Genomic DNA, 109,621 nt, shown 5'->3' on the forward strand with positions numbered 1-109,621 from the left:
AACAACCCGCTCAGTCTGTGCAAGAGACGTTTCAGCGCCCGGGCCACTTCCGCGGCCGGCGCCGATGAGCAGCGGTATACGGACACCCACCCCACCCGTCAACACCCAAAGTGACGATCCCGCAAAAACCGCGTGACGCACCCGTGACGGACGCGGGCCACGATCCCACCGGGCATGCGTTGGACCACGGGTGCGCAGAATTGCCAGATGGATATCGAGCAGGAGTTGTAATCTCAAGTAAAATATCGACTCTTGGATGGATCATTCAATCTTAAGGGCGATAGTTTAGGTTTGTTCTGCTTGATGATCTCCGCGTCACGAAAGAGTCCGCCTCATGCCCGAGAGCGCCCACGCGCCACGCCGGCCCTGCGCGAGAAGGCATCGCCTTGCCGCCACCATGCTCGGTTGCGGCCTCGCTCTCCCGCCCTTCGCGTCGGCCACGGCACAGTACGCCGCGGGTTCCGGCGCGGCGGCGACCGGTGCGCGCGCGACCGCCGTCGGGGACAGCGCCTCGGCCGCGGGCGATAACGCCACGGCCCTCGGTGGCGGCGCGACGGCGCGGACGAACGGGATCGCGATCGGGCCGGGCGCGACCGCGAACGAGGCGATCTACGGGACGAACATCGCGATCGGATCGGGCGCCACCGCGACGAGCCCGCGGCCGAACGGCCCCCTGGGGTCCGGCGACAACCTCGCCATCGGCACCGCCTCGCGGGCGACCGGCCTCGACACGATGGCGATCGGCGCCCAGACGACCGCGAGCGGCGACCGCGGCATCGCGATCGGCAACAACTTCACGATGAGCTCGACCGCCGACTCGGTCGTTCTCGGCCTCGGCTCCACGGCGACCGGTGCCTCGGCGGGCTCGACCGTCCTGGGTAACAGCGCCGGCTCTGCGGCGGCCGGCGGCGTCGCCCTCGGCTTCCAGTCGATGGCCCTGCGCGGCGGCCTCAACGGTGCCGAGGCGTTCTCGGGCACCACCGTCCGGAGCACCCTCGGGGCCGTCGCGGTCGGCAATGCCGGCGCGCCCGACAACCTGCGCCAGATCACCAACCTCGCGGGCGGCACGCAGGCGACCGACGCCGTCAACCTCCGCCAGCTCTCCGGGGCCGCCAACACCCTGGCGGGCGCCGTCGGCGGCGGCGCGGCCTTCGATGCGGCCGGGACCTTCACGGGGCCGCGCTTCGTCCTGCGGGGCGGCACCTACACGGATGTCGGCGGCGCGCTCGGCGGCCTCGACGCCGCTCTCGGGGACACCACCGCCTCGCTCACCGCGCTCGGCAACACCATCAACACCATCAACACGAACGGCACGCGCTACCTCGCGGTGCGGGCGACCGGCCCGGCCGCGCAGGCGGCCGGCACGGACAGCGTGGCGCTCGGTGGGGGCGCCGCGGCGAGCACGGCCGGCGGCGTCGCCCTCGGCTCGGGCTCGCGCGCCGACCGGGCCGGCCTGAGCGGCGGCGCGGAGGCGTTCTCCGGCACCGCGGTCGGATCGGACGCCGGCGCCGTCTCGGTCGGTGCCGCGGGCGCCGAGCGGCAGATCACCAACCTCGCGGGCGGCACCGCCGACACCGACGCCGTCAATCTCCGCCAGCTCCGCGCCGCGGGGAGCGCCCTTGCGGGCGCCCTCGGGGGCGGCGCGGCCTTCGATGCGGCCGGCCGCTTCACCGGGCCGAGCTACACGGTGCAGGGCAGCCGCTACGACAGCGCCGGCGCGGCCATCTCGGCGCTCGACCGGGCCGGCGTCCAGTACGACGTCGATCCGGCGACGGGCCTGCGCGGCAACCGGGTGACCCTCACGGGCGGCGACCCGAACCAGCCCGTCCTCCTGCGCAACGTCGCCGCCGGCACCGCGGACACGGACGCGGCCAATGTCGGACAGGTGGCGGCCGCCCGCGGCGAGAGCTTCGCCTACACCGACCGCCGGGTCGCGGCGGCCTACACCCAATCCACCCGCTACACCGACCAGCGCTTCGCCGCCCTCGACCAGCGGATCGGCGCCCTCGGCAGCGACCTCGCCCAGGTGCGGGGCGAGGCGCGCCGCGCGGCGGCGATCGGGCTCGCGGCCGCCTCGCTGCGGTTCGACGACCGGCCCGGCAAGCTCAGCGTCGCGGCCGGCGGCGGCGCCTGGCGCGGCGAGAGCGCGGGCGCCTTCGGCATCGGCTACACCCTGCCCGACGGAAGCGGCCGGCTGAACGCCACCGGCGCCACCACGGGGCGCGACTTCGGATTCGGCGCCGGTGCGAGCTTCACCTTCAATTGAGGCGCCGAGCCGCCGGGCCGCACCCGGAGCGCGCCGCGCGGCGGTGATCGGGCTCGCGGCCGCCCTCACCCTGTTGCGGCTGGCCGCCGGGCAGGCCTGGGCGCAGCCGCTCCTGCTGCGGGGCATCTCCGAGGAGGCCGCGCCCGTATCCGAACCGTTGCCCGAACCCTTGCCGGCCTACCGCGTGACGGCGCCGGAGACCGCCCCGACGGAGGCGGACGGGCGTGGCAGCGTGCGCCGGCTGATCCAGCCCTTCGGCCCCTGGACCCTGATCTGCGACGAGAACCTGCGGCGGCGGCGCAGGGTCTGCAACGTCTCGCAGACCATCGCCGACCGGGCGGGGGCGACGGTGTTCAGCTGGTCGCTCGCGGCGACCCGGGCGGGCGCCGCGGCCTTCATCCTGCGGGCGCCCGTGGTCGGGGCCGGCCGGCACTTCGTCACCCTGACTCCCGAGGGCGGGGCCGCCTCGGAGCTGACGGTGGAGCTGACGCGCTGCGATGCGCGGCAATGCCTCGGCTTCCTCGACGTGACGCCTGCCCTGCGCGGCGCCATCGCGGCCGGGCGCCCGGTGGCGATCGCCTACCGCCCGCACGAGGGCGCACCGTCCCGCCGCCTGCCCGGCACCCTCGACGGGCTGGCCGCCGCCCTCGCGGCGATCCGCTGAGGGGCCTCGCGAGCGACGGAGGGCCGAGCGGCCCGCCGGGCCCGCTCAGGGGCGCAGCACCTTTCCGGGATTCATGATGCCGAGGGGGTCGAGCGCGTCCTTGAGGCTGCGCATCACCGCGAGGGCCGCCGGGCCGCGCTCGGCTTCGAGGTAGCCGATCTTTTTCTGGCCGATGCCGTGCTCCCCCGTGCAGGTACCCTCGAGCGCCAGGGCCCGGGCGACGAGGCGGTCGATGAAGGCCGCCACCCGGGCGACCTCGCCCGGGTCGCCTGGGTCGACGACGACCTGGGCGTGGAAGTTGCCGTCGCCCACGTGGCCGACGATCGGCGCGACGATGCCGCTCTCCGCGATGTCCCGGGCCGTCTCGTCGACGCAGGCGGCGAGCCGCGAGATCGGCACGCAGACGTCGGTGGGCACGACCCGGCAGCCCGGGCGCAGGCCGAGCGCGGCCCAGTAGGCGTCGTGCCGGGCCTGCCAGAGGCGCGTGCGGGCCTCCGCCTCCGTCGCCCAGGCGAAGGTTCCTCCGCCGAAGCCCGCCGCGATCTCGCCGAAGCGCTCCGCCTGCTCGCGCACGCCCGCATCCGTCCCGTGGAACTCCACGAGGAGCAGCGGCGCTTCCGGCAGCGCGAGGCGCGAATGGGCGTTGGAGGCCCGCACCTGCACCGCGTCGAGGAGCTCGATGCGCGCCACCGGGATGCCGGACTGGATCGTCAGGATGGTGGCGTCGCAGGCCGCCTTGATGTCCGGGAAGGAGCAGTGGCCGGCCGCCACCGCCTCCGGGATGCCGGAGAGCCGAAGGGTCAGCTCCGTGATGACCCCGAGGGTCCCCTCCGACCCGACGAGGAGCCGGGTCAGGTCGTAGCCCGCCGCGGACTTGCGGGCGCGGCCGGCGGTGCGCACCACCTCCCCGCTCGGCAGCACCGCCGTGAGCGCCAGCACGGCCTCCCGCATGGTGCCGTAGCGGACCGCGTTGGTGCCCGAGGCACGGGTCGCCGCCATGCCGCCGAGGGAGGCGTCGGCGCCGGGATCGACCGGGAAGAACAGCCCCGTGTCCCGCAAGGCGGCGTTGAGGGCCTTGCGGGTGACGCCCGCCTCCACGGTGGCGTCGAGGTCCTCCGGGTTGACGGAGAGCACCCGGTCCATCCCCGACAGGTCGAGGCTGACGCCGCCCAGCGGTGCGTTGACGTGGCCTTCGAGGGAGGAGCCTGTTCCGAACGGGATCACGGGCACCCGTGCCGCCGCGCAGGCCCGCACCACCGCCTGCACCTCCGCGGTGGAGCGCGGGAAGGCCACCGCGTCCGGCGGCTCGTTGGGGGCCCAGGTGATCGTGCTGGCATGCTGCTCGCGGATCGCCAGCCCCGTGGCGAGGCGGGGCCCGAGGACCTCGCGCAGGCGCCCGGTCACGGCCTCGACGGCCTCGGGGGCGGCCCGCTTCGGATCGGGAGCTGCTGCGGTCATGGCATGGTCCTCGGGGCGCCGCCCCGGCACGGGTCCCGCTCGGGGAACGGCGCGCGGCGCGCGTGGGTCCCTACCGGAGGCGAGATCGTCATTCCAGGGGTCTGTCCGAGCCTGCCGGGGGGCTGCCCGATCCCGCCGGGGGGCTGCCCGATCCCGCCGGGGGGCTGCCCGCCTCCGCCAGGAAGCGGTCGAGGGCCGCGGATGACGGGAAGGCCTCGAAGGCGCCGAACCGGCCGACCGTCAGGGCCGCGCAGGCGGCGGCCCGGCGCAGGGCCTGATCGAGGGGGCGCCCCTCGATCAGGGCGACGGCGAGGCCGGCCCCGAAGGCGTCGCCCGCCCCGATCGTGTCGACGGCCGCGACCCGGAAGGCCGCCTGCCGCAGGGGCGGGCTCCCGCGCCGGAAAGCGACCGCCCCGGCCGCGCCGAGGGTGACCACCACCGTGCCGGGCCCTCCCTCCATCAGGTCCGCGAGGCGGCGCGGGGCGAAGCCGTCGCCGTCCGTCAGGCCGAGATCGCCCGCCTCGACCCGGTTGAGGAGCAGGATCGCCGTGTCGGCGAGGAGGCCCGGCGGGATCGGGCGCGTGGGCGAGGGGTTGAGGAGGGTCGGGATGCCGAGGGCGCGCGCCCGCGCGAAGGCCGCCGCGATGGGGGCGTCCGGCGACTCGAAGGTCGCCAGAACGAGGTGCGCGCGGGCGACCGCGTCGTCGTCGATGTCCTCCGCCCCCAGCCGGCGGTTCGCCCCGAGGCTGACGGCGAGGCAGTTCTCGCCCGCCGGATCGACGAAGCCGACCCCGGCGCCCGTCGAGCCGGGCTTCTCGTGCAGCATGGCCTCGGCGAGGCCCTCCTGCCGGAAGGCCGACCGCGCCACCGCCGCGAAGGCGTCGGACCCGATCGCGAAGGCGCCGTCCACCCCGGCGCCGAGGCGCGCCGCCGCCAGCGCGAGGTTGAAGCCCTTGCCGCCCGGCTCGGAGACGAAGTCCGTCGCGTCGAGCGATTCACCGGTTCGCGGCAGCCGTGCTACCTTGACCGAGCAGGCAACCACGAAGCTGCCGACGACGAAGACCTGCATGGCACCGATCCGGATCCGCGACGTGGCAGAGAGAGCCGCATCCCGCAGGCTTGTCGAGGGCCCGCGCGGCCCGGGCGGATCCGCGGCGCCCGAGCACGAGCCGTCCCGGCCCCTGCCCTTCCACCCCGCCGAGCGCCCGTCGCTGCTGTCGCTCCTGCACCTGCGCGACGACACCGCGATGCCCCTCTACCAGCAGCTCGAGGAGCAGATCCACGATCTGATCGGCTCGGGTGCCCTGCCGGCCGGCACGGTGCTGCCGGCGGAGCGGCAGCTCGCAGAGAACCTCGGCGTCAGCCGCGTCACCATCCAGCGCGCCTACGCGGCGCTGCGCCAGCGCAACCTCCTGACCTCGCAGGGGCGGCGGGGCTTCCTGGTGCGCCCGCGGCCCGACCCCGTGCGCCCGGGCATGGACCGCCTGAAAGGCTTCACGGAGGAGATGCGGGAGCTCGGCCGCATCCCCTCCTCGCGGATCACGGAGCGGGCCGTGGTGTGCGACCGCTCGATCTCGTCGATCTTCGGCCTGCCCTCGACCGCCCCGTTCCTCAAGCTCGTGCGCGTGCGCTTCGGCGACGAGATCGCGATGTCGCGGGAGATCGCCTGGTACAATCTCAAGGCGGTGCCGGCCCTCGAGACGGGCGACCTGTCGGGCTCCGTCTACGCCTTCCTGGCCGAGGAGGCCGGCGCGCGGCTCGTGCGCTGCGAGCAGGCCATCGAGGCGACGCTGCCCACCGCCGAGGAGCGCCGCATCTTCGGGTTCGAGGAGCCCCTGCCCTGCCTGCTAATCAAGCGGCACAGCTTCACCCAGGACGGCACCATGGTGGAGTACGTCGAGGGCCTGTTCCGCGGCGACATGTACAGCTACCGCCTGAAGCTCCAGGCCTGAGGCGGCCCGGATCCTAGACGTCGCGGCGCAGCGCCACGATGGTCTCGCGGAGCCAGCGCTGACCGGGCACGGCGTCGTTCGACGCATGCCAGAGCATCGAGATGGACACGTCCGGCAGGTCGATGGGTGCGGGGCTCACGGCGAGGCCCATGGACTCGCCGAAGAAGCGCGCCAGGCGGGAATGCATCGTGGCGATCACCGGGGCCTGCCGGACCACGAAGGGCATGACGGTGAAGCGCGGCGAGGTCAGCGCGATGACGCGGCTTCGCCCGATCCTGGCGAGCGCGTCGTCCACCACGCCGTGGGCGCTCTCGACGAGGCTCGTCAGGACGTGGGGCAGCCGCACGTAATCCTCGAGGGAGATCGGCGGCGTCACGCCGACGAGCTCGGCGTTGAAGACGCACAGGTAGGTCTCCTTGTTGAGGATGCGCCGCTTATGGTGCGTCTGCCCGTGCTCGAAGATGCCGATGCCGAGATCGATCCGGCCGCTGTCGAGATCCTCGAGGATCCGGTTCCGGTCGGTGGTGTGCAGCAGGAGCTTCACCCCCGGAGCGACGGCCCGCAGGCGCGCGACGAGGTGGGGCATCAGCAGGACCTCGGTCGAGTCCGGGATGCCGAGCGTGAAGGTCACGTCGGCGGTCGCCGGATCGAAGGCGGCCGGCGGCCGGGTGATTTCCTGGATCTGCGACAGGGCGGCCTGGACCGGCTCGACGAGCGCCCGCGCCCGGGGCGTCGGGCGCATGCCGTCCGGGGCGCGGGTCAGCAGCTCGTCCGAGAAGGTCGCGCGCAGGCGCCCCAGGGCATGGCTCATGGCCGACTGGCTGATGCCGATCCGGGCCGCGGCGCGCGTCACGCTGCCCTCCGCCAGCAGGGCGTCGAGGGCGACGAGCAGGTTGAGATCCAGCTTCGCGAGATGCACGTGATCGATACGCATTATGAAACGCATCCATTTGATTCATGGGGCGCCACTAAGCACATTCAGCCTCACGAAGCGACGGGCATTCCGCCGCTCAAGCCTGAGGATGAAGTCATGTCGAACCGTATCAGCGTGCGATCCGTCGCCGTCCTGCTCGCGCTCGCGGCGGCCGCGCCGGCCCTCGCCGCCGAGCCCGCCGCCGTCTACGGCGCCAAGACCGTCGGCGCGATGGCGCTGGAGAGCGCCGGGCGCCCGACCAACGGCACGATGGTCCGCCGGCAGGGCGGCTTCGCGACCGCCGGCGCCGTCCGTTGGATCAAGACGCCTGCCGCGACGATGGAGGCCAGCGCCTCCGCCTTCTAAGGGGTCGACGACCGTGATCCGCTCGTCCGATCCACCCCTCGTCCTGGGATGCGCCCCTGCGGCGGCAAGGTGCCCCGCAAGGCGCCCCAGGACGAAACCCGGATGCCCGGCGCACGGCTCCCCGCTCAGGCGAGGTAGCCGGCGCCGGTGCCGAAGCTCGTCCGGCTGACGCCCGAGAGCTCCACCGTGCCGCCGCCGGACAGCGTCAGCAGGGTGTTGCCGCTCGCCGTGGCCCCGACCTGGAAGGCCTGGCCGCCGAGCGCCAGCCGGTCGCCCTGCGCTTGGCTGAAGCCGAGCACCAGGTCGCGGCCCGAGTTCTGGCCGAACACGTACCGGTCCGCGCCGAGGTCCCCCGAGAGGACGTCGTTGCCGCCGCCGCCCGTGAGGACGTCGTTGCCCTGCGCGCCGTAGAGGGTGTCGTTGCCGAGGCCCCCGTTCAGCGCGTCGTTGCCGCCGCGCCCGCTGATGAGGTCGTCCCCGCTCCCGCCGCTGAGGGTGTTGGCGCGCGAGGTCCCGTTGAGCGTCTGACCCGCGACGGGCGTCGGAGTCGTAGGGACGGTGGTGCCGGTATCGTTCGGCTCGGCCCGCTCCGCGGCATTCGGCGTGCCGAAATCCTCCGTCACGAAGACGACGTTCCGCCCGTTGATCGTGCCCGCCCTGAGCCCGATGCCGACCTCCTCGAACGACCCCTTGACGATGTTCGCGTAGTGGCCAGGCGAGTTCATCAGGTTGCTGTGGAGCTGGCGAACGGAAGCCTCGTTCAGCTCCCCGCTGACGTAGGCGATGTTCTCCCCGTAGCCCTGCCAGCCGTAGCCCGCCGACGTGAGGCGCGTGCCGGGGCTCGAGCCGTTCACGCCGGTGTGCGAGAACGTGTCGGTCTGATCCATCCAGGCGCTGTGCGCATCGGAGGCGTCAAGTAGTTCGCCGTCGAAGGTCAGCGCCTTGGCGCCGACGCCGGCACGAGCCTCATTGATCAGTTGCAGGAACAGTTTTTCCAGGCTGGTTGGCGCTGTCATTCTCTCAAGACCCTCCACGATAATCTTCTTAGGATTGCATTCCAGTTCGGTTGTTCAATTTTTATTCTTCGGAATGCGGTTTCGGGTCTCGCGTGGCAATGTGGTCAGAGTGTGATTGTTGCCGGACCGTGTCCGAAGCCCGCAAGCCCGGAGATGCAGCTTCGACGAGCATCTCGTCGGGCAACGGCCCGAAGCGTCCGGCGCTGTCCGACCGGGCGCTGCCGACTCCGTGACGGACATCACGGTCGGACGGAGCGCGGCGTCCTAACCAGCGGGCCTCCCTCATCCGAGGGACAGGCCGCGACCGAGCAGGCTCGTCCGACGGCCTCTGAAGCCTGAGGAGCGACCCCCATGTCCGGTACCCGTCTCGGCACCCTCTCCGTCCTGGCCGGAGGCCTCGCCGCCGCGTTCGCGCTGGCGGGCGTCATCTTCTGGGCCACGATGCTCGCCAGCCCGCCGAAATCCGAAGCGCGCATCGCCCCGATCGACATCCTCGGCCTGACGCTCACGGCGCACCCCGAAGCGGGAGAACGGCCCGACGCGTTCTGACCTGCATCGGCCCACGCGGAGGGCCCGTGACGCTCGGGCCGTGCCCGCGGCGTCCCGCGAATCCTAGAGGTGCTTCAGGCCGAAGCTTTCCAGGAGCGGCAGGAGTTCGTCGCGGGCGCGCAGGCGATGGTCGTGGACGCGATCCTGGGCCGTCGCCGGCTCGCCCTGGCAGATCGCATCGATGATCGCCCGGTGCTCGGCCACGGACGCGCCCAGCTCGCGCCGGAGCTTCAGCGTCAGCATGCGGGCGCGATGCGACTGGTCGTTGATGGTCTGGATGATCCGGATCATCCGCCCGTTGCCCGCGTGCTCGACGAGCGCCCGGTGGAAGCGCGCGTCCGCCCGCCCCCAGGCCGGAAGGTCCCCCGCCGCCCAGGCCTCGGCCATGGCCTGCGTGCAGCCGGCCAGCTCGGCCGCCGCGGCGTCGCGCGCCGCGCCCGGCAGCGCCGCGAGCAGCTCGGCGGCGCGCCCCTCGATCGCGATAATGACGTCGTAGATCTCGCGCACATCCTCGGGCGCCAGGGCGCAGATGAGGACGCCGCGCCGGGACAGCACGCGCACGAGCCCGTCCTCCTGCAGGCGGATCACCGCCTCGTGGACGGGCGTGCGGCTCATGCCGAGCCGGAGCGCGATCTCCTGCTCCGAGGCTTGGTAGCCCGGCGCGAAGCTCGAATCCTGAATGGCCTGCTTCAGCGCCGCATAGGCGTCGTCGACCAGGGAGGGACGCCGCTCGACGTCCTGATCCTGCCCCGCTTTCGCGGCCGTGCGCACCGCCATCGCGACCTCCGTCTAAGGCTCCGTCGTACCAACTTCCATGCAAGTTACAATGCCAGATTGACAGAGCGCGCATCCGAGCCTAATGAACGCCAACTTGCATGCAAGCTGGCGCACCAAGACCGGCGCATGCTGGGACCACCCAGGAGGAAACGATGGATGGCTCGCTCGAGCGGGCGACCATGCGCAGGGTCGCGTGGCGCCTGATCCCCTTTATCTGCCTGCTCTACTTCATCGCGTTCATCGACCGCGTGAACATCGGCTTCGCCGCGCTGACGATGAACAAGGACCTCGGCTTCTCGTCGGCCGTGTTCGGCTTCGGGGCCGGGGTGTTCTTCTTCGGCTACTTCCTGTTCGAGGTGCCCTCGAACATCATCCTCGACAAGGTCGGCGCCCGCCTGTGGATCGCCCGGGTGATGATCACCTGGGGCATGCTCTCGGGGGCCTTCGCCTTCATCAAGGGCGAGACGAGCTTCTACCTGCTGCGCTTCCTGCTCGGCGCAGCCGAGGCCGGCTTCTTCCCCGGCATCATTCTCTACCTGAGCTACTGGTTCCCGGCCCGCTACCGTGCGGGGGTGGTCTCGCTGTTCATGGCGGCGGCCCCGGTCTCCGTGCTGCTGGGCTCGCCGCTCTCAAGCGCGCTCCTCGAGATGGAGGGGATCCTCGGCCTCCATGGCTGGCAATGGATGTTCATCATCGAGGCCGTCCCGGCCGTGCTGCTCGGCATCATGGTGCTGTTCTACATGACCGACCGGCCCGAGAAGGCGAAGTGGCTCTCCGACGACCAGCGCGCCTGGCTCGTCGCGGAGATGAACGAGGAGCGCGCCCGCAAGCAGACGACCGCCAGGCACAGCCTCCTGGGCGGGATGGCGGACCTGCGCGTGCTGGCGCTGGCGCTCATCTACTTCGGCACCTCGGCCGGCCTCTATACGCTCGGCATCTGGGCGCCGCAGATCATCAAGAGCTTCGGCCTGTCCACCGTTGCGGTCGGCTTCCTGAACGCCGTTCCGCCGACCGTCGCGGTGGTCGGCATGATCCTGTGGGCGCGCCATTCCGACCGGACGGGCGAGCGCACCTGGCACGTGGTCGTCGCCTGCCTCGTGGCGGCCGCAGGCCTGCTGCTCGCCGGCGGGGCCGCCTCGGTCGCCGCGGTCATCGCCGCGCTCAGCCTCGTCAATGTCGGGATCAGCGCGGCGAAGCCGCCGCTCTGGGCCATGCCGACGATGTTCCTGTCGGGGCCCGCCGCGGCGGTCGGCATCGCGACCATCAACTCGATCGGCAACCTCGGCGGCTTCGTCGGCCCCTGGGCGATCGGGTGGATCAAGGACCAAACCGGCAGCTTCACCGGGGGCCTCGTCTTCGTGGCCGCCCTGCTCCTCCTCTCCGCGACCCTCACCCTCGTCGTTGCCCGGTCCGGGCGGCGCGCCGAGCCCGCCGGCGCCGCCGCGCGCTGAAACCCGTCCGCATCCTCAAAGGAGACCTGTCATGAAGACCTACCGCATCGCCGCCATTCCCGCCGACGGCATCGGCATCGAGGTCATCGCCGCCGGCATCGAGGTGCTGGACGCGCTGGCCGAGAAGACCGGCGACTTCACCTTCGCGTTCGATCACTTCGACTGGGGCTCGGACTACTACAAGAAGCACGGCGTGATGATGCCGGCCGACGGGCGCGAGCAGATCAAGGACCACGACGCGATCTTCTTCGGCGCCGTCGGCGCGCCGGACGTGCCGGACCACATCACCCTCTGGGGCCTGCGGCTCGCCATCTGCCAGCCCTTCGACCAGTACGCCAACGTCCGCCCGACCCGGATCCTGCCGGGCATCACGAGCCCGCTGCGCCACGTCACCGGACCGGAGCTGGACTGGGTGATCGTGCGCGAGAACTCGGAGGGCGAGTACGCGGGCGTCGGCGGCCGGGTGCACCAGGGCCATCCCAACGAGGTCGCCACCGACGTCTCGATGATGACCCGCTCGGGCGTCGACCGCATCATCCGCTACGCCTTCGGGCTGGCGCGGTCGCGCCCCCGCAAGCTCCTGACCGTGGTGACGAAGTCGAACGCGCAGCGCCACGCGATGGTGATGTGGGACGAGATCGCGGCCGAGGTGGCGCGGGACTTCCCCGACGTGACCTGGGACAAGATGCTCGTCGACGCGATGACCATGCGCATGACCATGAAGCCCGAGACCCTCGACACGATCGTGGCCACGAACCTGCACGCCGACATCCTCTCGGACCTCGCCGCGGCGCTCGCCGGCTCCCTCGGCATCGCGCCGACCGCGAACATCAACCCGGAGCGCACCTTCCCGTCGATGTTCGAGCCGATCCACGGCTCGGCCTTCGACATCACCGGCAAGGGCATCGCCAATCCGATCGCCACCTTCTGGACCGCCTGCCAGATGCTGGAGCATCTGGGCGAGCAGTCGGCTGCCGACCGGCTGATGCGGGCGGTCGAGCGCGTCACCGCCGATCCGAACCTGCACACGCCGGACCTCGGGGGCCGGGCGACGACCCGGCAGGTCACGGACGCGGTGATCGCGGCCGTGCGGGGCGACAACGCCTAAGGCTCGCGGCGGCGCCCTCCGGACCCCGGGGCCGGCCGGAGCGATTGCCCGGCGGCCCCGATCGTGGGATCGATAGCAGCAGAAGGCGGCCCGATGCGGCCGAGCGAATCATGCGCCGTCACCGCTACGCCAAGATCGTCGCCACCGTCGGGCCCGCGACCAACACGCCCGAGATGCTGCGGGCCCTGTTCCTCGCCGGCGTCGACACATTCCGGCTCAACTTCAGCCACGGCGTGCAGGCCGACCACGCCCGGGTCCACGCCGCCATCCGCGCCCTCGAACGGGAGGTCGGCCGGCCGATCGGCATCCTGCAGGACCTGCAGGGGCCGAAGATCCGCGTCGGGACCGTGCAGGGCGGGCGGCTCGACCTCGCGGCCGGCGAGCGCGTGCGCTTCGTGCTGGACGGCTCGGAGGGCGGGAAGGATGCGATCCCCCTGCACCACCCCGAGATCTTCGCGGCCGTGGTGCCCGGCCAGGACCTGCTGATCGACGACGGCCGCGTGCGGGTTCGGGTCGTCGGCCTCGAGGCCGCGGCGATCGAGGCCGAGGTGATCACCGCAGGCGTGATCTCGAACCGCAAGGGCGTGAACCTGCCGGGCACGCTCCTCGACCTGTCGCCGCTCACCGAGAAGGACCGCGCCGACCTCGCCTTCGGCCTCGAACTCGGCGTCGACTGGGTGGCGCTCTCCTTCGTGCAGAAGCCCTCCGACGTAATCGAGGCCCGCGGCTTGATCGGCGACCGGGCCGGCATCATGACCAAGGTCGAGAAGCCGCAGGCGCTGGAGCGGATCGCGGACATCATCCAGCTCTCGGACGCCGTGATGGTGGCCCGCGGCGACCTCGGCGTCGAGATCCCGCACGAGGACGTGCCCGGCCGTCAGAAGGAGCTGATCCGCGCCTGCCGCCTCGCCGTGAAGCCGGTGGTGGTGGCGACCCAGATGCTCGACTCGATGGTCTCGGCCCCGGCTCCCACGCGGGCGGAGGCCTCGGACGTCGCGACCGCGATCTACGACGGGGCGGACGCCGTGATGCTCTCGGCCGAGTCGGCCACGGGCCGCTACCCGGTCGAGGCGGTGGCGATGATGGATCGCATCATCCGGAGCGTCGAGGGGCACAAGCTCTACCACTCGATCATCGCGGCCCTGGAGCCCGGCGAGGAGGAGACCCCGCCCCACGCCGTCGCCACCGCGACCGCGACGCTGGCCGAGGCCGTCCGTGCGACGGCGATCGTCACCTACACGGCGAGCGGCACCACCGCGGCCCGCGTCGCCCGCAAGCGCCCGGCGGTGCCGATCCTGGCGCTGACGCCCGACCTCGGCACCTCGCGCCGGCTCAGCCTGCTCTGGGGCGCCCACAGCGTCCGGACGGACGACGTCGATTCCTACGAGGAGATGACGGCCAAGGCCTGCCGGCACGCGCAGGAGGAGGGCTTCGCCAAGCCGAACGACCTCATCGTGACGGCCGCCGGCATCCCGTTCCACACCACCGGCAACACCAACAACATCCGCCTCATCCAGATCTGACCCCGGGGGCCTAGCGCGCCGCGCCTACGGCGCGCGGCTCGGCGGCAGGATCATCGCCGTGTCCGGGTCGGAGACATCGCCCTCCTGCTGCTGGTCGAGGGTCAGCTTGGCGGCCAGATCCGGCGTCCGCCCCTCTCGCAGGGCCTTCGCGGCCGCGACCGCCTGCTCGCGCGCCTGCTCCGGGCTCATCTCGCCCCGCACCACCGCGCGGGCGAGATTCAGGCTCAGGACGTTCTCGGCCTCGCTGGCGCCGTAGGCGGTAAGCGTGCCCCGCGTCCGGTCCGGGATCACGCTGCCGTTGAAGGTCGCGACGGCGCTGTAGAAGTTGAGGGGCACCTTGTAGGGCAGGCTCTGCTCCAGCACGTCGCTGTGCTTGGCCGGGAAATCGTGCTCGGCGCCGACCTTGTGCACCACGGTCCGGATCCACGGCCCGTTGCGGTGCCAGATCAGCAGGGTCGCCGTCCGCTCCTGCGGCGGTCCATAGGTCCCGGTGATCGCCGTCGCGGCCTTGCGGGCCGCCTCGGGCCAGTCCTCGATGCCGGGTTCGGCGGCGGCGGCCTGGGCGGCGACCAGCACGAACGCGAGGGCGAGGACGGTGCGGCTTGGCGCAGGACTTGGCGCGAGACTTGGCGCAGGACTTGGCGCAGGGCTTGGCGCGGGCATGTGGCCTCCCAGTCGGTGGCGGGCGCGGAACGCGGTCGGGGGCGACGAACGGGGAGCCGCCGTCACGCCGTCGCGTTGCCCCGACGCTGCGCCGGGTATAGGCCGGGTACACAAGAATGGTTCCAGGGAGATGCCCGATGGCGCAGCACGTGTCGCTGAACGTGAACGGTCGCGCGGAACGCGTCGCCGTCGAGGATCCCGAGACCCCTCTCCTCTACGTGCTGCGCGACGACCTCGGCCTGCACGGCCCGCGCTTCGGCTGCGGCCTCGGCCAGTGCGGCTCCTGCACGGTGCACGTCGACGGGCAGGCGGTGCGCTCCTGCATCACGCCGGTCTCTGGCCTGAAGGCGGGAGCCCGGATCGTCACCCTCGAGGGTCTCGGCAGCCCGGACGCGCCGCACCCGGTGCAGGCGGCCTTCATCGCGGAGCAGGCCGCGCAGTGCGGCTACTGCATCAACGGCATGATCATGCAGTCCGCCGCCCTCCTGAACGAGACCCCAAAGCCCGACGAGGCCGCGATCCGGCAGGCGCTGGCGCAGAACCTCTGCCGCTGCGGCACCCACCTGCGGATCGTGCGCGCCGTCCAGCGCGCCGCCGGCACGCTCTGAGGGAGATCACCCATGAACGCGCTCCATCCCTCGCGCCGCAGCCTGCTCCTGCAGGGGGGTGCCCTCGTCGTCGGCTTCTCCCTCGCCGGCCGCGGCGCCCGCGCGCAGACCCTCGCGCCGGTTCCCACCAACGGCTTCGCGAAGCCCGTCGCGCCCGATCAGGTCGACAGCTTCCTGGCGCTCGGCGCGGACGGTCGCGCCACGATCTTCTCGGGCAAGGTCGATCTCGGCACCGGCATCGAGACCGCGATGGCGCAGATCGCCGCCGAGGAGCTCGACCTGCCCCTCGACCGCGTCACGGTCGTGCAGGGCGACACCGCGCTGACCCCCGATCAGGGCCCGACCTACGGCAGCCTCTCGATCCAGAAGGGCGGCGTCGAGATCCGGCAGGCGGCAGCGACCGCCCGCGCCCGCCTCGTGGCGCTCGCCAGCGAGCGGCTCGGCGTGCCGGCCGACGGGCTGGTGAGCCGGGACGGCACCGTGCAGCCGAAGGGCGGCGGTCGCGGCATCACCTACGCCGAGCTCGTGAAGGACGGCCGCCTCGACCTGAAGGTCGATCCGGCCGCCACGACCAAGGACCCGGCGACCTTCGCCCTCGTCGGCAGGTCGGTGGCCCGGATCGACATCCCCGACAAGATGACCGGCCGCTTCACCTACATGCAGGATTACCGCGTGCCGGGCATGGTGCACGCCCGCGTCGTCCGGCCGCCGGCCATCGGCGCGAACCTGGAGAGCGTGGACGAGGCCTCGGTCGCGGACGTTCCGGGGCTGATCCGGGTCGTGCGCCAGGGCAACTTCCTGGCCGTCGTCGCCGAGAAGGAGTGGGCGGCCGTGAAGGCCGCGGCGCGCATCAGGGCGACGTGGTCGACCTGGGAGGGCCTGCCGGAGCAGGACAAGCTCTGGCAGCACGTGCGGTCCACGAAGGTCACGAAGGACGACGTCACGAGCAGCACGGGCGATGCCGAGGCGGCGCTCGGCCAGGCCGCGCGGACGCTCGCGGCGAGCTACGACTTCGCCATTCACACCCACGGCTCGATCGGGCCCTCCTGCGCGATCGCGGAGCTCAAGGACGGCCTGCTCACCTGCTGGACGGCCTCGCAGATGACGCACGCCCTGCGCAAGCAGCTCGCGGCGATGACCGGCCTCTCGCCGGAGGCGGTGCGCTGCATCTACGTCGAAGGGTCCGGCTGCTACGGCCGCAACGGCCACGAGGACGCGGCGGGGGACGCGGCGCTCCTCGCCCGCGCGGTCGGCCGCCCCGTGCGGGTGCAATGGTCCCGCGCGGACGAGCACGGCTGGGATCCGAAGGGGCCGCCGACGCTGATCGACCTGCGGGCCGGCCTGGATCCGGACGGCAACGTCACCGCCTGGTCCTCGCAGTTCCACGTGCCGGAGGGGGCGGCCGGCAACGTGCCGCTGGTGGCCGCCGACCTCGCCGGGCTGCCCCACGAGACCGTGATGGCGCCCGGCAACGTCATCCAGAACTCCGCCCTGCCCTACGCCGTCCCGAACGTGCGCACGGTCTGCCACCGCCTGGCCTCGACGCCGTTCCGGCCCTCCTGGATCCGCACGCCCGGGCGGATGCAGAACACCTACGCGAACGAGGCCTTCCTCGACGAATGCGCGGCGGCGGCAGGGGCCGACCCGCTCGCGTACCGCCTGCGGATGCTGAAGGACCCGCGGGGCATCGAGGTGCTGCGGCGGGTCGCCGAGATCGCCAAGTGGCAGGCCCGCGCCTCGCCGGTGAAGGCGGAGGCGGGCGACGTGCTGCGCGGGCGGGGCCTCTCCTACGTGAAGTACGAGCTGAACCGCACCTACGTGGCGGGCGTGGCGGAGGTCGAGGTCGACCGCAGCACGGGGCAGGTCCGGGTGCCGCGCTTCTTCGTGGTCCAGGATTGCGGGCAGATCATCAACCCGGACGGCGTCCGCAACCAGCTCGACGGCAACGTCATCCAGACCGTGAGCCGGGTGCTGATGGAGGAGGTCACGTTCGACCGGGGCGCCGTGACGAGCCTCGACTGGGCGAGCTACCCGATCCTCACCTTCCCGGACGTGCCCGAGGTGATCACGGACCTGATCGACCGGCCGACCGAGAAGCCGTGGGGCGCCGGCGAGCCGTCCGCGGCCATCGTGCCGGCGGCGATCTCGAACGCCATCTTCGACGCGACGGGCGCCCGTCTCAGGTCGGTGCCGTTCACGCCCGCCAAGGTGAAGGCAGCGCTCCAGGCAACCTGAGGCCGCCCCCGTAGCCTCGGAAATCGAAACGATGTGTTTCGATCGTTTCGATTTCCAGCCGGACGCGCCTGCCGCAGGATGCCTCTCGCCGGCGCAGCGGTCCCGGAAACGCCTCGAACCCACGACCCGAGGGCGTTCCCACGATCGCGCGGCGGCGCCCGCAAGTCCTGGAACACGTCCTGGAGAATGGGAGCGAGGATCATGAGCTGGCACGGCGCGGACGATCCGACCCCGGGCGATCATTTCAGCTGCGATGCGATCCAGAGCCTGATCGTGCCGCGCTCGCGCGATCTCGGCTCGTTCGCCGTGCGACGGGCGCTGCCCTCGACCGTGTGCCGGATGGTCGGGCCCTTCATCTTCTTCGACCAGATGGGGCCGTCCGAGTTCCTGCTCGGGCAGGGCATGGACGTGCGTCCCCATCCCCATATCGGCCTCTCGACGGTCACCTACCTGTTCGACGGCGAGATCATGCACCGCGACAGCCTCGGCACGGAGCTGCCGATCCGGCCGGGCGAGCTGAACTGGATGACCGCGGGCCGGGGCATCACCCACTCGGAGCGCACCGCCGCAGGCCTTCGCCAAACCGGCTCCAAGCTGTTCGGCATCCAGAGCTGGGTCGCCCTGAGCGCCCGGGACGAGGAGAGCGCCCCCGGCTTCGAGCACTACGACGCCGCGGCGCTGCCGGTCCTGACGGGCGAGGGCAAGACCGTGCGGCTGATCGCGGGCGAGGCCTTCGGGGCGCGCTCGCCCGTGCGCACGTCGAGCCCCATGGTCTACGCCGACGTGGCCCTGGAGGCGGGCGCCGTCCTGCCCCTCGACCCGACCTACGACGAGCGGGCGATCTACACGGTGGCGGGCGCGATCGACATCGCCGGCGACGGCTTCGGACCCGGACAGCTCCTGGTGTTCCGTCCCGGGGACCGGATCAGCGTGCGCGCGACCCAGGCCGCCCGCTTCATGGTCCTGGGCGGCGAGCCGATGGACGGCCCGCGCCATCTCTGGTGGAACTTCGTCTCCTCGCGGCCCGAGCGGATCGCGCAGGCGAAGGAAGACTGGCGCCAGGGCCGGTTCGACACCGTGCCGAACGACGCCGAGTTCATCCCCCTGCCCGAGGACCCACCGCCCGTCCGCTATCCGTGAGGGCGGCCTGCGCCGGCCCTACGGCGGGAACGCCGCGTCCAGGGCCCGCAGGTCGCTCTCCGACAACGTCAGGGTGAGCGCCGCCGCGTTCTCCCGGACGTGGGCGATCGACCCCGATTCCGGGATCGCGATGGCGTTCCCTGACCGGATCGCCCAGGCCAGCGCGACGACCGCCGCGCTCTGGCCGTAGGCCGAGCCGATCCGCGCCAGCGCCGGGTCCTTCAGGATGCTCGAGCCGTGGCCGCCGAGCGGCGAATAGGCCATGATCGGCACGCGGTGCTGCGCGCACCACGGCAGCAGGTCCCGCTCGATCGCCCGGTTCGCCAGGCTGTAGGGGACCTGGTTGACGGCGCAGCGCTCGCCCGCGGGGATGGCCAGCAGCTCGTCCATGTCGGCGACGCCGAAGTTCGACACGCCCCAGCGGCGGATCAGCCCCTCCGCGCGCAGCTGCTCGAACGTCTCGACGACGGGTCTCAGGTCCTTCACCTCGCGGCGCCAGTGGAGCAGGTAGAGGTCGAGGTGGTCGGTGCCCAGGCGCGCGAGGCTCGCCGTGCAGGCATCCCGGATGCCGGCCGGCGTCGCGTGCGAGGGCCACACCTTCGAGACGAGGAACACGTCGTTGCGACGCCCTGCGATGGCGCGCCCGATCAGCTCCTCGGCCTTGCCGCCCCCGTAGATCTCGGCCGTGTCGACGAGGGTCAGCCCGAGGGAGAGGCCGACCCTCAGCGCTTCCGCCTCCTCGTCCGCGGCCCGCTTGCCCTGGCCGACGCGGGCCGATCCCTGGCCGAGCGCGGTCACGGCGGTGCCGTCGCGGAGGCTGACGCTGCGCGGCGCCGCCGCTGCAGCCTGGCGCGGCAGCGAGAGGGCCGCGGCCGCCCCCGCGCCGTAGGCCGTGAACCGACGTCGCGTGATGGCGCTCATCGCTGGCTCCCACATCCTGATCGCGGATCGGAGCCGATCATACCCGCTCGGCATCGACGCAGGCTAGCTCGCCGGCCTGCCCGCGGCGCGTCAGTCCTTCATCCCCGTGATGGAGGCCGCCATGGCGCGCGGGTCGCGGGTCGGCCAGCGGCCGGTCTCGACCTGGGCGAGGAAGTCCCCGACGAGGCGGCCGAAGGCCTCCGGCTCCTCGGTGTTGAGCGCGTGGCCGGTGTTCGGGAGGACGGCGAGGGCCGCGGAGGGAATCGTCCGCTTCATCAGGATCCCGGGCAGCAGGCACGGCCAGTCCTCGTCGCCCGTCACGATCAGGGTCGGTGCCGTGATGCCCGCCATGGCCCCGGTCAGGTCGTAGAGCGAGGGGCGCTCCTTCTGCACGCCCTGCTGCGTGTTGGCCGAGCCGAGGGCCGAATGCTCCGCGAGCATGCGCTTGAACTCGGCGTGCCCGCGGGGATCCTTGTTCTCGAACTGCACGCGGCTCGGGCCCTGAGCGTAGCGCTCCGTGAACGCCGCCATGCCGTCGCGCAGCAGGACACCCGCGGTGACGTCGGCTTCCGCCCGGAAGGTCTCGCGCTGCGCGGGCTCCGCGCCGTAGCCGCAGCCGCAGATGCACAGGGACAGTGTACGGCCCGGGTGGCGCAGGCCGAAATGCAGCGTGGCGAAGCCGCCCATCGAGAGGCCGACGACGTGGGCCCGGGGCTCGCCGAGGGCGTCGAGGACGGCGAGGATGTCGTCGGCCGCCTGGGCCTGCGAGTAGGCTCCGACCGCCTCCGGGACGTCGGAGGGCGGGTAGCCCCGGGCGTTGAAGGCGACGGCCCGGTAGCGCTTGCCGAAGTGGCGCAGCTGCGCCTCCCAGCTGCGATGGTCGCCCGCGAACTCGTGCACGAAGATCAGCGGCGTGCCCGATCCGGTCTCCTCGTAGTGGAGGCGGACCCCGTCCTGGCTGGTGGCGGTGGGCATGGCTGGTCTCCCTGGGTCCGAGGTGTCGTGTCGCGTTCCCCGCGCGGGGCGCTCAGGCCTGCGCCACCGACCGCGCGAGGTGCGTGCCGTGGCCCTTGCGCCCGGTGAGCTGCCCGTCGCGCACCACGAACTGCCCGCGCACGAGGGTCGAGACCGGCCAGGCCGAGACTTCGAGGCCCTCGTAGGGGGTGTAGTCGCAGGCGTCGTGCAGGCGGTCGTGGGTGATCGTCGTCGGCAGGTCGGGGTTCCAGATCGCGATGTCGGCGTCGCACCCCACCGCGATCGTGCCCTTGCGCGGGTACAGGCCGTAGAGCTTCGCGTGGTTCGTCGCCGTGAGCGCAACGAACCGGTTCAGGTCGATCCGGCCCTTCGCGACGCCCTCCGAGAACAGGATCGGCAGGCGCGTGGCGACGCCCGGGATGCCGTTCGGGACCCAGCGGAAGCTCGACCGTCCGCGGGGCGCGAGCTTGCCGGCGGGATCGTCGTAGCGGAACGGGCAGTGGTCGGACGAGAACACCGCGAACACGCCGGTCCGCAGGCCCTCCCAACAGGCCTCCTGGCTCGCCCGGTCCCGGGGCGGGGGCGAGCAGACGGCCTTGGCGCCCTCCATGCCGATTCCGTTGAGGTCCGCTTCGGTGAGGACGAGGTATTGGGGGCAGGTCTCGCCGTGGACCGGCAGGCCGCGGTTCTGCGCGCGCCGGATCTCCTCCATCGCCCCCCGGTTCGAGACGTGGACGATCATGATCCGGACGTCGACGATCTCGGAGAGCGCGATGGCGCGGTGGGTCGCCTCGCGCTCCACAGGGATCGGCCGCGACGTGGCGTGGAAGCGCGGCGCCGTCTGCCCGAGGCGCTCCAGCCGGTCGGTCAGGAAGCGGATGGCGTCGTCGTTCTCCGCGTGCACCATCACGAGCGCGCCGGTCTCACGGCCGACCTGCATCACCTCCAGCATCTGGCGGTCGCTCAGCGCGAGGCCCTCGTAGGTCATGAACACCTTGAACGAGGTGTAGCCGTCGGCCACCAGGGCCGGGAGCTCCTGGCCGAGGACCGCCTCGGTCGGGTCGGTGACGATGAGGTGGAAGGCGGTGTCGACGTAGCACTGCCCGGCCGCCTTGGCGTGATACTCCGTGAGGGCCGCGCGCAGGCTCTGGCCCCGCGCCTGCAGGCAGAAGGGCAGCACCGTGCCGTTGCCGCCGAAGGCCGCGGAGCGCGTGCCGCTCTCGAAGTCGTCGGCCATGACCTGGCCCGGGGCGCCGGGCTGGGCGAGGTGGACGTGGCTGTCGATGCCCGCGGGCAGGACGAGGTGGCCCCGCGCATCGACGATCTCCTCCGCCTGGCCCAGGTCGTCGCCGAGGGCGGCGATGCGCCCGTCGCGGATCGCCACGTCGCAGTGGAAGGTGTCGGCCGCCGTCGCGACGCGGCCGCCGCGGATGATCAGGTCGAACTTCGCCATCTCGAACCTCCTGTCCGGCCGCTCAATCCCGGTGCTCGATCCGCCGCGCCAGGGCGCCGGGCAGCCCGCGCGTGGGCTTGGCCGCGGGGCGCCGGAAGGTGCCCGCGCTGGCTTTCCTGGGCGCCAGGGCGACGAGCGCCTCGGCCTGCTTCACCGCCGCGCCGATCGGGTCCACCAGCGGAACCGGCACCCGGTCGGCGACGCGGCCCGCGAGGCCTGCGAGTGGCGCGCCGCCCAGGATGATCACGTCCGCCTCGTCCTGCGCGACGGTGCGCAGGGCCAGATCGACCAGGAGGTCCTCCTTCTCGCCCTGCACCGTCGCCAGGTGCCGGAACGGCCCGCCGAGGGTCCGCACCCCCGCGCAGCGCCCGGCGAGCCCGTTGAGCGCCACGCAGTCCTCGTACCAGGGCCCGAGGGCTTCGGCGAAAGTGACGATCGCGAAGCGCCGGCCGAGCATGCAGGCGGTGAGCATGGCCGCCTCCGCGAGGCCGACGACCGGGATGTCGAAGAGTTCCCGCGCGCCCTGCAGGCCGGGGTCGCCGAAGGCCGCGACGATCGCCGCATCGACGCCCGCATGCGCCTCCGCCAGCATCTCGAGGGCGATGGCCCCGCCGATCTGCGCCTCGGCGCGGGTGGCGATGTAGGGCACCCCGTAGGGCGCGGTGGCCGGCACCAGGCTCGTGCCGGGAGCCGCGACCTGGGTGCCGGCGGCGAGCAGGAGGTCGGTGACGTCCGCGCTGGTGTTGGGGTTGAGGACGAGGATGTTCATCCGGGTCTCGATCCGTTGTCAGCGCACGGGGGACGGGGCGGCGGGTTCCGCCGGCAGGGCGAAGACGCGGCCGAGGTCGCGCCAGCGGGCCGGATCGAGGCCGGTCGCCGCCAGGCACGCCCAGAGGGTGACCGCCACGGAATCGTAGACGGGCAGGCCGAGCTCCGCCTCGAGGGCCGCCGCGGCGAGCGCGCCGCGCATGTTCGTGCAGAGGATCGCCACCGCATCGCACCCCTCGGCGGCGACCTCCCGGACGAGGCCCGCCACGGTCTCCCCCGGAACCTCGGCGAAGGAGAAGTTGTCGCGCCGGCTCAGGTGGCGCTCGGCCGTGCAGGGGAAGCCGGCCTCGGCCCAGTTCGCCCGGATGCGCGCCTGCACCTCGGGCAGGTAGGGCGTGACGAGGCCGATGCGGGCGGCGCCCGTGCGCCGGAAGATCTCCCGGTAGGCCAGCACCGTCGTGCAGGCCGGGATGCCGGTCGCTTCGGTGATGCGCGCACACAGGCGCTCGTCGCGCTCGAAGCCGAGCCAGCCCGCGGACGTGCCGTTCCAGGCGATCACGTCGACCCGCGCGTCGGCGAGGAGCTCGGCGGCGGCGATCATGCCGCCGGGGTCGAACTGCCCGAGCGCGGCCTCGGACAGGGCGATCTCGGTGACGCGGAAGCGCGAGACGTGCACCGAGACGTCGCCGGCCCCGCCGGGGGCGCCGGCCAGGAGCGCGGCCGTGACCGGCTCCAGGACGGTGTTGGAGGAGGGGGTCAGCATGCCGATCCGCACCGCGCGCGGCGCACGGTGTCCGGCGCTGTCCGGGGTGGGTGTCCGGGGGGTGTCCATCGCGGTCAGACCGGGAGCTTGGCGCGGTAGTCGATGAGCGTCGAGCAGAGGAGGAGCGCGACGCCGGCCCCGGCGAAGAACATCAGGGCCAGGAAGTAGGAGCCGGTCGCCTGGACGATGAGGCCGACGATGAGGGGCACGCTGATGCCGGCGATGTTGCCGCCGAGGTTCATGCAGCCGCCGAGCAGGCCCGCCCGCTGGCGGCCCCCGAGGATCGAGGGGATCGCCCAGTACATCCCGCACCAGCGCAGGAAGAACAGCGTCACCGAGAGCAGGACCACCACCGCCACCGGGTCGGTGACGTAGGCGACGGAGAAGATCGAGACCGTGGCGAAGATCGCCGCGATGGCGAACAGGGTCCGGAAGACGAGGTTCGGCCGGCCGCCGCGGGCGAGCCAGGCGTCGCAGATGAAGCCCCCGATGATCTCGCCGACGAAGCCGCTGAAGAAGATCACGAACGAGGCGCCGCCGAGGGCCTTGATGTCGAAGCCGTGGACCCGGAACAGGTAGGTCGGCATCCAGGTCAGCAGGCCGTAGAAGACGGCGTTGAAGAACATCCAGCCGAGGCACATGCACCAGGCGGAGCGGAACCGGAAGTAGGCGTGCCAGGGCGCGTCGGCGGAGCCGGCGCCGTCCGCGTCCTCCAGCGCCTGCGCCTCCTCGATGAAGCGCGCCTCCGCCTCGTTGACGCCGGGATGCTCCCGGGGCGTGTTGCGGATGTACCACCAGGCGGCGATGCCGCACAGGACGGTGCCGATGCCGGCCGCCGCGAAGGCCATGCGCCAGGAATCGAAGGCGCCGATCAGCCACGCGATGACGATGGAGCCGAGCGCGGCCCCGAGGGGCGCGCCGCCGTCGAGGAGGGCCGCGCCGCGGGCGCGCTCGTGGCGGGTCATCCAGATGGCGTTGAGCTTGCCGCCCGCCGGGTAGATCGGCGCCTCGGCGGCGCCGAGCCCCAGGCGGGTCAGGAGCAGCCCGAACCAGCTCGTGGAGAGGGCGGCGATGCCCTGGAAGAAGCCCCAGCCGATCGTCGCCAGCCCGATCACCAGCCGCGGCTTGAACCGGTCGGCGAGGAGCCCGCCGGGGACCTGCATGAAGGCGTAGGTCCAGAAGAAGGAGCTGAGCAGCAGCCCCTGCAGGGCGGGATCGAGGTTGAACTCCCGGGCGATCAGCGGCATCGCGACGGAGAGGGACGCGCGATCGATGTAGTTGATCGAGATGAGCGCCAGCATCAGCAGGAACAGCTTCCAGCGGACGTTGGAGCGCGCGGGGCCGGCGGTCGCGATGGCGGCTGTGCTCATCTGCTCATCCTCCACAAAGGGGGGCGTCCCGTCGGGCGCGGGGCCGCGTGGCTCGGCCGACGATGCGAGCCGGCGAGATCTGAGTTCGGTTCGCGCGCCGGCGGACCGCACCGGCGCGCTTGCTGTTTTCGCCGTGATGACATCAGGTTATCCCGCGTGATCGCGTTGGCAAGGGATTTTTTGCGTGCTGCATGCAATTTGTGAAAAATGGCGCGAGAAGCGGCGAACGACGGGGCGGGCCTGCCCATGAGCGCGTCATTCCGGGGCCCGGTCGTCGCCGGCCGCCATGGCCGTGTCGGGCCCGGTTCGCGCCGATGAGCGAGCCCCGCCGGCCCCGCGGCCGCCCGCGCAAATCGCCCCCGCTCGACGTGCAGCCCCGGCTCGCGAATGTCGGGCTCCACGAGAAGGCGACCCGGCACCTGCGCGAGCTCATCCTGACGGGCGCCCTCCCCCCCGGGCAGGACCTCGTGGAGGCCGACCTCTCGGCGGCGCTCGGCATCTCGCGCACGCCGGTGCGGGAGGCCCTCAAGCTCCTGGCGGTGGAGGGCCTGGTCGAGCTCCGTCCCAATCGCTCGGCCCGCGTGCCGGACCTTCGGGCCGAGGGGATCGCGCAGCTCTTCGAGGCGATGGCCGGTCTGGAGCGGATCGCGGCCGAGCTGGCGGCGGCCCGGATCACGGAGGCGGAGCTCGCTCGCCTGCAGGCCCTGCAGATCGAGATGGAGGGCTATCACCGCGCGACGGACCTGGCGCCGTACTTCGCGATCAACCAGCAGATCCACCGGATGATCGTCGCCGCCAGCCGCAACGCGCCGCTGCAGGACGCCCACGAGAGCCTCTACGGGCGGGCCGAGCTCGTGCGTCGCCGCGCCCTGCGGACGCCCGAGCGCTGGGACGAGTCCGTCGCGGAGCATCGCGCGATCTTCGAGGCCCTGGCGGCGCGGGACGCGGCGCGCGCCGGCGCCCTGCTGAGCGATCACGTGGGGCGAACCGGCGCCGTCGTCCTCCGGAACCTGTCGGCCCCTCCCCCGCCGCCCGGCGCCGCCGAGCCCGCGCGCCGGTGAGCCGGAGCGGGGGCGCCCGGCGCTCGCGCGATCCCTGGAGGCCTCCTTCGAGGCTCCGCTTCGCTGCGCACCTCAGGATGAGGGCGCGGGTTGGGGGAGCCAGCCGGTGTCTCCCACCCCCATGCCTCATCCTGAGGTGCCCCCGCAGGGGGCCTCGAAGGAGCCCTCCAGGGATCGCGCGGGAGCTGGAACCCCCTTCGACGGCCGCGCGCGGGCGACCGGTGCCCGTCAGGGCCGGACGTGCTCCCACACCCGGGAGATGACGACCGACCCCTCCCCCACCGAGGAGGCGACGCGCTTGACGGAGCCGGCGCGCACGTCGCCGACCGCGAAGATGCCAGGTTGGGACGTGGCGTAGGGCGAGCCCGCGCCGACCGGGTCGCCGGTCAGGACGAAGCCGTGGCGATCGAGCTCCACGAGGCCGGAGAGCCAGGCCGTGTTGGGCGCGGCGCCCACCATGACGAACACGGCGCAGGCGCACACGCGGCGCTCCGTGCCGTCCGCGACGTCGCGGATCGTCACCGCATCGAGGTGCTCCTCGCCGTGGAGGGCGCCGACCTCGGCGCCGTACTCGATGGTGATCGCCGGGTCCGCTTCGAGGCGGCTGGAGAGGTAGCTCGACATCGAGGATGCGAGCGAGGGCCCGCGCACCAGGAGGCGCACGTGGCTCGCCGAGCGGCTGAGGAACATCGCCGCCTGCCCGGCCGAGTTGCCGCCGCCGATGACGATCGTCTCGGCATCCCGGCAGTAGCGGGCCTCGTTCTCGGTCGCCGCGTAGTAGACGCCCGCGCCCTCGAAGGCTTCGAGCCGGTCGATCGGCAGGCGCCGGTACTGGACGCCGGTCGCGACCACGACGGCGCGCCCGCGCACGCGCCGCTCGTTGTCGAAGGTCGCGCAGAAGCCGCCGTCGTCGAGCCGCTCCAGCTTGACGACCCGCCGCGGCATCGCGAAGCGCGTGCCGAACTTCATCGCCTGGACCTCGCCGCGCCAGACGAGGTCGGCGCCGGAGATGCCCGTCGGAAATCCCATGTAGTTCTCGATCCGGCTCGACGTGCCCGCCTGCCCGCCGATCGCGACGTCCTCGACCACCAGCGCCCGCAGCCCCTCCGCGCCCGCGTAGACGCCGGCCGCCACGCCGGCCGGACCGCCGCCCACGATGAGCACGTCGAAGGCCTCGTCGTCGACGAGCCGGTAGTTCAGGCCGAGGAGCTGCGCCACCTTGTCGGGGGTCGGGTCCGTCACGACGACGTCCCGGCCGAAGATCACGGCCGGCCGGTCGGCCGGGATCGCGCAGCTTTGCGCGACGGTCCCGGCCTCGGCGCTGCCCAGCGGATACGACCGGTAGGGAAGGCGGTTGCGGCTCGCGAACTCCGCGATCCGCCGGACGCCCCGGTCGTCGTCCTCGCCGATGAGCACCAGCGTGCCGTCGCGCGAGTCGAGCTGCCGCCGCCGCCGCGCGGCCAGGACGGTGATGACGATGTCGGACATCTCCGGGATCTCGGACATCAGCCGCAGCATCGCCACCCGCGGCACCTCGATCACGCGCGTCTCCGTGACCGCCCGCATGGGCATCGACCAGTTGCCGCCGTTCAGGAACGCGATCTCCCCCATGAACTGCGTCGGCCCGAGCGTGGCCGGCAGGTGGCGCTCGTCCGTGAACGGGTTCACGACCTCGATCTCGCCCGCCTCGACGTAGACGAAGCGGTCGGCCGGCGCGCCGGCGCGCGCCAGGAACGCCCCGGCCGGATAGGTCCGCTCGGCCCCCGCCGCTCGGATCGCCGCGACGTGCGACGGGGCGAGAGGCACGCGCTGCATCTCGCGAAGGTCGCGGCCGATCGTTTCCATGGCTCCCCTCCCTCGTCGTCGGGCCGGCGCGGCGGCGGGTTCCTATGCGGACAGGAAGGCCAGAAGGTCGGCGTTGACCTGATCCTTGTGGGTCGAGCACAGGCCGTGGGGCGCGCCGGGGTAGGTCTTGAACGTGCTGCCCTTCACGAGCTCCGCCTGCAGCGCCCCGGCGGCGCCGATCGGCACGATCTGGTCGTCGTCCCCGTGGAGGATGAGGGTCGGGACCGTGATCGCCCGGAGGTCGTCGGTCTGGTCGGTCTCCGAGAAGGCCTTGATGCAGTCGTACTCGCCCTTGAGGCCGCCCATCATGCCCTGCAGCCAGAACGCGTCCCGCAGGCCCTGGCTCACCTGCGAGCCCTCGCGGTTCGCGCCGTAGAAGGGGCCGGACAGGTCCCGGAAGAACTGCGAGCGGTCCGCGGCGACCCCCGCCCGGATGTCGTCGAAGACCTTCATGGGCAGGCCGCCCGGATTGGCCGGCGATTGCAGCAGGATCGGCGGCACCGCGCTGATCAGCACGAGCTTGGCCGCCCGTCCGTGCGCGTGGCGGGCGACGTAGCGCAGCGCCTCTCCGCCGCCCGTGGAGTGGCCGACATGCACGGCGTCCCGCAGGCCCAACGACGCCACGACGGAGGCGAGGTCGGCCGCGTAGGTGTCCATGTCGTTGCCGGACCAGGTCTGGCTCGACCGCCCGTGCCCGCGGCGATCATGCGCGATGCAGCGGAAGCCCTTCTCCGCGAGGAACATCATCTGGTCCTCGAACGCGTCCGAGGAGAGCGGCCAGCCATGGCTGAACACGATGGGCCGCGCGGTCCTGGGGCCCCAGTCCTTGTAGAAGATCTGGGCGCCGTCGGTGGTGGTCGCAAAGCTCACGGGTCGTCTCCTCGGCTCATGGGGTTCAGCCTGCGAGCTGGCGGAGCTCGCCCCGGGCGAGACCCACGAGCGTGCGGCCCGCGAGGCCGGCGATGACCAGCGTGGCCAGCCCCAGCAACAGCAGTGCCAGCGCGTCCGCCGCGAGCGCCTCGGCGTGTCCTGCATAGCGCAGGGCCGCGACCGCCATGGCCGCGACCGGGAAGCTCACGGCCCACCAGGAGACCCGGAACGGGCAGCAGAGCGGCAGGTCGCGCAGGCGGCCGGCGAGCACGGCGAAGACGAAGAGCGCGATGAGGAACAGGGCCTCCGCGAAGGCGTCGATCCGGCCGAAGGTCGCGACGTAGCTCGAGAAGCCGACGGCGAACGGCGCGACGAGGATCATCAGCGTGGGCCGCTGCGCCGGGGCCAGGGGCTCCTCGAAGACGAGCCGGGTGAAGACCAGGGTGAAGAGCGGGACGGCGAAGAACAGCCCGACGCTCAAGGAGAACAGCGACAGGGTCTGCGTGTGGGGCAGGCCCAGCAGGGGCGCGGCCAGGGGGACGTCCAGGAGGCCGACGACCGGCACGATCCAGGCCGGCGTCGCGTGGGCGAGCTGGTGCCGGCTGCCCATCCAGCGGCTGACGATGAGGAAGGCGAACACCACCATCCCGCCCGCGCCGAGGATCCAGAGGGCCGCCGCCAGCGACGGGCTGAGGGGCTGGAGCACGAAGGGCAGCAGCAGCAGGCTGATCAGGATCGTCCCGAACAGGTTGCCGGCGATCGGGTGGCGGAACTCGCCCAGCACCGTCTGCCACGCGGTGATCGCCTTGGCGGCGTAGGCGAGCGCCAGCACGACGAAGGCGACGAGCGCGCACCAGCCGATCGCCTCTCCGACGAGCGCGGGAACGCCGTAGCGCGCGCTGGCGAGCCGCCAGCCGACGCCGAGCCCCGTCAGGCCCATCACGGAGCCGAACAGGCTCACCGGCAGGTAGTCGAAGAGCGGCTTGCGCGCCGTGGAGGCGGGCCGCAGGTCGTCGCCGACAACGCTCGTCGTCATCGCCAGGTGTTTCTCCGTGGGAGCGCGTCGAGGACCCCATCCTGAGCGCGAATCGGACGTTTGGCGAGGCTTCGCCGCCCCACTTCCTTCCACCCCCTTGCCCGCCGCGCGCCGCGGCCGCGCTCAGGCGCCCGACAGCTGCGCCTTCGACAGGGGCAGGCTGCGCACCCGCCGCCCGGTCAGCACCGCGACCGCGTTGACGACGGCGGGCGGCACGCCGGGCAGGCCCGGCTCGCCGATGCCGCCCATCGGCGCGCCGCTCTCCACGATGGTCACGTGGACCCGCGGCATCCGCTCGCGGTCGAGGATCGGGTAGGCGTCGAAGTTGCGCGCCTGGCGCTGCCCGCCCTCGTAGACCACCTGCTCCAGGAGCGTCGCGGAGAGGCCGAGGGCCGCCGCGCTCTCGACCTGGCGCTTGACGATGGCCGGGTTGACCACGCTGCCCGGGTCAATCGCGATCCAGAGATCGTGCACCCGCGCCTCCCCGTCCCTCAGCGAGACCTCGGCGATGGTGGCGGTCTCCGAGCCGAAGGGGGAGGCCATCGAGACGCCGCGGGCCCGGCGCGTGCCGTCCTCCGCCCCGAACGGTCCCGCCTTCCAGCCGCCGGCGAGGTCGGCGACCGCCTGGAGCAACGTCCGGTGGCGCGGGCTGTCCTTGAGGAGCGCCATGCGCAGGGCGAAGGGGTCCCAGCCGCCCGCCGCGGCGATCTCGTCGAGGAAGCTCTCGTAGAAGTAGTCGTTCATCGAGTGGCCGACCGAGCGCCAGAAGGCGATCGTGACCGGATGGGGCACCTTCACGTAGTCGAGGCGCCGGTTCGGGATCGCGTAGGGCTTCTTGTCGAGGCCCTCGACGACGGAGGAATCGATGGGCGACTTGAACAGCGCGCCGAACCAGCGGCCGATCGGGCCCTCGCCCACCGCCGTCGTCCGGATCGCCACGGGCATCCCGTCGCGCCCGAGCGCCGCGCTGAACCGGGCGAAGCTCAAGGGGCGCACCGCGTCCATCCCGAACTCCTCCTCGCGCGACCACAGCACGCGCACGGGCCGGCCGGTCGCCCGGGCGAGCAGGATCGCCTGCGGGAACGGGTTGGCCGGACCGTAGTAGAAGTGGCGCCCGAAGAAGCCGCCGAGCATCGGCGAGTGGACGCGCACCTGCGCGGGCTGGAGCCCGGCCGTCGCCGCCGCCACCTGCTGGAACAGCTCCGGCATCTGGTTCGGCAGCCAGAGGTCGAGGGTGCCGTCGGCCGCGAACCGGGCGATCGCCGAGGGCGGTTCGAGCTGGGCATGGGCGAGGTAGGGGGCGTCGTACTCCGCTTCGACGACCCTGGCCGCGCCCGCGAAGGCGCCGGCCACGTCGCCCTCCTGCTCGGCCGGGAGGCCCGGCTCCGCCGTGGACTTCAGGGCGGAGAGCATCGCGGCCGACGAGAACCCCCGCGAGACCGTGCCGATCCCGTCCGCGGCCGGGCTCGTCCACGTCACCCGAAGGGCCTCGGCGCCCTTGCGGGCCCGCCACCAGGAATCGGCGACGACCGCGACGGCGCCCGGCAGGCGATGCACCGAATGGACGCCCGGCATGGCGCGGATGTCGGCCTCGTTCTCGAGCGCCTGGGGCTCGGTGCCGAGGTGCGGCGCGTGCTGGACGGCCGCGTGCAGCATCCCCTCCACCGCCAAGTCGATCGCGTAGGTCGCACGGCCGGTCGACTTGTCGCGCATGTCGAGGCGCGCGACGGGTTGGCCGATCCAGCGGAATCGGCCGGGATCCTTCAGGGGCACGTCGTCCCGCGGCTGGAGCGCGAGGGCCGCGCCCGCGAGCTCGCCGTAGCCGAGCGTGCGCCCGGAGGCGGCGTGGATCACCCGGCCGTCGTCGGTCGTCAGGCTGTCCTGGCGGACGCCGAGCCGCGCGGCGGCGGCCCGCAGCATCATCTCGCGCGCCGTCGCGCCGAGCCGCCGCATGGCGGCGTAGCTGGAGCGGGTCGAGAAGCTGCCGCCCGTCATGCGCAGGCCGTTCACCACCGCGTAGTCCGGGCCGGGCGGCGCGCATTCCACGGCGAAGCGCGCAGGGTCGAGGTCGAACTCCTCGCCGATGGTCTGCGCGAGGCCCGTGTTGATCCCCTGCCCGCCCTCCACGAAGGGGCTCAGGAGCCGCACCGTGCCGTCCGGCCGCATCTCCAGTAAGGCCGCGACCCGCGTGCCGGGCTTCGGCGCGATGGCGGCCGCGCCCTCGGCCCGCTCCTCGGCGAGGGCGGACCCGACGGGCAGGTTGACGCCGAGCACCAGCGCGCCGGCGGCGGCGCCGAGGAAGCCCCGGCGCGAGAGGTTGCGGACGGGCGCGCCCCGCGCCCCGCGCGGACCGGTCGGCAGCGGAGGGGTGAGATCGTTCATCGCGCCGCTCCCGTCAGGCCGCGGCCTGCCGCACGGCGGCGGCGATGGCGTTGTAGGTGCCGCAGCGGCAGAGGTTGGTCATCGCCGACGCGATCTCGTCGTCGCTCGGCTTCGGCGTCTCCTTGAGGAGGCCGGTCGCGGCCATGACCTGGCCCGACTGGCAGTAGCCGCATTGCGGGACCTCGATGCCGATCCAGGCCGCGACGACCCGCGCGCCGACCGGATCCTGTTCGATCGCCTCGATCGTCGTGACGGCCTGCGCCCCGACGCTCTCCAGCGGGACCTGGCAGGACCGGGTGGCCGCGCCGTCGAGAAGCACCGTGCAGGCGCCGCACTGCCCGATGCCGCAGCCGTATTTGGTGCCGTGCAGGCCGAGCGTGTCGCGCAGAACGAACAGCAGCGGCGTGTCGGGCTCGGCATCGGCACTGTATCGGCGGCCGTTGATCGTGAGTTCCACCATCGTCGTGTCCCTCCGCACAGGTGCAATGCACGGTTTCCTGCTTAGGGAAGGTCTGCCACGCCGCAAATGTCATAAACGCAGCGTTTTAAGACATGCGACGTCGGACATGCGACGCCGGACGCGCGGCCGGTCAGGCCGCCCGCGCGTCCCGGAGCTGGCCCTGGCGGATCTCCTGCGGCGAGCGGCCGTAGATCCGCAGGAAGGCGCGGCGCATCCGCTCCCGGTCCGTGAAGCCGGTCTCCCCGGCGACGACGTCGAGGGAGTGCCGGCTTCGCAGCAGCAGCACGCGGGCCGCGTCGGCCCGCAGGCGTTCGATCATCTTGGCGGGCGGCAGCCCGCACTCGGCCTGCACGGCGCGGCTGAACTGCCGGGGCGACAGGCGCGCGACCTCGGCGAGGCGGGCGACGCTCAGGCTCTCGCGCAGATGGCCGCGGACGAAGTCGAACACGCGCTGGATCCGGTCGGATCTGGGCGCGAGGTCGAGGAGGTTCGACGCCTGCGGCTGCCCGCCGAAGCGTCGCCGCTCCAGCAGCAGGCGGCGGGCGACGTCGCGGGCGGTCGCCGGGCCGAGATCGTCCTCGACGAGGGCCAGGGCCATGTCGATCGACGCCGTCATCCCGGCCGAGGTCCAGAACGCCCCGTCCCGGACGAAGAGCTGGTCCGTCTCCACGCGCAGCTCGGGAAAGCGGGCCGCCAGCGCCCCGCTGTCGAGCCAGTGGGCGGTGACGCGCCGGCCGGACAGGAGCCCCGCCTCCGCCAGGACGAAGCTGCCCGTGCAGAACGAGGCGACCCGCCGCGCCTGGGCGGCGGAGCGGCGCACGAAGTCGAGGAGGGCCGGCGAGCCGGCCCGCGTTCCGGTGAAGGCGCCCACGAGCAGCGTGTCGAACGCGCAGTCGCCGAGGGGCTCCGTCATGACGCCGAACCCTGTATTCGTTGCCACGAGGCCGCCCGTCTCCGAGATCAGGCGCACGTCGTAGACAGGATCGCCCGCAACTTTGTTCGCGGCCTGGAATACGGCCAGGGCGGAGAGCGACATCAACTTCAGTTCGGGGATCGCCAGAACGCCGATTGTGAGCATCGCCCCCTCCAGCCCCGTACTGCCCGTGTTGAATAGCGCATTCGGCCGGGATGCCAACGGCGAAAGCTATCGGGCTTCGGTGACGCGGTAGCGCTCGGCCGCGACCGCGCTCGACAGGTGCGGCAGCATGGCCTGGCGCGCCGCCTCCCACGCGTCCCACTCGGCCGCATCCATCAGCGTCGGGACGGTGACGAACTCGCCCCGGTCGAGGCCGACCAGCGCGGCGTCCACGAGATCGGCGGCGGACATCACCCAGCCGTCCGGGAGGTTGCTGGCCGGAAGCCCGGCGATGTCCCAGAACTCGGTCCCCGTGGCCCCGGGCAGCACCACCTGCACCGAGACGCCGGTGCCCGCGAGCTCCTTGCGCAGGGCGTGGCTGAACGCGAGGACGAAGGACTTCGAGCCGCCGTAGACGCCGTTGAGCAGCTCGGGGCCGATGGCGACGATCGAGGCGATGTTGACGATCGTGCCCCGGCCGCGGGCGGTGAAGGCCGGCACGGCTGCGTAGGTCAGGCGCATCGGCGCCGTGACGTTGACGGCGATCATCCGCTCCATGTCGTCGGCCGAGGACGACGCGAGCGGCGCGGCGCTGCCGAAGCCCGCGTTGTTGACGAGGTGCGTGATGCCCGGATCGGTCTTCAGCAGCCCCTCGACCTCGGCGAGGCCCGCCCGGTCCGCGAGGTCCGCCGTCACCGTGCGGACTCCGACCCCGTAGCGCGTCGCCAGGGTTCCGGCGACGGCATCGAGCCGCTGCGTGTTGCGCGCGACGAGGATGAGATCGTGTCCTCGCCGCGCGAAGCGGTCGGCGTAGACGGCGCCGATCCCCGAGGATGCCCCGGTGATCAGAACGGTTCCGCGTGCAGTGGTCATGGCCTTCGTCCCTCCGGGGAAAGCGCGGCCTCGTCGTCGGCCGCGTCAGGAGAGTAGGCCTGGACGCGCATGTCCGAAATGACGTAGAAACGTCAATTCGGGACACGGACGGAGGCGGCGATGCGTCGGGTCGGCTTCATCCTAGAGGACGGCTTCCAGGTCATGGGATTGGCGGCGCTGTCCGCCTTCGAGTTCGCCAACGTGGAGCTCGGCCGGGAGGCCTACCGCCTGACCGTGATGTCCGAGAGGGGGGGCACGATCCGCTCGTCGCTGGGCGTGCGCATCGAGACCGTCCCGCTGACCGAGGTCCCGGACACGCTGATGGTCGTCGGGGAGCTGGTGCCCCGCCCGATCAGCGCCGGCCTGCGCGCCTACCTCGCCGAGGCCGGCCGGAGCGCGCGCCGGGTGGCGGGCCTCTGCACCGGCGCGTTCGGGCTGGCGGAGGCCGGCCTGCTCGACGGCCGGACGGCCACCACGCATTGGGCCCATTCGCGGGACCTGCAGGCCCGGTTTCCCCGCGCGCGCATCGATGACGACCGCATCTTCGTCGCGGACGGAAACGTCTGGACCTCGGCGGGCATGAGCGCGGCGATCGACCTGACGCTCGCCCTGATCGAGGACGACCACGGGCCGGCCCTGTCGCGGATGATCGCCCGCAAGCTCGTGGTCTATCACCGCCGCCCCGGCGGCCAGTCGCAGTTCTCGGCGCTCCTCGAACTGGAGCCCCGCTCCGACCGCGTCCGCCGTGCCCTCGCCTACGCCAAGGAGCACCTGCGCAACCCGCTGACCGTCGAGGAGCTGGCGGAGGCCGCGAGCGTGAGCCCGCGGCAGTTCAGCCGGATCTTCCGCGAGGAGACCGGCCAGTCGCCCGCCAAGGCGGTCGAGCGTCTCCGGCTGGAGGCCGCCCAGGTCATGCTCGAGGAGGGACGTCACGCGATGGACACCGTGGCCCGCGACACGGGCTTCGCCGACCGCGACCGGATGCGGCGCGCCTTCCTGCGCGTCTACGGCCAGCCCCCGCAGAGCCTGCGCCGCAGCCTGCGCCTGATCGAGAGTGCCGCCTCGGCGGCCTGAGGCGGGGGCCGCCCCGGCCAAGGCGGGCGGCGATCTCCGGCCTCGCCCTCATCCGAATGGCTGAGCTGGGCGGCGCTACGTAAGTAGTCAGGATGGCGGCTCACCCGAATCCCGGAGCCCGTCCATGGGTCCACGGTCCGCCGTCGAGTGCCCGTACCTGCTTCAGCTCGAACGGCTGCTGTTGCGGGAGCGAAGGCTTTGCCGTGCGCCGGAGGCGGCGACGCTCTTCCGGATCATGGTCGAGCTGGAACTCGCCGCGGAGGCCGCCGGCGCGCCGGAGGAATCGCGCGCGGCGATCCGGTCGGCGCTTCGGCGTTCGGGCCCCGGCTTCGTCCCCGCCGCCGACTGCGAGGCGCATCCGCTCCGGGATTCGCCGAGCCCGCGGTGAGCCGGAGGGCCTGCGGGTCGAGCCGGAGGGCGCGCCGGCCCCCCCGGACCCACCGCAGCGTCGTGCGCCGCGGCGGGCACGATTTCGTGATCGACGCGTGCGAGGGCAGAGTCGGGAAGTCAGTCAATTCTGCAAGCAAAGATTGTGTTTGCCCGTCGTCATCGGCCCGAAGCGAAGTCTAGGCGGCAACGTGCGGAAACAATGTTCGACTGTGTTGCCGGCATGTCATGGACCCTACTCGGCGGGCGTGCTGAAGACGGGACGCGCGGTCCGGCCCCGAGGGGGCGGCCGGCCGGCGCGGAACGTGAGGACGCCGGTTCATGGCATCGCAGGTCTTGCCGCAGCTCAACGCCGACGCGCTGAAGGAGCTCGTCTACATCTCCGGCTTCAACGCCGACGGCACCGTGGCGGCGATCACCGGCGCGACCTACAACGCGACGACGCGGGCCTACGACACGGTCTCGAGCGCGTTCAAGTGGGGCGGCGGCGCGGCGGACGCGAGCGGCAACCCGACCGGCCCGAATCCCACCGCCGGCACCCCGGGCGGCGTGCTGCGCTACGCCTTCAGCGGCACCTTCAGCGCGGCCGAGCAGCAGACCTACCGCGCCGCCATGCAGGCCTGGCAGAACGTGGCGGACGTCCAGTTCGTCGCGGCCGCCGACGCCGCCTCGGCCGACTTCACCTTCCGGCGCAACAGCGACGGCAAGGCCTTCTACACCTCGGCGAACGGTGCGCGCGCGGCGGTCGGGGCGACCCAGGTCACCAGCGAGGGTGGTCCCTACATCAGCGTCGACATGATGCCCGGGAAGGGCTTCGGCAACTGGGCCGCGGACTTCACGGACGGCGGTAACGCCTTCAACACCGCCGTTCACGAGATCGGCCACCTGCTCGGCCTCAACCACGGCGGCCCCTACAACGAGGGCGAGGGCACGGGCGGCGCCGGGGCGCCGGCCGGCCAGTACACGGTCTACGACCAGAGCCCCTACACGCTGATGTCCTACGTGGCGCCGAGCGATGCCAACGCCCGACTGATCAGCGCCTACCCGCTCACGGCGGATTACGGCACCGCGCCGGAGGGCGCCCGCAACCAGCCCGCGACGCCCCAGATCCTCGACATCCTGGCGATCCAGCGGATCTACGGCGCGGCCCGGAGCGGCACCCTGACCCAGGCCCAGACCTTCGGGTTCAACACCACCATCACCGACGCCACGCGGACGTTCTTCGACTTTGCCGTCAACCGGCAGCCCGTGGTGACGCTCTACGACACCGCCGCCACGGGCAGCGCCCTCGACCTGTCCGGCTTCTCGGACGCCGCGACCGTCGACCTGACCCCCGGCGCGTTCAGCAGCGCCGGGGGCCTGCGCAACAACATCGCCATCGCCTTCGGGACGCTCATCGACACCGTGGTGGGCGGCTCGGGCAGCGACCGGCTCTCGGGCACGAAGGAGGCCGAGAGCTTCCGGGGGGGCGCCGGCAACGACACGCTGTCGGGCGGCGCCGGCACCGACACGGCCATCTACGCGGGCGCGCGCGCCGACTACGCGATCACGCTCACCGGCAGCGGGGCCGTCGAGGTCCGCGACACCCGCGCGGGCACCCCCGACGGGACCGACACGGACACCGGAATCGAGAAGTTCCGCTTCGCCGACGGCACCTTCACGCGCGGGCAGCTCCTGCCCGACGCGCCGGTCGAGACCACCGTGACGACCGACGCGAGCGGCGGCCGCACGCTGACGACGAGCGACGCGGCGCAGGTCACCGCCGCCCAGGGCACGGACGGCGTCGACCAGGTGCGGTTCGCCGGGGCGGGCACGGTGAACCTGCCCTCCAACATCGAGAACGTGGTGCTGACGGGCGCCGCCGGCAGCAAGGTCCGCGGGAACATCCGCGCCAACGTCGTCAGCGGCAACGAGGGCGACAACGAGGAGTTCGGCGGCGCCGGCGAGGACACCCTCCTCGGCGGCGAGGGCGACGACACCCTGTTCGGCAACCAGGACGGCGACCAGCTCTACGGCGACCTCGGGTTCGACACGCTCTACGGCGGCCAGGGCGCGGACGTGCTTCACGGCGGGGACGACGACGACCACCTGCAGGGCGACCTCGGCTTCGACACCCTCTTCGGCAATGTCGGCGACGACCTCCTGTTCGGCAACCGCGGCTCGGACGTGCTCTACGGCGGCCAGGACGCGGACACGCTCTACGGCGGCCAGGGTGACGACGTGCTCTCGGGGGACCTCGGCGACGACGTGCTCTCGGGCGATCTCGGGGCGGACCGCTACGTGTTCGACGAGGATTCGGGGCGCGACCTGATCCTCGGCTTCAGCCAAGCCGACGGCGACCGCCTCGACTTCCAGGGCCAGACCTACACGGTGGGCACGGCCGCCGACGGCAACGCTCTGCTGACGCTCTCGGGCGGCGGCACGGTGGAGCTCGCCGGCATCCGGGCGAGCGCGGTCACCGCCGCCTTCCTGGCCTGAGCGCGCCGCCTCAGCGCAACCTCAGGGCCTCGACGGCCGCCTTCTCGGACGGAACCGTCAGGGCGGCGTCCGCGTGCTCCGCCACCAGGGCCGAGGCGCGCGCGGCGGCGTCGCCGAAGCGCTCCGGGGAGAGGCTCCGCAGCGCCCCCAGCGCCTTCTGCAGCCGCACGCCGACCTGCACGATCCCGGCCCCCTCGCGGGCCAGCGGATGGAAGAAGTCCGCGATCAGGTCGTCCGCCGACAGGGCCGGGACGCGGATGCGCGGGTGCTCCGGTTCGGGCCGCCGGTCGCCCTCCCCCGGGATCCAGCCCGCGAGCACGCGCAGGCCCGCACCGATCACCGCGATGGCGGTCCCGTAATCGGCGGCGGTCGGCGGGAGGGCCTTCGATCCGATCTCCGCGAGGACCGACAGGCCGAAGCGCGGATCCTGCTCCCACGCGCGATCGTCCGCCACGAGGAAGGCCCCCCGCACCGCCGCGGCGTCGGCGGGGTCCATGTCCGGATCCACGAAGGCCAGGGGCGTGGCGGTGTGGACGAACGCCCCCGGGAGGGCGGCCACGTCCAGCATCACGTCCCGGCCGCCCAGCGCCCGCGTCAGCACCGCCATGTCGATGTGCTGCACGTAGCCGATCCGGTCCGCGTGGACCGGCCGCGCGTGGCGATGGCCCGGGTCCGGGGGGATCCCGCCGAGGTGCGGCCGGTCGCGGCGGGCGCTGAGCGCCAGGGACGCCGCCCGCTCGACGAGCCGGATCGTCTCGCCGACCCGGCCGAAGCGGGTGAGCTGCTGCATCCAGCGCAGCAGCGTCACGACGATGAGGCCGATGACCACGATCGTCGCGCCGAGCAGCACGAGGCGTCCGCCCGGCCCGTAGAGGCGGGTCGACAGGGCGATGATCCCCACCACCGAGAACATGAACGCGCCGAGGAAGGTCGCCAGCGCGTCGTGGGCCCGCCGGTCCTCGCTCCACAGGGTGGTGGCGCGGGGCGTCACGCCCGACGAGGCGGAGCCGAGGGCGTTGACCAGCACGGTCAGCGAGAAGGTCGTCACCGTCAGCATCGAGGAGGCGAGGATGCTCAGCACGTTGCCGACGGCGTCGGCGCCGACGCTGAGGGCAAACGTCTCCTCGACGTGGAACTGGAAGCGCCAGGCGAGCAGGGCCGCCAGGATCCCGCCGAGGCAGTAGAGCGCGGCGCGGACCCAGGCCTGGCGCAGGGTCCGGGACAGGATCAGCCGCCAGCGCGGCACGACGCTCTTCACGCTCACGGGAACTCCCAGGTGCTGCCGCCGCGGCGGACCGGCGGCGCTACTCGGCCGGCTGGGGGGCACCCCCGGGCTGCGGCTCCGCGGCGGCCTCGCGTCCCCCGAGCAGCCGCTCGAAGGCGACGTAGAAGGTCGGCGTGACGAACAGCGTGATGAAGGTCGCCACGACGAGGCCGCCGATCACCACGGTCCCCATGGAGACGCGCGCGTGGGCGCCCGCGCCGCCGGCGATGGCGAGGGGGATCGAGCCGGTGATGAAGGCGAAGGAGGTCATGAGGATGGGGCGCATGCGCAGGCGCGCCGCGTCCTGGGCCGCCTTCAGGACGTCCTCGCCCTGGCGGCGCAGGTCCTCGGCGAAGGACACGAGGAGGATCGAGTTCTTGGCGGCCAGGCCCACCAGGAGCAGGAGGCCGATCTGCCCGAAGATGTCGAGCTCGAGCCCCCGGACGGCCAGGAAGGCCACCGCGCCGAAGATCGCGATCGGCGTGGCGAGCAGGATCACGAAGGGCAGGCGCAGCGACTCGTACTGCCCGGCGAGCAGCAGGAAGATCATCAGCACGCCGAGGCCGAAGATCAGCGGCGCGTAGCCGCCCGCGACCTTCTCCTGATAGGCCACGTCGGTCCATTCCACGGCGTAGTCCCCGGGCAGCCGGCTCTTGGCCAGCGCCTCGACCTCCTTCAGCACCGTGCCGGAGCTCGCGCTGGCGGCCACCTCGATCGCCACCTCGATGGCCGGGTAGGTGTTGTAGGACAGGACGGCGGTGGGCCCGGTCGTGAAGGTCGCCCGCACCAGCGAGCCGATCCGCACCGGCTCTCCGCGCCCGTTGAGGACCGGCAGGGCCTCCAGGTCCTGGATCGTGCGCCGGCCGGTGGCCTCGCTCTGCACATAGACCTGGTAGACGAAGCCGAAGCGGTTGAAGAGGTTGACGAAGCTCGACCCGATATAGGTCCCCAGCGCGTCGAACAGGTTCTGGAGCGGCACGCCGAGCTGCTCGGCCTTGGCCCGGTCGATCTCCAGCCGGATCTGCGGGACGCCGTAGCTCGTCGTCGGAAGCGCCTGGGCGATGTTGGGGCTCCGGGACAACTGGTCGATGAAGCGCTGCGCCGCCTCGGCGAGCTGGATGCCCCCGGCGCCGCTGCGGTCCTGGATCTCCAGGGTCAGGCCGCTGCGCGTGCCGAGCCCGGGCAGGGGCGAGGGGTTGACCACCCGCACCTTCCCGTCCGGATCGTGCCGGAACTGCTTCTGCACGCGCGCGATGATGTCGTCGGCCGAGGCCGCCCGCTCCCCCCAGGGCTTCAGGGTCGGGATCTCGAAGCCGTAGAACGGCGCCACGGCGTCGGCCAGCACGCTGCGCCCGACCACCCCGATCGTGTGCTCCACCTCGGGCATGTCCCGCAGGGCCCGGCCGAGGCGCTCCACCATCCGGTCGGTGCGCGTCACCGAGGCGCCCTTCGGCAGGGCGACGTCGGCGAAGAAGTAGCCCTGGTCCTCGTTCGGCACGAAGCCGGTCGGGCGCTGCATCACCAGGACCACGGTGAGGGCCGCGAAGGCCGCGAAGCCGAGGCCGACGAGCACGAGGTGACGGGTCAGCCGGCCGATCACCGCGGTGAGGAGGCCCGCGGACCGCTCCAGCACCCGGTTGAAGAGGCGCAGCGGCGCCTTCCACCGGCTCCGGCCGGTCTGCGCCCCCTCGGGCCGGTGCTTCAGGATGAGCCCGCAGAGCGCCGGCGTCAGGGTCAGCGAGACCAGGGCCGAGATGATCACGGAGATCGCGATGGTCAGGGCGAACTGGTTGTAGAGCTGGCCGGTCAGGCCGGGGATGAAGGCCACCGGCACGAACAGGGCGGCGAGCACCAGCGTGGTGGCGATCACCGGGCCGGCGACCTCGTTCACCGCCTCGCGGGCGGCGGGGCGGGGCTCCATCCCCTCGTCCATCAGCCGCTCGGTGTTCTCGACCACGATGATCGCGTCGTCGACCACGAGGCCGACCGCCAGCACCATGCCGAGCAGGCTCAGGGTGTTGAAGGAGAAGCCGAGGAGCGCCATCGGGCCGAAGGTCCCGACGAGGGCCACCGGCACGGCGATGGTGGGGATCAGCGTCGCGCGCCAGTTCTGCAGGAACAGGTAGGTGACGACCACGACGAGGACGAGCGCCTCGAACAGGGTGTGCACCACCTCGCGGATCGCCTCGCGGACGAACTCGGTGCGGTCGAGGGCGATCTTGTACTTGAGCCCGGGCGGGAAGCGCTGCGCGAGCTCGGCCATGGCGGCGCGCACCCCGTCCATCACGTGGACCGCGTTGGCGCCGGGGGTCTGGTAGAGGCCGAGCGTCGCCGAGGGCTGCCCGTCGAAGCTGGAGCGCACGCCGTACTGCTCCGAGCCCAGTTCGACCCGCGCCACGTCCCGGACCCGCACGACGGAGCCGTCCGGGTTGGCCCGCAGCAGGATGTTGGCGAATTCCTGCGGCTGGCTCAGCCGGCCCTGCGTGACCACCTGCAGCTCGAAGGGGGTCGGCTGCCCGTCGGTCGGCGGCTTGCCGAGGGACCCCGTGGTGATCTGCTCGTTCTGCTGGCTCACCGCCCGGATCACCGCGTCGGGGCTGATCGCCAGCGCCTCCATCTTCACCGGGTCGAGCCACAGCCGCATGGCGTAGCGCTTCTGCGAGAAGTTCTGGATGCGGCCCATGCCGTCGACCCGGCGCAGGGGCTTGATGACCTGCGTCTCGGCCCAGTTGGCGAGGAACAGCTCGTCGTAGGGCGAGCCGGGATCGGCGTAGAGCACGATGTTGCCGAGGCGCTGGCGCGAGCTCTTCTGGATCTCGAGGCCCTGCGCGCGCACCGAGGCCGGCAGCTTCGCCTCCGCGCGGTTGGCCCGGGTCAGCACCTCGGCGGCGGCGGCGTCGAGATCGGAGCCGATCTCGAAGGTCGCGTCGAGGTTGACGCTGCCGTCGGTGTTGCTGGTCGAGGCGATGTAGAGCAGGTGCTGGGCGCCGTTGATCTCCTGCTCCAGCGGCGTCGTGACCGCATCGTAGGCCTGCTGCGCGCTGGCGCCCGGATAGGTCGCCTGGATGTTGATGATCGGCGGCGCGATCTCGGGGAACTGGGCGATCGGCAGCGTCAGGCCCGCCACGGCACCGATCAGGGTGATCAGCACGGAGATCACGGCCGCCAGGATCGGCCGGTCGACGAAGCGGGCGAACATCGAACCTCGACGCTGGATGGGCGGCCGCGAGGACCGGGCGTGCAACGCGATCGCGTTTGGCGAGTTCCCCGTCCGGTTCGGCGCCCGGTGCGCCTCGGGCGGGGGAGACGGCGGCGTGCGGGCGGGGATTCGGTACGGGTTGCTCGGATGTGGCGCCGCTCTGGTCCTGGCGGCCGGCGGCTGGTTCGCCATGGGCCGGCCCGAGCCCGCGGCGATGCTCGCCGCGCTGCCGTGGTCGGACCGGCCGGCCGAGAAGGCGGAGGCCGACCCGCCGATCGCCGTGACGACCGCGACCGCGCGGACCCGCTCGGTGCCGATCAGCTTCACCTACACGGGCACGATCATCGCGCAGCAGGACGCGGCCCTGCAGGCCCGGGTGACCGGCAACGTCACCGAGCGGCCCTTCGAGCCGGGCGGGCACGTGAAGAAGGGGCAGGTGCTGTTCCGGATCGATCCGCGCCCGTTCCAGGTGGCGCTGGCCCAGGCGCAGGCCCAGGAGGCGCAGGCCAAGGCGCAGCTCCAGTTCGCGCAGGCCGAGGTCAACCGGACCGATACCCTGGCCGATAAGGGCTACGCCTCGGAGCAGCGCCTCCAGCAGCTCCAGTCGAACGCGGCCGGCGCCACCGCCCAGGTCCAGGGGGCCGAGGCCGCGATCGCGCGCCAGAACCTCAACCTCGACTACGCGGTGGTGAACGCGCCCTTCGACGGACGGGCGAGCCTGTCGACCATCAACCCGGGCGATCTCGTCATCGAGAACCAGACGCAGCTCGTCACGGTGGTGCAGCTCGACCCGATCGACGTGCAGCTGGCGCTCTCCTCCGAGGATTCCGAGGCGCTGCGCGAGGCGATGCACGCCGGCCCCGTGACCGTCGCGGTGCTGGACGAGGCCGGCAAGCCCGTGCGGGACGCGACGGTCTACCAGCTCGACAACCGCTTCGATCCCCGCACGGCGCGCCGCCTGGTGCGCGCCCTGCTGCCGAACGACGACGAGCGCTTCCTGCCCGGACAGTTCGTGCGCGCGCAGGTGAAGACCGGCACGCAGGACAAGCTCCTGGTCCCCACGATCGCGCTGTCGGCGCGGCTCGCCCAGCAGATCGTCTACGTCGTCGACGATCAGGGCGTCGTGCGCCAGAAGCCCGTGACGACGGGCGACAGCTTCGGCGAGGACACCGCGATCCTGGCCGGCCTCAAGGCCGGCGAGCGGGTGGTGACGGACCACATCCAGGACATGCGCCAGGACCTCAAGGTGGAGATCCGGTCGGCGGATGCCGACGACGCGGCCGAGCCTTCGGCCAAGCCCCCCGCGAAGGCGGACGGGCGTGCCTCCGGCGAGCCGGGCTGATCCCCCGATGCGACCCGTGGGTCCGATCACCCTCGTCCTGGCAATCCTCGTCCTGCCCGCGCCGGCCGCGGCGGAGACGGGCTGCCGCGTCGACCGCACGCGCTACGACGCACTCAAGACCGGGATGCCTTACCGGAAAGTGCGGATGCTCCTCGGCTGCGACGGCCGGCGGGTCTCGCACCTGACCATCGGGCGAAGCCGGCGCGCCACCTATTCCTGGCCCGGGCACGGCACCTACGGCGCCAACCTGACGCTGACGTTCCGCAACGACCGGCTCACGGACAAGTCGCAGCTCGGCCTGCGCCGGAACTGAGCGGCCCGTCCGGACGCCGAAGGGGGTAGCGCCAGACATTCCCCCGCGTCCGCCGCGCAGCCGGGCTCCCCGCGGTGCAAGCAGCCGCCGCAGGAATGGAGGCTTCGATGCTCAGCTCTCGAAGCCGGCAGGGCTGAGGGCAGACTGACGCTGATCGAGCGGCGTTGAGCGCTGCATCGGAGCGGCGGTCAGCTCACGAAGAGCAGGTTGAGGCCGACCTTGCGGAAGCCGTCCTCGGCAACCTTCAGGTCGAGGCCGTAGGAGGCGACGTCGTCGGCGACGGGGTCGAGGGCCGGATCCCGGTGCTGATGCAGGTGCTTGACGTAGCCGTGGCACGTGCCGCAGGCCTCGACCTGCACGTCCTTCGAGACCTCGTCCAGGCCGAGGTAGGTGACATCCTCGCCCGAGCCGCAGGCGGTGCAGCGGATGCGGACGTGGTTCCACAGCGTGCCGCACTGGGTGCAGGCGAGATAGCGCGCCTTGTCGGCGGGGGTGAAGGACACGATCAGGCTGGCGCAGGGCGCGCCGCCGCAGGCCGGGCAGACCCCGTCGGCCACCGGCTTCAGGCGCTTCGGGTCGAGATGCGCCGCGTGCTCGGCCAGGAACACCTGGAGCGCGGCGGAGACGAACACGCACTCCGCCATCCGCTCGACCGGAAGCGCTCCCTCGAAGATCTGCACGGCGAGGTCGAGCCGGTCGTCCGGCGTCGCAGCCGCGAGCGCGTCGCGGGCGGCCCGCGCCGCGGCCGGGGCCTGCGCGAGGTCGATGGCCGCCAACAGCCGCGTGACGATGCTGGCGAAGGCGGGGTCGTCGGCGAGCAGGCTGCGCGCAAGCGCCGGCATGCCGTGCTCGGCCCGCAGGGCGAGGTCCTCCGCCGACAGGGCCGCCACGGTCTCGCTCCGGGCGCGCCGCTCGGCCCGAACCGCGGCCTGCGCGTCGGCGACATGGGCCAGGAAGGCGAGGTAGCCCCCGAGGGGGTGGTCGACCGCGAGCGTGCGGAAGCGGGCGGCACGCTCGGCAAAGACCGTGTCCGGGGCCGGCATGCGTGCGAACGGCACCGAGCCCGAGATCCCGATGCGGTCGGGATCGGGCTTGATCTCCTCGAGCCTGCGCGGCCCCCGCTCGGGCGTCGTGACCGGCTCCGCGCCGGACTTCGGCGGACGTTTGAAGAAGCCTGCCACGCTCCTAGTGTCCGCGCTCGTTCGACGAGCCGGACTTGGTCGGCAGCGCGGACGTGATCTGCCGGAGCCACTTGCGATGGTGACGATAGGCCCAGCCCCCCGTCACCGTGCCGCGCACCATCGCCCGGCCGGTGCCGCGAACCCAGATGCCCGCATAGATGTGAACCAGGATGATCGCGATGGCGATCACCGCCGCGAGCGAGTGGCCGAGCAGGGCCCAGCGCTGCGTCTCGATCGTGGTGTAGCCGGTGAAGTACTGGTCCCAGATCAGGATGCCGGTGACGAACATGATCGCGATCAGCGCGGTCTGGCCCCAGAACACGCCCTTCTGGCCCGCATTGTACTTGCCGAGTTCGGGCAGCCGGTCCTCGCGGTTCGTCACGACGTCACCGATCCGCTTCGACCATTCCACGTCGTCGCGGTTCGGGATGTTGAGCCGCCAGAAGCGCAGGAACAGCAGCGCGAAGCTCACCACGAGGGCCACGCCGAGCCAGGGATGGATCGCCCGCGTGGCCTGGCCCCCGCCGAACAGGCCGGTGAGGAAGTTGAGGAAGGGGGTGAACATCGCGAGCCCCGACAGGGTCAGCAGGGTGAACAGGATCGCGGTGATCCAGTGGTTCACCCGCTGCAGACCCGTGTAGCGCGGCACGTAGAGGATCTCGGGCGCCTCGGACTTCACCGCACGCAGGGGGCGGCCCTCGCCGTCGCGAATGTCGGTGTGGAGCGTCATTGCGCCTGTCTCGCTCTCTCATCATCCGGGCCCGACGCGGCCGCCCGCCGCGCCGGGGCAGTCTCGTTCAGGACGGCCGGGCCTCGTTGCCGCGGTCCCGGTTCGCGCGGTCCTTCAGGTCGATCGCCTCCTCCTCCTCCTCGGGCACCACCTCGTTCGGCCCGGCGGTGACGTAGTGGAAGAAGCCCGCGAGCGCCGCGAAGCCCATCGTGGCGAGGCCGAACACCTTGGCGCCGCCCTTCCAGAAGGCGACCAGCGGCGAGATCCGCGGATCGTCCGGCAGGCCGTTGTAGAGGTGCGGCTTGTCGTTGTGGTGCAGCACGTACATCACGTGCGTGCCGCCCACGCCCTTCGGGTCGTAGAGGCCCGCCTGGCCGAACCCACGCGACTTGAGATCCTCGATCCGGTCGTGGGCCTGCTCGACCATCGCCTCCTTGGTGCCGAACATGATCGCGCCGGTGGGGCAGGCCTTGGCGCAGGCCGGCGCCTGGCCGACCGCGACGCGGTCCGAGCAGAGCGTGCACTTGTAGGCCTTGTGGTCGACCTTCGAGATCCGCGGGATGTTGAACGGGCAGCCCTTCACGCAGTAGGCGCAGCCGATGCAGTTCTCCTCGACGAAGTCGACGATGCCGTTGGAGTACTGGATGATCGCGCCGGGCGACGGACAGGCCTTGAGGCAGCCCGGGTCGGAGCAGTGCATGCAGCCGTCCTTGCGGATCAGCCATTCGAGGTTGTTGGTCTCGGCGTTCTCGTATTCCGTGAACCGCATCAGGGTCCACGTCTTGGCCGTGAGGTCGTGCGGGTTGTCGTAGACGCCGACATTGACGCCCACGTCGTCGCGCAGGTCGTTCCACTCCTCGCACGCCGCCTGGCAGGCCTTGCAGCCGATGCACTTCGAGACGTCGATGAGCTTGGCCACCTCCTCGTGCGCGCGGATGGCCGGCGGCTGGTCCGTGGAGGCGGAGCGCTGCCGGATGTCGAGGGAGCTGTAGTCTGCCATGGTTCAGCCCTCCCTCACGCGATCCGGTCGGCCGGCGGCGTGGTGCGCTCGATGTTGACGAGCCACGCCTTGAACTCCGGCGTCTCGGTGTTGGCATCGCCCACGACCGGCGTCAGCGAGTTCGGGTGCCACCCCTTCTTCGTCTGCCCGATGAAGCCCCAGTGCTGGGGCATGCCGACGACGTGGACGGTCTTGCCGTCGCAGATCAGCGGCCTGATCCGCTTCGTCACCACCGCCTTGGCCTTGACCGAGCCCCGCTTCGACCAGACCCGCACCCAGTCGCCCTTGGCGATGCCCTTCTCGCGGGCCAGCACCTCGCCGATCTCCACGAAGGCCTCCGGCTGGAGGATCGCGTTGATCTTCGAATGCTTGGTCCAGCCGTGGAAGTGCTCGGTGAGACGGTAGCTCGTCGCCGCGTAGGGGAACTCCTCCGAGGTTCCGAGATCCGCGAGGTCCCCCTTGAAGATCCGCGCGGCGGGCGCGCCCTTCATCTTCGGGAAGGGCACGTTGGCCACGGGCGACTCGAAGGGCTCGTAGTGCGTCGGGAACGGACCGTCGCGCATCAGGCCCCGGGTCCACAGGCGGGCGACGCCCTCCTGGTTCAGGATGAAGGGCCCGACGTTCTTGTCGGGCGCGACCGTCACGCCGTAGTCCGGCACGTCGAAGCCGACCCACTGCTTGCCGTTCCACTCGATGAGCTTCTTCTTCTCCGACCACGGCTTCCCCTCGGGGTCGCACGAGGCGCGGTTGTAGAGGACGCGGCGGTTGGCCGGCCAGGCGAAGGCCCAGTTCGGCGCGATGCCGCGGTCGCCCGGATCGGTGTTGTCCCGGCGGGCCATGGTGTTGCCCTTCTCGGTGTAGCAGCCGGAATAGATCCAGCAGCCGCACGCGGTGGAGCCGTCGTCCTTCAGTTGCGCGAAGCCGTCGAGCTGCCGCCCGGCGGGGAGCGTGGCGCCCGAGGCATCCTGGATCGGAGCGACGGTGTAGCCGTTCAGCTCGCGCGCCAGCTCCACCGGCGTGGGCGAATGCGCGATCGCGTAGTTCCAGGTGAGGTTGACGATCGGCTCCGCGTAGGCGCCGCCCTCGTTCCTGTACATCTCCCGCATGCGAAGGAAGAGGCCGGACATGATCTCGATGTCCGAGCGGCACTCGCCGGGTGGCTCCTGCGCCTGCCAGTGCCACTGCAGCCAGCGCGAGGAGTTCGAGAGGGAGCCCTCCTCCTCCGCGAACAGCGTCGTCGGCAGCTCGAAGACCTCGGTCTGAATCTTCGAGGGATCGACGTCGTTGTACTCGCCGTGGTTCTCCCAGAAGCGCGCCGTCTCGGTCTGGAGCGGGTCCATGACCACGACGAACTTCATCTTCGAGAACGCCTCGGTCATCTTGGCGCGATTCGGGAACGACAGCAGGGGATTGAAGCCCTGGATGACGTAGCCCGTCATCTTGCCCTGCTTGGCGAGCTCGAACCCGCGGATCACGTCGTAGGTCGGCACGTCGAGCTTCGGCAGGTAGTCGTAGGCCCAGTCGTTGTCCTTCTGCGCCTTGTCGCCCCACATCGCCTTCTGGAAGGAGATGAAGAACTTGTTGTAGTTCTGCCAGTAGCTCATCTGGCCGGGGCGCAGCGGCTTGAACTGCCGCTTTGCGATGTAGCTCGCGTAGTCCGGCTCCTTCTCGATCGGGATGTTCAGGTAGCCGGGGATGAGGTTGCTCATCAGCCCGACATCCGTGAGCCCCTGGATATTCGAGTGGCCGCGCAGCGCGTTCATGCCGCCGCCCAGCATGCCGATGTTGCCGAGCAGCGTCTGCACGATGCACATCGAGCGGATGTTCTGCGAGCCCTTGGAGTGGTGCGTCCAGCCGAGCGCGTAGAGCGACGTCATCGTCTTCTCGGGCGATGCCGTCTCGGCGATCATCTGGCAGACCTTCAGGAAGGTCTCCTTGGGCGAGCCGCAGATCCGCTCGACCATCTCGGGCGTGTAGATCGCGACGTGCTTCTTCAGAAGCTGCATCACGCAGCGCGGATGCTGCATCGTCTCGTCGACGACCGCGTAGCCGTCCGGCCCGATCTCGTAGTCCCACTCGGTCTTGTCGTAGTCGCGCTTGTCCTCGGAGTAGCCGGAGAACAGGCCCTCCGCGAACCCGTAGCCCTCCTTCACCACGAAGGCGGCGTTCGAGTAGGCCGTGAGGTAGCGGTGCTGAAGCTTGTCGTTATCGATCAGGTACTTGGCGACGCCGGACAGGAACGCGATGTCGCTCCCCTGCCGGATCGGGCAGTAGAGATCCGCGACCGATGCGGTGCGGGTGAAGCGCGGGTCGATGACGATGAGCTTGGCGTTGTTGTGCGCCTTGGCCTCCACCACCCACTTGAAGCCGCAGGGGTGAGCCTCGGCGGCATTGCCGCCCATCACCGTGATGAGGTCCGCGTGCTTGATGTCCATCCAGAGGTTGGTCATCGCACCGCGGCCGAAGGAGGGCGCCAAACTGGCGACCGATGGGCCGTGTCAGACCCTCGCCTGGTTGTCGAAGACCAGGGCTCCCATGCTTCGGACCGTCTTGTAGGTGAGCCAGGCGGTCTCGTTGGTGGTGGCCGAGGCGCCGAGGAAGCCGGTGGTGATCCACCGGTTGACCGTCAGGTCGCCGTTCTTGGCCACGAAGTTCCGGTCGCGGTCGTCCTTCAGCAGGCGGGCGATCCGGTCGAGGGCGAAGTCCCAGGAGACGCGCTTGAACTCGGCGGTGCCGGGCGCCCGGTACATCGGGTACTTGGTGCGCGTCTCGGAGCGGACGAAGTCCAGGAGGCTCGAGCCCTTGGGGCAGAGCGTGCCGCGGTTGACCGGATGGTCGGGATCGCCCTCGACGTGCATCACGGCCGAGCGCGCGTTCTTCGAGCGGTCGCCGAGGCTGTAGAGGATGACGCCGCAGGCCACCGAGCAGTAGGGGCAGGTGTTCCGGGTCTCGCGCATCTGCGCGAGCTTGAACGGACGCACGGCCGCCGCCGCCGCCGGTTGAAGATCACCGAAGCCGAGGGCGCCGAGGGTGCCGCCGGCCAGGCCGACACCGAGTCCCTTCAGCAAGCTGCGGCGTGACACATCGACGGTCATGGCGCTTCCTACATGCGATCTGTTCTAAGTCAGAGGTTTTCGCAGGCGGACGCTTCGGAAGCAAGCGCAACTGCGAGCCGGCGATCCGGCATTTTTTGCCACAGCTCCTCGCCTGTCACCGGGCGCTCACCGGGTCGGGGCGGCCGGGTTCTGCCCGGAGGGCCCGGGCGTGCGGTGGTCGAGCGTCCCCTGCGGGTCGCTGCCGGAATTGTCGCTCGATCCGGCGTCCGGAACGGGCCGGTCGCGGTTCTGCGCCGTCGAGCGGCCGCCGGGGTCGGGCGCGTCCTTGGCCGCCGACTGCTCGCGGGGCACCGGTGCCTGGCTCCAGCCGTCGTTGGCGCTGCGGCTCTTGTCGCCCATCACGTCCTGTCCCTTGATGTCGCCGGGCTGGGCCAGCGCGGCGGACGGGGCGACAGTCGTCAGGACGATGGCGACGGCGAGGGCCGCCAGGGGCGGGTGTGAGGGAGGCATGCGTGCACCCGGCTGTGTGATCGAGGTTGCCGGGTAACGTCATGTGCGCCGGCCAGTTCCGGCATCGAATTTCCGGAGCGACCACGCGAGCGCCCCGATCGGACCTGCGGTTCGGGTACGGTGGGATTGTCGCAGGGACGGATATGCCCCGCACCCGAGGGCCACGACGGAGACCCAAGCGCGCCTGTAAGTCGTTGGAATGGTTGGTGAGCGCGCTGGGGCTCGAACCCAGGACCTACAGATTAAAAGTCCGTTGCTCTACCAGCTGAGCTACGCGCTCGCGTCCGCCGCGCTGGGCCGAGGGCCGGGCTTCGGAAGGCTGGCCCGCAATAGGGGAGCGCCGGGCGGGGGTCAACCGGGCGCGGTGTCCGCCCTGCCGCCGCCACGGTCGGGTGCTCAGGCTTCGCGTGCCATGCCGACCCTCGCCCCCGATCCCTGGCGCGCCTTCGCGGCGACCTTCCTCGGCGCCGCGCTCCTCCTCGGCGCGGCGGCGATCGCTTTCGTGGGGGTAATGGACCCCTACGGCCTGCGCGCCGCGCCCGGCCGGCCGGCGGGGCCGCTGATGGATCTTAACCAGCGCTTCATGTACCCGCAGGTGGTGCGCAGCGGCGCCTTCGATGCCGCCGTGTTCGGGACCTCCACGGCCCGCCTCCTCGACCCGGAAGACCTCGACCGGGCCTTCGGGGGGCGCTTCGCCAACCTCGCCATGAACGCCGCGACGCCCCACGAGCAGCGGATGCTCGCGCGGCTGTTCCTGCGCCGGGGGCCGGTGCGGGCGGTGCTGTTTGCCCTCGACGCGACCTGGTGCGAGGCGCAAGCCGATCGGCAGCTCCTGACCTTCCGCCCCTTCCCGCCCTGGCTCTACGAGCCCGGCACCCCCGCCGCCTGGAACGCTGTCCGGCAGGTGAACTGGCAGAGCCTCGGCGTCGCGGGCCGGGTCGCGCTCCACCGGCTCGGCCGCGCCCCCGCGCGGCTTCGGGCCGACGGCTACGGCGTGTTCACGCCGCCGGAGGCGCAGTACGACGCCGCCCGCGCCGCCGCCCACATCCATGCCGGGGCAACCGCCTTCGGCGAGCCGGAGGACGCGCCGCAGCCCGCCGGCGCGGATCCGGACGCCGCCGGCATGCCGGCGCTCCCCTGGCTCGACGAGCTCCTCGGCGCGGTGCCGCCGGGCGCGGCCAGGCTCGTCGCCTTCATGCCGGTCCACGCCGCCGCGCAGGGCCGGCCCGGGACCCCGCAGGGCGCGCGCGAGGCCGCCTGCAAGGCCGAGGTCGCGCGGATCGGCCGGCGCCGGGGCGCGACGGTGGTGGATTTCCGCATCCCCTCCCCGGTCACCACGCGGGACACGAACTACTGGGACGCCCTGCACTACCGCCTGCCGGTGGCCGGCCGCATCGTCGCGGGGCTCAGGGCGGCCGCGGAGACCGGCGCGGACGACCCGGACGGCTTCTACCGGGTCCTCGCCCATCCTTAGGGTCCGCCGGTCATGGTGCCGGCGGACGGACCCTAAGCCTCTCTGATGTCGTCGGTCCGGACGGAGAACCGGCCGCCACTTCTCCTGGACCGCCTCTTGGCCGCGCCCTACTCCCGCAGCCGGCCGTGGCGCGCCGCGATCTGGGCGCGGACCCGGTGCTGGCGCAGATCGGTCCCGGTCCGCAGCATCGAGGCCGCGTGGACCCGGTAGCGGCAGAGGATCTCCGGCACGAAGATGCCCCGGATGCCGGCCCCCGCGAAGGTGAGCCAGAGGTCGTAATCCTCCCAGCCGAGGTCGAGCGCGGCGTAGCCGCCGGCCCGCGCCCAGGCCGCCCGCGCCACCAGCGCCATGGCATCCACGTAGTTGCCGCGGCCGAGGAGGTCGGCGTCCCAGGCCCAGGCCTGGCCGATGCTGCGCCCGGCGCCGAACTGCTCGATCTGCGCGTAGGCGAGGCCGTAATCGCCCCGCCGGATCGCCCGGTGCAGCTTGGCGATCGCGGGCGGGTGCAGGGCGTTGTCGGCGTCGAGCACCAGGACGTGGTCGGTGCGGGCGAGCGCGAAGGCGGTGTTGCGGGCCTGCGGGAGGCCGGCGTTCTCGGTGTGGCGCACGAGGCGCATCCGCCCGAAGCGCCAGCGATGCGCCTCCATCCAGGTCCGCACCTGCGCCACGCCCGCATCCGTCGAGGCGTCGTCGACGACGATCAGCTCGAGGGGGCCGTGCGTCTGCGCGCGCACGGACTCGAGGGCCTCCAGCACGTAGTCCGCGTAGTTGAACAGGCTCACCGCGACGGTAACGGCGCCCTCCGCGGGGGCGTCCTCCGAACCGTGCGCGAGGAGCACGTCGTAGGCGTAGGGGAACAGCGAGCCGAGGACGGGGGGCATCGTCAGCGCACCGCGAAGATCGGCCGGCCCTCGGCCCGCCCGTGGGCGAGGTAGTGGAACAGCGGCTCCAGGCCCGAGGGAGCGACGTCCGGGTTCTCGGTGAGGTAGCGGCCGGCATCGAAGGCGGGTCCCGGCGAGCGGCCCTCCGCGCTGCCGTGGCGGACGAAGTGCTGGAGGGGATCCATCTCCGTCCCCTCCACGTCCGCGTGACGCTCCAGGTACCAGGCCTCGTCGAACAGCCCCGAGCCCCGCACCAGCTCCATCCGTGCCCGCAGGCGCGTCTCGGGCGCCTTGGCGCGCGTCAGCGCGAGGCCCGCGACCCGCAGCACGGTGCGGCGCTCCCGGCCGAGGCGCGCGCGCTTGAAGCCGCGCAGCGCCGCGAGGCGCGCGTCGCGGTCGGCCAGCCGAGCCTCCAGGCCGATGCGCCGCTCGGTCTCGGCGCGGAGGTCGTCGCGCAGGGCCGCGATCTCCGCGTCGAAGCGGCCTTCCAGGGCCGCCCGGGCGGCCTCGGTCTCGGCGCGCGCGGCATCCGCCTGCGCCTCCCCCGCGGCGTGCGCGGCCGCGGCCTCCGCCCGGGCCGCCTCGGCCTCCGCCCGCGCCTGCGCGGCAGCCTCCGCCTGCTCCGCCAGGGTGACCCGCAGGGCGTGGCTCGCCCGGCGCAGCGCCTCGGCCAGCACGGCCGGATCCGCCGCCTCCCCGGCCTCCGTCTCACCCTCCAGCCCCTCGTCCCCACCGCAGAGGTGTCGGCGGAGCAGCGACCCGGCCAGCGTCTCCGCCGGGGCGGCCTCACCGGTGCCGGAGGCGAGCGCGGCCCGGGACAGGCCCTCGAAGGCGAAGCCGCCGCCGATCCGCAGGATCTCGTCCGGCTCCGGGACCTGCCCGGCCGGCGCGGCGCGGGCCGCCTCGGCGGCGCCTGAGGCCTCGAGCTTCGCCTCCAGCGCGGCCACGTAGGCGCCGAGATACGCCCCGCGCAGGCGCCCGGTTTCGAGGGGGTCGAGGTCGAGCGTGCCCGCCGGGTCCGCCTGCAGGCCGTCGAGGGCCCGGCAGGCCGCGTCGAGCTCCCGCAGGGCGCGGCCGTCCCGGGCGGATTCGTGCTTGTGCTGGCTGCTCAGGAAGGCGTCGATCCGCGCCGCGCTCCCGGGGCCCGCCTCCGGCCAGTCCAGGCCGAGCTGCTCCCCGATGCGGCCGGTCGCCGACCGCCAGTCGGCCAGGAGGTCGTCGTAGGCCACGAAGGCGCGGGGCAGGCCCCGGGTCCAGCGCTCCGCCTCCGTGACGTAGCGCAGCCAGAGGAGGCCCCCCCGCTCCGGCGGCCAGACGCTGTCGGGAAAGAAGTGGGCCTGTCGCCGGGCGAGCGACATCGCCACCTCGGCGGGATCGCGATAGGGGATGATGAAGGCGGTGCGGATCCCGAGCTCCCGCAGCACCTCGATCCAGACCGGCAGCACCAGGCAGATGCGCGGGTCCTTGAGGACCACGGCCGGCGTCGCGGCGAGGGTCTCCTCCAGGAAGGCGCGGATGCGGGCGCGGCCCTCCCCCGCCTCCGGCGAGGCGAGCCAGGCGGGATCGAAGCCCACGACGTCGTTCACGTCCGATCCCGCCGCGCGCAGCATCGCGTCGTGGATCGTCACCACCGCCTCGGGCTCCCAGTGGCCGAGCTCGTTGCCGGCAAAGCCCGGCACCAGGTCCTCGGGCAGGCCGATCCCGAGCAGGTTGATCACCCGGGTCAGCGCGGAGGTGCCGCTCCGATGCATGCCGGCGACGATGATGACGAGCTTCTTGGAATCCACGACGCAAAGATCCGACAGGTCACGGGCGGATCCGCGACGGGTGCAGTCCTAGGGGCTTCGGACTTGGCCTGTCAAACCGCTGCAGGCTCTTGTGTGCAGTGCGGCGGAGATGCTTCGAGGCAGGCAAAAACCGACACGTCTCAGAGTTGTTTTATCAATCGTGCAAGCAAGAGATCCGCGATCAATGCTTTCGTGCAGCCTCGGCCCGGGCCCAGGCCTCGCGCGTCTCCCCCGCGAAGTCCGCGAAGCGCCCCTCCCGGATCGCCGCGCGGATGCCGGCCATCAGCGCCTGGTAGTAGGCGAGGTTGTTCCAGGTCAGCAGCATCATCCCGAGGATCTCGTCGGTGCGCACGAGGTGGTGCAGGTAGGCCCGGGCATAGTCCCGCGCCGCGGGGCAGGACGAGGCCTCGTCGAGGGGGGCCGTCTCCTCGGCGTAGCGGGCGTTGCGCAGGTTGATCCGGCCGTGGCGGGTATAGGCGAGGCCGTGGCGGCCCGCGCGCGTCGGCATCACGCAGTCGAACATGTCGATGCCCCGCTCCACCGCGCGCAGGATGTCGTCGGGCGTGCCGACCCCCATCAGGTAGCGGGGCTTGTCGCGCGGCAGGTGCGGCTCGACGGTCTCGATCATCGCGAGCATCACGGCCTGGGGCTCGCCCACCGCGAGGCCGCCGACCGCGTAGCCCTTGAGGTCGAGGTCCACGAGGGTCCGGGCGCTCTCGACCCGCAGGGCCGGGACGTCGCCGCCCTGGACGATGCCGAACAGGGCCTTGCCCCGCTGCTCGCCGAAGGCGGCCCGGCAGCGCTCGGCCCAGCGCAGGGACAGGCGCATGGCGCGCTCCACCTCCGCGGGCTCGGCGGGCAGCCGCACGCACTCGTCGAGCTGCATCTGGATGTCGGAGCCGAGGAGCCCCTGGATCTCGATCGAGCGCTCCGGGCTCATGTGGTGGGCCGAGCCGTCCACGTGCGAGCGGAAGGTGACGCCCTGCTCGTCGAGCTTCCGCAGGCTCGCGAGGGACATCACCTGGAAGCCGCCGGAATCCGTGAGGATCGGCCCGTCCCAGCGCATGAAGCGGTGCAGCCCGCCGAGGCGGGCCATGCGCTCGGGCCCGGGGCGGAGCATCAGGTGGTAGGTGTTGCCGAGCACCACGTCGGCGCCGAGGTCGCGCACCTGCTCCGGATACATCGCCTTGACGGTCGCGGCGGTGCCCACCGGCATGAAGGCCGGGGTGCGGATGACACCGCGGGGCATGGTGAGTGCGCCGGTGCGGGCCTGCCCGTCCGTGGCCGCGACCGCGAAGGCGAAGTCCGCGGTGGGCCCGGGCGCGCCCGGTGGGGGAGCCCCGGTGGCCGGGGAGGCGGAACTGAGCGTCGACATCGGGTCTCTTCGCCTCAGGGCGTCGTCGGGGCGCGGGGGCCCGGGAACAGCAGGCTCGAGTCGCCGTAGGAGTAGAACCGGTAGCCCGCCGCGACGGCGTGCGCGTAGGCGGCCCGCATGGTCTCGAGCCCCGAGAAGGCCGAGACCAGCATGAACAGGGTCGAGCGCGGCAGGTGGAAGTTCGTCATCAGGGCGTCCACCGCGCGGAAGCGGTAGCCGGGGGTGATGAAGATCTCCGTCTCGCCCGCGTAGGCGTGCAGGCGCCCCTCCGGGTCGGCCGCGCTCTCCAGGAGGCGCAGGGCCGTGGTGCCGACCGCCACGATCCGCCCGCCGGCCGCGCGGGCCCGGTTGAGCGCCTCCGCGGTCGCCGCGTCGAGGTGGCCGATCTCGGCGTGCATGCGGTGGGCCGCGGTGTCCTCCGCCTTGACGGGCAGGAAGGTGCCCGCGCCCACGTGGAGCGTCAGGCTGTGGCGGGTCGCGCCGGCCGCGTCGATGGCGGCGAGGAGCGCCTCGGAGACGTGCAGGCCGGCGGTGGGCGCCGCCACGGCCCCGGGCTCGCGGGCGTAGACCGTCTGGTAGTCGGTGGCGTCCCGCGCGTCCGCCGGGCGCCTGCCCGCGATGTAGGGGGGCAGCGGCAGGGAGCCGAGCGCCGCGATGCGCTCATCGAGGTGGGGCCCCGCGAGGTCGAAGCGCAGGGTGATCTCGCCGCCCTCCCCCTTCGCCGCGACCGTGGCGTCGAGCTGTCCGAGGTCGCAGGCGGCGCCGGCGCCCGCCTCGCCGAAGCGGATCCGGTCCCCGGGGGCGAGGCGCTTGGCCGGCCGCGCGAAGGCGCGCCAGGTGTCCGGCGCCGCGCGCAGGTGCAGCATCGCCTCCATGCGCAGGCCCGGCGCGCCGGGCCGCGTGCGCAGGCCGTGCAGGCGGGCGGGGATCACCCGGGTGTCGTTGAAGACGAGGGCGTCGCCCGGCCGCAGGAGGCTCGGCAGGTCGCGCACCGCGCGGTCCTCCAGGCCGGCCTCCGGGGCGCCGGGCCGCACCACGAGGAGGCGTCCGGCCCCGCGCGGCTCCGCCGGCCGGAGCGCGATCGACGCCTCCGGCAGATCGAAATCGAACAGGTCCACGCGCATCGGTCGCCAACTGCACAAAACCGCGCCGAAGATCAATGCGGACCCGCGACGCGGATGCGGCTTGACCCCGGCGCGGCGCCGCCCGAGCATCGGCCCCGTCACGCGCGGGGAGGCACCATGCTGGAGGATCGCAAGGCCGGCGGCCGGAGCCCGGGGCGCCGCCCCCGCCTGACCCTCGACGGGCAGCTCGTGGGCTACTGGGACCGGGAGGCCGCCCGGCTCGACGCCCTCGCGGCCGCCGCCCGCTTCGGCTGGCAGGCCCGCCGCTACGCCCGCAAGGCGGCCGAGGCCCGCGCCCAGGCCGAGCGCAGCCGCGTCCGCGAGGCGGCGCGCCGCAACGGCGCGGCGGCGGAGGAAGCCGGGGCTTGAGCGGGGCGGCCCGCGGGGCGCTTAGCCCCGGCTAAAACCTTTGCCGTGGCCTTCGGGCCCGGACGTGTCCTATGGGCTGCGGCGCCCCGCCGTCCCGGACCCGCCATGGAACGCACCCAGAAAGCCGCGCTCGCCGGCGCCGCGATCGGCGCCCTGGTGATGGGGCTGAAGTTCTCCGCCTACTGGCTCACGGGCAGCCTCGCGCTCTACTCGGACGCGCTGGAGAGCATCATCAACGTGGTGGCCGCGGCCTGCGCCTTCGTGGCCCTGCGGGTCGCCGCCCAGCCCGCGGACGCCGACCACCCCTACGGCCACCACAAGGCCGAGTACTTCTCGGCGGTGACCGAGGGCGCGCTGATCATCGTCGCGGCGGTGCTGATCCTGCGCGAGGCGGCCCACGGCATCCTGGATCCGAAGCCCCTCGACGCCCCCGCCCTCGGCCTTGCCGTGAACGCGGTGGCGAGCCTCATCAACGGCGCCTGGGCGCTCGCCCTGATCCGCCGGGGCCGCGCCTGGCGCTCGCCGGCCCTGGTGGCGGATGCCCGCCACGTGATGGCGGACGTCTTCACCTCGGGGGGCGTCCTCGTCGGCGTCGCCCTGGTGATGGCGACAGGCGCCCTGGTGCTCGACCCCATCGTGGCCGGTCTCGTCGCCCTCAACATCCTGTGGTCCGGCTACCGCATGGTGCGGGAATCGATCGACGGGCTGATGGACCGCGCCGCGCCGGCCGAGATGGTGACGGAGATCCGCGCCCTGATCTCCGAGCACGGCGCGGGGGCGCTCGAGGCCCACGACGTGCGCACCCGCCACGCGGGCCAGGCGACCTTCATCGACTTCCACCTCGTGGTGCCGGGCGAGATGACCGTGCAGGAATCGCACGAGATCTGCGACCGGCTGGAGACCGCCATCGAGGGCGCGGTGGCGGGCGCCGTGGTGGCGATCCACGTCGAGCCGGGCGACCACGCCAAGCAGCGCGGCCTGCCGGTGCTGTAGGGGCTCAGGCCGGCTCCGGAGCGGTCTCGCCGAAGATCGGCTCGAAGGCCGCGCGCAGCTGCATGTCGGCCTCCGCGAGGCTGACGATCCGGCCGAGGTCGAGGAGGCTCGTGACCCCGTGGTCCGTGACCCCGCAGGGCACGATGCCGGAGAAGTGCGAGAGGTCCGGCTCCACGTTGAGGCTGATGCCGTGGAAGCTCACCCAGCGCCGCACCCGGATGCCGATCGCCGCGATCTTGTCCTCGACGCCCGGGCCCTTCTCGGGCCGGCGCACCCAGACGCCGACCCGGTCCTCCCGCCGCTCGCCCCGCACGTTGAAGGCGGCGAGCGTCGCGATCAGCCAGTCCTCCAGCGCCGCCACGTAGGCGCGCAGGTCCGTCCGGCGGCGGGCGAGGTCGAGCATCACGTAGGCCACCCGCTGGCCGGGGCCGTGATAGGTGAACTGGCCGCCCCGGCCGGTGCGGTGGACGGGGAAGCGGTCCGGCGCGACGAGGTCCGCGTCCCGCGCCGAGGTGCCGGCCGTGTAGAGGGGCGGGTGCTCCACGAGCCAGACGCACTCGGGCGCGGAGCCCGCCGCGATGGCGGCCGCGCGCGCCTCCATGAAGGCCACCGCCTCCCCGTAGGCCGTCAGCCCCTCGGCCACCCGCCAGGCCACCGGACCGGCGCCGGGGCGCGGCAGGAAGGCGCCCGGGGCGGCATCGCGGGTCTCGTTTACCAAGGCTTCACCCTAATGCGTGGAAGGTTCGGACGATGCGGATGTGTGGGGCGTGCGGCGCGTGGCGGTTCTCGAAGACCTCAAGGTCGACCTGACGGTGGTGCTCGGCCGCAGCCGGATGCCGCTGCACATGCTGCTGCGCATGGGCCGCGGCGCGGTGATCGAGCTCGAATCCACCGAGACCGATATGGTCGAGATCCTCGCCAACGACCACCCGATCGCCCGCGGGCAGATCGTGGTGACGGGCAACCGCATCTCCATCGAGATCACGGAGCTAATCCGCAAGGCCGAGGTCGCGCGCGGCGCCGGCATCACCATCGGCGACGGCGCGGTGCCGCTCCTCGACCCCGCCTTCGAGGGCGCCTGAATCGCCACGACGGCGCTTGTCGGGGCGGATTCGATCTGTTATCCGCTGCGCCGCTCCCCGAGGAAACGCCGCGCTGCGGCGGACCCCGCGGAGCTCTCCGGACCCTACCCGGGTCCCGATGCGGCCATGGCGGAATTGGTAGACGCGCTAGCTTGAGGTGCTAGTCCCGCGAGGGGTGGAGGTTCGAGTCCTCTTGGCCGCACCAACTTGTTTTCGTTGGTGTTTTCCCTCGGAAGACGACCGGAAGCCGGCGCCTGCGCCGCCCGGACCCTGCAAATATCCCTGCCCAAATATCCCCGCCGATGCCGACCTGAGACGAGCGACGGCCGTCGCGTCCCCGGCGCACGCCCTTCACGCCTGGTTAACCATACGGGGCTACGCGGGCTCGTAGGGTAGCGGGGACACGGCACGGGCGATGGCGGATCGGGCAGTCTCAGGTGGACGGGGGCCGCAGCTCGCCCCCTGGATCGCGGCCGTCGTCCAGCCCTGGGTCGGTGCGGTCGCAACGGCAAGCCGCGACAACACCGCCCTGGCGCTCGTCGAGGCGATGCGCGCGGCGCGGGTGCTGCGCCAGCGGGTCGTGCTCACGCCGGCCCTGCATCGCGCCGTGCTGGATGCCTCGACGGCGACCGACGACCTGGTGCGCGGCCTCGCGAGCGACCGGGCGGATGCGGGTGCTCTGCGCTCCGCGGCGCTGGGCGGCCTCGCGGTCCTGATCACCCTCCTGCGGACGGCGCAGGTCGCGGATGCTGGCGAATTCCGGCAGGCCTGCTGAGCCGAAGGGCGCAACCCCGATGATCGTCGGCGCGGCGATGGGCCGGAGGCCCGAAAGCATCCGCGCGCTTTGAACAATCCGGGCGTCGTCCGGTTGGCCCAGGGCGGTCCGACATACTCGGGGGGAGTATCCCGGGCCGCGTGCGCCGCGCCATTCCGGCGGGGCGCCGAGCCGCAGGAGCCAGCCCGATGTACTACTTCGACAAGCGCCTCCAGTATCCCGTGAAGGTCGAGACCCCCGATCCGCTGTTCGCGCGGATGCTCCAGCAGGCCATCGGCGGCGTGGAGGGCGAGATCCGCGTCTGCATGCAGTACTTCTTCCAGGCCTGGGGCGCGCGCGGGCCGACCACGAAGTACCGCGACATGCTCCTCCACACCGCGACCGAGGAGATCGGCCACATCGAGATGCTCGCCACCGCGGTGGCGCTCAACCTCGACAAGGCGCCGAGCTCGCTCCAGGAGCAGGGCGCCGCGGACGCGGTGGTGGGCGCCGTGATGGGCGGCGAGAAGCCCCGCCACGTCGTCGAGGGCATGCTGCACCGGCACATCCTCTCGACCGGCATGGCCGCCTTCCCGGCCAATTGCGAGGGCGTGCCCTTCGACATGTCCCACATCTACGCGAGCGGGAACCTCGCGGCGGACATGTACTGCAACGTGGCCGCCGAGAGCACCGGCCGCGTCCTGGCCGTCCGCCTCTACAACGCCGCCGCCGACGCCGGCATGAAGGACATGCTGCACTTCATGATCGCCCGCGACACCATGCACCAGCAGCAGTGGCTCGCGGTGATCGAGGAGATGGGCGGCCACGAGGGCACGCTGCCGATCCCCAACTCCTTCCCGCAGGAGATGGAGGACCAGCGCAACAACTACAACTTCTACGCCACGTCCCACGATGGCTCGCCCCCGCCCCAGGGCCGCTGGACGAGCGGTCCCTCGATCGACGGCAAGGGCACCTTCAGCGTGTTCCAGAACAAGCCGATGGGCGAGGAGCCGGTGCTCGGCCCGGCGCGGCCCGACAGCGGCGCCGAGATCCAGCAGATCAAGTGAGGCGCCGGCCCTGAGGGATCCCGGGCCCAGTGGCGGGCCCGGGGCCCCGCACGGCACCTGTGCTACCAAGTCCGCACGGGGCGGCGACGCGGTGGGACGGGGGGTGGGACGTGAACGGACGGCGGGGGGACGGCGAGGTCACGGGCGCGATCGCGGACGGGCGGGTGCAGCTCCGGCGGAGCGCGGCCGCCAAGGAGCCGCTGATCCAGCGGCTGAACCGGATCGAGGGTCAGGTCCGGGGCCTGCGGGGGATGATCGAGGCGGATCGCTACTGCCTCGACGAGGTTCAGCAGATCAACGCGATCACGGCGGCCCTGCGCGAGGTGGCGCTCGCGATCATCGCCGAGCACGTCACCGCCGGCGTCCGGCTCGCCGCAACGGCGGAGCCCGCCGCGGCGGACGCCGCCGAGGATCTCGCCATCGCGGACGTGCTCAGTGTGCTGCGGGCCGCAATGCGCATCGGCGCGTGAGACCGGGGCGCCGCACGCGCGGGTCCGAACGACAGAGGGCCCGCCGCGGCGATGTGCCGGGCGGGCCCCTGTGCGGATGTGGCGTGGAAGTGGCCTGACGGCCGATCAGCAGTTGTCGTCCTTGCCGACGCCCTGGTTGGGCGTGGCGTTGTTCATGGCGCCGACCGTGCCGGGCGAAGCGGGCTGCTGGCCGCCGGCGAGGTTCTTGCTCGCCGGATCGGTGCCGTTCGCACCGGTCTTCTGGTCGCTCGAACCCGTCTGGGCGGCCATCTGGTTGGCACCCGCGTTGTTCATGGCGCCGACCGTGCCGGGCGAAGCGGGCTGCTGGCCACCGGCGAGGTTCTTGCTCGACTGGTCGACGTCCGAGCTCTTCTGGTTCGTGGCCTGATCGTTCGGGCTCTTGTCCTTCGTCGAGCCGGTGCTGCAGGGGGCGGCGAGCGCCGAGCCGGCGGTGAGGGCGACGATCGCGACAGCACTGATGAGGGCAGAAGCCTTCATTGCGTTTTCCTCCGATGATTAACATCCAGCAAATCGAGAAGGCTTGCCGATTGTTCCCACCGGTCTCCTGCCGTTGGCCTGCATCGGGCCGTTGTTCCGGGCAACAGGGCCCTGTTTCGCAGTCGTGTCCGGCTCAATCGCCGGAGGGGGGCGTCTCGGGGGGGGCTTTGGGAGGCGTCTCGGCAGGTGTCTCGACAGGTGTCTCGGCAGGTGTCTCGGGAGGCGTCTCGGGAGGTGCCTTGGCGAGGGACCGCACGAAGGCGAGGCACCGGGCGCGATCCTCCGGATCGTCCATAGCCAGGAACAGGCGCAGGAGCTCGACGTGCTGCAGGGCGTCGGCTTCCGCTTGGCCCGCCGCCTCCGGCCGGCCGGCGGCGGGATCCTCCGCGTAGAAGAACGAGACCGGCACGCCGATCATCTCGGAGATCTGGCCGAGCTGCCTCTCGGTCACGCCGCGTTCGCCCGCCTCGTCCGCGTCGTGCGGCGGATCCCGGTCTCGGTGATCTCTCTGCAAGCGAGCGGCTCGCTGTTGCTCTGCGCCTGGGCCGGCGGGGCCGGCTCGGTGGACCGTCGTCCGTCCCCTATACAGGATGACGACGGTCCAGGGCAGGACGCCCGATCACGGGTTCGTGAGGCTCCGGAGGCGTCGTGTCAGGCCCGCTCCGGCCCCGACCGCCGCCGGCCCCCGGTCCGGCCCTCGCCCGGGCTCGGGGCGAGCGAGCGCGCCAGCACGAAGCCCGCCGCCAGCATCGTCGCCTCGGCGAGCTTCGTCAGCTCCGGGTCACCCAGCTCCCGGGCCGCCGTCAGCAGGCCGATGGCGTGGTGGCCGAGGCGGTGGATGGCCGGGCTGTCCGGCCGGATGCCGCGCGGCGCGTCGTCGTGATCCCGGTCAGCCACGCATCGCCTCCCGGTTGCGGGACGAGAAGCTCGCGATCCAGTCCGACGTCTCCATCACCTCGCCGAAGGCGCCGAGGATCGCGCTCGCGGCGCGATGCAGCGTCGTCCCGTCGAGGCCGGCGAGGGCGTGGCTCGCCGAGGCGTCGTCGAGGAAGATCAGGCGCTGCCCGCGGTGGAACGCCTCGACCGCGGTGGCGAGGCAGGCGGCCTCGCCGGCGAAGCCCGCGATCACCAGGGGCGCGTTGCTGCGCTCCATCACGTCGGCGAAGGCGGGGCTCGCGTAGGCCGAGGGCCGGTCGCGGTCGAAGATCATGTCGCAGCCGTGGGGCTGGAAGCCCTCGATCCAGCGGGCGAAGCGGGTGCCCGGATGGAAGAAGGGCGAGCGCCCGACCCAGCGCGTCCAGGCCACCGGCAGGCCGCAGCTGCGGGCATGCGCCAGCGCCGCCCGGCAGCGGTCCAGCGCCGGCTCGATCCCGGGCAGCGGCAGGCGCCCGTCGGCGAGGTATTCCTGCTGCATGTCGATGAGCACGAGGACCGGCATGCTGCCGGGGTCCCGGTAGGCGGCCGGGTTGAATGCCGTATTGGACGTCGCGGTCATCGCGCCGCCCCGTCGACCGAGGGGCGCGTGACGGGGCGCGCGCCCGAGCGGTCGAGCACGCCCGCATGGTGCCAGCGGCCCTCGGGCCGGATGATCACGTAGGGGTCTGCGCCCAGGGTGATCGCCTCCGGGTGGGGCTCGGCCTCCAGCAGCATCTCGACGTAGTCGAAATCCGAGAACACCAGCTCCTGCGCGCCCTCGAAGACCCGGAAGCCGAAGCGGCGCCAGAACGGGACGAGGCGCTTCTGGGCATGCCCGTAGATGCGCCGGTACCCCTTGACGCGGGCGAGCTCGATGCCAGCCCGCACCAGGGCGAAGGACAGGCGCGTGCTCCGGTACTCCGCCCGCACGGCCAGCCGCTCGATCTTGGCGAAGCCCGCGAAGAAGCGGATCCGCAGGCAGCCGGCGGGCTCGTCGCCGACGTAGCCCATGAGGTGCGTCGCCGCGAGGTCGTTGCCGTCGAACTCCTCGTCGTAGGGGCAGGCCTGCTCCGCCATGTAGACGGCGCTGCGCACGCTGATCACCCGGGCGAGGTCCTCGAGGGTGCGGGCCACCGCCACGCTGAGCCCGGCCTCCCCGGTCCGGTAGCTGTCGTAGGGCGGGCGCGCCTCGGGCGCGGCCCCGCGCCGGAACATGTGCAGGTGCTCCGCCTGCAGCCCCTCCCAGGCGGCGCCCTTCTCGAAGCCGATGCTCTCCAGGTAGTCGGCGCCCTCCGGCGTCGCGGCCCGCGCGAACAGGTCGACGTCCCGGCACAGCGGCGTCGAGATGCGCTGGAGCATCAGCGCCACGGCGGCCGAGAGGCGGCGGCGGGCGTGGATCACCCAGAGGTAGATGCCGGCCGGCCGCTCGTGCTGGCGGGTGATCAGGGCGGGGTCGGGATCGGCCGGGTCGAAGGTGCCGGCGAGCAGGCTGCGCACGCCGGCCTCCGTCAGCGGCAGCACCGCGGTGAGCCCCTCGCCGCGGGGCGCCCCGGCATCGAAGGCGTCGCGGCGGGCGATGGCCGCGACGGTGTCCGGGTTGATGGTCATGACCCGGCGCACCACGTCGGCGCCCGCGATGCCGGGCAGGTCGCCGCGGGCGGCCTCGATCAGGCGCTCCAGGTCGTCGGGCGTCGGCGTGAACAGGACGAGGTGCCGCGCGAGGCGGGCGGCATCGAGGTCGATGATGTCGTGGCGTGCAGCCTTGATCGCGGGGGTAAAACCCTCTCTGTGCAATCGAGCCGTGTGCATCGTCATCGAATGACCTCGCCGCAACTGATGAATCGATGGCGAACGATTCACATAGCCAGGCCGCCCTTGTCTGTGCAAAAACCCGGACAGGGGATGTCCGCCGTTGGAACGCATGGAAGCCACCACCCGTCCGCGGATGCCCGACTGGCAGGGGCTCTGGCTGTTCCTGGAGCTGCAGCGCGCCGGCAGCTTCCGCGCCGGGGCCGAGCGCCTCGGCCTCTCGATCAACACCCTGCGCCGCCGGATCGACGACCTGGAGCGCGAGCTCGCCGTGCCCCTGGTCACCCGGCACGTCGACGGCATCCGGCTGACCCCCGAGGGCTCGGAGATCCTCGACGCCGCGCAGCGGATGGAGGCCGCCGCCTTCGGGGTGATGCGGGCCCGCGACGCCGCCGCGAGCGCGGTCGCGGGCGAGGTGCGCATCGCGGTCACCGAGGGGCTCGGCACCTTCTGGCTGACCCCGCGGCTCATCGAGTTCCAGCGGGCCAACCCGCGGCTCGTGGTCGACCTGCGCTGCACCATGGACCCGGCCGACGTGGGCCGCCTCGAGGCCGACGTGGCGGTGCAGCTCGTGCGGCCCGAGAACCCGGACCTCAAGGTGGTCAAGCTCGGGCGCCTGCACCTCATGCCCTTCGCGGCCCAGGGCTACCTCGACCTCTACGGGGTGCCGAGCGGCGTGCAGGACGCCTTCCGGCACCGCGTCGTGCTGCAGGTCGCGAACCAGACGCTCACCCTCGATCAGTACGAGCGGATGACGCCGGGCATGCCGCAGGCGGGCTACGTGGCCCTGCGCACCAACGTCAGCAGCGCCCATTACTGGGCGGTGGCGAAAGGAGCCGGGATCGGCTGGCTGCCGACCTACGCGCACGCCATCGGCGCCCGGGTCGTGCCCCTCGACGGCATCGCCGAGTTCGGCCTCGACATCTGGCTCACCTATCACCCGGATGCCGAGCGGGTGGAGCGGGTGCGCCGGGTCATCGACTGGCTGCGCGCCGCCTTCGACCCGGCCCGCTTCCCCTGGTTCCGGGACGCGTTCGTGCATCCCCGGGACCTTCCCCCGGCCCTGCGCGGCGAGCCGCTCGTCAACCTGTTCGAGGGCTTCACGGCCGGCGCCTGAGCGCGGCCCGATGTGTTCCGCAGCACTGCGGCGGCCCCGCCCCCGCGCCATTGTCCATCCCGAAGACGAGCCGCCTCCCGGACCCCAGGAGGGACCCGCCGTACGGGAGAGTGCCATGCACCGGACCTTCGATCGGACCTTCGCCGCCGCAACCTTCGCCCTCGTGCTCGGCCTGCCGCTCGCGGCCTCGGCCGAGGGCGAGGGCCGCCAGCCCGCGGGCGGCGCCTTCATGAGCTCCTACGGGCCCGCGCCGGTCCAGACCTTCGCGCTGCAGGCGGGTCCGGAGCGCACCGGCTCCCTCGCGGTGCCGGCCGCCGGCCCGCGCTGGGCGACCGCGCGACCCCATCGCGCCCGGCGCTGAACCGGGCGCCGCCACGCCGGGCCCGGTTCCGGCGTTGACCCCGGACGCACCGCGGACGCAGGGTGGACGGCATGATGGACAGCCCGGCGATCCGGACGATGGCGCCGGACGATCTGGAGCGCGCCCTCGACTGGGCCGCCGCCGAGGGCTGGAACCCGGGCCTCGGCGATGCCGCCTGCTACCGGGCCGCCGACCCGGCGGGCTTCCTGGTGATCGGGGACGCGAACGGGGCGGCGGGCTCGATCTCCGTGGTGCGCTACGGGGCGGCCTACGGCTTCCTCGGCCTCTACATCGTGCGGCCCGAGCACCGCGGCCGCGGCCTCGGGATGCGCCTCTGGGAGGCCGGCCTCGCCCACCTCGCCGGCCGCACCGTGGGGCTCGACGGCGTGGTCGCCCGCCAGGCCGACTACGCCCGCGCCGGCTTCGCGACGCGCCACCGCAACATCCGCTACGGCGGGCACCCGCGCCTGCCCGGCCGTCCCGACCCCCGCGTCGGCCCCGTCGCGCCCGCGCTCCTGCCCGCCCTCCTCGCCTACGACGGCGCCCGCTTCGGGGCCGAGCGGGAGCGCTTCCTGCGCTGCTGGCTCGCCGGTCCGGAGCGCACCGCGCGCGTCGCCCTCGTCGACGGGGACATCGCCGGCTACGGCGTTCGTCGCGCCTGCCGGGCGGGCCACAAGGTCGGCCCCCTCTTCGCCCGGGACGCGGAGGTCGCGCTGGCGCTCCTCGGCAGCCTCCTGCGCGACGCGCCCGGCCCCGTGATGCTCGACGTCCCCGAGCCGAACCGCGCCGCGACGGACCTCGCCGAGGCCTGCGGCCTCGCGCCCGTGTTCGAGACCGCGCGGATGTACCGCGGGACCCCGCCCGACCTCCCGCTCGCGCAGATCTTCGGGATCACGACCCTCGAGCTCGGCTGACCCCTCGCCCGGCGGCTGCACACAGTTCGCGGCCGTTGCGCACAGGGCCGTCCCCCTGGCACAACTTCCGCATCCTGAATTCGCGCCGCCTGGCGCGGGTGACGATCCTCCTCCGGCCTCGGGACGATGCGTGGACATGATGCAGAAGCGGTTGGGTACGACATTGGGGCTGGCCCTCGCCCTCGGGCTTCTCTCCGCCTCCGGGGCCCGGGCCGAGAACGTCTTCCGCTTCGCCTTCCAGGGCGACATCAAGTCCCTCGACCCCTACTCCCTCAAGGAAAGCTTCACGATCGGGATGCACGGGGCGGCCTACGAGTCCCTCGTCACCCGCGACAAGAGCCTGAACTACGCCCCCCAGCTCGCGGAATCCTGGGAGACGCCGGAGCCCACCCGCTGGCGCTTCCACCTGCGCCGGGGCGTCAAGTTCCATGACGGGTCGCCCTTCACCGCCGACGACGTGATCTTCTCCGCCGAGCGCGTGCGCGCCTCGGGCTCGAACTTCCAGACCAACGTTCCGGCCGACGCCACCTTCGTGAAGGTCGACGACCACACCGTCGACATGGTGCTCAAGACCCCGAACCCCATCGCCATCGCCCAGTTCTCGACCTGGTACATCATGTCGAAGGCCTGGGCGGAGAAGAACGGCGCCACCGCCCCCTCCCCCGCGAGCGCCGCCGCGCCGAGCTACGCCGCGCTCCATGAGAACGGCACCGGCCCCTTCGTGATCACCGAGCACCAGCCCGGCGTGCGCACGGTGTTCCGGAAGTTCCTGGGCTACTGGGGCACGGTCGAGTCGAACCTCGACGAGGCGGTCTTCACGACGATCGGCAACGCGGCGACGCGCGTGGCGGCGCTCCTGTCGGGCGAGGTCGACTGGATCGATCCCGTGCCCCTGCAGGACCAGCCCCGCGTCGAGGCGAGTGGCACCGCCGCGGTGATGGCGGGGCCGGAATTGCGCACCGTGTTCCTCGGCCTCGACCAGTGGCGGGACGCGCTCAAGGACGCGAGCGTCAAGGACAGGAACCCCTTCAAGGACGCCCGCGTCCGCGAGGCCTTCTACCTCGCCATCGACGAGGACACGATCGCCAAGCGCGTGATGCGCGGGCAGGCGACGCCCTCCGCGCTCCTCATCGCGCCCTCGCTCTACGCCCGTTCGGGCGAGTTCAAGCGCCCCGCCTACGACCCGAAGCGGGCCAAGGCCCTCCTCGCCGAGGCCGGCTACCCGGACGGCTTCACCCTGACCATGGACTGCCCGAACGACCGCTACGTCAACGACGAGGCGATCTGCCAGGCGGTGGTCTCGATGCTCGCCCGGGTCGGCGTGAAGGTGAACCTCAACGCGCAGCCCAAGGCCAAGTACTTCGCCAAGGTGCTGGCGCCCGCCTACGACACCTCCTTCTACCTCGTCGGCTGGACGCCCTCCTCCCAGGACAGCCACAACATCCTCTACGAGATCGCCGGCTGCCGCGGCGACGGCAAGTCGGGCCGGGGCGGCTGGAACCTCGGCAACTACTGCAACCCGAAGGTCGATGCCCTGGCCGACCGCGTCGAGCAGGAGACCGACCCGAAGGCGCGCGACGCGCAGATCAAGGAGGGGTTCGACGCGATCCAGGCGGATTGGGGCTACATCCCCCTCCACCAGCAGGCGCTGGCCTGGGGCGTCTCCAAGAAGGTCAGCCTCGTCCAGCGGCCGGACAACATGCTGATGCTCTACTGGGTGTCGAAGAAGCCTTGAGGATCCCGTGATCGCCTTCCTGATCCGGCGCCTGATCCAGGCCGTCGTCGTGCTGGCGGTCGTCGGGCTCGTGGCCTTCGCGATGTTCCGGTTCGCGGGCGACCCCGTGAACCAGATCGTCGGCCCGGACACGCCGGTGGCCGAGCGCGCCGAGATCCGCCGCAGCCTCGGCCTCGACGATCCCGTCCTCGTCCAGGTCGCCCGCTACGCCGGCAACGTCCTGCGGGGCGATTTCGGGATCTCCTACCAGTTCCGCCAGCCCGTCTCGGCGCTGCTTGCCGCGCGGATGCCGGCGACGCTGGAACTGGCGTTCTGCGCCACGGTCTTCGCCCTGACGGTCGGCGTGCTGATGGGCGTCGTCAGCGCGCTGCGGCGGGACACCTGGCTCGCCGGGCTGTTCCAGGCGGTCTCCCTCGTCGGCGTCAGCCTGCCGACCTTCCTGATCGGCATCCTGCTGATCTTCCTGTTCTCGGTCACCCTCGGCTGGCTGCCGAGCTACGGCCGCGGCGACACCGTGCGGATCGGCGGCTGGAGCACCGGCTTCCTCACCGCCTCGGGCCTCAAGGCCCTGATCCTGCCCTCCGTCACCCTCGGGCTGTTCCAGATGACCCTGATCATGCGCCTCGTGCGCGCCGAGATGCTGGAGGTGCTGCGCACCGACTACATCCGCTTCGCCCGCGCCCGGGGGCTCAGCACCCGCGCGGTCCATTTCGGGCACGCCCTCAAGAACACGCTGGTGCCGGTCATCACCATCGCGGGGCTGCAGCTCGGCTCGGTCATCGCCTTCTCGATCATCACCGAGACGGTGTTCCAGTGGCCCGGCATGGGCCTGCTGTTCGTGCAGGCGGTGCAGAATGTCGACGTGCCGATCATGGCCGCCTACCTGCTCCTCGTGGCCGCGATCTTCGTCGCCATCAACCTCGCTGTGGACCTCCTCTACACGGCGGTCGACCCGCGCCTGCGCCTCGCGGGGCGCGCCGCGTGAGCGAGCTCGCCTCCGCCGCAGGCCCGCCCTCCGGCCTCGCCCGCCTGCGCGATTCCGACCTCCTCGCGAGCTTCCGCCGCTCGAAGCTCGCCCTCGGCGCGTCCGCCGTCACGGCGCTCCTCGTCGGCCTCGCCGTCGCGGCGCCCTTCGTCTCGCCGCAGAACCCCTACGATCCGGCCCAGCTCGAGCTGATCAACTCCAACCTGCCCCCGCTCTGGTCTGCGGAAGGCCAGGTGCCGTTCCTCCTCGGCACCGACGACCAGGGCCGCGACGTGCTCTCGGCGGTGCTCTACGGCTTGCGCCTGTCGCTCGTCGTCGGCGTGCTCGGCGTGCTGGTCTCAGGCGTCCTCGGCGTGGCCCTCGGGCTCGTGGCGGGCTACGCCGGCGGCTACCTCGACGCGCTGATCATGCGGGTCGCCGACGTGCAGCTCACCTTCCCGGCGATCCTGATCGCCCTCGTGGTCGACGGCGTCGCCAAGGCCGCCTTCGGCGGCGCGCTCGACACCGACGCCACCGTGCTGCTCATCGTGGTCTCGATCGGCCTGTCCTTCTGGGTGCAGTACGCCCGCACGGTGCGCTCCTCGGTGATGGTGGAGCGAGGCAAGGACTACGTGCAGGCCGCCCGCCTGATCGGCCTGTCGGCGCCGGCCATCATGGTCCGCCACATCCTGCCGAACGTCACCGGGCCGGTCTTCGTCATCGCCACCATCAACCTCGCGCTCGCCATCATCACCGAGGCGACGCTGTCGTTCCTCGGCACCGGGCTGCCCGAGACCATGCCCTCGCTCGGCACCCTGATCCGCACCGGCAACCGCTTCCTGTTCTCGGGCGAGTGGTGGATCGTCGCCTTCCCGGGGCTGGCGCTGGCGGGCCTCGTGCTCGCCATCAACCTGCTCGGCGACTGGCTGCGCGACGCGCTGAACCCGAAGCTGCGATGACGGACCCCGTGCTGAGCGTGCGCGACCTGCAGGTCGCCTTCGAGACCCGCCGGGGCCGGCTCACCGCCCTCGACGGCGTCTCCCTCTCGATCGGGCCCGGCGAGATCCTGGGCGTCGTCGGTGAGTCCGGCGCCGGCAAGTCGGTGACCGGGGCGGCGGTGATCGGGCTGATCGACCCGCCCGGCCGCATCGTGGGCGGCGAGGTCCGCCTGGGGGGCGAGCGCATCGACGACCTGCCCCCCGAGCGGATGCGGCGGGTGCGGGGGCGGCGCATCGGCATGATCTTCCAGGACCCGCTCACCGCCCTCGACCCCCTCTACCGGGTCGGCGAGCAGCTCGTGGAGACGATCCGGACCCACACCGACCTGTCGGCGCGGGCGGCCCGCGCCCGCGCCGTGGCGCTCCTCGCCGAGGTCGGGATCCCGGCGCCGGAGCGGCGCATCGACGGCTACCCGCACGAGTTCTCCGGCGGCATGCGCCAGCGCGTGGTGATCGCCCTGGCGCTCGCCGCCGAGCCCGAGCTGATCATCGCCGACGAGCCGACGACCGCCCTCGACGTCTCGGTGCAGGCGCAGGTGATCGCGCTCCTGCGGCGCCTCTGCGGCCAGCACGGCACCGCCGTGATGCTGGTGACCCACGACATGGGGGTGATCGCCGAGGCGGCCGACCGGGTGGCGGTGATGTATGCCGGGCGCGTCATCGAGGTCGGCCCGGTGGCGGCCGTGGTGCGGGAGGCGCGCCACCCCTACACGCGCGGCCTGATGGGGGCGATCCCGACGCTCGGCCAGGATCTCGACCGCCTCGCCCAGATCCCCGGCGCGATGCCGCGGCTCGGCGCGATCCCGTCCGGCTGCGCCTTCCACCCGCGCTGCCCGCAGGCCTTCGGGCGCTGCCGCAGCGAGCGGCCGGAGCCTGTCGCCGACGGCCCGAGCCGGGTGGCCTGCCACCTCTACGACGCGCCGCGCGGGGCGGCCGCGTGAGCGCCACCCCCGCGCCCTACGTCGAGGTCGAGGGCCTGCGCCGGGACTTCGACGTCTCGCGGCCCTGGCTCAACCGCGTGATCGAGCGGGTGCCGCGCCAGACCCTCAGGGCGGTGGACGGGGTCGGCTTCACGATCGGGCGCGGCGAGACCTTCGCGCTCGTGGGGGAATCGGGCTCCGGCAAGTCGACGGTCGCCCGGATGGTGGTCGGCCTCCTGCCGCCCTCGGAGGGCGCCGTGCGCATCGCCGGCGTCTCGATGACCGATCCGCGCGCGGCCGCGGCGCGGCGGCGCCTGCGCGGGCGCATCCAGATGATCTTCCAGGACCCCTACGCCTCGATGAACCCGCGCTGGCGGGTCGGCGCCATCGTGGCCGAACCGGTGCGGGTCCTCGGCCACGCCCGGGGCGAGGCGGCGATCCGCGCCCGCGTCGCCGAGCTCCTCGCCCGCGTCGGGCTGCACCCGGACGATGCCGGCAAGTACCCGCACGCCTTCTCGGGCGGCCAGCGCCAGCGCATCGCCATCGCGCGGGCGCTCGCCGCGGAGGCCGAGTTCCTGGTGGGCGACGAGCCGACCTCGGCCCTCGACGTCTCGGTGCAGGCCCAGATCCTCAACCTGATGCGGGACCTGCAGGACCGCCTCGGGCTGACCTACCTGCTGATCAGCCACAACCTCGCCGTGGTGCGCCACATGGCGGGCCGGATCGGCGTGATGTATCTCGGCCGCTTGGTGGAGGTCGGCGCGCGGGCCGAGATCTTCGCCGCGCCCCGCCACCCCTACACGCGGATGCTCCTCGACGCCGTGCCCGACCTCTCGCAGATCGGCCGCGCCCGGACGCCGGTCTCGGGGGAGATCCCGAACCCGATCGATCCGCCCCCGGGCTGCACCTTCCACCCGCGCTGCCCGCTCGCGAACGACCGCTGCCGCACCGAGGTGCCCGCCCTGATCGCCGGCGTCGCCTGCCACGCGGCGGAGGAGGGGCGGCTTCCCGCCTGAGAGTCCCGCAGGCCGCGGCCGACACACGAGGGCAACACGGGGCACCTAGGACTCGCCGGGTCCATTCCGGGACCGGGCGCCATGACCAGCCACCGCGACACCACCCGCGACACGCCGCACGCGGCGCTCGTCCTCGACATCTCCCTGTCGGTGATCCTGCTGGCGATCTTCGTCACCGCCTTCGCGCTGGTGGCGGCAGGCTACTGAGGCTTCACACGCGGCGGGAACCGACGAGGCAGGCGAGCAAGGCTCCCCCTCCCGCCCCGCCGGTCCCTCCCCTGTAGGCCAGGCCCGGCGCCGGTTCCGTGACGTGGCGCACGTAAGGATCGGCCCAGTGCGTTCGGCCCGCAGCCGGGCGGCCGGCCGCCTCGGAACATCGCCGCGGAGCCCCGGTTGACCTCATGCAGCGGGTGACGACGTCGCCCGCTGCCGCTCTCTGACGGGCGTTTCCTCCCAAGACTCGGGCCGTCCCCCCAGGGCGGTCCTTTTTCTTGGCCTCAGCGGCCCCCCTCCTCCCGAGCCAGCTCCATGACGAGGCGCGTCGCGAGGTAGAGGCGCGGGGTCAGGCTGGCGAGCACCGCGAACTCGTCGGGGCTGTGATAGCGCCCGCCCACCACGCCGAGGGATTCGAGCACCACGGGCTTGCCCGGGCTGCCCGGCTGGAAGGCGTAGCCCGCATCCGTGCCGCCGCCGATCTCGGCGAGCTTCAGGTCGCCGCCGATCTCCCGGTAGATCGCCTGCGCCCGCTCGCCGAGCGCCCGGGTCTGCGGGTTCACGGGCAGTGGCGGGCGGCCCTTCGCCAGCTCGAAGCTCACCTGCGTGTCCGGCACGCGGTGGGTCTCGATGATCCGCCGCGCCTGCGTCAGCACGCGGTCGTACTCGCCGGCCTCGAAGTAGCGCATGTCGCCCTCGGCCCTCGCCTGGTCCGGGATGATGTTCGGCTTGGTGCCGCCCGCGACGACGGTCCAGTGCAGGCTGGTGCCCTTCTCCCGGTCGCCGAGGTCCTCCAACTGGAGGATCTGGTGGGCGAGCTCCGTCACCGCGTTGCGCCCGGCCTCCGGCGCGCCGCCCGCGTGCGCCGCGCGGCCCTTCACGGTGAGGCTCGCGTAGTTGATGCCCTTGGTGGCGATGGTGGCGGCATCGACCGCCTAGTCGGCGAAGCTCGGCTCGAAGGACAGGACCGCGTCCTGCCCGGCCGCGATCCGGCCGATCTCGTCGCGGGAGCCGCGGGAGCCGCGCTCCTCGTCCGGGTTGAACACCACCGTGATGGTGCCGTGCGTCGCATCGAGGGCCTTCAGCGCCGCGAGCGTGTGCAGGATGAGGGCGAGGCCGGCCTTGGCGTCGGCCACGCCCGGCCCGTAGGCCCGTCCGTCGCGCTCCGTGTAGGGGCGCTTGGCGGCGTCGCCCTCCCCGAACACCGTGTCGTAGTGGACGAGGAGCATCAGCTTCCGGGTCCCGCGGCCCTCGATCGTCCCCACCAGCGTGTTGCCCCCGAAGGCGGGGGCGGGCCGCGTCTCGACCCGGGCGCCGAGCGCCTCCAGGCGGCCGCGCAGGATCGCCTCCACCCGCGACAGGCCGGGCACGAAGCCGGTTCCGGTGTCGATGTCGACGAGGTCGGCGAGCGTCGCGCGCAGGGGCGCCTCCTGCGCCTTCACGGCGGCGAGCACCGCGGCATCGAGCTCCGCCCGGGCGGTCAAGGGTGCCAGGGCGAGGGAGGCGGCGAGGATGGAGGCGAAGGCGAGCGGGGGCGCGAGGCGGCGGGGCATGGGGATCGGTCCGGCAGCGGCAAGGAGGGCCGGACCTAAGCAGACTTGCGCGGGCACGCCAACGCCGCGGGCGCCCGCGCCCCGGCATCAGGGCGTGCGGCGCGTCGCCTTGCGCCGCGGCCGCCGCTTCGGCTTGCCGGCCTTGGCCGGGCCGGCCTTCGTCATCGCGGCGAGCGCGGCGCGCTGCTGCCGGCGCATCGCGGCGGAAGCCTGCGCGGTGGCGTGGCCCATCCACCAGCCGGCCGCCCGGTTGGCGCCCGACAGCCACAGGCTGAGCGCTGGGTTGCGCATCGCGATCTCCCGAACCGGGCCTTGCCCGACCGGTATCAACGGCCGGAGCGCCGACGCGTTCACGGGTGGGGCCGCGGGCACCCGGCGGAAACCATTGCGGGCAGTCCGCATTTGTCCCGCAAGGCCGTTCCGGCCCGGGAGATACGTCAGATGAAGAAGCTCGCCACCCTCGGTGCCCTCACGCTCGCCCTCGCGGGCCCCGTCCTGACCGGTGCCGCCTACGCGCAAGGGCGCAGCCCCGGCAGCTCGTCGGCCTCCTCCGGCAATGCCGAGGAGAACAACAAGCCGGCCTCGAACAGCGCGGGCGGCGGCGGCAGCGGCCGCTGACGGCGCACGGGCCTCAGGTTTCGGGCAGGGGCGGCAGGGTCCGCGCCTGCCCGTGGTAGGCGCGGTTCGGCCTCATGTCGACGGCCGAGGCCATGCGGTTGGACATGTTGAAGAAGCTCGCCACCGCGGCGATGTCCCAGATGTCCCGCTCCCCGAAGCCCGCAGCGCGCAGGGCCTCGCGGTCCGCCTCGCCGATCGCGTGGGGCGCCTCGGTCAGCGCGGTTGCGAAATCCAGCATGGCCCGGTGCCGAGGTGTCAGCGCGGCGGCGCGGTAGTTCACCGCCAGCATCTCGCCGAGCACCGGATCGCCCGACAGGGCGCGCACCGCGGCGCCGTGGGCGGTGACGCAGTAGTAGCAGCGGTTGGCGCTCGACACCGCCACGGCGATCATCTCGCGCTCCAGCTTCGACAGGCCGGACGGGGCGAGCATCAGGTCGTTGTAGAAGGCGGCGAAGACCTCGAGCTTGGCGCCGTCGTGGGCGTAGGCCTCGAGCACGTTCGGCACGAAGCCGATCTTCTCGCGGCACTTGTCGAAGTAGGCCGCCATGGCCGGCGGCAGCTCCGCCGCGGGCTCCAGGCCGAGCGCCGTGACGCGGTGGTCGCCGTCCTGGAGCGGCACCGCCGGGTCCCCCGATCCGCCCGCTCCCGGATTCGTCGCCGGATTTCCCGTCATGCACCGTCTCCCGCGTCAGTCGACCGACCTATAGCAGCGCGACGCGACGGGGCGGAACAGGTCCGAATGCGAAGCCGCGACGGTCGAGCTGTCCCGATTCGATGAGGCCCTCCCGGCTAGCGGCGGGCGGCCCGGGGCCGCACCAGGTGCTCCAGGAAGTTCCCGATCTCGCGCCGCCGCCGCGAGGCGTCGAGCACCTCCGGCCCGATCCCGTGCCGCCAGGCGAGGTCCGGGCGATCCGACCCGGCCAGGGCCTCGATCTCGTCGGCGTAGGCCTCGAGCGCCGCCCCGTCACGGCAGAGGCCGGCCTCGATCACGTCGTCGCCGCAGAGGCGCAGCATGGCGGCGAGCTCGTCGAGATCGAGCTCGGGGTGGTACTGCGTGCCCCAGAAGATCCCCTCGCCCTCGGCGATCTCGATCGCCTGCACGTCCAGGAGGTCGTTCCCGGCGAGCACCGTGCCCCCTGGCGGCGGCGTCACCACGGCGTCGAGATGGACCGCCGGGGCGTCGAAGGCCGCCGGCCGTCCGGCGAGGAGCGGGTGGGCGCGGCCGGCGCCGTTCGGGGCGATGCGGCGGGCGAAGCCGTACTCGGGCCCCCGCGGATTGCGGGCCGCGTCCCCCCCGGCGAGCACGCAGGCCACCTGCACGCCCCAGCAGGAGCCGAACACCGGCAGCCCCGCCGCGAGGCTCTCCCGCATCAACGCGAGCTGGCGCCGCACGGGTGCGCCGCCCTCCCCGACATGCAGGGTGGAGCCCGTGACGATCAGGCCGTCGAAACCCCGGAGGCCGGTGCCCGCCGGAAGGGCGCCGTCCGGATCGGCGGGCGTCAGGATCGTCGTCCGCGCGTCGGGGGCGAGGGCCCGGATCAGCGCCGCATAGGCCTCGGCCGAGGTTTGGCCGGTCGCCGCGACGTGCCGGTCGCGGGCTTCGCGGACGTTGCCGTCCGCCACGAGGATGTGGAGCATCAAGGAAAGCGGGGCGGCGTGACGGGCTGTCGGAACGGACCGGCGGGCCGCGCTGTTCCGGCAGCTCCCCAGGTCAGGTCGTCGCAGAGCAGCGGAACGCCTTCAGGCATCGTCCTCGCGGGCGAAGACCTCGCCCTCGGCAGCGAGGCGCGCGTCGTCCTCGTCGCCCTTGAGAGCGGCCCGGTCGCGATAGGCCGCGATGAGGCGCTGGAGCCGGACATGGGCGGCGAGGGGGTCGGACCGGTCGGGGACGACCGCGCCCTGGCTGGCGAGCAGCCGCTCGGTCTCGGCCTCGACGCGCCCGCGATCCTCCGGCCCCAGGGCGTCGAGGTCGCCGTACCCGAGTTCAGCCGCGATGAGGGCGGCGATTTCGGCCCGCGCCCCCGCCAGGTCGTCGGTTCCCTCAGCCATGGCCGTCCTCCGAGCGGGGCCGGGCATCCCTGCCCCGAAATCCTTGCTCCAAGGCAGGGCAAGCGCGTCCGCGGCCCGCCGGTTCCGGACCGTGCCCCGCGGGACGGCCCGATGCCGGCATCCACGGAATCTTAATCCTCCGTGGCCAGCTTCTCCACCTCATGCCTGCGGGGTGGCCATGGACGCCGAGCGCCGGATCTCGACACGACGCGACGCCTTCCAGATCGGACGCGTCTGCCCGGGCGGCGGCGCCCCCGAATCCGAGTGCCTCATCTGGGACGCCTCGGACGACGGCGCGCGGATCGAGGTCGACCGGCCCGAAGCGCTGCCCGACGCCTTCGTGCTGACGGCGACGCCCTTCGCGCGGCCCCGCGCCTGCCGGGTGGTGCGCCGCGACGGGCGCGACCTCGCCCTCGCCTTCACCGACTGAGGCGCTGCGGCGGCCGCCGCTCAGCCCTCGGGCTCGGGATCCTGGTCCTGCCGGCACCGCCGCACCGCCTCGATGGCGGAGCGGCGCGCGGCGGGCTCGTTCAGCGCGTTGAACAGGCGGAGCAGCTCGTCCGTCTCCGTGGCCGAAGGCCCCTGCCCGCCTAGGGTTTCCCCGCCCGCCTCGGCCCCCGGCGGCAGCGCGGCGAAGAAATGCGCGGGATCGAGCCGAAGGATGTCGGCGATTTGGGCCAGAAGGGCCGCGGAATGCCGTTCGTCGTTGCCTTCGGGATCCTCGTCCACCGCAACGGTCCCTCGCGCCGGATTTTCGTGGCTGAATCTCGAACTGCAACCTAGAGTCGAGAGTTTTTTCGCTTTAAAAGCGAAGGCGACTCTTGTCCAGTCAGCGGTGGCCACCATGCACCCCAAGACCGTGGAACTCACGAGCGGCGTGTTCGGGGATTTCGACCGGGCCGCATCGATCGACGAACTCGCCGGCCTCCTGGAGGCGGCCGTGCGGCCGCTCGGCATCGAGAGCACCTTCGCGGGCGTGATCCCGATCCCCGGCACCCGCCCGCGGGAGCAGGCCGCCCACGTCCTCCTCGACCGGACGCCCGCGGGCTGGAGCGAGCGCTACTTCCGGGCCGGCCACCTCTTCCGCGATCCGACCATCCGGCGCCTGACCGAGGACCTGACGCCCTTCCGCTGGTCCGAGATCGAGCCGCGCTGGCGGGACGACGCCGCCGCGCGGCGGGTGATGGGCGAGGCCTCCGAGTTCAAGCTCCGCGACGGCTTCACGATTCCCCTCGTCACCCTCGACGGCCGGGTGGCGGGCTTCAGCTTCGGCGGCGACCGGATCGCGCTCGCGCCGGAGACCCGCGGGATGCTGCAACTTCTGGCGAGCTACGCCTTCGGCCGCTCGCTCAACCTCAGCGAGCGGCGCGAGCCGCCCGCGCGGCTCACGCCCCGCGAGCTCGAGGCGCTGAAATGGGCCTCCGACGGCAAGACCGAGTGGGAGATCGGCGAGCTGATGTCGATCTCCGAGCACGGCGCGGAGAAGCACCTGCGCTCGGTCCGGGCCAAGCTCGGCACGGTGAGCCGCACCCACGCGGTGGCGGAAGCCCTGCGGCGGCGCCTGATCACCTGAACGAGCACTACTTCAAGTCGAATGGTACGCGATCGCGTACTATAATGGGTTGTACCTGCGACCGATAATGGCGGCCATCCAACCGGAGGCCGACATGATCCACATCGTTACTCCCGAGAATGCTTCGCACTATTCCGCCGCCATGGAACAGGCTTATCGCCTGCGCCACCAAGTCTTCGTCGACGAGAAGGGCTGGTCGGACCTTGCGAAGCCCGATGGCCGCGAGATCGACGACTTCGACGACGGCCACGCCGTCCACATGCTGGCCATCGAGGACGACCTCGTCGTCGGGTATCAGCGCATGCTGCCGACGACCCGCCCCTACCTCCTCACCGAGGTCCTGCCGGAGCTGTGCGAGGTGGCGACCCCGCGCGGGCCGGAGGTCTGGGAATGGACGCGCTACGCGGTCCGCCGCGACCGCCGCGACCGCGGCCGCATGCTGAGCCCGGTGGGCAGCGCGCTCCTCACCGGAATCGTCGAGTGGGGCCTGGAGAGCGGCATCTCGTCCATCGTCATCGAGATGAACCCGCTCTGGCTCCTGCGACTCGTCCAGCTCCACTTCCGCGTGACGCCCCTCGGGCTGCCGCGGCCGATCTCCGGCGAGGACACCGTCGCGGTCGTCGCGGCCTTCGACCATCGCACCCTGAGCCGCCTGCGCGAGACCCGGGGCGACGACGCCTCCGTGATCACGGCGGGCGCCCTTCCAACCCGACGCCTTGCGAGCTGACATGACCAGACCCAACCCAGCCAAAGCGGGGGAGGCGGACCGGGAGGTCGTCCGCCTCGCCGAGATCTGCATCGAGGCGCACGCGCTGATCGAGCGGAGCGGCACCCCGGAGATGAAGCTCCTGGTCGAGGAACTGCTGTTCCGGATCGGGGTCACCCTCGCCGGTGGCCTGCGGCGCGCGCCGAACCTCTCCTGATGCGCACCGACCCCGCCCGACCGGGCCGCCCGTGGGGCGGCCCGGGGGGCGAGGCGCTTCGAAACCCGATGGTAACGGGCGTCGGGCAGGATCCTCCCCGCGTTAAGGGTAACCGCGGGTGCGTGGATGATGACGAAGGACCAGCTTGCCGCCGAGCTGAAGCGGATCGCGACGACGCAGATCAGCGACATCACCCGGGCGGTGAAGGAGGGCCAGAAGTCGATCGCGCTCAACGAGGTGCGGGACATGGCCCAGCGCCTGAACCTGCTCGCCGACGCGTTCGCGCCGAAGGCGGAGGCCCCTCCGAGGGCCGAAGCCCATCAGAAAGCCGCCCCGAGCCCCGAGGAGGCCGCCGCGGCGGCCTGACCGCCGCGCGCGCCCGCCCCCGAGAGCGCGGCGGCCCGGCATTTCGCCCCGGCCCCGGAGGCGGCTCGCGGCCGATGGCCCGGGCCCCTCGTTCCGCGCTCGCCCGACCAGGGAGAGTCCCGTCATGGATCGCGTCTTCTTCAACATCCGCCTCGACGAGGCCTTCCTGCCCGAGCGCACGGGCCAGTGCGTCGCCAGCCTCGACGAGGCCCGCGAGGTGGCCCGCACCATCGTGCGCCGCCTCGTGACCCACCACGGCGGCGAGCCGCGGCTCCTCAACGCCGCGATGGTGGTAACCGACGAGACCGGGGCGACCGTCCTCGAACTCTCGTTCTTCGAGGCGCTCTACGTGCCCGTCGAGGCGCCGGAGACCCCGGTCGTGCCCCTCGGCCGCGCCGTCTCGGTGCGCGCGCCGCGCCCCTCGACCCGCCTGCGGGCCCGCATCTCCGGGCTGGAGGCCCGCAGCCAGCGCCTCGTCCAGGCCCTTCTGCAGGCCCTCCTGCACGCCGGCCGCCGCAACCCCCTCGCCCGGGTCGTCCCGCGCCTGCCGGCCTGGATCCGGCTGCCGCGCGGCCGCTACGGGCTCGGCCTCGAAGCCTCGACCTGAGAGGCGCTCCCGGTCAGCCGAACAGGTCCACCGTCACGAAGCCCCGGGCCTCCAGGCGCTCGGCCAGCACCCGCCGGTGGCAGCGCTCCGGGTCGCGCTCGAAGCAGAGCAGGCAGGTCGGCGCCTCCCCGGCGAGGCGCGCGAGCGCGTCGAGGGCGAGGCCACCGTCGGCCGTGTCGAGCACCTCCTCGCAGTAGATCCGGCGCATCAGCGCGGCGTCGTGCGCGCGGGCGGCCTCCCGGCCGGCCTTCGGCGTGCCGAGGCTGCGCGCGTGGTCGTAGCCGAGGCCCGCGCCCTCCAGCCCCGCCCGCAGGGCGCCCTTCGAGAAGCCGCGCTTGCGCGAGTTCGCGACCGCCCGCACGTCGGCGAGTACCCCTACCCCCGCATCCTTCAGGGCGGCGATCAGGCGCTCCTGGTCGAGGCCTTCGTAGCCGATGGTAAACAGGGTCTTGCTCAAGGTCCTGGCTCCGAAACACGTGGAACGGCCGTGTCTTAGCGGCGGATCCGCAAGCGTCTCCGGAGCGCCGCGCCGGCCTATGTGGCGGGGCCGCAACGCGTTCCGGAATTCCGCCGCATTGCCGTCAAAGGTCTGTTAACCGCGCAGGGGTCATCGAATACCCCTGTACGGAGCGCATGGAAACGGACGGGCCGGGCATCGATGTCGCTGAGGAACGGGTTTGTCCAACGGCCGTCCGGCCCGCTGTCCAGCATCGTCCGCAGCGCGGCGGGGCTGAGGCGGGCCGCCGCCCGGGTCTCCGCCGGCGCGATCCTCGCCGGGCTCGCGGCCTGTGCCTCCAACAGCGACTTCTACCCCACCAAGGGCGACGCCAAGCCCCATCCGGGCGTGGCGCGGGCCAAGCAGCACCCGATCCAGGGCATCGACATCTCGAAGTGGCAGGGGCCCGTCGACTGGGCCTCGGTGCGCGGGGCCGGGACCCAGTTCGCCTTCATCAAGGCGACCGAGGGGGGCGACCACGTGGACGAGCGCTTCCGCGAGAACTGGGACGGGGCGGGGCGCGCCGGGGTGCCGCGCGGCGCCTACCACTTCGTGTTCTGGTGCCGGGCCCCCGAAGAGCAGATGGCCTGGTTCAAGCGGAACGTGCCGAACGACCCCACCGCCCTGCCCCCGGTCCTCGACGTCGAGTGGAACGGGCATTCCCAGACCTGCCCGAAGCGGCTGCCGAAGCCGCAGGCCCTCGCCATGATCCGCTCGATGCTCACCGAGATGGAGGCCTACACGGGCAAGCGGCCGATCATCTACACCGACATCACCTTCCACAAGGACGTCCTCGAGGGCGAGCTGCCGGACTACCCGCACTGGGTCCGCTCCACGGCGGCCGAGCCCGAGCAGCGCTTCGCCAACCGCCAGTGGATGCTGTGGCAGTTCACCTCGACGGGCCGGGTGCCCGGCGTGCGCGGCGACGTCGACCGCAACGCCTTCTACGGCACCCAGGCCGAGTGGGCCTCCTTCCTGGCCACCGACTGCGACCCCCGCGACCACCGCCGCCTCACCGCCCAGGGGCTCTGCACCGGGAAGTGACCCGGACGGGACCGGGAAATGGCCCGCAAGTGAATGGTAGAGCCGCCGGACGGGCCGGATTTCGTGCGCTCCGGGACGCAAAATCACCGTGATCTGTCTACTATCGGACAGACCAGAAGCTGAGCGTTGTTGTAGGAAGGGCTGGACGAACCCTATCTTGTACGCGGCATGTCGACGGCTCCCGAGTTCTTCCCGGACGGCAACCTTCTGCTGAAGGCACTTAGCGGCGCGGACCAGGCGCTCCTGGCGCCCCACCTCGAGCTCGCGGAGTTCCGCAAGGGCGAGACGCTGTTCCAGGCGGGCTCGGACGTCGCCTACATCTCCTTCCCGTGCGCGCAGACGGTGGTGACCCTCGTCATCGCGATGCAGGACGGGCGCAGCGCCGAGACGGCCACGATCGGCCACGAGGGGGCGGTCGGCGGCGTCGTGAGCAACGGCTGCCTGCCGGCCTCGACCCACGCGGTCGTCCAGATCGCCGGCCCGGTCCTGCGCATGGAGGCGGGGCGCCTGCAGGAGGCGCAGCTGCGCTCCGGGCACCTGCGCAACCTCTTCACCCGCTACTCGGACTGCCTGCTCGCGCAGGTGCTGCAGTCGGTGGCCTGCAACGCCCTGCACCCGATCGAGCAGCGCTGCCTGCGCTGGCTGATGACCCTCCAGGACCGCACCGGCCGGCCGGTCCTGCCCGTGACGCACGAGCTGCTCGCGGCGATGCTCGGGGTGCAGCGCACCTACCTGACCCGGATCCTGCGCATCCTCCAGCAGCAGGGCTTGATCGAGGTCGGGCGGGGGCGCATCACCATCGTCAACCGTGCCGAGATGGAGCGGGCCGCCTGCGAGTGCCACGGCACCGTCCGGCGCCACTTCGAGGCCGTGCTGGGCGCCGTCTACGCCCCGTCCGGCGAACTCGTCACCCTCGACCCGCCCCCCGAGCCGGAGGAGCGACGCGTGTCCAATCTCCTTCGGACCATCGCGGACGCGACGCGGTGACGGCGCCGGGCGCCGGCCCCGCCCCGAGACGCGCCTTGTCCCGCCCCCACGCCCTGCCCCGCCCCCGCGCCTGACCGCCGCCGATGCCGGACGCCCCCGCCAGCGACGCGATGGTCCGCCTCGGCGAGAGCGCGCTCCTGCTGCGCCTCGCCGTCGAGGGCAGCGGGATCGGCATCTGGGACCACGATCTCCTCGCCGGCCGGCTCGACTGGGACGCCGCCACCCGGGCCCTGTTCGGGGTCGGGCCGGACGCGTCCGTGACCTACGACGGCAGCTTCCTGACGGCCCTCCACCCGGAGGACCGCGACCGCGTCGACGCCGCGCTCCGTGCCTCCATCGACCCGGCGGGGCCGGGCGTGTTCGCGAGCGAGTACCGGGTGGTGCGGGCCGGCGGCGGCACGACCTGGATCGCGGCCCGGGGCCGGCTCGTGGTGGCGGGCGGGCGGGCCACCCGTCTCGTCGGGACCGTGCAGGACGTCACCGCCCGCAAGGAGGCGGAGCTCGCCCTCGAGGCGACGCGCGACCGCTACCGCCTCGTCACCCTCGCCACCAACGACGCGATCTGGGACTGGGACCTCGTCGCCGACGTGGTGCTCTGGAACGAGGCCCTGCGCACGACCTACGGCTGGGATCCCGAGGGGATCGAGCCGACGGGCGCGTGGCGGCTCGGGCGGATCCACCCGGACGACCGGGCGCGGGTGGAGGCCGACATCCGCGCGGTGATCGGCGGGACCGCCAGCGAGTGGAGCCACGAGTACCGCTTCGCCCGGGCCGACGGCCGCTACGCCGAGGTGCTCGACCGCGGCTACATGGTCCGGTCCCCCGACGGCGGGGCCCGCCGGATGATCGGCGCGATGCTCGACGTCACCGAGCGCAACCGGGCGGCCGCCGAGTTCCGGGCGATCTTCGAGGGCGCCAACATCGGCATCGTGCAGCTCGACCCCCAGACCCTCCGGGCCGAGCGGGTCAACCCCAAGCTCTGCGAGATCTGGGGCGCGCCGCCGGAGGCCATCGTCGGCCACTCCGTCGTGCGCTGGACGCCCGAGGAGGACGCGGGCGAGCGCGACGCCCTGCACCGCCGGCTCGCGGCCGGCGAGATCATGCAGGAGACCCTGGTCAAGCGCTACCGCCGCGCGGACGGCCGCATCATCCGGGCCCGGGTCAACCTGGTCTCGCAGGTGCTGGGGGACCGCATCCAGACCACCGCGATGATCGAGGACATCACCCGCACCGCCCTCGCCGACGAGCGCCGGCGCGCGCTGATCGCCCTGAGCGACGCCCTGCGCGACGGGCCGCGGGCGGCCGAGATCCTGCGCACCGCCGTCGCCGTCCTCGGGCGCGGGCTGCAGGCCGACGCGGCCGCCTACGGCACGCTCGACCCCGAGGCGGAGCGGATCGCGGTCGTCACGGGGTGGCCCGAGGCGGCCGGGGAGCGGTTGCCCGGCCTCTCCGCCATCCCCGAGACCCTGGCTCGGCTGCGCCGGGGCGAGGCCGTGGCGGCGGCCGACGTCGCGGAGCTGCCCGCGGATGCGCCGGCCTATGCGGCCCTCGGCCTGCGCGCCGTGCTCGCGGTGCCGCTGATGCGGCGCGGGCGCCTCGCGGGCGTGCTGTTCGCCCAGTGGCGGTCGCCGTACACCCTCGACCCGGCGGAAGTGGCCTTCGCCCGCGAGGTCGGGGAGCGGGCCTGGGGCGCGCTCGGGCGGCTCCACGCCGAGGACCAGCAGCGGCTCCTCAACCGCGAGCTGAGCCACCGGCTGAAGAACATCCTCGCGATGGTCCAGGCCATCGCCTCGCAGACGCTGCGCAACGCGTCCGGGCTCGACGCCGCCAAGGAGGCGCTGGCCGACCGCCTGATTGCGCTCGGCAAGGCGCACGACATCCTGCTCACGGGCGAGGGCGAGGGCGCCGACATCCGCAGCGTGATCACCGGGGCGCTCGCCATCCACGACGACCGGCAGCCCGAGCGCTTCAGGCTGGGCGGGCCCGACCTCCGGGTCGGCCCGCGGGCCGCCCTGTCGCTCGCCCTGATGGTGCACGAGCTCGCCACCAACGCGGTCAAGTACGGGGCCCTCTCGGTGCCGGCCGGGCGCGTCGGCCTGACCTGGACGGTTGCCGTGGACGGCGCCGACCCCGAGGTCCGGATGACCTGGGTCGAGGCGGGCGGGCCGCCGGTGCTGCCGCCGACCCGCAAGGGCTTCGGCTCGCGCCTGATCGAGCGCGGGCTCGCCGGGGCCATCGGGGGGCGGGTGGTCCTCGCCTACGAGCCTGGCGGCCTCGTCTGCCGGGTCGCCGCACCGCTCTCGGGGTTCCAGGCGGGTGATTGATACCCGTTCGGCATGGATCCCAGGATCCTCCGCGATCCCTGGAGGGCTCCTTCGAGGCCCCCTGGCGGGGGCACCTCAGGATGAGGTGGGTGGATGGGATCCGCCGGGTGATGGCTGCCTCCCATCCGCGCCCTCATCCTGAGGCGCGCAGCGAAGCGGAGCCTCGAAGGAGGGCTCCAGGAAGCGCGCGTCCGCTGGAGGGCTCCTTCGAGGCCCCCTGGCGGGGGCACCTCAGGATGAGGTGAGTGGGTGGGATCCGCCGGGTGCCGGCTGCCTCCCACCCGCGCCCTCATCCTGAGGTGCGCAGCGAAGCGGAGCCTCGAAGGAGCCCTCCAGGGATCGCCGAGGGTCCCGGCACTCACGAACGGGCTCTCAGCCCGCGCGCACGCTCGCCAGGAAGTGCCCCACCGTGCCGCGCAGGGCGCCGGCCTGGCGCGACAGGTCGCTCGCGGCCGCGAGCACCTGGGCCGAGCCCGAGCTCGCGGTGGACGCGGCCTCGCTGACGCCCGCGATGTGGCCCGACACGGCGCGGGTGCCGGCCGAGGTCTGGGCGGTGGTGCGGGCGATCTCGGTGGTCGCCGCGCCCTGCTCCTCCACCGCCGCGGCGATGTCGCCGCCGACCCGGGCGAGGCGCTGGATCACGGCCGTGATGCCCCCGATCGCCGCCACCGAGGCGTCCGTCGAGGCGGTGATCTCCGCGACCTTGGCGGCGATCTCGTCGGTGGCCCGCGCCGTCTGGCCCGCGAGGTTCTTCACCTCGGCGGCGACGACCGCGAAGCCCCGGCCCGCGTCGCCCGCGCGCGCCGCCTCGATGGTGGCGTTGAGCGCGAGCAGGTTCGTCTGCCCGGCGATGTCCGAGATCAGTCCGACGATCTGTCCGATGCTGCCGGCGGCCTGGGCGAGGCGCGCCACCTCGCCGGCCATGCCGGTGGCGTCGCGCTCCGCCGCCGCGGCGAGGTCCGCCGAGGCGGTGACCTGCGTGCCGATCTCGCGCACCGAGGCCGAGAGCTCCTCGGTGGCGGCCGCGACGGTGTCGGCCGAGAGCGCGGCCTCGTGCGAGGCGCTCGCCACCGCCTGGCTGAGGCTGGTGGTGTCGTCGGCCGCCGTGGCCATACCGCGGGCGGCGGCCTCGAGCTGGGCGGCGGCCGTCGAGACGGCCTCGACGATCCCGCCGACCTGGCCCTCGAAGCCGTCGGCGAGGCCGAGGGCGGCGGCGCGCTGGGCGGCCTGGGCCGCGGCGGCCATCTGCTCCTGCTCGGCGCGGATCCGGCGCCGCTCCGCCAGGCTGTCGCGGAACTCCACCGCCGCCCCGGCGATCGCGCGCACCTCGCGGGGGCCGCCCGCCGGGATCGCGACGTCCTCCGCCCCGCGCCCGATGGCGGTGAGCGCCCGCGACATCTGGATCAGGGGGCGGGCCACCGCCGTGCCGAGGGCGACCGCGAGGGCGGCCGAGGCGAGGAGGATCGCGAGCCCCGCGCCGGCCCAGGCCGCGAGGCTGCGGTCGGCGGCGGCGCGGACCTGCCCGGCGGCGGCCGCGAGCTCCGCGGTCAGGCCGTCCTCGACGCCCTTGAGGGCGTCGATGCGCTGGCTGGCGAGCTTGAACCAGAGGGGGGCGTCGTGCACGGGCAGGGCCGCGCCCGGCAGCGTGTCGAGGATCGCCCCGCGCTGGCGGGCGACCTCGCGGGCCGCCTCCCCGGCCTCGGCCGCCTCGAGGGCCGCGATCCCCGCGCCCTGCGCCCGGGCCCGGAACTGGCCCGCGAAGGTGGCCTGGCTCGCCGAGAGCGTCGCGAGGCGCTTCAGCCCGGCGAGGTCGAGGCTGCCCGCCGCGATGATCGCGGAGGCCGCCGCCCGCTCCTGACCGGCGAACTCCTTCAGCTCCAGGAAGGCCGCGTAGGTGGCCACCCGGTTGGCGATGCCCGCATCCGCCACCGCGGCGGCCATCTCGCGCACCGCGCCGAGGCCCTCCCCGATCAGGCCGGTGAAGAAGGCGGCCGCCTGGGGCGGGGCGAGGGCGAGGGCGTCGATCGCCCGCCGCTCGCCCGCCACCCGGCCGAGGCCGTCGGCGAGGGCGGCGACCCGGCGGGCGAGGCCGGACCCGAGGGCGGCGCTGCCGGGCCCGGTCACGGCCTCGGCGAGGCCGCGGGCGGCCGCGTCGGTGCGGGCGCGCTGCGCGTCGAGCTCCGCCCGGAACTGGGTGCCCTTCGAGCCGAGGAACAGGCTGGAGGCGCCGCGCTCGCGCTGGGCCTCGTGCACGAAGGCGCTGATGCGGGCGGCGAGCCCGACGCCCTGCTCCACCCGGGCCATGCCGTCGCGCTGCTCCCAGCGCTCGTGCACCGCCAAGGCCGCCACCGCCGCGAAGGCGAGGCAGGGGGCCAGCGCCACCGCGAGGATGCGCCCGCGCAGGGAGGCCAGGAAGCCTCCGGACAGGGAGCGACCCGAGACCGGACCACGCGACAGCAAACCACCCGACATGCGAACACCCGGCAAGGTACGAAACAGGGAAACAATGCTTTCGCGGAGCGGCCGCGAGCGTTAACGGGTGTGTATCCGTGCCGGTAAACACCCGGTTGAAAGTACAGGAATTGCTTAAGAAAAGGCGCCGTTGCTGCATATATGAGCAGCTGGATTGAACCGTTGGAGTTCTCCGGGCGGCGCAACGGGGGCGCCCTGTGACACGCCCCGCGTCATCCCGGGGCGCCGCGGCGGCGTTGATCCTGTACTCTTTTCGTTCTAAGCATGCCCGCGCGCGCCTCGCGCCGCCCTGGGATCGCTCCGCGCCCGGGCCCGCGAGCCGGCCCTGCGCCGCGTCCGCCTTGTCCGCGGGGCGCAAGCCTCCACATGGCGGTTGCATCGGCGCGCCGCGCCGTGCCGCCGTCAGGCCGAGACTGCCCCGAGAGAACCGCTGCCCCATGGCCAAAGCCCAAGCCGCCAAGCCTTCCCGCAGCGTCGAGCCTTCCCGCAGCGCCAAGCCTCCGCGTCGTTCCAAGGCATCGGGCGCGGAGATCGTGAGCGCGGCACCGGCGGCGGCGGAGGACGCGCGCGACGCCCGCATGGCGGCGCTGTTCGACGGCGCCCGGGACGAGCGGGTGATCGCGGTGCGGGGCGCCCGCGAGCACAACCTGAAGAACGTCGACCTGACGATCCCCAGGGACAAGCTCGTGGTGTTCACCGGGCTGTCCGGCTCCGGCAAGTCGTCGCTCGCCTTCGACACGATCTACGCGGAGGGGCAGCGCCGCTACGTCGAGTCGCTCTCGGCCTACGCGCGGCAGTTCCTGGAGATGATGTCCAAGCCCGACGTCGACCAGATCGACGGGCTCTCGCCGGCCATCTCCATCGAGCAGAAGACCACCTCGAAGAACCCCCGCTCGACGGTCGGCACCGTCACCGAGATCTACGACTACATGCGCCTCCTCTGGGCGCGGGTCGGCATCCCCTACTCGCCCGCCACGGGGCTCCCCATCGAGAGCCAGACCGTGAGCCAGATGGTCGACCGGGTGCTGGCGCTCCCCGAGAAGAGCCGCCTCTACCTGCTCGCCCCCGTGGTGCGCGGCCGCAAGGGCGAGTACCGCAAGGAGATCGCGGAGTTCCAGAAGAAGGGCTTCCAGCGCCTGCGCGTCGACGGGGAACTCTACCCGATCGACGACGTGCCCAAGCTCGACAAGAAGCTGAAGCACGACATCGACGTGGTGGTGGACCGCATCGTGGTGCGCCCCGACATCGGCTCGCGCCTCGCCGAGTCCTTCGAGACGGCCCTGGAGCTCGCCGACGGCATCGCGGTGATCGAGTTCGCCGACGCCCCCGAGGGCGGGGCGGTGCCCGAGCCCGTCACCTTCTCGTCGCGCTTCGCCTGCCCGGTCTCCGGCTTCACGATCCCCGAGATCGAGCCGCGGCTGTTCTCCTTCAACAACCCCTTCGGGGCCTGCCCGACCTGCGGGGGCATCGGCCACGAGATGCGGATCGACCCCGAGCTCGTCATCTCCGACGAGGCCTTGAGCCTGAAGCGCGGGGCGGTGGCGCCCTGGGCGAAGTCGACCTCCCCCTATTACGGGCAGACCCTCGACGCGCTCGCCAAGCACTACGGCTTCAAGACCACCGTCGCCTGGTCCGCCCTGCCCCAGGCCGCCCGCGCCGTGATCCTCTACGGCTCCGGCGCGCAGCCGGTGCGCTTCGAGTACGACGACGGCCTGCGGGCCTACGCGGTGAACAAGCCCTTCGAGGGCGTGATCCCGAACCTGGAGCGCCGCTACAAGGAGACGGAGAGCGACGCGAGCCGCGAGGAGATCGGCCGCTTCATGAGCGAGACGCCCTGCGGGGCCTGCGCGGGCAAGCGGCTGAAGCCCGAGGCGCTCGCCGTGAAGGTCGCGATGCAGGACGTCGGCGAGGTCACGGCGCTGTCGGTGCGCGAGGCCCACCGCTGGTTCTCGGAGCTGCCGGGCAAGCTCACCGGCAAGCAGAACGAGATCGCGGTGCGCATCCTCAAGGAGATCCGCGACCGCCTCACCTTCCTGGTGGATGTCGGCCTCGAATACCTGACGCTCGCGCGCGGCTCCGGCTCGCTGTCGGGCGGCGAGAGCCAGCGCATCCGCCTCGCCTCGCAGATCGGCTCGGGGCTGACGGGCGTGCTCTACGTCCTCGACGAGCCCTCGATCGGCCTGCACCAGCGCGACAACGAGCGCCTGCTCGGCACCCTCAAGCGCCTGCGCGACCTCGGCAACTCGGTGATCGTGGTGGAGCACGACGAGGACGCGATCCTGCAGGCCGACTACGTGGTCGATGTCGGGCCGGGCGCAGGGATCCACGGCGGCGAGATCATCGCGCAGGGGACCCCCGCCGAGGTGCTGGCCAACCCCGCCTCGCTCACCGCGAAGTACCTCACCGGCGAGATGACGGTGCGCACCCCCACGGCCCGCCGCAAGGGCCGCAAGGGCAGCCTCAAGCTCGTCGGCGCCCGGGGCAACAACCTGAAGAACGTCTCCGTCGAGATCCCGCTCGGGACCTTCACGTGCATCACCGGCGTCTCGGGGGGCGGCAAGTCGACCCTCGTGATCGACACCCTCTACAAGGCGGTGGCCAAGAAGCTGAACGGCGCGCTGGAGCACCCCGCCCCCTACGAGCGCCTGGAGGGGCTGGAGAACCTCGACAAGGTCATCGACATCGACCAGTCGCCGATCGGCCGCACGCCGCGCTCGAACCCCGCCACCTACATCGGCGCCTTCACGCCGATCCGCGACTGGTTCGCTGGGCTGCCCGAGGCCAAGGCGCGGGGCTACCAGCCCGGCCGGTTCAGCTTCAACGTCAAGGGAGGTCGCTGCGAGGCCTGCTCGGGCGACGGCGTCATCAAGATCGAGATGCACTTCCTGCCCGACGTCTACGTCACCTGCGACGTCTGCAAGGGCAAGCGCTACGACCGCGAGACCCTGGAGGTGCGCTACCGCGCCAAGTCGATCGCCGACGTGCTCGACATGACGGTGGAGGAGGCCGCCGACCTGTTCAAGGCGGTGCCGGCGATCCGCGAGAAGATGGAGACGCTCGCCCGCGTCGGCCTGCACTACGTTCATGTCGGGCAGCAGGCCACCACCCTGTCGGGGGGCGAGGCGCAGCGCGTGAAGCTCTCGAAGGAGCTCGCCAAGCGCGCGACGGGGCGCACCCTCTACATCCTCGACGAGCCGACCACGGGCCTGCACTTCCACGACGTCGCCAAGCTCATGGAAGTGCTCCACGAACTCGTGGACCAGGGCAACACGGTGGTGGTGATCGAGCACAACCTCGAGGTGATCAAGACCGCCGACTGGGTGATCGACATGGGGCCCGAGGGCGGCGACGGCGGCGGCGTCGTGGTGGCCCAGGGCACGCCGGAGCAGATCGCGAAGTCGGCCGCGAGCCACACCGGCCGCTTCCTGCGCGACGTCCTGGCCCGCCGGCCCGCGACACCGCCCTCCGGTCGCCGCGCCGCCGCCGAGTAGCGGCCCGGCCGGGCCGCCGATTCGACCCCCGGCCGTCCGATTCGAACCGCCCCGGGCCGCCGGCCGGGGTCGCGGGCGGGCCCCGGGCGGCCCTCCGGAGGCCCCGCCGCGGGCCCCCGTCCCCCGGCCCGGTTGCGTCGCGCTGCGGCGCCCTTGCGCATTGCGCCCCACCCGCTTGCGCATCCGTCCCGTCTCCAAGCTCGGCCGCAAGAGCTTGAGCATTCGGTGCTATTTTGCCGGAAGCCGGTCCGGAAGGGCTCCGGGCGGGGTTCCAGACTAGGTCTAAAGTCCTTCTCGGCACCGCGGCAAAAATGCGGCTTTTGCGCAACGGTGGGTTTGGATCTGCCGAGATGCGAGGCATTCCACTGTCATTCGGGGGCGGCCTGTAGAATAGTCAGCCTCGTTGAGACTTGGGGTGGGGCCGTAAGGGGGCGCTTGGCATGGAGAGCACGGGGGCCGAAAGCAACGGCGGACCGGCAATCATGTGCCAAGGCTACGGGGCGGACGCCTGAATCCTTGGGAAGGAACGATAATATGATGAAGAACTGGCTGGCGGCCGGAGCCTTTGCGCTCACGGCCAGCGCGGTGGCGACTCCCGCCCTCGCGCAGTCGACGACGGTGCCCGGTGAGCAGGTCGGCCTTGCGACCGGCGCTCCGCTCCCCGAGGGCATCTATGCCCTGAACACCTTCACCTACCGCCGCACCGACCAGCCGTTCTCTGCCGACACGGCCGTGAACATCCCGGTCCTGGTGTGGTCGACCCCGCTGGTTCCGCTCGGCGGCCGCATCGAGCTGCTCGTTGCGCCCCCGACCGTGTTCGCCTTCACCCGCAACCGGGCCGGCGTTCCGAACCGCGACGTCTCGATCAACGTCGGCACCTTCGTCGGCGGCATCTGGGCGTTCGACCTCGGCGGCAACTTCGGCGCCAGCCTTCTGGGCGGTGCCTACCTGAACGACCTGAACGGCGACCGCGGCTCGCTCTGCACCCCCGGTGCGCTCACCGCCGGCTGCACCCCGCTCCTGCCGCAGCTCTCCTCCAACACCTACCGCTTCGGTGTTGCGGGCAGCTACACCGGCGAGGGCTGGAACATCACCGCCAACCTGACCGCCAACCTCTACGACTCGCCCGGCCGCTTCCCCGGCCAGGTCGGCGCCTTCCTCGGCCCGATCCGCCTCTCGGACGCCCTGAACATCGACCTCACCGCGACGAAGAAGTTCGGCAAGTTCGAGATCGGCGCCGTCGGCTACGGCACCTACAACTTCGACATCAGCCAGTTCTCGGCTGCTGCCGGCAACCGCGGCCGGTTCGCCCTCGGCGGCCTGCTCGGCTACGACTTCGGGCCCTTCACGGCTCAGATCTACGTCGCCCGCGACGTCGTGACCGGCGCCCGCTACACGGACGCCCTCGGCCGGACCCGCGACAACTACTCGACGGACGGCTGGTTCCGCATCATCGCGCCGCTCTACACCGTTGCCGCCGCTCCGGCGCCGGTCCCGGCTCCGCTCATGCGCAAGTACTGAGATCCGATCGGCCGCGGCTCGCCGCGGCCGGTTCGATCGAACGACGAGCCGTCCGACCTCAGGGTCGGGCGGCTTTCGTCGTTCTCGGGGACGCGAACCCCCCGGGACGATCGCCTGAAACCTTTCCGCTCCGGGCCCCGTAAGGGCCGGCGTCGCTCCGAACAACCGGAGCTCAGGGAAGGAAAAGACGCATGTTGCATTCGCTCAGGCGCCGCCCGCCGGCGAGCCGGATCGCGGCCGCCGCCCTCGCGCTCGCGCTGGGCGCGGCGCTGCCCGCGGCGGCGCTCGCCAAGAACCCGATGGTCGGCGGCGCGCCCATGTACGCCTCGAAGACCATCGTCGAGAACGCGGTGAACTCGAAGGACCACACGACGCTCGTCGCCGCCGTGAAGGCCGCGGGCCTCGTGGACACCCTGAGCGGCCCCGGCCCCTTCACGGTGTTCGCCCCCACGAACGCCGCCTTCGCCAAGCTGCCGCCCGGCACGGTCGAGACCCTGGTCCAGCCCGCCAACAAGGCGACGCTCACGGCGATCCTGACCTACCACGTGGTTCCGGGCACCCTCACGGCCCAGGATCTCGCCCGCATGGTCAAGCAGGGCGGCGGCGAGGCGCAGCTCAAGACGGTGCAGGGCGAGCCCCTCGTGGTGCAGACCCGGGGCAAGAAGGTCTACGTGACCGATGCCAAGGGCAACACCGCCACGGTGACCATCGCCAACGTGATGCAGTCGAACGGCGTGATCCACGTGATCAACGGCGTCCTGCAGCCCTGATCGGGGCCAGGTCCCGCACGGACGGGAGCCCCGGCCTTCAGCGGCCGGGGCTCCCGCGCTTCGGGGCTCACTCGCGGATCAACTTGCCCGTGTAGAGGACCGGCCCGGTCGGCTGGCCGGTGGGCGATCCGCCCGGCGGCTCGGAGGAGACCGCGAGCACGCCGGAGGCGTCGGCGCCCGGCACGGCGACCCGCCCGGGCGCGGCGCCGACGAGGCCGAGGGAGCGCGGCGCCGCGCCGGCGGCGACGTACCAGAGTTCGAGGCTGCGCCCCGCGGGGGCCGCGGCCTCCACCGGGCGCACCTGCGCGGTGCCGGTCGCGGTGTCGACGCTGACGATCAGCGCCGGCTGCGCGCCCCCGCTCTGCACCACGGCGATGTAGCGCCCCGCCGGCTGCGGCCGCAGCAGGCCGGCGCCGACCGCGAGGGCGAGCCCGGCGGCCAGGAGGCCGCCGGCCGCCGCCGCGCCCCGCCAGAACCGGAGCTTGCGGGTGAGGGCGCCGACGCGGTCGTCGTCGTTCGCCGCGACTGCCCCCGGCAGGGCCGCGGCGATCCGGGCCCAGACGCGGGCGTCCGGGCGCACCTCCGGCGCGGCGGCGTCGAGGGGCGCGAGCCGGCTCTCCCAGGCCCGGGCCGCGGCCTCGGCGGCGGGGTCGATGCTGCGCTCGATCGCGAAGGCGGCGCGCTCGGCGGGCGGCAGGGTGCCGAGCACGTACTCGGCGGCGCGCAGGTCGCGGTCCGCGTCGCCGCCCTCGGGTCCGGCGCTCACGGCGCGCCCCCCATGCAGGCCTTCAGGCTGCCGAGCGCCCGGTGCAGCCAGGTCTTGATGGTGTTGACCGGCCGCCCGTAGCGCCGCGCCAGGTCCTCGCGGGAATAGCCCTCGCAATAGGCGAGCACGACGCAGTCGCGGTGCGTCGGGTCGAGGCCCGCCAGGCAGGCGAGCAGCGCGTCCCGACCGAGGATCGCGCCCTCCGGGTCGGCCGGGTCGGCGAGCCGCTCGAGCCAGTCCTCGCCATCCTCGTGCACCGGACCCTGTACCTCGCTCCTGCGCCGGATCGAATCGATCGCCCGGTTGCGCGCGATGGCGCACAGCCAGCTGAGCGGCCGCCCGGCCTCCGCCGCGTAGGACCCGGCCGCCTGCCAGACCCGCAGGTAGACCTCCTGCAGCACGTCCTCGGCGGCGTTCCTGTCCCGCTGGATACGCAGGATGACCCCGTAAAGTTTCGGGCTGGTGAGATCGTAGAGCGCGCGCAGCGCCCGCGCGTCGCCGGCAGCGACCGCCCCGAGGAGCCGGACCAGGGCCGCGTCGTCACGCACGGGGCCGCACCTCGTCTCGGCCGGTCAGGTGACGGGGCATCGGGGGGAAGGCTCGGCGTCGCGGTCGGGTGCGGCACGTTAGGGCATCGGGCCGCCCGCTGTCATACGAAATCCGAGCGGAGTCCGACGCCGTCGGAGCAGGCCGGCGGGGCTGGTGCGCCCCTTGCTCCGCCCTGCGCGCTCCGAGCGCACGCCCCCCGTGCGGCGGCGGGTTCCGCCGCCGCCCCCGGAGACCTATCTCTCGGTACGGCGGTTCGAGTGAGAGGGACGACGCAGCATGGCCTCGCAGGGCGATTGGAAGATTCCCGCCGCCGTTCAGCCGAAGCCCGGGGAGCACGGCTACGACCTCGACCGGGCGCTCAGCGCGGTCGTCGCCCTCTCCACCCGCGTGCCCGCCGAGGCCTTCACGGCCGAGACGCTCGGCACCGAGCGCGCCGGCAACGGCGTGGTGATCCGGGAGGACGGCCTCGTCCTCACCATCGGCTACCTCGTCACCGAGGCCGACACCGTCTGGCTCACCACCCATGACGGGCGCTCCGTGCCCGGGCACGTCGTCGGCTACGATGCGGCCACGGGCTTCGGCCTCGTCCAGGCGCTGGGGCGCCTCGGCCTTCCGGCCCTGCGCCTCGGCCGCTCCGGGACACTCAAGGTCGGCGACCGGGCGGTGGTGGCGGGCGCGGGCGGGCGCGGGCACAGCGTCTCGGTGCAGCTCGTCGCGCGCCAAGAATTCGCGGGCTACTGGGAGTACGTCCTCGACGAGGCCCTGTTCACGGCCCCCTCGCATCCCCACTGGGGCGGCACCGCCCTGATCGGGCCGGAGGGCGACCTCCTCGGCATCGGCTCGCTGCAGCTGCAGCAGGGCGGCTCGGGCGCCTCGCGGACCATCAACATGGTGGTGCCGATCGACCTCCTGCCTCCGATCCTCGACGACCTGACCGCCCGGGGGCGGCCGAACCGCCCGGCCCGGCCCTGGCTCGGCCTCTACGCCTCCGAGGGCGACGAGGGCATCGTGGTGATGGGGCTCGCCGACGAGGGGCCGGCCGAGACCGCCGGCCTCCAGGCCGGGGACGTGATCGAGGCGGTGGCGGGCGAGCCGGTCGGCGACCTCGCCGACTTCTTCCGCAGCGTCTGGGCGCTCGGCGAGGCGGGGGTGCGCGTCCCCCTCACCCTGCGCCGCGCCGGCCGCAGCGTGAAGCTCACCCTCGTCTCCGGCGACCGCGACCGCTTCCTGATGAGCCCGCCGCTGCACTGAGGTCGGCGCCGGCCCCTTCGCCGATCCCCCCTGCCGGCTTCGCCACGATCCTGCCACCCTGCCGCCGCAACCCTGAGGGGTGGACAACGCGGCCATCAGCCAAGGTTCAGCCGGCGGGCCGCACAACTGGGTCACCCGTCGCGCCGGTCCGGGCGGACGGGCCCGATGTCGCATCGTCGTCGCTCCCGCCCGCGGGAGGACGCGCAGGAGGTCACATCATGATGCACGTGAAGGTGCTCGGGATGGCGGCGGTTCTCGCCGGAGGTCTCGGGCTCGCGACGGCCGCCCAGGCCGCACCCCTCAGCCCCGCGCCCCTCGGCGCCCCCGCCCCGATCGAGCGGGTCGCGGGCGGCTGCGGCCCCGGCTTCCACCCCAACCCCTGGGGCGTCTGCCGGCCGAACTGGGGCGGTCCCCGCCCCTACTGGCGCCGCCCCGCCTATTACGGCGGCTACGGCTACTATCGGCCCCGCCCCGTCTACCGGCCCTACGGCTTCTACGGTCCGCGGCCCTTCTATTGAGCGGCGGGCGGCGGGCGCGTTGATCGCGTCCGCCGCGGGGTTTATCCCGGCCGGATGAGCGCACCAGACCCCATCCACATCATCGGCGGCGGGCTTGCGGGATCCGAGGCCGCCTGGCAGCTCGCCGAGCGCGGCCACGCCGTGGTGCTCCACGAGATGCGCCCCGTCCGCGCCACCGAGGCGCACCGCACCGACGGGCTCGCCGAGCTCGTCTGCTCGAACTCCTTCCGCTCCGACGACCCGCACGGCAACGCCGTGGGCCTGCTCCACCAGGAGATGCGGACCCTCGGCTCCCTCATCCTGCGTGCGGCCGACGCCCACCAGGTGCCGGCGGGGGGCGCCCTCGCGGTCGACCGGGACGGCTTCTCGCAGACCGTCACGGCGGCGCTCGCCGCCCATCCGCGGATCACCCTCGTGCGCGAGGCGGTCGACGGCCTGCCGCCGGCGGCCTGGGGGCGGGTGATCGTGGCGACCGGCCCGCTGACCGCGCCGGGCCTCGCCGAGGCGATCCGCGGGCTCACGGGCGCCGAGTCGCTGGCCTTCTTCGACGCCATCGCGCCGATCGTCCACCGCGACTCGATCGACATGGGGCGCGCGTGGTTCCAGTCCCGCTACGACAAGGCGGGGCCCGGCGGCACGGGGGCCGACTACATCAACTGCCCCCTCGACCGGGCGCAGTACGACGCCTTCGTGGCGGCCCTCGTCGCGGGCGAGAAGACCCGCTTCAAGGAGTGGGAGGCCTCCACCCCCTACTTCGACGGCTGCCTGCCCATCGAGGTGATGGCCGAGCGCGGGCCCGAGACGCTGCGCCACGGGCCCATGAAGCCCGTGGGCCTCACGAACCCGCACGACCCGACCGTGAAGGCCTGCGCCATCGTGCAGCTGCGCCAGGACAACGCGCTCGGCACCCTCTACAACATGGTCGGATTCCAGACGAAGCTGACCTACGCCGAGCAGGTGCGGGTCTTCCGGACGATTCCCGGCCTCGAGGGCGCCGAGTTCGCCCGGCTCGGCGGCCTGCACCGCAACACCTACCTCGACTCCCCGCGCCTCCTCGATGCCACGCTCCGCCTGCGGGCGGAGCCGCGCCTGCGCTTCGCCGGCCAGATCACCGGCTGCGAGGGCTACGTGGAGAGCGCCGCCGTGGGGCTGATGGCCGGCCGCTTCTCGGCCGCCGAGGCCGAGGGCCGGGACCTGCCGCCCCTGCCCCAGACGACGGCCCTCGGCGCGCTGATCGCCCACATCACCGGCGGCCACATCGCCGCCGAGGACGAGGGCGCGCCGCGCTCCTTCCAGCCCATGAACGTGAATTTCGGGCTGTTCCCGCCGCTGGCCCAGGCACCCCGCAACGAGACCGGCCGGCGCTTGCGCGGCCCCGAGAAGGCGGCCCTGAAGAAGCGGGCGATGACCGACCGCGCCCGCGCCGACCTCGCCGCCTGGATCGCGGCGGCCGAGGGGACGGGGCGGGCCGCCGCCGAGTAGCGGGAGCGGGCTGAGCGTCGGGGGCGTGCCCGCCCCGTCCCCTCGGCCTCAACCCTCACGGGCCCCAGCCGCGGTGCGCGCGGCCGTTGCACGAAGCGTCCGCCGCTCCTCGGGCGTGAACAGGCTGCGGCGGCCGATCTCCGAGACGGCGGCCCAGCCGCACAGGACGGACAGGCTGAGGATCAGCAGAGGGATGGCCGCCCGCTCGGCCCAGATGACGGCCAGCATGCTCAGACACGCTGCCAGGAGGCCGGAGGCGCATTCGTAGACGACGCCGAGCTGGAACAGGCTCAGCCGCCGCGGGCGCAGGCAGGCTACGAGGCAGCCGAGAGCAGCGGTGTCGAAGGTGGCGAAGCACCACGCAGAGGCGATGTCCAGGCTGCCGAAGCCGGCGAACGCCGCGGTGAGAAGGCCCGCGAGAAGCAGGCCGACGGCCACGCACCGCATCCGATCGCCGGCTCCGTCATCGTGATCGGCCATGGTCGCTCCTCCCGTCCTGCATCGGAATACGCGCGATGTCGCCGTCCCGAACCCGTCCCGGCTTCCGGCGTACCGTGGGTCAGTCGCGTGACTGCCGGGCATTGTCGGGTGGGAAGCGCCGGTCGTGCGCGAGCGAGGCCAGCTTCAGGGCTGCGAGGCCGCCCGCGACCAGGACAACGGCCAAGGTGGCGATTTGGTACGATAGGGACATGGCCGCCGCTCGTCGCTTCGGTTGCGGCATCGCGCAGCCCGTGTACGAAATGTAGGGCTAAGCCGACGAGAAATAAAAGCCACAGCCCGTACTTTGATTCAAAGCTCTGATCTTTGAGGATCAGATTGAAGATGATTGTACTACAGGTTGCAACAATCAGGAAAATCGGGACGCCTGCGTGCGGCTCGGGATGCTCATTGAATGACCTGCGCGCGAGCCTGAGCTGATCATGACCTGTCACGCGCGATCCGTTGCTGCCTACAGCGAAATCACCTACGGCGCGATCGAGCCGCGGCATGTCGAGCAGGCCTCCGGTCCGGCAGCCTACGGCCCCGCGCTGCCCGAGCGCAGCGCCAGCACCCTCCGCCCCGGCCGGTGGCCGTCGTCGCCGGTGTCGTGGAAGCCGAGCTTGTGCAGGAGGCCCCAGGAGGCGACGTTGCCGGGGCGGCACTCGGCCACGATGGTGCGGGCGGGGAAGCGCCGGGCGAGCTGGGCGAGGATCGCCGCGACCGCCTCCTTGGCGAAGCCGCGGCCCCGGGCGGCGCCGCCGATCCAGTAGCCGATCTCGATGGCGCCGGCCCCGCGCAGGTGGGTGCCGACGACGCCGACCAGCGGCCGCTCCGGCGCCTCCCGGCTCCAGGCGCCGAGGAAGCGGTCCTGGCCGCGCCGCGCGCTGCGGATCAGGTCCTCGGCGTCCCGCAGCGTGAAGGGCGCGGGCAGGAAATCTACGGCGCCCGTGATGGCCGGGTCGTCGGTCAGGCGGCGCAGGGGCTCGGCGTCGGCGGGCCCAAGGGCCGCGATGTGCAGGCGCTCCGTGTCGAGGCCGGGCAGGTCGGCGAGGCTGTCCCGGCGGGCGTGGTGGAAGAGCATCCCCGGAAGGTGGGGCGCCCGCGCCGCCCCGGAAAGGCACGTCGGCGAGCCCCCGCCTAATCCGTCGCGGGACACGAAAAACCCGCCCCGGCCGGGGCCGGAGCGGGTTCCCCCGGACGTGTCCGGGCCTGCGGTCGCGGTGTCCGGTCAGGGGGCGGCCGGGTGGATCACCATGGCGCTGAACGGGTGCACGTAGGCCTGCAGCATCACGAGGCAGCCGACGAGGGCGGCCAGCACGATGGAGTGCCAGAACACGAAGCGCAGGATCTTGCCCTCCTGGCCGAAGTAGCCCGTGGCGGTCGAGGCCACGACGATCGACTGGGCGTCGATCATCTTGCCCATCACGCCGCCCGAGGAGTTCGCCGAGGCCATCAGGATGCCGGACAGGCCGAGCTGCTCCGAGGTGATCTTCTGCAGGCCGCCGAAGAGCACGTTCGAGGCGGTGTCGGAGCCCGTGAGCGCCACGCCGAGCCAGCCGAGCAGCGTCCCGAAGAACGGGTAGAGGATGCCGGTGCCCGCGAAGGCGAGGCCGAGGGTGGCGTCGACGCCCGCGTAGCGGGTGAGCACGCCGAGCGCCAGCATCGCCGCGATGGTGATGAGCGAGTAGCGCAGCACCCAGATCGTCTCGAAATACGCCGTGACGAGGCGCACCGGCGAGAACCGCATGATCAGGCCGGAGATGATCGCGGCGATGAGCACGCCCGTGCCCGTGTAGGACATGTAGGTGAACAGGAAGACGGCGGCCTCGGCCTTCGGCTTCGCCTCCACCGGCGGCACCTTCATGATCATGTTGTGCAGGCCCGGCACCTCGTACTTCCAGGTGAAGAGCGGGTTCACGATGCCCTTGAACCAGCCGGTGCCCCAGATCGCCACGACCACCGAGAGGATGATCCACGGCACCCAGGCCATCAGGATCTCCTGCGAGGAGGCGGTGCGGCCCCCGACATGCACCTTCGGCATGTCGCCGGGCACGCCGGCGCCGAGGGGGGCCGGCCGCGGCTCGCCGTAGCCGATCGAGGGGTCGTTGCCGCGCAGGGCCGGCGAGGACCAGATCTCGGCCGGCTGCCAGACCTTCAGGAACAGCACCAGGGCGGCCATCGAGACGAGCGAGGCGCCGATGTCGACGATCCAGGGGTTCACGTAGTTCGAGATCAGGAACTGCGCGGCCGCGAACGAGGCGCCGCAGACCAGGATCGGCGGCCAGACCCGGACCATGCCGCGGAAGCCCGCGAACACCCAGATCAGCCAGAACGGCACCAGCAGGGAGAAGAACGGCAGCTGCCGGCCGATCATCGCGCCGAGGATGTAGGGGTCGTAGCCCGTCACCGAGGCGAGGCCCTGGATCGGCGCGCCGAGGGCGCCGTAGGCCACCGGGGCGGTGTTGGCGATGAGCGAGAGCCCCGAGGCCGCGAGCGGCGAGAAGCCGAGCCCGATCAGGATCGCGCCCGTGACCGCCACCGGGGTGCCGAAGCCGCCCGCGCCCTCGAAGAAGGCCCCGAACGCGAAGGCCACGAGGAGGAGCTGGATGCGCCGGTCCTGCGTGATGCCCGCCACCGATTGCTGGAGGGTCGCGAACCAGCCCTTCTCCACCGTGAGGCGGTAGAGGAAGATGACGTTCAGGATGATCCAGCCGATGGGAAAGAAGCCCGTCACCATGCCGAGCAGCGAGGCGCGGGTGGCCAGGCCCGCCGGCATGCCGAACAGGAACACGGCGACCAGGAAGGCGAGGATGAGGGACAGCACGGCCGCGATGTGCGCCTGCACCTTGCCGCTCGCGATCATGCCGAGGAGCGCGATGACCGGCAGCGAGGCCGCCAGCGTCGAGAGCCATTGGTTCCCGAAGGGGTCGTAGACTTGGTTCCAGGTTTCCACGGGCGTCGCGCTCCTCCGGGGCCCGATTCCAGTCGGGCATTGCCGGCTTGCTAGCAGAGCGCCGAAGCCGGCTCAACGCCCGAAAATAATGTGTTCATCGACAGTTGCAGGGAAGCCGCTGCGGCCCCGCCCAGGTTGGGGGATGAACCTCGTGCGCAGTCGCGGTGAGGCTTCGTTGACGCAGAACCGCCCCGGCCCGGCGCGCCCGCGATGGGATTCACGACCCCTTAAGTCAGGTCTGTGTTCCTAGGACCGGACAGGCGGGGACGAACGATGACGAGCGGCGGGCGCAGGGGAAGCTGGGGCGAGGGCGAGTTCTACGAGGCCCTCTGCCTCCTGATGACGGGCGCCTGCTTCTGGATCATCGGCGTGCAGTTCGGCGCGTTCGAGGCCCTCAACAGCTTCATCCTCGCCTACGACCTGTCGGACCAGTTCATGCTCGCCTGCCTGATGGGTCTCGGGATGTTCGCGGTCAGCATCCGCAAGTCGATCCGGCTGCGGGAGGCGATGCGGGAGCGTGACGCCACGGCGGCCCGCGCCGAGTCGATCGCCCGCCACGACGTGCTCACGGGGCTGGCCAACCGCCGCCTGTTCCTGGAGGCCGTGGAGGCGCGCCGGGACGGCCCGGGGCCGGGCTTCGCGGTGCTCCTCGTCGACCTCGACCGGTTCAAGCCCGTCAACGACATCTACGGGCACGCGGCCGGCAACGCCGTGCTCTGCGCGGTGGCCGAGCGCCTGCGCGGCCTGCTGCCCCCCTCCGGCCTCGCGGCTCGCCTCGGCGGCGACGAGTTCGCCCTGCTGGTGCCCCTCGACGGCGGCAGCGACGGCCTCGCGCGCCTCGCCCAGGCGGCGATCGCCGGCATCGCCGCCCCCGTGCTGTGGGACGGGAACGAGCTGAAGGTCGGCGCCACCATCGGCATCGCCCCGATCGGCGGGGAGGATGCCGAGGCGGCGCTGCACGCCGCGGACCTCGCCATGTACCAGGGCAAGAAGGACGGGCGCGGCACCTTCCGGGTCTTCCAGAGCGCCATGGACCTGGAGCTGAAGGCCCGCGCGCAGCTCGAGAGCGAGCTGCGCGCCGCCATCGAGGGCGGGCAGATCGAGCCCTATTACCAGCCCGTGGTGTCCCTGCCCGGCCGCGAGCTGATCGGCGTCGAGGTGCTGGCGCGCTGGCGCCACCCGGGCCGGGGGCTCCTCGCCCCGAGCCACTTCATCGCCATCGCGGAGGAGACCGGCCTCATCGCCGACCTCAGCTACCGGCTGCTGCGCCAGGCCTGCCTCGACGCCCGCGACTGGCCGGCTCACCTGCAGATCGCGGTCAACATCTCGCCCCAGCAGTTCCAGGACCAGTGGCTCTGCGAGCGGATCCTCGGCATCCTCACCGAGACCGGCACGCCCCCGAGCCGCCTCGAGGTCGAGATCACCGAAACCGCCCTCGTGCAGGACCTCGAGGCCGCCCGCACGATCCTGACCTCCCTGCAGAACCTCGGCGTGCGCATCGCCCTCGACGATTTCGGGACGGGCTATTCGAGCCTCTACCACCTGCGCGAACTGAAGTTCGACAAGCTGAAGATCGACCGCAGCTACGTCGACACCATCACGATGAGCGACGAGCGGGCGAAGCTCGTGGACGCCATCATCAAGCTCAGCGCGAGCCTCGGCCTCGTCACCACCGCCGAGGGCATCGAGACGGATGCCAGCCTTGACTGGCTCGCCGGCCAGGGCTGCGACTTCGGCCAGGGCTATCTGTTCGGCGCGCCGATGCCGAAGGGCGCGATCGACGGCCTCGTGACGCGGCCCGCCGCCGAGGCGCTCCCCGCGGAGCTGCCCGCCGAGGCGCCGCGCCGGGTGGCGTGAGGCGATCGGGTCCTACGCTCAGCGGATCCGGCGCGCGGCCCGCCACAGGCGCCAGAGGCGGCGCCAGCGCGCGACCGAGACCGGCGTGTTGAGGGGGTCGTAGGCGGCCCCCTCCATGGCGTCGAGATAGCCCTCCGTGAGGGCCATAGGCAGGAAGGCGGGCTGCGCCGCGGGGCTGATCGTGGCCCGCGCGGCCGCGTAGGCCGCGAGGTGGCGCCGGGCCAGCGCCCGCAGGTCCGCCGTCGCGCCGCGCAGGCCGGGGCCGCCGCGGCCCGTGACGATGTCCTCGCGGGTGACCCCGTGCGCGCGCAGTGTGTCGGCGGGCAGGTAGACCTGGCCGGCGCGGGCGTGCCAGGGCAGGGACCGCAGGAGGCCGGTGATGCCGTAGGCGACGCCTGCATGGCCCGCCGCGGCGGCGCCCCCGGGCTCGGCCCCGTCGCCGAGGACGAGGCTCGCCAGCCGGAACAGGCTGGAGGCGGTCTCCCCGCAATAGCCTTCGAGGTCGTTCACCCGGGGCATCGGGTCGTCGTAGAGGTCGAACACCCGGGCGTCGATCAGGTCCACGAAGGGCTGCCGGCCGAGGCGGCGGCGCACGATGGCGTCCTCCAGCGCCGCCGCCACGGGGTTCGCGCGCACGTCGCCCCGCGCCTCCCCCTGGAGCGCGTCGCGCCACCATTGCAGGCGGATCTCGCCGGCCATGGGGTTCTGGGCGGCCTCGCGCACGCGGGCCACCGTGAGGCTGAACGCGTAGAGGGCGAAGAGGTGCGGGCGCGCCCCGGCCGGGGCGAACAGGGTCGCGAAGTAGCGGTCCGGGTCCCCCTCCCGCACCAGCGCCTCGCAATGCGCGAACGCGAAGGCGAGCCCGTCGCCCGCACCCGTGCTGGTCTCGGTCTCTGTCACGCGACGGCGATCAGGGCGGCCGCGACCTTGCGGTTCTCCGCCATCAGGATGTTGTAGGTGCGCGCCGCGGCGCCGGTCTGCATCACGTCGAGCCCGATGCCCGCCTCCTTGAGCCAGGCCCGCAGCGCCGCGGGCAGCGGCACGATGTCGAGGCCGGTGCCGACGAGGAGCAGGTCGATCCCCTCCGCCTCGGCCCGCACCGGGCGCAGGGCGTTCCGGTCGATGGCGCCCGCCCCCGCCACGGGCCAGGCCCGGACGCCGGAGGGCAGGACCAGGATCGAGCCGCGATGCGACATCTCCGCGAAGCGGAAGCCGCCGTCGCCGTAGGCGTCGATCAGGTGGCGCCCCGGCACGAAGCCCGCCGGCTGAGCGTCCGCGGGAGGCTCGGGATCGGCCATCCGCCCTCGCCTACTCGGCCGCCTGCGGCAGGCCGGCCCGGGCCCCGCTCTTCACGCCCGAGAGCATCAGGCCGAGGTAGATCAGCACCGGCGTCGAGATGAAGATCGCCGAGTAGGTGCAGATCACGACGCCGCAGAGCATGACGACCGCGAAGCCCTTGATGGCCTCGCCCCCGAACAGCACCAGCGCGAGCAGCGACAGGCCGGTGGAGATCGAGGTCATCACCGTGCGCGACATGGTGGAGTTGATCGACAGGTTGAGGAGCTCGACCGTGGGGATGGTCTTGTAGCGGCGCATCAGCTCGCGGGTCCGGTCGAACACCACCACGGTCTCGTTGAGCGAGTAGCCGACGATGGTCAGGATCGCGGCGATCGAGGTCATGTTGAACTCGATCCGGGTGAGGATGAAGATGCCCACCGTGAGCACGATGTCGTGCAGGGTGCCCACGATGGCCCCCAGCGCCAGCTCCCGCTCGAACCGGAACCACAGGTAGAGCAGGACGGCCACGACCGAGAGCACCACGCCGAGGGTGCCCGACTGCACGAGCTCGCCCGAGACGCGGGGGCCCACCGTCTCGGTGCGGCGGAAGTCGTAGTCGGCGTCGAAGGCCGCGTGCGCCTTCTGCATCACCGCCGTCTGACCCTGCTCGCCGGCCTGCAGCGGCAGGCGCACCAGGACCGTGCCCTGGTTGCCGAGCTCCTGCACCTCCGGCTCGCCGAAGCCGAAGCCGGCGGCCGTGTGGCGGATCGCGGCGACGTCGGCGGTGCCGGACTTCGCCTGCAGCTCCACCAGGGTGCCGCCCTTGAAGTCGATGCCGAAGTTCAGCCCGATCGTCAGGAACAGCACCACGGTCGCGACCGACATCGCCGCCGACAGCGGGAAGCTGAAGCGCCGGTAGCGCATGAAGTCGAAGTGCGACTCGTCGGGCCAGAGGCGGAGCAGGCGCATGGTCGGTCTCGCTTCGGGAGCTTCTTCGAAGGGTCTCCCTGGATTCAAAGGGTCAGAACGGCAGGGCCTTGGGCCGGAAGCTCTTGTACCACACCGCGATCATCATCCGGGTCAGCGTCACGGCCGTGATGACGGTCGTGAGGATGCCGAGGATGAACACCACCGCGAAGCCCTTCACGGGGCCGGAGCCGAGGAAGAACAGGATCAGGGCGGCGATCGCCATGGTCGAGTTCGAGTCGATGATGGTGGCGAAGGCCCGGTCGAAGCCGGCCTGGAGCGCCGAGACCAGGGAGCGCCCGGCCCGGGCCTCCTCGCGCATGCGCTCGTAGATCAGCACGTTCGAGTCCACAGCCGTGCCGATGGTGAGCACGATGCCGGCGATGCCGGGCAGCGTCATCGTGGCCTCCAGCACCGACATCAGGCCGAGGATGAGGCCGACGTGGACGACGAGGGCGATGTTGGCGATGAAGCCGAAGGTGCCGTAGGTCATGAACATGAAGGTCACGACCAGGGCGGCGGCGACGAGGGTCGCGAGCTTGCCGGCCTCGATGGAGTCGCGGCCGAGGCCGGGGCCGACCACGCGGCGCTCGACCACGGTGAACTTCGCCGGCAGGGCGCCGGCGCGCAGCAGCACCGCGAGGTCGTTGGCCTGCTGCACCGTGAAGTTGCCGGTGATCTGACCCGAGCCGCCCGTGATGGCGGAGCGGATCACCGGCGCCGAGACCACCTCGTTGTCGAGCACGATCGCCATGCGGCGGCCGACGTTCTCGGAGGTCGCCTGGCCGAAGCGCTGGGCGCCCTTGAGGTTGAACTTGAAGCTCACCATCGGCTCGTGGGACTGCTGGTCGAAGGCGGGCTGGGCGTCGGTCAGGTCGCCGCCGTCGGCCATGATGCGGCGCTCGACGGGGACCTTCGCGCCCTTCTCGTCCTTCGAGGGCAGCAGGTCGACGTCTCCGCTGGCCGAATCCGAGAGCATCCGGAACTCGAGCTTCGCCGTGGAGCCGAGGAGCCGCTCCAGCCGCTCCGGGTTCTGCTCGCCCGGCACCTGCACGAGGATGCGGTCGGCGCCCTGCTGCTGGATCGAGGGCTCGACGAGCCCGCCGGTATCGAGGCGGCGGCGGATCACCTCGATGCCCTGGACCACGGCGCGGCGGGTGCGCTCGGTGATGCCCGCATCGGTGAGCGTCAGCCGGACGAGGCCGTCGGGCTGGTCGGTCACGTCGACGGTGCGGCCCCCGGTCTGGCCGACGAGGGGGTTCGAGATCGGCTGCGCGAGCTCGCGCAGCTTCGGCAGCACCTTGGCGCGGGCCGCCGCGTCCGCGATGCGCACCTGCACGCCGCGCTGGAGGAGCTGGATGCCGCCCTCCGCCCGCACGCTCTCCTGCTGCAGGATGCGGCGGACGTCGTCGCGCAGGGCCTTGGCCTGGGAGGCCACCAATTCGTTCTGGTCGACCTCGAGGAGGAGCTGCGAGCCGCCCTGCAGGTCGAGGCCCAGCACGATCGCCCGCTGCGGGATCACCCAGGCGGGAAACCAGCCGGGCAGCCCGGCCATGAAGGCCTTGCGGCTCTCCGTCGAGAAGAAGCTCGGCACCGCCAGGCTGAGGCCGAGGAGGATGACGGCGAGCGTCGCGATGATCTTGGTTCTGGAGAAGCGCAACATCCGCCGTACTCGGTTCGCGAGCGGAGCCGGCCCTTCGCGCCGGCTCCCTCTTGTGACTTCAGGCCGCCTTGACCGGGCCGCCCTTGACGCGGACCTCGGAGATCATGGTGCGCACCACCTTCACGCGCACGTTCGGGGCGATCTCCAGCTCGATCTCGGCGGCGTCGTCCGCCACCTTCGTGACCCGGCCGACGAGGCCGCCGTTCGTCACGACGGTGTCGTCGCGGCGCACGTTCTTGACCATGCTCTGGTGGTCCTTGAGGCGCCTCTGCTGCGGCCGCAGGATCAGGAAGTACATGATCACGAAGATCAGGATGAACGGCACCACCTGGAAGGCGATGTCGGCGCCGCCGGCGGCCGAGCCGGCCCCTTGCGCGAAGGCGGGGGTGATCAAGCGTGCAACTCCCTAGGGACAGGTGCGAACCGGCAGCCGCGTCGCACGGCGCCGGGCTCGGCCTTCAAAAGCGCGCGGACTATAGCCACGGCCTAAGTGAAAGCAACGGCATGCGGGCGCGACCCACGGCCCCGCGCGGTCCCGACAGGGATTTCGGGCCCGACCCCGTGCTTTTGAAGGGCGATGCGCCTACACGCGCGGATCAGCCCCACCCCTCCATGCCCCGGCCCGATCCGATGACGACTCCCGCGCCCGCCAGCCTCGACACGCTCATGCCGCTCCTGGAGCGCATCGCCACCGCCCTGGAGCGGGCCGCCCCGCCCGCCCGCCCGCCCGTCGACCTGACGGCGGCGGACGCCTTCCTGTGGGGGCCGGAGCGCCGGCTCGTCCCGGTGCCGCGGGTCAACCGCGTCGAGATGGGCCTGCTCACGGGCATCGACCGGGCCCGCGACACGCTGGCGGAGAATACCGAGCGCTTCGCCCGCGGGCTGCCGGCCAACAACGCCCTGCTGTGGGGCGCCCGCGGCATGGGCAAGTCCTCCCTCGTGAAGGCCGTGCACGCCGAGGTGAATGCCCGCCGCCCGGAGGGCGCGCTGCCCATGAAGCTCGTCGAGATCCACCGCGAGGACATCGAGGCGCTGCCGGACCTGATGGCCCTGCTGCGGGTCGACCCCCACCGCTGGGTGGTGTTCTGCGACGACCTCTCGTTCGACGCCGACGACACCTCCTACAAGTCCCTGAAGACGGCCCTCGACGGCG

107 protein-coding genes and 2 tRNA genes (1 of these 109 cut by a window edge) are annotated in these 109,621 nt (G+C 72.5%); 52 read left to right on the top strand and 57 right to left on the bottom strand.

Annotated features, from left to right (window positions below; translation table 11 throughout):
- Positions 1–334: 334 nt before the first annotated feature.
- Together ACLBXP_RS16815 and ACLBXP_RS16820 are read left to right on the top strand one after the other, a co-directional pair.
- Positions 335–2,266 (top strand): YadA-like family protein, encoded by a 1,932-nt coding sequence (locus ACLBXP_RS16815; protein WP_447668899.1) that lies wholly within the window; start codon positions 335–337, stop codon positions 2,264–2,266.
- The gene (locus ACLBXP_RS16820) at positions 2,244–2,930 is read left to right on the top strand and encodes an invasion associated locus B family protein (protein ID WP_447668900.1); all 687 of its coding nucleotides are present in this window, start codon (positions 2,244–2,246) and stop codon (positions 2,928–2,930) included. Before ACLBXP_RS16815 ends, ACLBXP_RS16820 begins: the two co-directional genes overlap by 23 nt.
- Positions 2,931–2,975: 45 nt before the next feature.
- Here ACLBXP_RS16820 and ACLBXP_RS16825 read toward each other — a convergent pair whose 3' ends face one another.
- Both ACLBXP_RS16825 and ACLBXP_RS16830 read right to left on the bottom strand, forming a co-directional pair.
- Positions 2,976–4,388 carry an FAD-binding oxidoreductase gene (locus tag ACLBXP_RS16825; RefSeq protein WP_447668901.1) on the bottom strand — a complete coding sequence of 471 codons (1,413 nt, stop codon included), beginning with the start codon at positions 4,386–4,388 and terminating at the stop codon, positions 2,976–2,978.
- A gap of 88 nt (positions 4,389–4,476) precedes the next feature.
- Positions 4,477–5,457 carry a PfkB family carbohydrate kinase gene (locus ACLBXP_RS16830; protein ID WP_447668902.1) on the bottom strand — a complete coding sequence of 327 codons (981 nt, stop codon included), beginning with the start codon at positions 5,455–5,457 and terminating at the stop codon, positions 4,477–4,479.
- 178 nt (positions 5,458–5,635) lie between these two features.
- Between ACLBXP_RS16830 and ACLBXP_RS16835 the strand changes: the two genes are divergently transcribed.
- The gene (locus ACLBXP_RS16835; RefSeq protein WP_447669093.1) at positions 5,636–6,340 is read left to right on the top strand and encodes a GntR family transcriptional regulator; all 705 of its coding nucleotides are present in this window, start codon (positions 5,636–5,638) and stop codon (positions 6,338–6,340) included.
- Between the two features lie 13 nt (positions 6,341–6,353).
- On the opposite strand, the gene ACLBXP_RS16840 is transcribed toward ACLBXP_RS16835, so the two are convergent.
- The gene (locus tag ACLBXP_RS16840; RefSeq protein WP_447668903.1) at positions 6,354–7,274 is read right to left on the bottom strand and encodes a LysR family transcriptional regulator; all 921 of its coding nucleotides are present in this window, start codon (positions 7,272–7,274) and stop codon (positions 6,354–6,356) included.
- A gap of 96 nt (positions 7,275–7,370) precedes the next feature.
- On the opposite strand from ACLBXP_RS16840, the gene ACLBXP_RS16845 reads away from it, so the two are divergent.
- Positions 7,371–7,619: a hypothetical protein gene (locus ACLBXP_RS16845; RefSeq protein WP_447668904.1), complete on the top strand. Its 249-nt coding sequence runs from the start codon at positions 7,371–7,373 to the stop codon at positions 7,617–7,619.
- A 125-nt stretch (positions 7,620–7,744) separates the two neighbouring features.
- On the opposite strand, the gene ACLBXP_RS16850 is transcribed toward ACLBXP_RS16845, so the two are convergent.
- Positions 7,745–8,635: a CAP domain-containing protein gene (locus tag ACLBXP_RS16850; protein WP_447668905.1), complete on the bottom strand. Its 891-nt coding sequence runs from the start codon at positions 8,633–8,635 to the stop codon at positions 7,745–7,747.
- Between the two features lie 351 nt (positions 8,636–8,986).
- Between ACLBXP_RS16850 and ACLBXP_RS16855 the strand changes: the two genes are divergently transcribed.
- Positions 8,987–9,184, top strand: a complete 198-nt coding sequence (locus tag ACLBXP_RS16855; protein ID WP_447668906.1) for a hypothetical protein — start codon at positions 8,987–8,989, stop codon at positions 9,182–9,184.
- Positions 9,185–9,247: 63 nt separating this feature from the next.
- Here the strand turns inward: ACLBXP_RS16855 and ACLBXP_RS16860 are convergent, their stop codons facing one another.
- On the bottom strand, positions 9,248–9,961 hold the full coding sequence (locus ACLBXP_RS16860) for a GntR family transcriptional regulator (RefSeq protein WP_447668907.1): 714 nt from the start codon (positions 9,959–9,961) through the stop codon (positions 9,248–9,250).
- A gap of 152 nt (positions 9,962–10,113) precedes the next feature.
- On the opposite strand from ACLBXP_RS16860, the gene ACLBXP_RS16865 reads away from it, so the two are divergent.
- The 3 genes from ACLBXP_RS16865 (at position 10,114) to pyk (ending at position 14,043) form a co-directional block, all read left to right on the top strand.
- Positions 10,114–11,412 (top strand): MFS transporter, encoded by a 1,299-nt coding sequence (locus tag ACLBXP_RS16865; RefSeq protein WP_447668908.1) that lies wholly within the window; start codon positions 10,114–10,116, stop codon positions 11,410–11,412.
- A 31-nt stretch (positions 11,413–11,443) separates the two neighbouring features.
- The gene (locus tag ACLBXP_RS16870; protein WP_447668909.1) at positions 11,444–12,520 is read left to right on the top strand and encodes a tartrate dehydrogenase; all 1,077 of its coding nucleotides are present in this window, start codon (positions 11,444–11,446) and stop codon (positions 12,518–12,520) included.
- A gap of 110 nt (positions 12,521–12,630) precedes the next feature.
- Positions 12,631–14,043, top strand: coding sequence for a pyruvate kinase (gene pyk / locus ACLBXP_RS16875; protein WP_447668910.1), 1,413 nt, complete (start codon positions 12,631–12,633; stop codon positions 14,041–14,043).
- A gap of 24 nt (positions 14,044–14,067) precedes the next feature.
- On the opposite strand, the gene ACLBXP_RS16880 is transcribed toward pyk, so the two are convergent.
- A complete protein-coding gene (locus ACLBXP_RS16880; protein ID WP_447668911.1) occupies positions 14,068–14,706 on the bottom strand; it encodes a hypothetical protein in 639 nt (212 codons plus the stop codon).
- A 137-nt stretch (positions 14,707–14,843) separates the two neighbouring features.
- Between ACLBXP_RS16880 and ACLBXP_RS16885 the strand changes: the two genes are divergently transcribed.
- The 3 genes from ACLBXP_RS16885 to ACLBXP_RS16895 all read left to right on the top strand — a co-directional run bounded on the left by ACLBXP_RS16885 (position 14,844) and on the right by ACLBXP_RS16895 (position 18,689).
- Positions 14,844–15,314 carry a (2Fe-2S)-binding protein gene (locus ACLBXP_RS16885; RefSeq protein WP_447668912.1) on the top strand — a complete coding sequence of 157 codons (471 nt, stop codon included), beginning with the start codon at positions 14,844–14,846 and terminating at the stop codon, positions 15,312–15,314.
- A 12-nt stretch (positions 15,315–15,326) separates the two neighbouring features.
- Entirely contained in the window at positions 15,327–17,549 is a 2,223-nt protein-coding gene (locus ACLBXP_RS16890) for a molybdopterin cofactor-binding domain-containing protein (protein WP_447668913.1), read from the top strand.
- A gap of 201 nt (positions 17,550–17,750) precedes the next feature.
- Positions 17,751–18,689, top strand: a complete 939-nt coding sequence (locus tag ACLBXP_RS16895; RefSeq protein WP_447668914.1) for a pirin family protein — start codon at positions 17,751–17,753, stop codon at positions 18,687–18,689.
- An 18-nt stretch (positions 18,690–18,707) separates the two neighbouring features.
- On the opposite strand, the gene ACLBXP_RS16900 is transcribed toward ACLBXP_RS16895, so the two are convergent.
- From ACLBXP_RS16900 to ACLBXP_RS16925, 6 genes are all read right to left on the bottom strand, one after another.
- Complete coding sequence (locus ACLBXP_RS16900; RefSeq protein ID WP_447668915.1) at positions 18,708–19,610, bottom strand: aldo/keto reductase; 903 nt, start codon at positions 19,608–19,610, stop codon at positions 18,708–18,710.
- A gap of 90 nt (positions 19,611–19,700) precedes the next feature.
- Positions 19,701–20,585, bottom strand: a complete 885-nt coding sequence (locus tag ACLBXP_RS16905) for an alpha/beta fold hydrolase (protein ID WP_447668916.1) — start codon at positions 20,583–20,585, stop codon at positions 19,701–19,703.
- Between the two features lie 52 nt (positions 20,586–20,637).
- Positions 20,638–22,038, bottom strand: a complete 1,401-nt coding sequence (gene hydA, locus ACLBXP_RS16910; protein WP_447668917.1) for a dihydropyrimidinase — start codon at positions 22,036–22,038, stop codon at positions 20,638–20,640.
- Positions 22,039–22,060: 22 nt separating this feature from the next.
- On the bottom strand, positions 22,061–22,807 hold the full coding sequence (locus ACLBXP_RS16915; RefSeq protein ID WP_447668918.1) for an aspartate/glutamate racemase family protein: 747 nt from the start codon (positions 22,805–22,807) through the stop codon (positions 22,061–22,063).
- Between the two features lie 18 nt (positions 22,808–22,825).
- On the bottom strand, positions 22,826–23,569 hold the full coding sequence (locus tag ACLBXP_RS16920; protein ID WP_447668919.1) for a maleate cis-trans isomerase family protein: 744 nt from the start codon (positions 23,567–23,569) through the stop codon (positions 22,826–22,828).
- A 74-nt stretch (positions 23,570–23,643) separates the two neighbouring features.
- Positions 23,644–24,939, bottom strand: a complete 1,296-nt coding sequence (locus tag ACLBXP_RS16925; RefSeq protein ID WP_447668920.1) for an MFS transporter — start codon at positions 24,937–24,939, stop codon at positions 23,644–23,646.
- Positions 24,940–25,253: 314 nt separating this feature from the next.
- Between ACLBXP_RS16925 and ACLBXP_RS16930 the strand changes: the two genes are divergently transcribed.
- On the top strand, positions 25,254–26,000 hold the full coding sequence (locus ACLBXP_RS16930; RefSeq protein WP_447668921.1) for a GntR family transcriptional regulator: 747 nt from the start codon (positions 25,254–25,256) through the stop codon (positions 25,998–26,000).
- A 228-nt stretch (positions 26,001–26,228) separates the two neighbouring features.
- Here the strand turns inward: ACLBXP_RS16930 and ACLBXP_RS16935 are convergent, their stop codons facing one another.
- The 7 genes from ACLBXP_RS16935 to ACLBXP_RS16965 form a co-directional block, all read right to left on the bottom strand.
- Complete coding sequence (locus ACLBXP_RS16935; RefSeq protein WP_447668922.1) at positions 26,229–27,845, bottom strand: FAD-dependent oxidoreductase; 1,617 nt, start codon at positions 27,843–27,845, stop codon at positions 26,229–26,231.
- A 42-nt stretch (positions 27,846–27,887) separates the two neighbouring features.
- The gene (locus ACLBXP_RS16940; RefSeq protein ID WP_447668923.1) at positions 27,888–28,715 is read right to left on the bottom strand and encodes an alpha/beta fold hydrolase; all 828 of its coding nucleotides are present in this window, start codon (positions 28,713–28,715) and stop codon (positions 27,888–27,890) included.
- A 25-nt stretch (positions 28,716–28,740) separates the two neighbouring features.
- On the bottom strand, positions 28,741–29,751 hold the full coding sequence (locus ACLBXP_RS16945) for an SLAC1 anion channel family protein (protein ID WP_447668924.1): 1,011 nt from the start codon (positions 29,749–29,751) through the stop codon (positions 28,741–28,743).
- Positions 29,752–29,874: 123 nt separating this feature from the next.
- On the bottom strand, positions 29,875–32,133 hold the full coding sequence (locus ACLBXP_RS16950; RefSeq protein ID WP_447668925.1) for a molybdopterin cofactor-binding domain-containing protein: 2,259 nt from the start codon (positions 32,131–32,133) through the stop codon (positions 29,875–29,877).
- A gap of 13 nt (positions 32,134–32,146) precedes the next feature.
- Entirely contained in the window at positions 32,147–32,593 is a 447-nt protein-coding gene (locus tag ACLBXP_RS16955) for a (2Fe-2S)-binding protein (protein ID WP_447668926.1), read from the bottom strand.
- A 130-nt stretch (positions 32,594–32,723) separates the two neighbouring features.
- The gene (locus ACLBXP_RS16960; RefSeq protein ID WP_447668927.1) at positions 32,724–33,671 is read right to left on the bottom strand and encodes a GlxA family transcriptional regulator; all 948 of its coding nucleotides are present in this window, start codon (positions 33,669–33,671) and stop codon (positions 32,724–32,726) included.
- A gap of 66 nt (positions 33,672–33,737) precedes the next feature.
- Positions 33,738–34,541 carry an SDR family NAD(P)-dependent oxidoreductase gene (locus ACLBXP_RS16965; RefSeq protein ID WP_447668928.1) on the bottom strand — a complete coding sequence of 268 codons (804 nt, stop codon included), beginning with the start codon at positions 34,539–34,541 and terminating at the stop codon, positions 33,738–33,740.
- A gap of 120 nt (positions 34,542–34,661) precedes the next feature.
- On the opposite strand from ACLBXP_RS16965, the gene ACLBXP_RS16970 reads away from it, so the two are divergent.
- From ACLBXP_RS16970 to ACLBXP_RS16980, 3 genes are all read left to right on the top strand, one after another.
- Entirely contained in the window at positions 34,662–35,615 is a 954-nt protein-coding gene (locus tag ACLBXP_RS16970) for a GlxA family transcriptional regulator (protein WP_447668929.1), read from the top strand.
- Positions 35,616–35,739: 124 nt separating this feature from the next.
- A complete protein-coding gene (locus tag ACLBXP_RS16975) occupies positions 35,740–36,003 on the top strand; it encodes a hypothetical protein (RefSeq protein ID WP_447668930.1) in 264 nt (87 codons plus the stop codon).
- A 320-nt stretch (positions 36,004–36,323) separates the two neighbouring features.
- Positions 36,324–38,480, top strand: coding sequence for a M10 family metallopeptidase C-terminal domain-containing protein (locus ACLBXP_RS16980; protein WP_447668931.1), 2,157 nt, complete (start codon positions 36,324–36,326; stop codon positions 38,478–38,480).
- A gap of 10 nt (positions 38,481–38,490) precedes the next feature.
- Here ACLBXP_RS16980 and ACLBXP_RS16985 read toward each other — a convergent pair whose 3' ends face one another.
- Positions 38,491–39,744 (bottom strand): DUF2254 domain-containing protein, encoded by a 1,254-nt coding sequence (locus ACLBXP_RS16985; RefSeq protein WP_447668932.1) that lies wholly within the window; start codon positions 39,742–39,744, stop codon positions 38,491–38,493.
- A gap of 40 nt (positions 39,745–39,784) precedes the next feature.
- A complete protein-coding gene (locus ACLBXP_RS16990) occupies positions 39,785–42,943 on the bottom strand; it encodes an efflux RND transporter permease subunit (RefSeq protein WP_447668933.1) in 3,159 nt (1,052 codons plus the stop codon).
- Between the two features lie 115 nt (positions 42,944–43,058).
- Here ACLBXP_RS16990 and ACLBXP_RS16995 point away from each other — a divergent pair, with 115 nt between their 5' ends.
- Positions 43,059–44,285: an efflux RND transporter periplasmic adaptor subunit gene (locus ACLBXP_RS16995; protein WP_447668934.1), complete on the top strand. Its 1,227-nt coding sequence runs from the start codon at positions 43,059–43,061 to the stop codon at positions 44,283–44,285.
- Positions 44,286–44,292: 7 nt separating this feature from the next.
- Entirely contained in the window at positions 44,293–44,598 is a 306-nt protein-coding gene (locus ACLBXP_RS17000; RefSeq protein ID WP_447668935.1) for a DUF3862 domain-containing protein, read from the top strand.
- A 188-nt stretch (positions 44,599–44,786) separates the two neighbouring features.
- On the opposite strand, the gene fdhE is transcribed toward ACLBXP_RS17000, so the two are convergent.
- The 6 genes from fdhE to ACLBXP_RS17030 all read right to left on the bottom strand — a co-directional run bounded on the left by fdhE (position 44,787) and on the right by ACLBXP_RS17030 (position 51,355).
- The gene (gene fdhE / locus ACLBXP_RS17005; RefSeq protein ID WP_447668936.1) at positions 44,787–45,779 is read right to left on the bottom strand and encodes a formate dehydrogenase accessory protein FdhE; all 993 of its coding nucleotides are present in this window, start codon (positions 45,777–45,779) and stop codon (positions 44,787–44,789) included.
- 4 nt (positions 45,780–45,783) lie between these two features.
- Entirely contained in the window at positions 45,784–46,509 is a 726-nt protein-coding gene (locus ACLBXP_RS17010; protein WP_447668937.1) for a formate dehydrogenase subunit gamma, read from the bottom strand.
- Positions 46,510–46,576: 67 nt separating this feature from the next.
- On the bottom strand, positions 46,577–47,509 hold the full coding sequence (fdxH, locus tag ACLBXP_RS17015; RefSeq protein ID WP_447668938.1) for a formate dehydrogenase subunit beta: 933 nt from the start codon (positions 47,507–47,509) through the stop codon (positions 46,577–46,579).
- 14 nt (positions 47,510–47,523) lie between these two features.
- The gene (gene fdnG / locus ACLBXP_RS17020; protein ID WP_447668939.1) at positions 47,524–50,604 is read right to left on the bottom strand and encodes a formate dehydrogenase-N subunit alpha; all 3,081 of its coding nucleotides are present in this window, start codon (positions 50,602–50,604) and stop codon (positions 47,524–47,526) included.
- 126 nt (positions 50,605–50,730) lie between these two features.
- A complete protein-coding gene (locus tag ACLBXP_RS17025) occupies positions 50,731–51,075 on the bottom strand; it encodes a hypothetical protein (RefSeq protein ID WP_447668940.1) in 345 nt (114 codons plus the stop codon).
- Between the two features lie 204 nt (positions 51,076–51,279).
- Positions 51,280–51,355, bottom strand: a tRNA-Lys gene (locus tag ACLBXP_RS17030).
- Between the two features lie 132 nt (positions 51,356–51,487).
- Here ACLBXP_RS17030 and ACLBXP_RS17035 point away from each other — a divergent pair.
- Positions 51,488–52,549: a hypothetical protein gene (locus ACLBXP_RS17035; protein WP_447668941.1), complete on the top strand. Its 1,062-nt coding sequence runs from the start codon at positions 51,488–51,490 to the stop codon at positions 52,547–52,549.
- A gap of 107 nt (positions 52,550–52,656) precedes the next feature.
- Here ACLBXP_RS17035 and ACLBXP_RS17040 read toward each other — a convergent pair whose 3' ends face one another.
- The 4 genes from ACLBXP_RS17040 to queA all read right to left on the bottom strand — a co-directional run bounded on the left by ACLBXP_RS17040 (position 52,657) and on the right by queA (position 57,716).
- Positions 52,657–53,430 carry a glycosyltransferase family 2 protein gene (locus tag ACLBXP_RS17040; RefSeq protein ID WP_447668942.1) on the bottom strand — a complete coding sequence of 258 codons (774 nt, stop codon included), beginning with the start codon at positions 53,428–53,430 and terminating at the stop codon, positions 52,657–52,659.
- 2 nt (positions 53,431–53,432) lie between these two features.
- Positions 53,433–55,217, bottom strand: coding sequence for a sulfotransferase family protein (locus tag ACLBXP_RS17045; RefSeq protein ID WP_447668943.1), 1,785 nt, complete (start codon positions 55,215–55,217; stop codon positions 53,433–53,435).
- 181 nt (positions 55,218–55,398) lie between these two features.
- A complete protein-coding gene (tgt, locus tag ACLBXP_RS17050) occupies positions 55,399–56,592 on the bottom strand; it encodes a tRNA guanosine(34) transglycosylase Tgt (protein ID WP_447668944.1) in 1,194 nt (397 codons plus the stop codon).
- Between the two features lie 14 nt (positions 56,593–56,606).
- Complete coding sequence (gene queA, locus ACLBXP_RS17055; RefSeq protein WP_447668945.1) at positions 56,607–57,716, bottom strand: tRNA preQ1(34) S-adenosylmethionine ribosyltransferase-isomerase QueA; 1,110 nt, start codon at positions 57,714–57,716, stop codon at positions 56,607–56,609.
- A gap of 117 nt (positions 57,717–57,833) precedes the next feature.
- Between queA and ACLBXP_RS17060 the strand changes: the two genes are divergently transcribed.
- On the top strand, positions 57,834–58,085 hold the full coding sequence (locus ACLBXP_RS17060; RefSeq protein ID WP_447668946.1) for a hypothetical protein: 252 nt from the start codon (positions 57,834–57,836) through the stop codon (positions 58,083–58,085).
- A gap of 105 nt (positions 58,086–58,190) precedes the next feature.
- The gene (locus tag ACLBXP_RS17065; protein ID WP_447668947.1) at positions 58,191–59,078 is read left to right on the top strand and encodes a cation diffusion facilitator family transporter; all 888 of its coding nucleotides are present in this window, start codon (positions 58,191–58,193) and stop codon (positions 59,076–59,078) included.
- 4 nt (positions 59,079–59,082) lie between these two features.
- Here ACLBXP_RS17065 and lipB read toward each other — a convergent pair whose 3' ends face one another.
- Entirely contained in the window at positions 59,083–59,796 is a 714-nt protein-coding gene (gene lipB, locus ACLBXP_RS17070; RefSeq protein WP_447668948.1) for a lipoyl(octanoyl) transferase LipB, read from the bottom strand.
- Between the two features lie 58 nt (positions 59,797–59,854).
- Between lipB and ACLBXP_RS17075 the strand changes: the two genes are divergently transcribed.
- From ACLBXP_RS17075 to ACLBXP_RS17095, 5 genes are all read left to right on the top strand, one after another.
- Entirely contained in the window at positions 59,855–60,160 is a 306-nt protein-coding gene (locus ACLBXP_RS17075; RefSeq protein ID WP_447668949.1) for a FliM/FliN family flagellar motor switch protein, read from the top strand.
- A gap of 120 nt (positions 60,161–60,280) precedes the next feature.
- Positions 60,281–60,365 (top strand) — tRNA-Leu (locus ACLBXP_RS17080).
- Between the two features lie 210 nt (positions 60,366–60,575).
- The gene (locus ACLBXP_RS17085) at positions 60,576–60,935 is read left to right on the top strand and encodes a hypothetical protein (RefSeq protein WP_447668950.1); all 360 of its coding nucleotides are present in this window, start codon (positions 60,576–60,578) and stop codon (positions 60,933–60,935) included.
- A 188-nt stretch (positions 60,936–61,123) separates the two neighbouring features.
- A complete protein-coding gene (locus ACLBXP_RS17090; RefSeq protein ID WP_447668951.1) occupies positions 61,124–61,981 on the top strand; it encodes a manganese catalase family protein in 858 nt (285 codons plus the stop codon).
- Positions 61,982–62,181: 200 nt separating this feature from the next.
- The gene (locus tag ACLBXP_RS17095) at positions 62,182–62,451 is read left to right on the top strand and encodes a metal-sensitive transcriptional regulator (protein WP_447669094.1); all 270 of its coding nucleotides are present in this window, start codon (positions 62,182–62,184) and stop codon (positions 62,449–62,451) included.
- A 105-nt stretch (positions 62,452–62,556) separates the two neighbouring features.
- Here the strand turns inward: ACLBXP_RS17095 and ACLBXP_RS17100 are convergent, their stop codons facing one another.
- From ACLBXP_RS17100 to ACLBXP_RS17120, 5 genes are all read right to left on the bottom strand, one after another.
- On the bottom strand, positions 62,557–62,949 hold the full coding sequence (locus ACLBXP_RS17100; RefSeq protein WP_447668952.1) for an exopolysaccharide production protein YjbE: 393 nt from the start codon (positions 62,947–62,949) through the stop codon (positions 62,557–62,559).
- Positions 62,950–63,082: 133 nt separating this feature from the next.
- Complete coding sequence (locus ACLBXP_RS17105; protein ID WP_447668953.1) at positions 63,083–63,400, bottom strand: hypothetical protein; 318 nt, start codon at positions 63,398–63,400, stop codon at positions 63,083–63,085.
- 200 nt (positions 63,401–63,600) lie between these two features.
- Complete coding sequence (locus ACLBXP_RS17110) at positions 63,601–63,846, bottom strand: hypothetical protein (protein ID WP_447668954.1); 246 nt, start codon at positions 63,844–63,846, stop codon at positions 63,601–63,603.
- Complete coding sequence (locus ACLBXP_RS17115; RefSeq protein WP_447668955.1) at positions 63,839–64,444, bottom strand: cysteine hydrolase family protein; 606 nt, start codon at positions 64,442–64,444, stop codon at positions 63,839–63,841. Before ACLBXP_RS17115 ends, ACLBXP_RS17110 begins: the two co-directional genes overlap by 8 nt.
- Complete coding sequence (locus ACLBXP_RS17120) at positions 64,441–65,679, bottom strand: GNAT family N-acetyltransferase (protein ID WP_447668956.1); 1,239 nt, start codon at positions 65,677–65,679, stop codon at positions 64,441–64,443. The genes ACLBXP_RS17115 and ACLBXP_RS17120 overlap by 4 nt, the downstream gene beginning before the upstream one ends.
- A 106-nt stretch (positions 65,680–65,785) precedes the next feature.
- Here ACLBXP_RS17120 and ACLBXP_RS17125 point away from each other — a divergent pair, with 106 nt between their 5' ends.
- The 9 genes from ACLBXP_RS17125 (at position 65,786) to ACLBXP_RS17165 (ending at position 73,905) form a co-directional block, all read left to right on the top strand.
- Positions 65,786–66,790 carry a LysR family transcriptional regulator gene (locus ACLBXP_RS17125; RefSeq protein ID WP_447669095.1) on the top strand — a complete coding sequence of 335 codons (1,005 nt, stop codon included), beginning with the start codon at positions 65,786–65,788 and terminating at the stop codon, positions 66,788–66,790.
- A gap of 115 nt (positions 66,791–66,905) precedes the next feature.
- Entirely contained in the window at positions 66,906–67,151 is a 246-nt protein-coding gene (locus tag ACLBXP_RS17130; RefSeq protein WP_447668957.1) for a hypothetical protein, read from the top strand.
- 71 nt (positions 67,152–67,222) lie between these two features.
- Complete coding sequence (locus ACLBXP_RS17135) at positions 67,223–68,065, top strand: GNAT family N-acetyltransferase (protein WP_447668958.1); 843 nt, start codon at positions 67,223–67,225, stop codon at positions 68,063–68,065.
- Between the two features lie 139 nt (positions 68,066–68,204).
- The gene (locus ACLBXP_RS17140; RefSeq protein ID WP_447669096.1) at positions 68,205–69,800 is read left to right on the top strand and encodes an ABC transporter substrate-binding protein; all 1,596 of its coding nucleotides are present in this window, start codon (positions 68,205–68,207) and stop codon (positions 69,798–69,800) included.
- Between the two features lie 7 nt (positions 69,801–69,807).
- Positions 69,808–70,785 (top strand): ABC transporter permease, encoded by a 978-nt coding sequence (locus tag ACLBXP_RS17145; protein WP_447668959.1) that lies wholly within the window; start codon positions 69,808–69,810, stop codon positions 70,783–70,785.
- Positions 70,782–71,723, top strand: coding sequence for an ABC transporter permease (locus ACLBXP_RS17150; protein WP_447668960.1), 942 nt, complete (start codon positions 70,782–70,784; stop codon positions 71,721–71,723). Before ACLBXP_RS17145 ends, ACLBXP_RS17150 begins: the two co-directional genes overlap by 4 nt.
- Entirely contained in the window at positions 71,720–72,703 is a 984-nt protein-coding gene (locus ACLBXP_RS17155) for an ABC transporter ATP-binding protein (protein WP_447668961.1), read from the top strand. The genes ACLBXP_RS17150 and ACLBXP_RS17155 overlap by 4 nt, the downstream gene beginning before the upstream one ends.
- On the top strand, positions 72,700–73,698 hold the full coding sequence (locus tag ACLBXP_RS17160; protein WP_447668962.1) for an ABC transporter ATP-binding protein: 999 nt from the start codon (positions 72,700–72,702) through the stop codon (positions 73,696–73,698). The genes ACLBXP_RS17155 and ACLBXP_RS17160 overlap by 4 nt, the downstream gene beginning before the upstream one ends.
- Before the next feature lie 81 nt (positions 73,699–73,779).
- Complete coding sequence (locus tag ACLBXP_RS17165) at positions 73,780–73,905, top strand: hypothetical protein (protein WP_447668963.1); 126 nt, start codon at positions 73,780–73,782, stop codon at positions 73,903–73,905.
- Positions 73,906–74,195: 290 nt separating this feature from the next.
- Here ACLBXP_RS17165 and ACLBXP_RS17170 read toward each other — a convergent pair whose 3' ends face one another.
- The 3 genes from ACLBXP_RS17170 to ACLBXP_RS17180 form a co-directional block, all read right to left on the bottom strand.
- Positions 74,196–74,828: a M20/M25/M40 family metallo-hydrolase gene (locus tag ACLBXP_RS17170; RefSeq protein WP_447669097.1), complete on the bottom strand. Its 633-nt coding sequence runs from the start codon at positions 74,826–74,828 to the stop codon at positions 74,196–74,198.
- 18 nt (positions 74,829–74,846) lie between these two features.
- Positions 74,847–75,464 (bottom strand): M20/M25/M40 family metallo-hydrolase, encoded by a 618-nt coding sequence (locus ACLBXP_RS17175; protein ID WP_447668964.1) that lies wholly within the window; start codon positions 75,462–75,464, stop codon positions 74,847–74,849.
- Positions 75,465–75,551: 87 nt separating this feature from the next.
- Positions 75,552–75,755, bottom strand: coding sequence for a hypothetical protein (locus tag ACLBXP_RS17180; RefSeq protein WP_447668965.1), 204 nt, complete (start codon positions 75,753–75,755; stop codon positions 75,552–75,554).
- 150 nt (positions 75,756–75,905) lie between these two features.
- On the opposite strand from ACLBXP_RS17180, the gene ACLBXP_RS17185 reads away from it, so the two are divergent.
- Entirely contained in the window at positions 75,906–76,082 is a 177-nt protein-coding gene (locus ACLBXP_RS17185) for a hypothetical protein (protein ID WP_447668966.1), read from the top strand.
- Between the two features lie 13 nt (positions 76,083–76,095).
- Here the strand turns inward: ACLBXP_RS17185 and ACLBXP_RS17190 are convergent, their stop codons facing one another.
- From ACLBXP_RS17190 to ACLBXP_RS17200, 3 genes are all read right to left on the bottom strand, one after another.
- Positions 76,096–76,755 carry a peroxidase-related enzyme gene (locus ACLBXP_RS17190; RefSeq protein ID WP_447668967.1) on the bottom strand — a complete coding sequence of 220 codons (660 nt, stop codon included), beginning with the start codon at positions 76,753–76,755 and terminating at the stop codon, positions 76,096–76,098.
- 116 nt (positions 76,756–76,871) lie between these two features.
- Positions 76,872–77,720, bottom strand: a complete 849-nt coding sequence (locus ACLBXP_RS17195) for a type 1 glutamine amidotransferase (protein WP_447668968.1) — start codon at positions 77,718–77,720, stop codon at positions 76,872–76,874.
- Positions 77,721–77,822: 102 nt separating this feature from the next.
- Positions 77,823–78,131: a hypothetical protein gene (locus ACLBXP_RS17200; RefSeq protein WP_447668969.1), complete on the bottom strand. Its 309-nt coding sequence runs from the start codon at positions 78,129–78,131 to the stop codon at positions 77,823–77,825.
- A gap of 178 nt (positions 78,132–78,309) precedes the next feature.
- Between ACLBXP_RS17200 and ACLBXP_RS17205 the strand changes: the two genes are divergently transcribed.
- Entirely contained in the window at positions 78,310–78,561 is a 252-nt protein-coding gene (locus tag ACLBXP_RS17205; RefSeq protein WP_447668970.1) for a pilus assembly protein PilZ, read from the top strand.
- A 20-nt stretch (positions 78,562–78,581) separates the two neighbouring features.
- Here ACLBXP_RS17205 and ACLBXP_RS17210 read toward each other — a convergent pair whose 3' ends face one another.
- Entirely contained in the window at positions 78,582–78,860 is a 279-nt protein-coding gene (locus ACLBXP_RS17210) for a hypothetical protein (protein ID WP_447668971.1), read from the bottom strand.
- 115 nt (positions 78,861–78,975) lie between these two features.
- Here ACLBXP_RS17210 and ACLBXP_RS17215 point away from each other — a divergent pair, with 115 nt between their 5' ends.
- The 5 genes from ACLBXP_RS17215 (at position 78,976) to ACLBXP_RS17235 (ending at position 81,600) form a co-directional block, all read left to right on the top strand.
- Positions 78,976–79,704: an autoinducer binding domain-containing protein gene (locus ACLBXP_RS17215; RefSeq protein WP_447668972.1), complete on the top strand. Its 729-nt coding sequence runs from the start codon at positions 78,976–78,978 to the stop codon at positions 79,702–79,704.
- 94 nt (positions 79,705–79,798) lie between these two features.
- A complete protein-coding gene (locus tag ACLBXP_RS17220) occupies positions 79,799–80,431 on the top strand; it encodes an acyl-homoserine-lactone synthase (protein ID WP_447668973.1) in 633 nt (210 codons plus the stop codon).
- A gap of 1 nt (position 80,432) precedes the next feature.
- On the top strand, positions 80,433–80,627 hold the full coding sequence (locus ACLBXP_RS17225; RefSeq protein ID WP_447668974.1) for a hypothetical protein: 195 nt from the start codon (positions 80,433–80,435) through the stop codon (positions 80,625–80,627).
- 126 nt (positions 80,628–80,753) lie between these two features.
- Positions 80,754–80,993, top strand: a complete 240-nt coding sequence (locus tag ACLBXP_RS17230; protein ID WP_447668975.1) for a hypothetical protein — start codon at positions 80,754–80,756, stop codon at positions 80,991–80,993.
- A 124-nt stretch (positions 80,994–81,117) separates the two neighbouring features.
- Entirely contained in the window at positions 81,118–81,600 is a 483-nt protein-coding gene (locus ACLBXP_RS17235) for a DUF6894 family protein (RefSeq protein WP_447668976.1), read from the top strand.
- A 13-nt stretch (positions 81,601–81,613) separates the two neighbouring features.
- On the opposite strand, the gene ACLBXP_RS17240 is transcribed toward ACLBXP_RS17235, so the two are convergent.
- Entirely contained in the window at positions 81,614–82,057 is a 444-nt protein-coding gene (locus tag ACLBXP_RS17240) for a DUF488 domain-containing protein (protein WP_447668977.1), read from the bottom strand.
- A 201-nt stretch (positions 82,058–82,258) separates the two neighbouring features.
- Here ACLBXP_RS17240 and ACLBXP_RS17245 point away from each other — a divergent pair, with 201 nt between their 5' ends.
- The 3 genes from ACLBXP_RS17245 (at position 82,259) to ACLBXP_RS17255 (ending at position 86,451) form a co-directional block, all read left to right on the top strand.
- Positions 82,259–83,140, top strand: coding sequence for a glycoside hydrolase family 25 protein (locus ACLBXP_RS17245; RefSeq protein WP_447668978.1), 882 nt, complete (start codon positions 82,259–82,261; stop codon positions 83,138–83,140).
- A 168-nt stretch (positions 83,141–83,308) separates the two neighbouring features.
- Entirely contained in the window at positions 83,309–84,127 is an 819-nt protein-coding gene (locus tag ACLBXP_RS17250; protein ID WP_447668979.1) for a Crp/Fnr family transcriptional regulator, read from the top strand.
- 83 nt (positions 84,128–84,210) lie between these two features.
- A complete protein-coding gene (locus tag ACLBXP_RS17255; RefSeq protein WP_447668980.1) occupies positions 84,211–86,451 on the top strand; it encodes a PAS domain-containing sensor histidine kinase in 2,241 nt (746 codons plus the stop codon).
- A 372-nt stretch (positions 86,452–86,823) separates the two neighbouring features.
- Here the strand turns inward: ACLBXP_RS17255 and ACLBXP_RS17260 are convergent, their stop codons facing one another.
- Positions 86,824–88,923: a methyl-accepting chemotaxis protein gene (locus ACLBXP_RS17260; RefSeq protein WP_447668981.1), complete on the bottom strand. Its 2,100-nt coding sequence runs from the start codon at positions 88,921–88,923 to the stop codon at positions 86,824–86,826.
- A gap of 437 nt (positions 88,924–89,360) precedes the next feature.
- On the opposite strand from ACLBXP_RS17260, the gene uvrA reads away from it, so the two are divergent.
- The 3 genes from uvrA (at position 89,361) to ACLBXP_RS17275 (ending at position 94,705) form a co-directional block, all read left to right on the top strand.
- Complete coding sequence (gene uvrA / locus ACLBXP_RS17265) at positions 89,361–92,414, top strand: excinuclease ABC subunit UvrA (RefSeq protein ID WP_447668982.1); 3,054 nt, start codon at positions 89,361–89,363, stop codon at positions 92,412–92,414.
- 534 nt (positions 92,415–92,948) lie between these two features.
- On the top strand, positions 92,949–93,935 hold the full coding sequence (locus ACLBXP_RS17270; RefSeq protein ID WP_447668983.1) for a transporter: 987 nt from the start codon (positions 92,949–92,951) through the stop codon (positions 93,933–93,935).
- A 191-nt stretch (positions 93,936–94,126) separates the two neighbouring features.
- Positions 94,127–94,705: a fasciclin domain-containing protein gene (locus ACLBXP_RS17275; protein WP_447668984.1), complete on the top strand. Its 579-nt coding sequence runs from the start codon at positions 94,127–94,129 to the stop codon at positions 94,703–94,705.
- Positions 94,706–94,772: 67 nt separating this feature from the next.
- Here ACLBXP_RS17275 and ACLBXP_RS17280 read toward each other — a convergent pair whose 3' ends face one another.
- Both ACLBXP_RS17280 and ACLBXP_RS17285 read right to left on the bottom strand, forming a co-directional pair.
- The gene (locus ACLBXP_RS17280) at positions 94,773–95,471 is read right to left on the bottom strand and encodes an anti-sigma factor (RefSeq protein ID WP_447668985.1); all 699 of its coding nucleotides are present in this window, start codon (positions 95,469–95,471) and stop codon (positions 94,773–94,775) included.
- The gene (locus ACLBXP_RS17285) at positions 95,468–96,019 is read right to left on the bottom strand and encodes a sigma-70 family RNA polymerase sigma factor (protein ID WP_447668986.1); all 552 of its coding nucleotides are present in this window, start codon (positions 96,017–96,019) and stop codon (positions 95,468–95,470) included. Before ACLBXP_RS17285 ends, ACLBXP_RS17280 begins: the two co-directional genes overlap by 4 nt.
- Positions 96,020–96,296: 277 nt before the next feature.
- On the opposite strand from ACLBXP_RS17285, the gene ACLBXP_RS17290 reads away from it, so the two are divergent.
- The 3 genes from ACLBXP_RS17290 (at position 96,297) to trmFO (ending at position 99,271) form a co-directional block, all read left to right on the top strand.
- Positions 96,297–97,271, top strand: coding sequence for a S1C family serine protease (locus ACLBXP_RS17290; RefSeq protein WP_447668987.1), 975 nt, complete (start codon positions 96,297–96,299; stop codon positions 97,269–97,271).
- 218 nt (positions 97,272–97,489) lie between these two features.
- Entirely contained in the window at positions 97,490–97,789 is a 300-nt protein-coding gene (locus ACLBXP_RS17295; protein WP_447668988.1) for a GCG_CRPN prefix-to-repeats domain-containing protein, read from the top strand.
- A gap of 54 nt (positions 97,790–97,843) precedes the next feature.
- Positions 97,844–99,271 carry a methylenetetrahydrofolate--tRNA-(uracil(54)-C(5))-methyltransferase (FADH(2)-oxidizing) TrmFO gene (gene trmFO / locus ACLBXP_RS17300; RefSeq protein WP_447668989.1) on the top strand — a complete coding sequence of 476 codons (1,428 nt, stop codon included), beginning with the start codon at positions 97,844–97,846 and terminating at the stop codon, positions 99,269–99,271.
- Positions 99,272–99,319: 48 nt separating this feature from the next.
- On the opposite strand, the gene ACLBXP_RS17305 is transcribed toward trmFO, so the two are convergent.
- From ACLBXP_RS17305 to ACLBXP_RS17320, 4 genes are all read right to left on the bottom strand, one after another.
- On the bottom strand, positions 99,320–99,751 hold the full coding sequence (locus ACLBXP_RS17305) for a hypothetical protein (RefSeq protein WP_447668990.1): 432 nt from the start codon (positions 99,749–99,751) through the stop codon (positions 99,320–99,322).
- Positions 99,752–99,830: 79 nt separating this feature from the next.
- Positions 99,831–99,962 carry a hypothetical protein gene (locus tag ACLBXP_RS17310; protein WP_447668991.1) on the bottom strand — a complete coding sequence of 44 codons (132 nt, stop codon included), beginning with the start codon at positions 99,960–99,962 and terminating at the stop codon, positions 99,831–99,833.
- A 324-nt stretch (positions 99,963–100,286) separates the two neighbouring features.
- A complete protein-coding gene (locus ACLBXP_RS17315; RefSeq protein WP_447668992.1) occupies positions 100,287–100,832 on the bottom strand; it encodes a GNAT family N-acetyltransferase in 546 nt (181 codons plus the stop codon).
- Positions 100,833–100,979: 147 nt separating this feature from the next.
- Positions 100,980–102,704 carry an L-lactate permease gene (locus tag ACLBXP_RS17320; protein WP_447668993.1) on the bottom strand — a complete coding sequence of 575 codons (1,725 nt, stop codon included), beginning with the start codon at positions 102,702–102,704 and terminating at the stop codon, positions 100,980–100,982.
- A 273-nt stretch (positions 102,705–102,977) separates the two neighbouring features.
- Here ACLBXP_RS17320 and ACLBXP_RS17325 point away from each other — a divergent pair, with 273 nt between their 5' ends.
- A complete protein-coding gene (locus ACLBXP_RS17325) occupies positions 102,978–104,561 on the top strand; it encodes a putative bifunctional diguanylate cyclase/phosphodiesterase (protein WP_447668994.1) in 1,584 nt (527 codons plus the stop codon).
- Positions 104,562–104,579: 18 nt separating this feature from the next.
- Here the strand turns inward: ACLBXP_RS17325 and ACLBXP_RS17330 are convergent, their stop codons facing one another.
- From ACLBXP_RS17330 to yajC, 5 genes are read right to left on the bottom strand one after another with little or no spacing between them, the layout of a single operon-like run.
- Positions 104,580–105,461, bottom strand: a complete 882-nt coding sequence (locus ACLBXP_RS17330) for a phytoene/squalene synthase family protein (protein ID WP_447668995.1) — start codon at positions 105,459–105,461, stop codon at positions 104,580–104,582.
- Positions 105,458–105,859, bottom strand: a complete 402-nt coding sequence (locus ACLBXP_RS17335; RefSeq protein ID WP_447668996.1) for an Mth938-like domain-containing protein — start codon at positions 105,857–105,859, stop codon at positions 105,458–105,460. Before ACLBXP_RS17335 ends, ACLBXP_RS17330 begins: the two co-directional genes overlap by 4 nt.
- Before the next feature lie 10 nt (positions 105,860–105,869).
- The gene (secF, locus tag ACLBXP_RS17340) at positions 105,870–106,808 is read right to left on the bottom strand and encodes a protein translocase subunit SecF (protein ID WP_447668997.1); all 939 of its coding nucleotides are present in this window, start codon (positions 106,806–106,808) and stop codon (positions 105,870–105,872) included.
- A gap of 52 nt (positions 106,809–106,860) precedes the next feature.
- Positions 106,861–108,468 carry a protein translocase subunit SecD gene (gene secD, locus ACLBXP_RS17345; protein WP_447668998.1) on the bottom strand — a complete coding sequence of 536 codons (1,608 nt, stop codon included), beginning with the start codon at positions 108,466–108,468 and terminating at the stop codon, positions 106,861–106,863.
- Positions 108,469–108,526: 58 nt separating this feature from the next.
- Positions 108,527–108,862 carry a preprotein translocase subunit YajC gene (gene yajC / locus ACLBXP_RS17350; RefSeq protein WP_447668999.1) on the bottom strand — a complete coding sequence of 112 codons (336 nt, stop codon included), beginning with the start codon at positions 108,860–108,862 and terminating at the stop codon, positions 108,527–108,529.
- Between the two features lie 236 nt (positions 108,863–109,098).
- On the opposite strand from yajC, the gene ACLBXP_RS17355 reads away from it, so the two are divergent.
- On the top strand, positions 109,099–109,621 hold the 5' portion of the coding sequence (locus tag ACLBXP_RS17355; protein ID WP_447669000.1) for an ATP-binding protein. 359 nt of this gene lie beyond the right edge of the window; 523 of the gene's 882 nt are visible here — the first part of the coding sequence; its start codon is at positions 109,099–109,101; its stop codon lies beyond the right edge, outside the window.

The sequence above is a fragment of the Methylobacterium sp. A54F genome, assembly GCF_053346035.1.

Coding starts and splice junctions, on each gene's coding strand:
- ACLBXP_RS16815 (WP_447668899.1), top strand. CDS start 335: ATGCCCGAGAGCGCCCACGCGCCACGCCGGCCCTGCGCGAGAAGGCAT.
- ACLBXP_RS16825 (WP_447668901.1), bottom strand. CDS start 4,388: ATGACCGCAGCAGCTCCCGATCCGAAGCGGGCCGCCCCCGAGGCCGTC.
- ACLBXP_RS16830 (WP_447668902.1), bottom strand. CDS start 5,457: ATGCAGGTCTTCGTCGTCGGCAGCTTCGTGGTTGCCTGCTCGGTCAAG.
- ACLBXP_RS16835 (WP_447669093.1), top strand. CDS start 5,636: ATGCCCCTCTACCAGCAGCTCGAGGAGCAGATCCACGATCTGATCGGC.
- ACLBXP_RS16840 (WP_447668903.1), bottom strand. CDS start 7,274: ATGCGTATCGATCACGTGCATCTCGCGAAGCTGGATCTCAACCTGCTC.
- ACLBXP_RS16845 (WP_447668904.1), top strand. CDS start 7,371: ATGTCGAACCGTATCAGCGTGCGATCCGTCGCCGTCCTGCTCGCGCTC.
- ACLBXP_RS16850 (WP_447668905.1), bottom strand. CDS start 8,635: ATGACAGCGCCAACCAGCCTGGAAAAACTGTTCCTGCAACTGATCAAT.
- ACLBXP_RS16855 (WP_447668906.1), top strand. CDS start 8,987: ATGTCCGGTACCCGTCTCGGCACCCTCTCCGTCCTGGCCGGAGGCCTC.
- ACLBXP_RS16860 (WP_447668907.1), bottom strand. CDS start 9,961: ATGGCGGTGCGCACGGCCGCGAAAGCGGGGCAGGATCAGGACGTCGAG.
- ACLBXP_RS16865 (WP_447668908.1), top strand. CDS start 10,114: ATGGATGGCTCGCTCGAGCGGGCGACCATGCGCAGGGTCGCGTGGCGC.
- ACLBXP_RS16870 (WP_447668909.1), top strand. CDS start 11,444: ATGAAGACCTACCGCATCGCCGCCATTCCCGCCGACGGCATCGGCATC.
- pyk (WP_447668910.1), top strand. CDS start 12,631: ATGCGCCGTCACCGCTACGCCAAGATCGTCGCCACCGTCGGGCCCGCG.
- ACLBXP_RS16880 (WP_447668911.1), bottom strand. CDS start 14,706: ATGCCCGCGCCAAGCCCTGCGCCAAGTCCTGCGCCAAGTCTCGCGCCA.
- ACLBXP_RS16885 (WP_447668912.1), top strand. CDS start 14,844: ATGGCGCAGCACGTGTCGCTGAACGTGAACGGTCGCGCGGAACGCGTC.
- ACLBXP_RS16890 (WP_447668913.1), top strand. CDS start 15,327: ATGAACGCGCTCCATCCCTCGCGCCGCAGCCTGCTCCTGCAGGGGGGT.
- ACLBXP_RS16895 (WP_447668914.1), top strand. CDS start 17,751: ATGAGCTGGCACGGCGCGGACGATCCGACCCCGGGCGATCATTTCAGC.
- ACLBXP_RS16900 (WP_447668915.1), bottom strand. CDS start 19,610: ATGAGCGCCATCACGCGACGTCGGTTCACGGCCTACGGCGCGGGGGCG.
- ACLBXP_RS16905 (WP_447668916.1), bottom strand. CDS start 20,585: ATGCCCACCGCCACCAGCCAGGACGGGGTCCGCCTCCACTACGAGGAG.
- hydA (WP_447668917.1), bottom strand. CDS start 22,038: ATGGCGAAGTTCGACCTGATCATCCGCGGCGGCCGCGTCGCGACGGCG.
- ACLBXP_RS16915 (WP_447668918.1), bottom strand. CDS start 22,807: ATGAACATCCTCGTCCTCAACCCCAACACCAGCGCGGACGTCACCGAC.
- ACLBXP_RS16920 (WP_447668919.1), bottom strand. CDS start 23,569: ATGCTGACCCCCTCCTCCAACACCGTCCTGGAGCCGGTCACGGCCGCG.
- ACLBXP_RS16925 (WP_447668920.1), bottom strand. CDS start 24,939: ATGAGCACAGCCGCCATCGCGACCGCCGGCCCCGCGCGCTCCAACGTC.
- ACLBXP_RS16930 (WP_447668921.1), top strand. CDS start 25,254: ATGAGCGAGCCCCGCCGGCCCCGCGGCCGCCCGCGCAAATCGCCCCCG.
- ACLBXP_RS16935 (WP_447668922.1), bottom strand. CDS start 27,845: ATGGAAACGATCGGCCGCGACCTTCGCGAGATGCAGCGCGTGCCTCTC.
- ACLBXP_RS16945 (WP_447668924.1), bottom strand. CDS start 29,751: ATGACGACGAGCGTTGTCGGCGACGACCTGCGGCCCGCCTCCACGGCG.
- ACLBXP_RS16950 (WP_447668925.1), bottom strand. CDS start 32,133: ATGAACGATCTCACCCCTCCGCTGCCGACCGGTCCGCGCGGGGCGCGG.
- ACLBXP_RS16955 (WP_447668926.1), bottom strand. CDS start 32,593: ATGGTGGAACTCACGATCAACGGCCGCCGATACAGTGCCGATGCCGAG.
- ACLBXP_RS16960 (WP_447668927.1), bottom strand. CDS start 33,671: ATGCTCACAATCGGCGTTCTGGCGATCCCCGAACTGAAGTTGATGTCG.
- ACLBXP_RS16965 (WP_447668928.1), bottom strand. CDS start 34,541: ATGACCACTGCACGCGGAACCGTTCTGATCACCGGGGCATCCTCGGGG.
- ACLBXP_RS16970 (WP_447668929.1), top strand. CDS start 34,662: ATGCGTCGGGTCGGCTTCATCCTAGAGGACGGCTTCCAGGTCATGGGA.
- ACLBXP_RS16975 (WP_447668930.1), top strand. CDS start 35,740: ATGGGTCCACGGTCCGCCGTCGAGTGCCCGTACCTGCTTCAGCTCGAA.
- ACLBXP_RS16980 (WP_447668931.1), top strand. CDS start 36,324: ATGGCATCGCAGGTCTTGCCGCAGCTCAACGCCGACGCGCTGAAGGAG.
- ACLBXP_RS16990 (WP_447668933.1), bottom strand. CDS start 42,943: ATGTTCGCCCGCTTCGTCGACCGGCCGATCCTGGCGGCCGTGATCTCC.
- ACLBXP_RS17000 (WP_447668935.1), top strand. CDS start 44,293: ATGCGACCCGTGGGTCCGATCACCCTCGTCCTGGCAATCCTCGTCCTG.
- ACLBXP_RS17010 (WP_447668937.1), bottom strand. CDS start 46,509: ATGACGCTCCACACCGACATTCGCGACGGCGAGGGCCGCCCCCTGCGT.
- fdxH (WP_447668938.1), bottom strand. CDS start 47,509: ATGGCAGACTACAGCTCCCTCGACATCCGGCAGCGCTCCGCCTCCACG.
- ACLBXP_RS17025 (WP_447668940.1), bottom strand. CDS start 51,075: ATGCCTCCCTCACACCCGCCCCTGGCGGCCCTCGCCGTCGCCATCGTC.
- ACLBXP_RS17035 (WP_447668941.1), top strand. CDS start 51,488: ATGCCGACCCTCGCCCCCGATCCCTGGCGCGCCTTCGCGGCGACCTTC.
- ACLBXP_RS17040 (WP_447668942.1), bottom strand. CDS start 53,430: ATGCCCCCCGTCCTCGGCTCGCTGTTCCCCTACGCCTACGACGTGCTC.
- tgt (WP_447668944.1), bottom strand. CDS start 56,592: ATGTCGACGCTCAGTTCCGCCTCCCCGGCCACCGGGGCTCCCCCACCG.
- queA (WP_447668945.1), bottom strand. CDS start 57,716: ATGCGCGTGGACCTGTTCGATTTCGATCTGCCGGAGGCGTCGATCGCG.
- ACLBXP_RS17060 (WP_447668946.1), top strand. CDS start 57,834: ATGCTGGAGGATCGCAAGGCCGGCGGCCGGAGCCCGGGGCGCCGCCCC.
- ACLBXP_RS17065 (WP_447668947.1), top strand. CDS start 58,191: ATGGAACGCACCCAGAAAGCCGCGCTCGCCGGCGCCGCGATCGGCGCC.
- ACLBXP_RS17085 (WP_447668950.1), top strand. CDS start 60,576: ATGGCGGATCGGGCAGTCTCAGGTGGACGGGGGCCGCAGCTCGCCCCC.
- ACLBXP_RS17090 (WP_447668951.1), top strand. CDS start 61,124: ATGTACTACTTCGACAAGCGCCTCCAGTATCCCGTGAAGGTCGAGACC.
- ACLBXP_RS17100 (WP_447668952.1), bottom strand. CDS start 62,949: ATGAAGGCTTCTGCCCTCATCAGTGCTGTCGCGATCGTCGCCCTCACC.
- ACLBXP_RS17115 (WP_447668955.1), bottom strand. CDS start 64,444: ATGACCGCGACGTCCAATACGGCATTCAACCCGGCCGCCTACCGGGAC.
- ACLBXP_RS17120 (WP_447668956.1), bottom strand. CDS start 65,679: ATGACGATGCACACGGCTCGATTGCACAGAGAGGGTTTTACCCCCGCG.
- ACLBXP_RS17125 (WP_447669095.1), top strand. CDS start 65,786: ATGGAAGCCACCACCCGTCCGCGGATGCCCGACTGGCAGGGGCTCTGG.
- ACLBXP_RS17130 (WP_447668957.1), top strand. CDS start 66,906: ATGCACCGGACCTTCGATCGGACCTTCGCCGCCGCAACCTTCGCCCTC.
- ACLBXP_RS17135 (WP_447668958.1), top strand. CDS start 67,223: ATGATGGACAGCCCGGCGATCCGGACGATGGCGCCGGACGATCTGGAG.
- ACLBXP_RS17140 (WP_447669096.1), top strand. CDS start 68,205: ATGCAGAAGCGGTTGGGTACGACATTGGGGCTGGCCCTCGCCCTCGGG.
- ACLBXP_RS17155 (WP_447668961.1), top strand. CDS start 71,720: ATGACGGACCCCGTGCTGAGCGTGCGCGACCTGCAGGTCGCCTTCGAG.
- ACLBXP_RS17165 (WP_447668963.1), top strand. CDS start 73,780: ATGACCAGCCACCGCGACACCACCCGCGACACGCCGCACGCGGCGCTC.
- ACLBXP_RS17175 (WP_447668964.1), bottom strand. CDS start 75,464: ATGCCCCGCCGCCTCGCGCCCCCGCTCGCCTTCGCCTCCATCCTCGCC.
- ACLBXP_RS17180 (WP_447668965.1), bottom strand. CDS start 75,755: ATGCGCAACCCAGCGCTCAGCCTGTGGCTGTCGGGCGCCAACCGGGCG.
- ACLBXP_RS17185 (WP_447668966.1), top strand. CDS start 75,906: ATGAAGAAGCTCGCCACCCTCGGTGCCCTCACGCTCGCCCTCGCGGGC.
- ACLBXP_RS17190 (WP_447668967.1), bottom strand. CDS start 76,755: ATGACGGGAAATCCGGCGACGAATCCGGGAGCGGGCGGATCGGGGGAC.
- ACLBXP_RS17195 (WP_447668968.1), bottom strand. CDS start 77,720: ATGCTCCACATCCTCGTGGCGGACGGCAACGTCCGCGAAGCCCGCGAC.
- ACLBXP_RS17200 (WP_447668969.1), bottom strand. CDS start 78,131: ATGGCTGAGGGAACCGACGACCTGGCGGGGGCGCGGGCCGAAATCGCC.
- ACLBXP_RS17205 (WP_447668970.1), top strand. CDS start 78,310: ATGGACGCCGAGCGCCGGATCTCGACACGACGCGACGCCTTCCAGATC.
- ACLBXP_RS17215 (WP_447668972.1), top strand. CDS start 78,976: ATGCACCCCAAGACCGTGGAACTCACGAGCGGCGTGTTCGGGGATTTC.
- ACLBXP_RS17220 (WP_447668973.1), top strand. CDS start 79,799: ATGATCCACATCGTTACTCCCGAGAATGCTTCGCACTATTCCGCCGCC.
- ACLBXP_RS17225 (WP_447668974.1), top strand. CDS start 80,433: ATGACCAGACCCAACCCAGCCAAAGCGGGGGAGGCGGACCGGGAGGTC.
- ACLBXP_RS17230 (WP_447668975.1), top strand. CDS start 80,754: ATGATGACGAAGGACCAGCTTGCCGCCGAGCTGAAGCGGATCGCGACG.
- ACLBXP_RS17235 (WP_447668976.1), top strand. CDS start 81,118: ATGGATCGCGTCTTCTTCAACATCCGCCTCGACGAGGCCTTCCTGCCC.
- ACLBXP_RS17245 (WP_447668978.1), top strand. CDS start 82,259: ATGTCGCTGAGGAACGGGTTTGTCCAACGGCCGTCCGGCCCGCTGTCC.
- ACLBXP_RS17250 (WP_447668979.1), top strand. CDS start 83,309: ATGTCGACGGCTCCCGAGTTCTTCCCGGACGGCAACCTTCTGCTGAAG.
- ACLBXP_RS17255 (WP_447668980.1), top strand. CDS start 84,211: ATGCCGGACGCCCCCGCCAGCGACGCGATGGTCCGCCTCGGCGAGAGC.
- ACLBXP_RS17260 (WP_447668981.1), bottom strand. CDS start 88,923: ATGTCGGGTGGTTTGCTGTCGCGTGGTCCGGTCTCGGGTCGCTCCCTG.
- uvrA (WP_447668982.1), top strand. CDS start 89,361: ATGGCCAAAGCCCAAGCCGCCAAGCCTTCCCGCAGCGTCGAGCCTTCC.
- ACLBXP_RS17270 (WP_447668983.1), top strand. CDS start 92,949: ATGATGAAGAACTGGCTGGCGGCCGGAGCCTTTGCGCTCACGGCCAGC.
- ACLBXP_RS17275 (WP_447668984.1), top strand. CDS start 94,127: ATGTTGCATTCGCTCAGGCGCCGCCCGCCGGCGAGCCGGATCGCGGCC.
- ACLBXP_RS17290 (WP_447668987.1), top strand. CDS start 96,297: ATGGCCTCGCAGGGCGATTGGAAGATTCCCGCCGCCGTTCAGCCGAAG.
- ACLBXP_RS17295 (WP_447668988.1), top strand. CDS start 97,490: ATGATGCACGTGAAGGTGCTCGGGATGGCGGCGGTTCTCGCCGGAGGT.
- trmFO (WP_447668989.1), top strand. CDS start 97,844: ATGAGCGCACCAGACCCCATCCACATCATCGGCGGCGGGCTTGCGGGA.
- ACLBXP_RS17305 (WP_447668990.1), bottom strand. CDS start 99,751: ATGGCCGATCACGATGACGGAGCCGGCGATCGGATGCGGTGCGTGGCC.
- ACLBXP_RS17310 (WP_447668991.1), bottom strand. CDS start 99,962: ATGTCCCTATCGTACCAAATCGCCACCTTGGCCGTTGTCCTGGTCGCG.
- ACLBXP_RS17315 (WP_447668992.1), bottom strand. CDS start 100,832: ATGCTCTTCCACCACGCCCGCCGGGACAGCCTCGCCGACCTGCCCGGC.
- ACLBXP_RS17325 (WP_447668994.1), top strand. CDS start 102,978: ATGACGAGCGGCGGGCGCAGGGGAAGCTGGGGCGAGGGCGAGTTCTAC.
- ACLBXP_RS17335 (WP_447668996.1), bottom strand. CDS start 105,859: ATGGCCGATCCCGAGCCTCCCGCGGACGCTCAGCCGGCGGGCTTCGTG.
- secF (WP_447668997.1), bottom strand. CDS start 106,808: ATGCGCCTGCTCCGCCTCTGGCCCGACGAGTCGCACTTCGACTTCATG.
- secD (WP_447668998.1), bottom strand. CDS start 108,468: ATGTTGCGCTTCTCCAGAACCAAGATCATCGCGACGCTCGCCGTCATC.